Origin of the sequence: Natronospira proteinivora (genome assembly GCF_024170465.1) — a bacterium.
Classification (GTDB): Bacteria; Pseudomonadota; Gammaproteobacteria; order Natronospirales; family Natronospiraceae; genus Natronospira; species Natronospira proteinivora.
This window is the reverse complement of the sequence record NZ_JALJYF010000002.1, coordinates 802,641-917,983: the sequence shown is the minus strand read 5'-3', so window position 1 is coordinate 917,983 and position 115,343 is coordinate 802,641. Positions and strand designations below refer to the sequence as shown.

90 protein-coding genes (1 of these 90 only partly in view) are annotated in these 115,343 nt (G+C 59.9%); 41 read left to right on the top strand and 49 right to left on the bottom strand.

The features are described from left to right. The 6 genes in view from J2T60_RS11185 to J2T60_RS11160 are tightly spaced (at most 46 nt apart) and all read left to right on the top strand, a layout consistent with a single transcriptional unit that may run on beyond the window. A protein-coding gene (locus J2T60_RS11185; protein ID WP_253450044.1) for a 1-acyl-sn-glycerol-3-phosphate acyltransferase crosses the window boundary here: on the top strand, positions 1-277 show its end. The gene continues 1,193 nt to the left of window position 1, outside the view; only the last 277 of its 1,470 coding nucleotides appear in the window; the start codon falls outside the window, past its left edge; it ends in the stop codon at positions 275-277. A 46-nt stretch (positions 278-323) separates the two neighbouring features. Beyond that, on the top strand, positions 324-878 hold the full coding sequence (locus tag J2T60_RS11180) for an outer membrane beta-barrel protein (protein ID WP_253450041.1): 555 nt from the start codon (positions 324-326) through the stop codon (positions 876-878). Continuing rightward, entirely contained in the window at positions 878-1,663 is a 786-nt protein-coding gene (locus J2T60_RS11175) for an NRDE family protein (protein WP_253450038.1), read from the top strand. The genes J2T60_RS11180 and J2T60_RS11175 overlap by 1 nt, the downstream gene beginning before the upstream one ends. After that, complete coding sequence (locus J2T60_RS11170; protein ID WP_253450035.1) at positions 1,660-3,594, top strand: S9 family peptidase; 1,935 nt, start codon at positions 1,660-1,662, stop codon at positions 3,592-3,594. Before J2T60_RS11175 ends, J2T60_RS11170 begins: the two co-directional genes overlap by 4 nt. Further along, positions 3,591-5,351, top strand: coding sequence for an autotransporter assembly complex protein TamA (locus tag J2T60_RS11165; RefSeq protein WP_253450032.1), 1,761 nt, complete (start codon positions 3,591-3,593; stop codon positions 5,349-5,351). The genes J2T60_RS11170 and J2T60_RS11165 overlap by 4 nt, the downstream gene beginning before the upstream one ends. Beyond that, entirely contained in the window at positions 5,352-9,191 is a 3,840-nt protein-coding gene (locus J2T60_RS11160; RefSeq protein ID WP_253450029.1) for a translocation/assembly module TamB domain-containing protein, read from the top strand. A 324-nt stretch (positions 9,192-9,515) separates the two neighbouring features. Here the strand turns inward: J2T60_RS11160 and J2T60_RS11155 are convergent, their stop codons facing one another. Genes J2T60_RS11155 through J2T60_RS11145 form a run of 3 tightly spaced genes read right to left on the bottom strand, consistent with a single transcriptional unit; the run spans position 9,516 to position 11,517 of the window. Then, positions 9,516-9,947, bottom strand: a complete 432-nt coding sequence (locus tag J2T60_RS11155; RefSeq protein ID WP_253450026.1) for a VOC family protein — start codon at positions 9,945-9,947, stop codon at positions 9,516-9,518. Positions 9,948-9,958: 11 nt separating this feature from the next. Continuing rightward, positions 9,959-10,939 (bottom strand): hydrogen peroxide-inducible genes activator, encoded by a 981-nt coding sequence (locus J2T60_RS11150; protein ID WP_253450023.1) that lies wholly within the window; start codon positions 10,937-10,939, stop codon positions 9,959-9,961. Beyond that, positions 10,936-11,517 carry a peroxidase-related enzyme gene (locus tag J2T60_RS11145; protein ID WP_253450020.1) on the bottom strand — a complete coding sequence of 194 codons (582 nt, stop codon included), beginning with the start codon at positions 11,515-11,517 and terminating at the stop codon, positions 10,936-10,938. The genes J2T60_RS11150 and J2T60_RS11145 overlap by 4 nt, the downstream gene beginning before the upstream one ends. 200 nt (positions 11,518-11,717) lie before the next feature. Between J2T60_RS11145 and J2T60_RS11140 the strand changes: the two genes are divergently transcribed. The 3 genes from J2T60_RS11140 to aroE all read left to right on the top strand — a co-directional run bounded on the left by J2T60_RS11140 (position 11,718) and on the right by aroE (position 14,351). Then, entirely contained in the window at positions 11,718-12,452 is a 735-nt protein-coding gene (locus J2T60_RS11140; RefSeq protein WP_253450017.1) for a protein kinase domain-containing protein, read from the top strand. A gap of 72 nt (positions 12,453-12,524) precedes the next feature. Next, positions 12,525-13,544, top strand: a complete 1,020-nt coding sequence (hemB, locus tag J2T60_RS11135; protein WP_253450014.1) for a porphobilinogen synthase — start codon at positions 12,525-12,527, stop codon at positions 13,542-13,544. Between the two features lie 3 nt (positions 13,545-13,547). Next, positions 13,548-14,351 (top strand): shikimate dehydrogenase, encoded by an 804-nt coding sequence (aroE, locus tag J2T60_RS11130; RefSeq protein ID WP_253450011.1) that lies wholly within the window; start codon positions 13,548-13,550, stop codon positions 14,349-14,351. Between the two features lie 342 nt (positions 14,352-14,693). Here the strand turns inward: aroE and J2T60_RS11125 are convergent, their stop codons facing one another. Both J2T60_RS11125 and gorA read right to left on the bottom strand, forming a co-directional pair. Then, the gene (locus J2T60_RS11125) at positions 14,694-15,221 is read right to left on the bottom strand and encodes a gamma carbonic anhydrase family protein (protein WP_253450008.1); all 528 of its coding nucleotides are present in this window, start codon (positions 15,219-15,221) and stop codon (positions 14,694-14,696) included. A 237-nt stretch (positions 15,222-15,458) separates the two neighbouring features. Further along, entirely contained in the window at positions 15,459-16,838 is a 1,380-nt protein-coding gene (gorA, locus tag J2T60_RS11120) for a glutathione-disulfide reductase (RefSeq protein WP_301288414.1), read from the bottom strand. Between the two features lie 128 nt (positions 16,839-16,966). Between gorA and J2T60_RS11115 the strand changes: the two genes are divergently transcribed. Genes J2T60_RS11115 through xth form a run of 3 tightly spaced genes read left to right on the top strand, consistent with a single transcriptional unit; the run spans position 16,967 to position 20,564 of the window. Further along, positions 16,967-19,015, top strand: a complete 2,049-nt coding sequence (locus tag J2T60_RS11115) for a M3 family metallopeptidase (protein ID WP_253450005.1) — start codon at positions 16,967-16,969, stop codon at positions 19,013-19,015. Continuing rightward, positions 19,015-19,791 (top strand): TIGR04211 family SH3 domain-containing protein, encoded by a 777-nt coding sequence (locus tag J2T60_RS11110; RefSeq protein WP_253450002.1) that lies wholly within the window; start codon positions 19,015-19,017, stop codon positions 19,789-19,791. Before J2T60_RS11115 ends, J2T60_RS11110 begins: the two co-directional genes overlap by 1 nt. After that, positions 19,788-20,564 carry an exodeoxyribonuclease III gene (gene xth, locus J2T60_RS11105; protein ID WP_253449999.1) on the top strand — a complete coding sequence of 259 codons (777 nt, stop codon included), beginning with the start codon at positions 19,788-19,790 and terminating at the stop codon, positions 20,562-20,564. The genes J2T60_RS11110 and xth overlap by 4 nt, the downstream gene beginning before the upstream one ends. A gap of 25 nt (positions 20,565-20,589) precedes the next feature. Here xth and glmS read toward each other — a convergent pair whose 3' ends face one another. The 18 genes from glmS to prpB all read right to left on the bottom strand — a co-directional run bounded on the left by glmS (position 20,590) and on the right by prpB (position 38,918). Further along, positions 20,590-22,428 carry a glutamine--fructose-6-phosphate transaminase (isomerizing) gene (gene glmS / locus J2T60_RS11100; RefSeq protein ID WP_253449996.1) on the bottom strand — a complete coding sequence of 613 codons (1,839 nt, stop codon included), beginning with the start codon at positions 22,426-22,428 and terminating at the stop codon, positions 20,590-20,592. Between the two features lie 110 nt (positions 22,429-22,538). Then, positions 22,539-23,936 carry a bifunctional UDP-N-acetylglucosamine diphosphorylase/glucosamine-1-phosphate N-acetyltransferase GlmU gene (gene glmU / locus J2T60_RS11095; protein WP_445376061.1) on the bottom strand — a complete coding sequence of 466 codons (1,398 nt, stop codon included), beginning with the start codon at positions 23,934-23,936 and terminating at the stop codon, positions 22,539-22,541. Positions 23,937-24,103: 167 nt separating this feature from the next. Beyond that, positions 24,104-24,529, bottom strand: coding sequence for a F0F1 ATP synthase subunit epsilon (locus J2T60_RS11090; RefSeq protein WP_253449990.1), 426 nt, complete (start codon positions 24,527-24,529; stop codon positions 24,104-24,106). Between the two features lie 13 nt (positions 24,530-24,542). Next, positions 24,543-25,940: a F0F1 ATP synthase subunit beta gene (gene atpD, locus J2T60_RS11085; RefSeq protein ID WP_253449987.1), complete on the bottom strand. Its 1,398-nt coding sequence runs from the start codon at positions 25,938-25,940 to the stop codon at positions 24,543-24,545. Positions 25,941-26,010: 70 nt separating this feature from the next. Further along, the gene (gene atpG / locus J2T60_RS11080) at positions 26,011-26,874 is read right to left on the bottom strand and encodes a F0F1 ATP synthase subunit gamma (protein WP_253449984.1); all 864 of its coding nucleotides are present in this window, start codon (positions 26,872-26,874) and stop codon (positions 26,011-26,013) included. Positions 26,875-26,915: 41 nt separating this feature from the next. Beyond that, on the bottom strand, positions 26,916-28,451 hold the full coding sequence (atpA, locus tag J2T60_RS11075; protein WP_253449981.1) for a F0F1 ATP synthase subunit alpha: 1,536 nt from the start codon (positions 28,449-28,451) through the stop codon (positions 26,916-26,918). Between the two features lie 19 nt (positions 28,452-28,470). Next, positions 28,471-29,013: a F0F1 ATP synthase subunit delta gene (locus J2T60_RS11070; RefSeq protein ID WP_253449978.1), complete on the bottom strand. Its 543-nt coding sequence runs from the start codon at positions 29,011-29,013 to the stop codon at positions 28,471-28,473. A 13-nt stretch (positions 29,014-29,026) separates the two neighbouring features. Further along, the gene (locus J2T60_RS11065; RefSeq protein WP_253449975.1) at positions 29,027-29,485 is read right to left on the bottom strand and encodes a F0F1 ATP synthase subunit B; all 459 of its coding nucleotides are present in this window, start codon (positions 29,483-29,485) and stop codon (positions 29,027-29,029) included. 86 nt (positions 29,486-29,571) lie between these two features. Beyond that, the gene (gene atpE / locus J2T60_RS11060; protein WP_301288413.1) at positions 29,572-29,859 is read right to left on the bottom strand and encodes a F0F1 ATP synthase subunit C; all 288 of its coding nucleotides are present in this window, start codon (positions 29,857-29,859) and stop codon (positions 29,572-29,574) included. Positions 29,860-29,948: 89 nt separating this feature from the next. After that, on the bottom strand, positions 29,949-30,740 hold the full coding sequence (atpB, locus tag J2T60_RS11055) for a F0F1 ATP synthase subunit A (RefSeq protein ID WP_253449972.1): 792 nt from the start codon (positions 30,738-30,740) through the stop codon (positions 29,949-29,951). 16 nt (positions 30,741-30,756) lie between these two features. Beyond that, positions 30,757-31,158, bottom strand: a complete 402-nt coding sequence (locus tag J2T60_RS11050; RefSeq protein ID WP_253449969.1) for an ATP synthase subunit I — start codon at positions 31,156-31,158, stop codon at positions 30,757-30,759. Positions 31,159-31,535: 377 nt separating this feature from the next. Further along, the gene (locus J2T60_RS11045) at positions 31,536-31,754 is read right to left on the bottom strand and encodes a hypothetical protein (protein WP_253449966.1); all 219 of its coding nucleotides are present in this window, start codon (positions 31,752-31,754) and stop codon (positions 31,536-31,538) included. 185 nt (positions 31,755-31,939) lie between these two features. Beyond that, positions 31,940-32,818 carry a ParB/RepB/Spo0J family partition protein gene (locus tag J2T60_RS11040; RefSeq protein ID WP_253449963.1) on the bottom strand — a complete coding sequence of 293 codons (879 nt, stop codon included), beginning with the start codon at positions 32,816-32,818 and terminating at the stop codon, positions 31,940-31,942. A 613-nt stretch (positions 32,819-33,431) separates the two neighbouring features. Further along, on the bottom strand, positions 33,432-34,223 hold the full coding sequence (locus J2T60_RS11035; protein WP_253449960.1) for a ParA family protein: 792 nt from the start codon (positions 34,221-34,223) through the stop codon (positions 33,432-33,434). Between the two features lie 9 nt (positions 34,224-34,232). Next, the gene (rsmG, locus tag J2T60_RS11030; RefSeq protein ID WP_253449957.1) at positions 34,233-34,886 is read right to left on the bottom strand and encodes a 16S rRNA (guanine(527)-N(7))-methyltransferase RsmG; all 654 of its coding nucleotides are present in this window, start codon (positions 34,884-34,886) and stop codon (positions 34,233-34,235) included. A 218-nt stretch (positions 34,887-35,104) separates the two neighbouring features. Continuing rightward, entirely contained in the window at positions 35,105-36,547 is a 1,443-nt protein-coding gene (locus tag J2T60_RS11025; RefSeq protein ID WP_253449954.1) for a bifunctional 2-methylcitrate dehydratase/aconitate hydratase, read from the bottom strand. A gap of 264 nt (positions 36,548-36,811) precedes the next feature. Next, on the bottom strand, positions 36,812-37,939 hold the full coding sequence (gene prpC, locus J2T60_RS11020; RefSeq protein WP_253449951.1) for a bifunctional 2-methylcitrate synthase/citrate synthase: 1,128 nt from the start codon (positions 37,937-37,939) through the stop codon (positions 36,812-36,814). Between the two features lie 103 nt (positions 37,940-38,042). After that, complete coding sequence (prpB, locus tag J2T60_RS11015) at positions 38,043-38,918, bottom strand: methylisocitrate lyase (RefSeq protein ID WP_253449948.1); 876 nt, start codon at positions 38,916-38,918, stop codon at positions 38,043-38,045. 421 nt (positions 38,919-39,339) lie between these two features. On the opposite strand from prpB, the gene cspE (J2T60_RS11010) reads away from it, so the two are divergent. After that, positions 39,340-39,543, top strand: coding sequence for a transcription antiterminator/RNA stability regulator CspE (cspE, locus tag J2T60_RS11010; protein WP_253449945.1), 204 nt, complete (start codon positions 39,340-39,342; stop codon positions 39,541-39,543). A 298-nt stretch (positions 39,544-39,841) separates the two neighbouring features. Here cspE (J2T60_RS11010) and J2T60_RS11005 read toward each other — a convergent pair whose 3' ends face one another. After that, a complete protein-coding gene (locus J2T60_RS11005; RefSeq protein WP_253449942.1) occupies positions 39,842-40,834 on the bottom strand; it encodes an oxidoreductase in 993 nt (330 codons plus the stop codon). 108 nt (positions 40,835-40,942) lie between these two features. Between J2T60_RS11005 and J2T60_RS11000 the strand changes: the two genes are divergently transcribed. After that, a complete protein-coding gene (locus J2T60_RS11000) occupies positions 40,943-43,039 on the top strand; it encodes a S9 family peptidase (RefSeq protein ID WP_253449939.1) in 2,097 nt (698 codons plus the stop codon). Between the two features lie 213 nt (positions 43,040-43,252). On the opposite strand, the gene J2T60_RS10995 is transcribed toward J2T60_RS11000, so the two are convergent. From J2T60_RS10995 to cspE (J2T60_RS10970), 6 genes are all read right to left on the bottom strand, one after another. Then, a complete protein-coding gene (locus tag J2T60_RS10995; RefSeq protein ID WP_253449937.1) occupies positions 43,253-45,361 on the bottom strand; it encodes a peptidase domain-containing ABC transporter in 2,109 nt (702 codons plus the stop codon). Further along, positions 45,361-46,605 carry an HlyD family secretion protein gene (locus tag J2T60_RS10990; protein ID WP_253449935.1) on the bottom strand — a complete coding sequence of 415 codons (1,245 nt, stop codon included), beginning with the start codon at positions 46,603-46,605 and terminating at the stop codon, positions 45,361-45,363. Before J2T60_RS10990 ends, J2T60_RS10995 begins: the two co-directional genes overlap by 1 nt. A gap of 85 nt (positions 46,606-46,690) precedes the next feature. Then, positions 46,691-49,876, bottom strand: a complete 3,186-nt coding sequence (locus J2T60_RS10985) for a lantibiotic dehydratase (protein ID WP_253449932.1) — start codon at positions 49,874-49,876, stop codon at positions 46,691-46,693. Between the two features lie 188 nt (positions 49,877-50,064). Beyond that, positions 50,065-51,270: a lanthionine synthetase C family protein gene (locus J2T60_RS10980; RefSeq protein WP_253450836.1), complete on the bottom strand. Its 1,206-nt coding sequence runs from the start codon at positions 51,268-51,270 to the stop codon at positions 50,065-50,067. 130 nt (positions 51,271-51,400) lie between these two features. Continuing rightward, entirely contained in the window at positions 51,401-51,595 is a 195-nt protein-coding gene (locus J2T60_RS10975) for a hypothetical protein (RefSeq protein ID WP_253449929.1), read from the bottom strand. Between the two features lie 894 nt (positions 51,596-52,489). Further along, complete coding sequence (cspE, locus tag J2T60_RS10970) at positions 52,490-52,693, bottom strand: transcription antiterminator/RNA stability regulator CspE (protein WP_253449926.1); 204 nt, start codon at positions 52,691-52,693, stop codon at positions 52,490-52,492. Between the two features lie 379 nt (positions 52,694-53,072). Here cspE (J2T60_RS10970) and J2T60_RS10965 point away from each other — a divergent pair, with 379 nt between their 5' ends. Beyond that, positions 53,073-53,897, top strand: a complete 825-nt coding sequence (locus J2T60_RS10965) for an aldo/keto reductase (protein WP_253449923.1) — start codon at positions 53,073-53,075, stop codon at positions 53,895-53,897. 206 nt (positions 53,898-54,103) lie between these two features. Here J2T60_RS10965 and J2T60_RS10960 read toward each other — a convergent pair whose 3' ends face one another. Together J2T60_RS10960 and J2T60_RS10955 are read right to left on the bottom strand one after the other, a co-directional pair. Further along, positions 54,104-56,287 (bottom strand): prolyl oligopeptidase family serine peptidase, encoded by a 2,184-nt coding sequence (locus tag J2T60_RS10960; RefSeq protein WP_253449920.1) that lies wholly within the window; start codon positions 56,285-56,287, stop codon positions 54,104-54,106. Positions 56,288-56,363: 76 nt separating this feature from the next. Continuing rightward, complete coding sequence (locus J2T60_RS10955; protein ID WP_253449917.1) at positions 56,364-56,549, bottom strand: hypothetical protein; 186 nt, start codon at positions 56,547-56,549, stop codon at positions 56,364-56,366. Between the two features lie 64 nt (positions 56,550-56,613). On the opposite strand from J2T60_RS10955, the gene J2T60_RS10950 reads away from it, so the two are divergent. Together J2T60_RS10950 and J2T60_RS10945 are read left to right on the top strand one after the other, a co-directional pair. Continuing rightward, complete coding sequence (locus tag J2T60_RS10950) at positions 56,614-56,967, top strand: hypothetical protein (RefSeq protein WP_253449914.1); 354 nt, start codon at positions 56,614-56,616, stop codon at positions 56,965-56,967. Positions 56,968-56,971: 4 nt separating this feature from the next. Continuing rightward, positions 56,972-57,292, top strand: coding sequence for an MGMT family protein (locus J2T60_RS10945; protein WP_253449911.1), 321 nt, complete (start codon positions 56,972-56,974; stop codon positions 57,290-57,292). Between the two features lie 70 nt (positions 57,293-57,362). On the opposite strand, the gene J2T60_RS10940 is transcribed toward J2T60_RS10945, so the two are convergent. After that, positions 57,363-58,328, bottom strand: coding sequence for an MBL fold metallo-hydrolase (locus J2T60_RS10940; protein WP_253449908.1), 966 nt, complete (start codon positions 58,326-58,328; stop codon positions 57,363-57,365). Between the two features lie 127 nt (positions 58,329-58,455). On the opposite strand from J2T60_RS10940, the gene J2T60_RS10935 reads away from it, so the two are divergent. Then, the gene (locus J2T60_RS10935) at positions 58,456-59,556 is read left to right on the top strand and encodes a histone deacetylase family protein (protein WP_253449905.1); all 1,101 of its coding nucleotides are present in this window, start codon (positions 58,456-58,458) and stop codon (positions 59,554-59,556) included. 175 nt (positions 59,557-59,731) lie between these two features. On the opposite strand, the gene J2T60_RS10930 is transcribed toward J2T60_RS10935, so the two are convergent. From J2T60_RS10930 to J2T60_RS10920, 3 genes are all read right to left on the bottom strand, one after another. Beyond that, positions 59,732-60,241, bottom strand: a complete 510-nt coding sequence (locus J2T60_RS10930; RefSeq protein ID WP_253449902.1) for a hypothetical protein — start codon at positions 60,239-60,241, stop codon at positions 59,732-59,734. Between the two features lie 46 nt (positions 60,242-60,287). Beyond that, on the bottom strand, positions 60,288-60,767 hold the full coding sequence (locus tag J2T60_RS10925; protein ID WP_253449899.1) for a hypothetical protein: 480 nt from the start codon (positions 60,765-60,767) through the stop codon (positions 60,288-60,290). A gap of 74 nt (positions 60,768-60,841) precedes the next feature. Then, positions 60,842-62,617 (bottom strand): SLC13 family permease, encoded by a 1,776-nt coding sequence (locus J2T60_RS10920; protein ID WP_253449896.1) that lies wholly within the window; start codon positions 62,615-62,617, stop codon positions 60,842-60,844. Between the two features lie 189 nt (positions 62,618-62,806). On the opposite strand from J2T60_RS10920, the gene J2T60_RS10915 reads away from it, so the two are divergent. Then, entirely contained in the window at positions 62,807-64,237 is a 1,431-nt protein-coding gene (locus J2T60_RS10915; RefSeq protein ID WP_253449893.1) for a DUF945 family protein, read from the top strand. A 201-nt stretch (positions 64,238-64,438) separates the two neighbouring features. Here the strand turns inward: J2T60_RS10915 and mnmG are convergent, their stop codons facing one another. After that, complete coding sequence (gene mnmG / locus J2T60_RS10910; RefSeq protein WP_253449890.1) at positions 64,439-66,337, bottom strand: tRNA uridine-5-carboxymethylaminomethyl(34) synthesis enzyme MnmG; 1,899 nt, start codon at positions 66,335-66,337, stop codon at positions 64,439-64,441. Positions 66,338-66,479: 142 nt separating this feature from the next. Here mnmG and J2T60_RS10905 point away from each other — a divergent pair, with 142 nt between their 5' ends. The 4 genes from J2T60_RS10905 to J2T60_RS10890 all read left to right on the top strand — a co-directional run bounded on the left by J2T60_RS10905 (position 66,480) and on the right by J2T60_RS10890 (position 71,063). Continuing rightward, complete coding sequence (locus tag J2T60_RS10905) at positions 66,480-67,937, top strand: alpha/beta hydrolase (protein ID WP_253449887.1); 1,458 nt, start codon at positions 66,480-66,482, stop codon at positions 67,935-67,937. A 21-nt stretch (positions 67,938-67,958) separates the two neighbouring features. Then, the gene (locus J2T60_RS10900; RefSeq protein ID WP_253449883.1) at positions 67,959-68,702 is read left to right on the top strand and encodes an ABC transporter ATP-binding protein; all 744 of its coding nucleotides are present in this window, start codon (positions 67,959-67,961) and stop codon (positions 68,700-68,702) included. Further along, the gene (locus tag J2T60_RS10895; protein WP_253449881.1) at positions 68,699-69,868 is read left to right on the top strand and encodes an ABC transporter permease; all 1,170 of its coding nucleotides are present in this window, start codon (positions 68,699-68,701) and stop codon (positions 69,866-69,868) included. Before J2T60_RS10900 ends, J2T60_RS10895 begins: the two co-directional genes overlap by 4 nt. Before the next feature lie 97 nt (positions 69,869-69,965). Continuing rightward, entirely contained in the window at positions 69,966-71,063 is a 1,098-nt protein-coding gene (locus J2T60_RS10890) for a GGDEF domain-containing protein (RefSeq protein WP_253449878.1), read from the top strand. Positions 71,064-71,079: 16 nt separating this feature from the next. Here the strand turns inward: J2T60_RS10890 and mnmE are convergent, their stop codons facing one another. Continuing rightward, positions 71,080-72,423, bottom strand: a complete 1,344-nt coding sequence (mnmE, locus tag J2T60_RS10885) for a tRNA uridine-5-carboxymethylaminomethyl(34) synthesis GTPase MnmE (protein WP_253449875.1) — start codon at positions 72,421-72,423, stop codon at positions 71,080-71,082. Positions 72,424-72,525: 102 nt separating this feature from the next. Between mnmE and J2T60_RS10880 the strand changes: the two genes are divergently transcribed. Next, positions 72,526-73,287, top strand: a complete 762-nt coding sequence (locus J2T60_RS10880; protein ID WP_253449872.1) for an alpha/beta hydrolase family protein — start codon at positions 72,526-72,528, stop codon at positions 73,285-73,287. An 80-nt stretch (positions 73,288-73,367) separates the two neighbouring features. Here J2T60_RS10880 and yidC read toward each other — a convergent pair whose 3' ends face one another. The 4 genes from yidC to rpmH are packed head-to-tail and all read right to left on the bottom strand — an operon-like array spanning position 73,368 to position 75,796. Continuing rightward, positions 73,368-75,107, bottom strand: a complete 1,740-nt coding sequence (gene yidC, locus J2T60_RS10875) for a membrane protein insertase YidC (protein ID WP_253449869.1) — start codon at positions 75,105-75,107, stop codon at positions 73,368-73,370. Further along, positions 75,055-75,300, bottom strand: a complete 246-nt coding sequence (yidD, locus tag J2T60_RS10870; RefSeq protein ID WP_253449866.1) for a membrane protein insertion efficiency factor YidD — start codon at positions 75,298-75,300, stop codon at positions 75,055-75,057. The genes yidC and yidD overlap by 53 nt, the downstream gene beginning before the upstream one ends. Continuing rightward, positions 75,276-75,644 (bottom strand): ribonuclease P protein component, encoded by a 369-nt coding sequence (gene rnpA, locus J2T60_RS10865; RefSeq protein ID WP_253450834.1) that lies wholly within the window; start codon positions 75,642-75,644, stop codon positions 75,276-75,278. Before rnpA ends, yidD begins: the two co-directional genes overlap by 25 nt. Before the next feature lie 17 nt (positions 75,645-75,661). Next, complete coding sequence (rpmH, locus tag J2T60_RS10860) at positions 75,662-75,796, bottom strand: 50S ribosomal protein L34 (RefSeq protein WP_253449863.1); 135 nt, start codon at positions 75,794-75,796, stop codon at positions 75,662-75,664. 199 nt (positions 75,797-75,995) lie between these two features. Here rpmH and dnaA point away from each other — a divergent pair, with 199 nt between their 5' ends. From dnaA to gyrB, 4 genes are all read left to right on the top strand, one after another. Then, positions 75,996-77,330 (top strand): chromosomal replication initiator protein DnaA, encoded by a 1,335-nt coding sequence (gene dnaA, locus J2T60_RS10855; protein WP_253449860.1) that lies wholly within the window; start codon positions 75,996-75,998, stop codon positions 77,328-77,330. Between the two features lie 240 nt (positions 77,331-77,570). Further along, entirely contained in the window at positions 77,571-78,671 is a 1,101-nt protein-coding gene (dnaN, locus tag J2T60_RS10850) for a DNA polymerase III subunit beta (RefSeq protein ID WP_253449858.1), read from the top strand. A gap of 25 nt (positions 78,672-78,696) precedes the next feature. Further along, positions 78,697-79,770, top strand: coding sequence for a DNA replication/repair protein RecF (recF, locus tag J2T60_RS10845; protein ID WP_253449855.1), 1,074 nt, complete (start codon positions 78,697-78,699; stop codon positions 79,768-79,770). 387 nt (positions 79,771-80,157) lie between these two features. After that, positions 80,158-82,575, top strand: coding sequence for a DNA topoisomerase (ATP-hydrolyzing) subunit B (gene gyrB / locus J2T60_RS10840; RefSeq protein WP_253449852.1), 2,418 nt, complete (start codon positions 80,158-80,160; stop codon positions 82,573-82,575). A gap of 254 nt (positions 82,576-82,829) precedes the next feature. Here gyrB and J2T60_RS10835 read toward each other — a convergent pair whose 3' ends face one another. The 3 genes from J2T60_RS10835 to J2T60_RS10825 all read right to left on the bottom strand — a co-directional run bounded on the left by J2T60_RS10835 (position 82,830) and on the right by J2T60_RS10825 (position 87,346). Next, positions 82,830-84,578, bottom strand: a complete 1,749-nt coding sequence (locus J2T60_RS10835) for an alanine/glycine:cation symporter family protein (protein WP_253449850.1) — start codon at positions 84,576-84,578, stop codon at positions 82,830-82,832. Between the two features lie 343 nt (positions 84,579-84,921). Further along, positions 84,922-86,205: an acetyl-CoA C-acetyltransferase gene (locus J2T60_RS10830; protein WP_253449847.1), complete on the bottom strand. Its 1,284-nt coding sequence runs from the start codon at positions 86,203-86,205 to the stop codon at positions 84,922-84,924. Positions 86,206-86,305: 100 nt separating this feature from the next. Further along, positions 86,306-87,346 (bottom strand): YeiH family protein, encoded by a 1,041-nt coding sequence (locus J2T60_RS10825; protein WP_253449844.1) that lies wholly within the window; start codon positions 87,344-87,346, stop codon positions 86,306-86,308. A gap of 142 nt (positions 87,347-87,488) precedes the next feature. On the opposite strand from J2T60_RS10825, the gene J2T60_RS10820 reads away from it, so the two are divergent. Then, on the top strand, positions 87,489-89,321 hold the full coding sequence (locus J2T60_RS10820; protein ID WP_253449841.1) for a DUF885 domain-containing protein: 1,833 nt from the start codon (positions 87,489-87,491) through the stop codon (positions 89,319-89,321). A 57-nt stretch (positions 89,322-89,378) separates the two neighbouring features. On the opposite strand, the gene J2T60_RS10815 is transcribed toward J2T60_RS10820, so the two are convergent. Continuing rightward, on the bottom strand, positions 89,379-89,618 hold the full coding sequence (locus tag J2T60_RS10815) for a DUF4282 domain-containing protein (RefSeq protein ID WP_253449838.1): 240 nt from the start codon (positions 89,616-89,618) through the stop codon (positions 89,379-89,381). A 151-nt stretch (positions 89,619-89,769) separates the two neighbouring features. Between J2T60_RS10815 and putP the strand changes: the two genes are divergently transcribed. From putP to J2T60_RS10775, 8 genes are all read left to right on the top strand, one after another. Further along, the gene (gene putP, locus J2T60_RS10810; RefSeq protein ID WP_253449823.1) at positions 89,770-91,224 is read left to right on the top strand and encodes a sodium/proline symporter PutP; all 1,455 of its coding nucleotides are present in this window, start codon (positions 89,770-89,772) and stop codon (positions 91,222-91,224) included. Further along, positions 91,217-91,972, top strand: coding sequence for a hypothetical protein (locus J2T60_RS10805; RefSeq protein WP_253449820.1), 756 nt, complete (start codon positions 91,217-91,219; stop codon positions 91,970-91,972). Before putP ends, J2T60_RS10805 begins: the two co-directional genes overlap by 8 nt. A 5-nt stretch (positions 91,973-91,977) precedes the next feature. Beyond that, the gene (locus J2T60_RS10800) at positions 91,978-92,691 is read left to right on the top strand and encodes a DUF4919 domain-containing protein (protein ID WP_253449817.1); all 714 of its coding nucleotides are present in this window, start codon (positions 91,978-91,980) and stop codon (positions 92,689-92,691) included. A 150-nt stretch (positions 92,692-92,841) separates the two neighbouring features. Next, positions 92,842-95,940, top strand: coding sequence for a ligand-binding sensor domain-containing diguanylate cyclase (locus J2T60_RS10795; RefSeq protein WP_253449814.1), 3,099 nt, complete (start codon positions 92,842-92,844; stop codon positions 95,938-95,940). Positions 95,941-95,942: 2 nt separating this feature from the next. After that, positions 95,943-96,197, top strand: a complete 255-nt coding sequence (locus J2T60_RS10790; RefSeq protein WP_253449811.1) for a Smr/MutS family protein — start codon at positions 95,943-95,945, stop codon at positions 96,195-96,197. Positions 96,198-96,455: 258 nt separating this feature from the next. After that, positions 96,456-100,910, top strand: coding sequence for a glutamate synthase large subunit (gene gltB / locus J2T60_RS10785; protein ID WP_253450831.1), 4,455 nt, complete (start codon positions 96,456-96,458; stop codon positions 100,908-100,910). A gap of 159 nt (positions 100,911-101,069) precedes the next feature. Further along, positions 101,070-102,527, top strand: coding sequence for a glutamate synthase subunit beta (locus J2T60_RS10780; RefSeq protein ID WP_253449808.1), 1,458 nt, complete (start codon positions 101,070-101,072; stop codon positions 102,525-102,527). A gap of 141 nt (positions 102,528-102,668) precedes the next feature. Then, positions 102,669-103,769 (top strand): RNA ligase, encoded by a 1,101-nt coding sequence (locus J2T60_RS10775; protein ID WP_253450828.1) that lies wholly within the window; start codon positions 102,669-102,671, stop codon positions 103,767-103,769. 5 nt (positions 103,770-103,774) lie between these two features. On the opposite strand, the gene J2T60_RS10770 is transcribed toward J2T60_RS10775, so the two are convergent. Together J2T60_RS10770 and J2T60_RS10765 are read right to left on the bottom strand one after the other, a co-directional pair. Continuing rightward, entirely contained in the window at positions 103,775-104,353 is a 579-nt protein-coding gene (locus J2T60_RS10770) for an RNA ligase partner protein (RefSeq protein ID WP_253450825.1), read from the bottom strand. A gap of 113 nt (positions 104,354-104,466) precedes the next feature. Beyond that, on the bottom strand, positions 104,467-106,167 hold the full coding sequence (locus J2T60_RS10765; protein ID WP_253449805.1) for an amidohydrolase: 1,701 nt from the start codon (positions 106,165-106,167) through the stop codon (positions 104,467-104,469). A gap of 121 nt (positions 106,168-106,288) precedes the next feature. Here J2T60_RS10765 and J2T60_RS10760 point away from each other — a divergent pair, with 121 nt between their 5' ends. After that, positions 106,289-107,461 carry a threonine synthase gene (locus J2T60_RS10760; protein WP_253449802.1) on the top strand — a complete coding sequence of 391 codons (1,173 nt, stop codon included), beginning with the start codon at positions 106,289-106,291 and terminating at the stop codon, positions 107,459-107,461. A 761-nt stretch (positions 107,462-108,222) separates the two neighbouring features. Here J2T60_RS10760 and J2T60_RS10755 read toward each other — a convergent pair. Beyond that, positions 108,223-109,791 carry an AbgT family transporter gene (locus J2T60_RS10755; RefSeq protein ID WP_253449799.1) on the bottom strand — a complete coding sequence of 523 codons (1,569 nt, stop codon included), beginning with the start codon at positions 109,789-109,791 and terminating at the stop codon, positions 108,223-108,225. A gap of 198 nt (positions 109,792-109,989) precedes the next feature. On the opposite strand from J2T60_RS10755, the gene J2T60_RS10750 reads away from it, so the two are divergent. The 3 genes from J2T60_RS10750 (at position 109,990) to J2T60_RS10740 (ending at position 115,340) form a co-directional block, all read left to right on the top strand. Beyond that, positions 109,990-111,069 (top strand): efflux RND transporter periplasmic adaptor subunit, encoded by a 1,080-nt coding sequence (locus J2T60_RS10750; protein ID WP_253450822.1) that lies wholly within the window; start codon positions 109,990-109,992, stop codon positions 111,067-111,069. Positions 111,070-111,075: 6 nt separating this feature from the next. After that, positions 111,076-114,261 carry an efflux RND transporter permease subunit gene (locus J2T60_RS10745; protein WP_253449796.1) on the top strand — a complete coding sequence of 1,062 codons (3,186 nt, stop codon included), beginning with the start codon at positions 111,076-111,078 and terminating at the stop codon, positions 114,259-114,261. Between the two features lie 104 nt (positions 114,262-114,365). Then, on the top strand, positions 114,366-115,340 hold the full coding sequence (locus J2T60_RS10740; protein WP_253449793.1) for a hypothetical protein: 975 nt from the start codon (positions 114,366-114,368) through the stop codon (positions 115,338-115,340). The last annotated feature ends 3 nt before the right edge of the window (positions 115,341-115,343 follow it).

The following is a 115,343-nucleotide window of genomic DNA, read 5'->3' as shown; positions in this document are numbered from 1 at the left end:
GGAACACGGTTATCAGGCACTCATTCAGGCCCTGGACGACCATGGCGTAGACGCCTATGTACCACGACGGGATGCGGCCTATGCCGTGGAAGTGGGTCTGCGCATGCTCACTATCAGAAAACTGCTGGGCGCCGATGAGGATGGCTATCGCATTCAGGAAGGAGAGATTCCGGTACTGCGTTATTACGCCAATTCCATTCACCACCTGGTGGATCCCCTGGCCCAAGACACGGCCTTCGGCAATGCGGCTTCCAACAAGCGGCAATCAGAAAACTGAAACTTTGCTTTACAATGCAGACAGCCCCCTGACAAGAGAAACGATCATGCGTCGACTGAGTGCTTTTCTGTTGTTGTTTGCCCTGCCGGGACTGGCCGTAGGACAGGCCTGGGACCAGCCCCAATGGTATGCCGCTTTTGAGCTGGGGAACTCTGACTTGGACAGCGAGGAAAGCAGTTTCCAGATCGACGATAGCGATACCAGCTTTGGTTTGCGCTTCGGCTATCGGGTCAACTCGCATGTGAGCATCGTGGGGGGGTATATGGATCTGGGTCGCTTCGATACCGAACTGCTGGCTGATGTGGATGAAGAAATCACCGTGGTCGGGGAGCGAAGCAGCACGGCCACCGCCTGGACGGCACAGGCGGAGCTGGGCTGGGAGTTCGTCGGCTTTCTGCACGCCAATGTGGGCGTGGGGGTGGCACGCTGGCGTCTCGATCTGCCCGCCGCCGATGGTAATGATACCCAGGACACCGCACCCATGGTCCGCCTGGGCCTGGGAATGGATGTGGGCGGCAATACCCGCCTGGATCTGTTTGCCCAGCATATTGCTCGTCTGGAGGCGAACACCGCCGGCATCGGGCTGCGATTCGATTTCTGATGTGTCTGCTGGCGATTGCCTGGAAACAACATCCGCGATTACGCCTGATGGCCGCTGGCAACCGGGATGAATTCCATGCCCGGCCCACCGAGGCGGCGGCCTTCTGGCCCGATCGTCCCGATCTGCTGGCTGGCCGGGACCGGACGGCCGGCGGGACCTGGCTGGGCCTGTCACGGCAGGGCCGCTTCGCGGCGGTGACCAATGTTCGGGAAGCAGACGCTGCACCGGGTGAACGCTCGCGGGGGGAACTCACCGCCGATTTTCTCGACGGTGGAAGCAACCTGTCCAGCTACCTGGAGCAGGTCGCAGTTAAGGGCGATCAATACGCAGGCTTCAATCTGCTGCTCAGTGATGGCGAACGCCTGGGCTATGTGAGCAATCGCGATCCGGCCGGGCCCCGTATTCTGGAGGCAGGGATCTACGCAGTGAGCAATCATCTTCTGGATTCCCCCTGGCCCAAGCTGCTGCGCTTGCGGCATCGCTTTGAACGACAGCTGAACGCCGGCCGGGTCGGGGCCGAATCCCTGTACCGCCTGCTGGATGACAGGGAACCGGCCCGGCCCCAGGACCTGCCCGACACCGGTCTGCCGCCGGAACTGGAACGCCGCTTGTCCGCACCCTTCGTGCTCGGCACCGAGTACGGCACCCGTTGCGCCAGTCTTGCCTGGCTATGGGAAGATGGAATCGCACATTTTCGGGAACGACGCTTCGATGCCGGGGGCCATATACAAGGTGAAAGCCCGTTTCGATTCACCTGGGAAACCGGGGAGCACGCATCAAAATGAGTGAGTCAAGGGAACAAGATGTCCAGACAACCCCTTTCGGCAGCTGGCCTTCCGACTTCAGTGCCGAGCAGATCGCCCGGGGCGGCAAGCGCCTGGCCCAACCCCTGTGCCGCCCGGAAGGGATCTATTGGCTGGAAGGTCGGCCCGAGGAAGGCGGCCGAACCGCCCTTTGTCGCTGGCGCGCCGGTACGGTCGAGACCCTGACGCCGCGTGGCTACAGTGTGCGGACGCGGGCCCAGGAGTACGGGGGCGGCGCCTGGTGTGCGCTGGACGGGGATCGACGTATTTTCGTCGAGGACAGCGACCAGGGCCTTTACCTCCAGCAGGGCCGCGAGATCCAAAGCCTCTGCGTAATGCCCCAATGCCGCTTCGGCGACCTGCAGTGGGATGATCACCACCAGCGAGTTCTGGCGGTTCGCGAGGTGGTCGAGGAACAGGCCCCGGAGCCCCGGGCCGAGTTGGTGTCCATTGACCTTTCCGGCCGGATCCAGGTCCTGGCCCAGGGCGCCGACTTTTATACCGCACCGCGGCCCAGCCAGGACGGCCGGCAGCTGGCCTGGCTGGAATGGGATCATCCGGACATGCCCTGGGACCGGACCCGGCTGATGCTTGCCGGCATCGACGAAGCCGGCGCGGTCACGAAGCCAACTATGGTGGCAGGCCAGCACGCCGAGGCCATCTTTCAGCCGGAATGGCACGACGACGGCCGGCTTTACTTTGTCAGTGACCGGGCCGATGGCTGGTGGAACCTGCATGTCTGGGATGGGGAAGCCATTCAGGTGATCACCCGGGAAGCAGCCGAGTTCGGCCTGCCCTATTGGCAATTCAATATGCGCAGCTGGGGCTTTGTCGACGATGACACCATCCTGGCGGCCCGATCCTCGCAGGGCTTTTGGTCCCTGCAACGGATTCGCGCGGGTCAGGCAAAGACCCTGGATGAGGACTGGAACAGTATTCAGCACCTGCATTGTGATCACGGCCAGGCCGTGATGCTGGCGGGCCGGCCCGATCATCCCCTGGCGGTGGTGCGAATCGATCCCGAGCGGGGGCCGGTGGAGGTCATTGCCACCGCGTCTGCGACACCTGAACAGGGGGCCATGGTCAGCCAAGCCGAGGCCATCCACTTCCCAACCGGCGAGGATGAGACGGCCCATGCTCTCTTTTACCCTCCCACCCATCCCGACCATCAGGGCCCATCGAATGAGCGTCCACCGCTGCTGGTGAAATGCCACGGCGGGCCCACGGGGGCCACCGATGCAGCCTATGACCCCCGAATCCAGTACTGGACCAGCCGCGGCTTTGCGGTGGTGGATGTGAATTACCGGGGCAGTACCGGTTACGGGCGCCCTTACCGTCATCGGCTTTATGGCGGCTGGGGCAAACTGGACGTGGAAGACTGCCAGGCGGTAGTTCGCCATCTGGTGGCCCAAGACCGGGTGGACCCGGCCCGCTGTCTGATCAGCGGCTCCAGTGCCGGGGGCTATACCGTGCTGGCCGCCCTGACCTTCACCGATGTCTTTGCTGCCGGAGCCAGTCACTACGGCATCGGTGATCTGGCCGCACTGGATGCCGCCACCCACAAATTTGAATCGCGCTATACCCAGAAACTGGTGGGGCCCTGGCCGGAAACGCAAGCGGAATGGCGGGCCCGCTCCCCCATCCATCATGTATCCCGGCTCAAGGTACCGGTGATTTTTTTCCAGGGTGACGAGGACAAGGTGGTGCCACCGGAACAGGCCCAGGCCATGGCCGACGCCCTGCGTGCACAGGGATTACCGGTAGCCCATGTGGTCTTTGAGGGAGAAGGCCATGGTTTTCGCCGGGCCCAGAATATTCGTGCGTCCCTGGAGATGGAACTGGACTTTTACGGCAGGGTGCTCGGCTTTCAACCCCATGGCCCTGCCCCAAGCCTGAGGGTGGATAACCTTTGAAAGCGCTCGCCTTCTCTCCTCGGCTGCTGTTGCTGGGCTTGTTGCTACTGACCCTGAGCCTGCCCCTTCAAGCCCGGGAGGTATGGATTGAATTGCAGGGCCTGGACGATGCCGATGAACTCCGGGAGAACATCATCGCCACCCTCTCCCTGGCCCGCTACCGGGAAGAAGGCATGGGCGAGCCCCGCCTGCGGCGCCTGCACGCCCGGGCCCCCAATGAGATTCGCCAAGCCTTAAGACCTTTCGGCTACTACGATGTGCGAGTGGAATCGGAACTGACCTATCGGGAAGAAGAGGAAAACTGGCTGGCCACTTACCAGGTGGAACGAGGCCCGCAAATCCATGTGGTGGAAGTGAATGCCCGGGTGGAAGGCGAGGGGGCCGATGACCGGGCATTTCTACGTACCTTGGCCGAACTGCCGATTCGGGAGAATCAACCGCTGGACCATCGAAACTATGAACAGGCCAAGAATCGCCTCCTGCAGTTGGCCGATCGCCGGGGCTATCTGGACGCACGCTGGGTCAGCCGCGGACTGTTCGTTGATCCACCCACCCAGACGGCCCGGGTGCAACTGGTGCTGGACAGCGGCCCCCGCTACAACTTCGGTCCGGTGACCATTGAGCAAGACATCATGGATGATGCCTTTGTCCAGCGCTATGTTCCCTTTGACGTGGGAGAGCCCTTCGACGCAGATAAACTACTGCAGCTGCAATACGGGCTTTCCGACAGTGAGTATTATAATTATGTAGAAGTTCGTCCAGAGCGGGACCAGATAGAAGACGATCGTCAGATCCCCATCCACGTGGATGCCCATGCAAGCCCCAAGCACCGTTACCGGGCCAGCCTCGGTTACGGTACGGATACCGGCCCTCGCTACGGGGTTCGCTGGGAAAACCGCCGCGTCAACCGTCGTGGTCATCGAGGTGCCCTGGGCTACAACATTTCCGATGTCCGCCGGGCAGTGGAGATGCGTTATGTGGTGCCGCTGTCCGAACCGGTTAACGAGCGCCTCACCTGGGACGCCAATGCCATCCGTGAAGACCGGGGCGACTTCGAAAGTCGCCGCCTGGAGCTCGGGGTGGGCCGCAGTACCCTGCAGTGGGGCTGGCTACAAACCACCTTCCTGCGTTACGAGCAGGAACGCTCCATCTTCGGACCGGAGGATCAGTCCCGCTCGGAGGTAGTGGTTCCCGGTATCACCTGGTCTCGCACCCGGGCCAATGACCCCACACTGCCACGTCGCGGTCTGCGCCTGTCACTGGATGTGCGCGGCGCCCGGGAAGAGCTGCTCTCCGATCTCAACTTTTTTCAGACAACGCTGCGGGCCAAGCGGGTCCAGCCTCTCGGGGAGCGTCATCGTCTGTTGGCTCGCCTTGAATTGGGTGGAACGGGATCGGAACGGTTTGAGAACCTGCCACTGTCACAACGCTTCTTTACCGGCGGTGACCAGACGGTGCGGGGTTTCGGCTATGAGGAACTCAGCCCCCTGGACGAGGAAGGGCGACGGATTGGCGGCCGCTACCTGGCGGTGGCTAGCCTGGAGGTGGATCGTCAGATCAGCGGGCCCTGGTATGCCGCCGCCTTCGTGGACAGCGGCAACGCCATGATGTCCTTTTCCGACTCCCTGGAAACCTCCGCCGGCATCGGCATGCGCTACGCCTCGCCAATCGGCATGATCCGGGTGGATATTGCCCGCCCCATCAGTGACCCGGACCGGGGCTATCGTCTACATCTAAGTGTGGGACCGGACTTGTAAATGAGCGAGCCAACCCCAAAAAGCGGTCGTATTGGCTGGCGAGGCTGGCTGACCATCAGCGGCTCGGGTCTGCTGGTGATTCTGGCCCTGGGCCTGTTCTGGCTCTTTTACACCGAGAGTGGGCTGCGCTGGGCGGTGTCCCAGGCCCAAGGACAGGTGCCGGGGGAACTGAGCGTGGGGAATGTAAGCGGTCAGCTGGCCGGGCCGCTGGAACTGGAAGGGTTGCGGTTCCGTGACGGGGAAGGGCTGGATGTTCAGGCAGACACCCTGCAGCTTGAATGGCGGCTGGGCCTGCTGCTGATGGGCATCCTGCAATTGGATGACGTGGTCTTCGATGGGCTGGTGGTGGCATTGCCGCCCGGGGAAGCTGATACCGAAACCCTGCCGATAGAACTGCCCGAACGAATCAGCCTGCCCCTGCGGGTCAATGTCCGGGCACTGACAGTGAACCGCATCCAGCTCCAGCCGGATGGGGCAGAGCCCATTCAGCTGGCTGAGCTGTCCGCCTCGGGCCATCTGGCCCGTACGGAACTATCCCTGGAGCAAGTGACGGCTCGGGCCGACTGGTTGGACTTGGATGCCGCCTTGTCATTGGACATGCGCGATGACTGGCCACTGGAACTGCAGGCCGATTGGCAGCTTCGGTGGCCGGATCTACCCGAGATGCAGGGTCACACGGCCCTGTCCGGCACCCCGGACACGCTAGACATCGAGCAAAGCATCAGCGGCCCATTGACCCTCAATCTGGATGGCCGTGTTCGCCAGGCCCTGACGGATCCAAGCGTTCAGCTCAATCTCCAATTCCGGGACTTTGAACCGGCCCGCTGGTTCGATGAGGCCCCGGCGGGGGCGTTGGCCGGTCGTTATCGCCTGGACGGTAACCTGGCTCAGGCCCGCCTTCAAGGACGACTGGATGCCAGCGACACCCCCTGGGGAGACTGGATCATTGACAGCGATGTCAGCGGCGACAGTGAACTGACAGAACTGCGAATCCGGGAGCTGCTCCTCAACCACCAGCAACATGATCAATGGCTGGAGATGGAAGGCTGGGCGCGCGAGATATTGTCGGAAGACCCCCAAGTCCAGTTGGATCTGGCATGGGCGAATCTACGCTGGCCACTGGATGAGGCCGAATACGAATCGGAGGCCGGCCAGGCCCGGCTGGCGGGCCGGCAATCTGATTTCAGCCTGACCCTGGACAGTGCATTCCGCCTGAATCAGGCCGCTGAACCATTGACCCGGCCGGTGGAAGGGCAAATCGAGACCCGGCTGACAGGCCAGCAGGACGAGGCTGCCATTGAATCCCTTGCACTGACCCTGTCGGATGGCCAGTCCTTGAATTTCCAGGGTGATATCAACTGGTCGGAAAGCGACCCCTTCCTGGCCGGTGATTTCCAGTTCCAGGCCCTGGATCCCGCCCTGCTGGACGAAGATTGGCCCGGCCAACTGAGCGGGGCGGGGCACCTTCAGGCGCGCTGGCAAGATGCGGTGACCGGCAGCCTGGACCTGGAAAGTCTGGACGGCCAACTGGTGGGCCAGGCGGTATCCGCGCAAGGGGGCGTGGACTATCAATCGGAGACCATCACCCTGCGGGATGTTCGGGCCTCACTGGGTGACAATGAAGTCACCGCCAGTGGCCGCTTGGCGACGGACCTGCGCCAGGCAAGCAGCAATCTGGTCTTCAGTGTGGCGGTACCGGACGTCAGTCAATTGCCCCTGGAGGCCCAGGGCCGCCTGCAGGCCAGCGGTGAAGTGCGGGGCAGCCTGGAATCTTTGGATTTGCGGCTGGCGCTGGAGGCCAATGAGCTAGCCTATGAGGACTATCAACTGGGCTCGATGAAGCTTGATCTGAACCTGCAGGAAGGCTGGGAGGCCGACAGCGAGATTCGTCTGGAGCTGCAGGAGCTTTCCATCAACGAGGAAACCATTTCGCGCCTGCTGATCCGAGGCGACGGACAAAGAAGTGACCATCGTCTGAGCCTTCAGGCCGAACACCCCACTCTCAACCTCGGGGTGAGCTTTGCCGGCGGCCTCAATGCCGACTGGCTGGATGACTGGCAGTGGCAGGGAGAGTGGGTGGATACCCGTCTGCATAATCCGGTCGCCGGACGCTGGCAACAACGTTCACCCCGGCCGTTGAGCCTAAGTGCAGCCGGTGGTGAGCTGGACCGCCTCTGTCTGGACCCGGTGGATGGGGTGGGGGATCTCTGCCTTTCCGGACAGACGGATCAAGAAGGTCACTGGACCGCTGCTGTGCGGGGCGAAGGCTTCCCCCTGGCCATGTTGGTGGATCCGGAAGAAACGGGAATCAATGTTCAGGGCAGCATCAATCTTACCGCCGAAGCGGAAGACCGGGGAGAAGGCCTGCGTGCCCAGGGCCAGCTTGATTTCACCCCGGGCCTGATCAGCCAGCGGGTGGATGGTCAGGACATGACCTTGCTGGCCATTGACGGGGGACGAAGCGAATTTCACTGGACACCGGAATCGGCTCAGGCGGATATGGATCTGGCGCTCAGCGAAGGTGGCTTTCTGCGCGGCCGGGCACAACTCCCGCAAGGCCTGGATGGCCCCCTGGACGGCCGACTGGATGCCGAAATCCCGCAATTGGGGCTGCTCCCCCTGTTGCTGGCCGAGATTGGCCGGGCGGAGGGCCTGTTGGCGCTGGGCGTGGATATCGGCGGCACCCTGGCCGACCCGGACTTCAGTGGTGAAGTCCGGGTGGTGGATGCCGTGCTCAACTTCCCGGACCTGGGGATCACCGCCGAGGCCGTGGATGTCTTCCTGACCGGCAGCATGGAACAACTGCGCCTGGATGCCTCGGCCCAGTCCGGGGGTGGCGACCTGCAATTCAGGGCCGAGCTGGACCGGATCGAGGATGACTGGGTAGGCGAAGCCAGCCTGGAAGGGGAGCGTTTCCTGATTCTGAGCATTCCTGACGCCCGGGTCCGGATCAACCCGGCCTTGGAGATCACCGCCTCGGCAGGTCGCCGACTGGACGTGGGCGGTGAACTGCATGTGCCCTTCGCCCGGATCACGCCAGGAGAGTTCCAGGCCGCGGTTCAACCTTCCCAGGATGAGGTAATCATCAGCGAACTCCGCCCGATGGAAAGCGAGGATGAACTGGGGGGCTGGGCCATTCACAGCCGGGTTCGTGCCAGCCTGGGTGATGATGTGGAATTTGACGGCTTCGGACTGACCGGTCGAATTACCGGCGCACTCAATGTGCGAGACGAACCCAATGCCCTGACCCGGGCCACCGGTGAGTTGGAGGTCAGGGAGGGCCAGTACACGGCTTGGCGTCAACAACTGGAGATTGAACGGGGTCGGCTGTTTTTCAGCAACACCCCCATCAACGATCCGGCACTGGATATCCGGGCGGTGCGCCGTCCCCGAAATGTGGTAGTCGGGGTCAATATTCGCGGCACCCTGCGTGAGCCTCAGCTGGAGCTCTTCTCCGACCCGGCCATGCAACAATCGGAACAGCTCTCTTACCTGCTGACCGGCCGCTCGCTCACCGAAGGCGGTGAAGGCGATATGAATCTGGTTCGCGAGGCGGCGCTGGCCCTGCAGGTTGCCGGCGGGGGTTATGTAGGGCGCCAACTGGGTGATCGCCTGGGGGTGGATACGGTAACCATCGAGGCCGGTGACACGCCGGAAGAAACCAGTGTGGTCTTCGGCGAATACATTTCACCGCGCCTGTTCATCAGCTACGGCATCGGCCTGTTTGAAGGCACCAACGTCTTCCGCATGCGCTACGAAATCAGCAGCCGCTGGTTCCTGGAAGCCCAGACCGGCCCCCGCTCCGGCGCCGACTTCATCTACAACCTGGAACGCGGGTAACAGCTTCGGTCTATTTGGGTTTGGTTTTTAACACGGAGATCACGGAGGGACACGGAGAAGCACGGAGTAAATGAAAAGGGAGCGAGTGGTAGCGGCGTCCGCCGCGATTACCAGCGGCCTTGCGCATGATCGCGGCGGACGCCGCTACCACAATGATTTGCCCCCCCCTTTTTTATTCTCCGTGTCCCTCCGTGCTTCTCCGTTATCTCCGTGTAAAAACCAGATCCTCTATACACCCCGAGAGTCAATCGCGGATAAATCCGCTCCTACGGGGACGGAACCGCCAGCCATTGTTTCCTTCGTGTTCGACTTTAGACACGCCATCTACTGGGTACTGAACAGGCGCTCGGGGTGGCGGAAGGATTTGAATTCCAGGGCGTTGCCGGAGGGGTCCTTGATGAAGAAGGTTCCCTGTTCGCCGGGCTCGCCTTGAAAGCGGATGCGGGGGGCAATCAGGAAGGGCACATCATGCTGGCGGAGCTTGTCAGCCAAAGCTTCCCAGCGCGGCCAGGGTAGCACCGCGCCGAAATGACGCACCGGCACCGCATCACCGTCCACTTCATTGCGGGCGGTCTCGCCCCTTTCCTCGGCCACATGGGCACTCAACTGATGGCCGAAGAAATCGAAGTCAATCCAGCGTTCCGCTTCCCGGCCAATGGCGCAATCCAGTATCTCGCCATAGAAACGCCGAGTGCTTTCGATATCTCGCACCGGGAAGGCCAAATGGAAGGGAATGGTCCCGTTGGCATCAGACATGGCTGAATTCCTTAATCGAGGGTAACTTTCTTGCCGCTGTCGCTGGCGATGGGAGGAGAATCAGCCAATGGCCGCATCCCCTTCAGATCAGCATCGAGGATGGCCTGACGCACGGCCTCCACGGCCCGGGGCCGCGGGAAGGTCTCCCGCCAGGCCAAGGCGATCTGGCGTTTAGGGGCCCGGCCGGCAAAGGGTTTCTCCTGCAGCAAGCCACCATCCTCACCAAAACGCTGCCAGCGGCCCAGGGATGTCTGGGGCACCACCGTCACCCCCAGGCCACTGGCCACCATGTGGCGGATGGTTTCCAGGCTGGAGCCTTCGGTGGTGCGGGCTGGCCGCTGTCGGGCCTCACTGCCCAGGCACTCGGGACAGGCGGACAAGACCTGATCCCGGAAACAATGACCATCCCCCAACAACAACATGTTTTCCTCTGCCAACTCACGAGCAGGTATGCGCTGCTGTTGAGCCAGTCGATGTTCACTGGGGATCAGGATGCTGAAATCCTCTTCATACACCGGCCAGATATGGATGCCGTGTTCACTGAAAGGGGGGCTGACGAGAATCACATCCAGTTTTCCCTGACGGAGCTTGTCCGCCAGCACATGAGTATAGTTTTCCTCAATGACCAGAGGCATGTCCGGCGCCGAGGCATGCAGGCCCGGAATCACATGGGGCAGAACGTAAGGCCCCACCGTGAAGATGGCGCCAATCCGCAATTCCCCCACCAGCTGGTTTTGCCCGGCCCGGGCCAGTTCCGTGACCCGATTGGCCTCCGACAGAACCCGCTCGGCCTGGTCCACGATCCGCCGGCCCACATCGGTGGGGACCACGCGTGCGGACTGGCGCTCGAACAGAGACACGCCCAGCTCGTCCTCCAGCTTGCGCACCGACACACTCAGGGTAGGTTGGCTGACAAAGCAGGCCTCGGCCGCATGGCCGAAATGCCCCTCTCGTGCCAAAGCAGCAATGTAACGAAGTTGGGTGAGGGTCATGAGGTTTCGGGATCATCCTTGCCGCGGGCACTTTCACCGCCATCGGGCTCGCTGCAATCCACACCCAGACCGAGGGCCACGCGATTGACGAAGTTGAAATAGGCCGCAATGAGGTTCATGTCCAGGATATCCCGATCGCTATAGCCCACATCCTTAAGCTCCTGTATGTCCTCATCGGAGACCTGGCTGGGGGAGGTAGTGAGCTTCAAGGCATAACTGAGCATGCGGGCCTTTTTGTCCGGCATGTCCAGGAACTGGAAGTCGGAAACCATGCGGCGCAACAGGGAGTTGTCCTGCTCATAATGAGACAGAGCCTCCGCATGGTGGCTGACGCAATAGCCACAGTTATTGGCCGCGGAAACCACCACGGCAATACTTTCCCGGTCCGCCCGGGAAAGTCCGCTTCGGCCAAACATGAGATGGGTGTAGAGCGACATCTGTCGCTCCATGGCCCCGGCATTCAGACTGTGCACCTTGAGGATGTTGGCGATCTTTTTCTGCTGGGCATCCAGTGCCTCATAGGCGTCTTTGAGATCGCCACTGGCCTCGGTTTCATCAATGGTGTCTATCCAGGGCATGGGCTTTGTTCTCCCTCGGCAATCCTCACGATTGACCACCCCGTCGGCCTGCTGCATTCTTGCCCATTGGCTGGCAGCAAGCCGGCCTGTTCGGCCTCAATGGAGGCCCCGATGGACTTATTGTACGCCTGTTTTCCTCCTCCGCCATAGGGGGTGTGGCCTTGGCAGCCAGACAGGCGCACAGGCAAATGGGAGGGCCTATGGCACCGCAGCCTCGGAGCGTGCGCCGATTCGACTTCCGTCCCGGAGACCGGCTGGCCGGAAAGTATGAAGTGGTGGAGCGCCTGGGTCGGGGCTGGGAGGGCGAGGTCTACAAGGTGCGGGAGCGGGCAACCGGCATTGAGCGGGCCGCCAAATTCTTCTACCCCGAGCGCAACATGGGTAATCGGGCGGTGAGCTATCACGCTCGCAAGCTCAATCGCCTGCGCCATTGCCGAATATTGATCGCCTATCTCACCCACGATCACGTCAAGCACGATGGCCGCCAGGTGCCCTTCCTGGTCTCGGAGTTCGTGGAGGGGGAGGTGCTGGAGGAATTCATCCGCCGCCGGCCCGGCAAGCGCCTGCCCCTATTCGAGGCCCTCCACCTGCTGCATGCCCTGGCCGCCGGATTGGAGGAGGTGCACGCCCTGAAGGATTACCATGGGGATCTGCACTCGGAGAACATTATCGTGGCCCGGCGGGGCATTCACTTTGAAGTGAAGCTGATTGATTTCTATCGCTGGAAGGGCCCCACCGGCGAACATATCCGGGAGGATGTGCGCGATATCATTCGTATCTTCTACGATGCCCTGGGTGGGCAGAAGTACTACGCCAAACAGCCAAAAGTGGTGAAAGATATCTGCCTGGGTCTCAAGCGCGGCCTGATCCGTAAACGCTTTCGCACCGCCGGCGCCTTGCGCCAGCACCTGGAAACCATGAGCTGGGATGATTGAATCAGAATGGCCCCTTGTGGCCGAGGGCCTCGGGCTCTAAGCTTTCGGCGACCATGTTCTCAGGAGTCCGTCATGAGCAAGCAAAGCGGGGACAACATCGGCTTTCCCACCACTCGGATGCGGCGCATGCGCCGGGATGGCTTCAGCCGGCGGCTGATGCGAGAAACCACCCTGACCCCTGACGACCTGATCTACCCCATGTTCGTCCTGGAAGGGGAGGCCCAGCGCCAGCATGTACCCTCCATGCCCGGGATTGAGCGGTTGTCCATTGACGGCATCATGCGGGAAGCCGAGGCCATGCTGGAGTTGGGCATTCCCGCCATTGCCCTGTTTCCGGTGGTGCCGGCCGAGCGCAAGAGCCTGGATGCGGCCGAGGCCTGGCATCCTGAAGGACTGGTTCAGAATGCGGTGGCCGCCATCAAGTCCGAATATCCGGAGTTGGGGGTGATCACCGATGTGGCATTGGATCCCTACACCAGCCATGGCCAGGACGGGTTGATCGACAACGACGGCTATGTCCTCAATGACGAGACCAGCGAGGCTCTGGTCAAGCAGGCCCTGTCCCATGCCGAGGCTGGGGCCGACGTGGTGGCCCCCTCGGACATGATGGATGGCCGGGTGGGGGCCATTCGCCAGGCCCTGGAGACCGCTGGGCATCGCAACACCCGGATTCTGGCTTATTCGGCCAAGTATGCCTCCAGTTTCTACGGCCCCTTCCGGGATGCGGTGGGCTCAGGTCAGGCCCTCGCGGGTGCGGACAAAAAGACCTACCAGATGGACCCGGCCAACAGCGACGAGGCCCTGCGGGAAGTGGGCCTGGACCTGGACGAGGGCGCCGATATGGTGATGATCAAACCCGGCATGCCCTATCTGGATGTGGTCCGGCGGGTGAAGGACCGCTATGGGGCGCCCACCTACGTCTATCAGGTGAGCGGTGAATACGCCATGCTCATGGCGGCCGCCGAGAACGGCTGGCTGGAAGAGCGGGATGTGGTGCTGGAAGCCCTGACCAGCATCAAGCGGGCCGGTGCCGACGGCATCCTCACCTATTTCGCCCGACGGGCCGCCGAGTGGCTTCAGGAAGAAGGCTGAACCATGCCGGACCGCTACGCCGTCTTCGGTCATCCGGTGGCCCACAGCCGCTCCCCGGAAATCCATCAGCAGTTTGCCGAACAAACCGGTCAGGCTATTCAATATGAACGAATTGATCCGGGGGCGGATGGTTTTGAGGCTTCCGTTCGAGCTTTCTTCGAGAAGGACGGCAAGGGTGCCAATGTCACTGTCCCCTTCAAGGAAAGTGCCTTCAAACTGGCCGATAAACTGACCGCCAGAGCCGAGCGAGCGGCGGCGGTCAACACCCTCAAACGACTAGAGGATAGGCGACTGCTAGGTGACAATACCGACGGTGCCGGCCTCCTCCGGGACATTACCGGGAACCTGGCCGTCCGCCTGGAAAAGCGCCATGTCCTAGTCATTGGCGCCGGAGGTGCCGCCCGGGGCATCCTGGGCCCCTTGTTGGATGCCGGCATCAGCCGACTGCACATTGCTAATCGCACTCCGGCTCGCGCCAGAACTCTGGCCGAACACTTCCCCGGCCACCTCACCATCACCACGGGTGATCTAGGCGAATGGCCGACGGACAGCTTTGATCTGATCATCAACACCACCGCCGCGGGCCTGAGTGGCGACAGCCTTGAATTTCCCCGCCGCCTGCTGGCGCCCGACACCCTTTGCTACGACCTGGTCTACAGTCCCGCACTCACACCCTTTCTCCATCAGGGCTTGCGTTACGGCGCCCACATCGCCGATGGCTGGGGTATGTTGGTGGAACAAGCGGCGGAGTCCTACCAGTTATGGCGCAACACCCGCCCAGACACCACAGCCTTGTTGAGACGGTGATATTCACTTACCGGTCGCAGCCATCCGCTGTGGGAGCGGCTTTCCTGCCGCGACAAACTCCCATCGGGCCAGGACAAAAGCGTATGGACAAATGCGTAAGGAACGCATTTGAACTGGCACTTTGTGCCAGGCCCTGCATGTGAGTGCAGGGTGAGGCCCATGGACGGGCCGAATAACGTTTTTGAACTTCCGCAACGCGGAAGGCCCCGAAGGGGCGAGGCTCAGGGAAGAGCCGAGTAATGGCCCTCCCACAACGGATACGCTATGTTGGGTGCCGGCTGCTAGCAATATCGGCTGTGGGGGCCACATTACCAATCGTAAGCTGCCCTGGCTTGTCCAGGCTTATAGGTAGTGATCCTTGAGCCGGACATAGTGTTCGGCAGAATATTTGAGCTGTTCCAGCTCCTGCTCGCTGAGTTCGCGGGCCGGGCGGGCGGGGGAATCGCGATAGAGCCAGCCGGATTCCAGCTTCTTGCCGGGGGTAACCAGGGAACCGGCGCCGATGATCACGTCATCGCCTACCTCCACACCATCCATGACAATCGCCCCCATGCCGATCAGGCAACGGTCGCCGATGGTGCAGGCATGAAGCAGGCATTTATGGCCCACGGTGACGTCTTCACCGACGATGGTGGGAATGCCGCCATCGGGGGTATAGGGCCCGTCATGGGTCACGTGAATCACGGTGGCATCCTGAATATTGGAGCGGGCACCGATGCGGATGAAGTTCACATCGCCGCGCACCACACACATGGGCCAGATGGAGACATCATCGGCCAAGTCCACCTCGCCAATCACCAAAGCCATTTCATCCACGTAGACGCGATCACCCATCTTTGGCTGATAATCCTTGTAGTTACGAATGGGCATAGCATTTCCTGTATAGCTGATTGGGTGTGAGGTCTTGCTTTGGGAAAATCCTACACGAAGGGCACGAAGAAAGGCAGAAGGGACACGAAGTGTTTAAACGGTCCTTTTGTCGCCCAACGTTGACAACAACATCAAGCTTTCAGATAAACCGAAAAAACCCGAGAAAAACTGTTTATCCCTTCGTATCCTTCTGCTTTTCTTCGTGTCCTTCGTGTCCTCTTTTAAAAAATCGAAGATCTAGCGCAGCGTAACCAGCTCCTCGGCGGTGGTGGGATGGATGGCGACGGTGTCGTCGAAGTCGGCCTTGGTGGCGCCCATGCGCACGGCAACAGCAAAACCCTGCATCATTTCGTCTGCACCCATTCCAATTACATGGGCACCCACCACCCGTTCTTCGGGGCCCACACAGACCAGCTTGCAAAGGCCCTTGGGCTTGCGCTCACCCAGAGCGTAGTACATGGGCACAAAGCCACCCTCATACACGGTCACTGCCTCGGCGCCCTCGGCGGCCCGGGCTTCGGCCTCGGTCAAGCCCACGGTGCCGATGGGGGGATGGGAAAAGACCACAGTGGGGATGGTGTGGTAATCCAGACGGCGGTCGGCTTGGCCCCCGTAAAGACGATCGGCCAGGCGACGGCCCGCAGCGATGGCCACCGGGGTCAAAGGCCAGCGGCCAGTGACATCTCCCACTGCGAAGATATGGTCCTGCTCGGTGGCCTGCCAGTCATCCACCAGGATAAAGCCCTTTTCATCCCGTTTGACAGCGGTCGTGTCCAGGCCCAGCGCATCGGTAGCGGGATGACGGCCAATGGCCCACAGCAATTCATCAAATGGCCCCAAGGCCCGTCCATCCTCGGCTGACAAATGGAAGCCTTCATCATCCTGTTGTGCCTCACAGGGCACAAATTCAGTGACCAGTTTGATGCCGTCCTCCGCCATCTGATGCATCAATCGCTGGCGCAGGCTCTCATCGAAGCCCCGCAAGACGCCATCCCGACGCACTACCAGACTCACCTTCGCGCCCAGGGACTGGAGCATGCCGGCCAGTTCCACCGCGATGTAACCGCTGCCCACCACGGCAATCCGTTTGGGCAGGGCCTCCATTTCAAAAAAGCCATCCGAGGTAATACCAAGCTCGCCACCCGGTATGGAAGGCCGGGCAGGATAACCGCCCACGGCAATCAGGAAGCGCTTGGCGGAATAACGCTCACCGGCCACCTCTACGGTATGAGGATCGGTAAAGCGGGCATGGCCCTGGATCAACTGGACCTGGCTTTTATCCAGATTGCGCTGGTAAATCCCGTTCAGGCGCTTTACATAGGCATCGCGGCCGGCCTTCAGGCGAGCCCAATCGTGACCGTGGACGGTAAGATCAAAACCATAGTCGGCGGCCTCTTCCAGGCCATGGGCCAGACTGGCGGCATACCACATCACCTTCTTGGGCACGCAGCCCACATTGACACAAGTCCCCCCCAGCCGGGCTGATTCCACCACCGCCACGCGCTGGCCATATTCAGCCGCCCGCCGGGCGGTGGCCATGCCGCCGCTACCGGCGCCAATCACAATCAGGTCAAAGTCGGCCATAATCTCCTCGATGCCATGAAACGGCTTGCTCATTGGACGGTCTCACAATGTGGCTGTCAAGCCACCCGAACGGCAGCGCCAGGCTTGCCGGCAAGCTGAAAGACGTCGCCGCCCGTGATAAGTTACGCATTCTCTACGACCCGCCCGGGGGAGGGTTTTCCATGAGCAATCCATTATTGCAGGATTTTGATCTGCCACCCTTCGGGCAACTTGAGGCCAGCCATTTCGTGCCGGCCGTGGAGACGGTGCTGGCCGATAACCGTCAGGCGATTGAAGCACTCGCAAACCAGTCGGGGCCCTTCGACTGGGACAGTCTGGCCGAACCCCTGGCGGAGGTGGATGACCGTCTGGCCCGTGTATTCTCCCCCATCTCCCATCTCAACAATGTACGCAATGATGATGCCGTGCGCACGGCCTTCGAGCAGTGCCTGGCCCTGATCAGCCGCTATGAAGCCGAGATGGGTCAGCATCGCGGCCTGTATGAGGCTTGGTGTCAGCTGCGCGGAGGCCCAAACTGGGCGGGTCTGAATACCGCCCAACGCAAGACCGTCGAGGACAAGCTGCGCGATTTCAAACTGGCCGGGGTCGGCCTGGATGAACCAGCGCGCAGCCGCTTCAGGACGCTCCAGGAAAAGCTTTCCGAACACCAGAATCGTTTTGAGCAGAATGTTCTGGACGCCACCGAAGCCTGGCAGTGTCATGTGAGCGACCCGGCCCGAATCCAGGGCATCCCGGAACCGGATCTGGCCCGGGCCGCCGGGCGGGCCGAGACCGGAGGCCTGGACGGCTGGCTGTTCACCCTGGCCTTCCCCGATTATCTGGCCATCATGCAGCACGCCGATGATCGCAGCTTGCGGGAAGAAATACACCGGGCCCACGCCACCCGGGCCTCCGATCAGGGCCCCGATGCCGGTCGTTTCGACAATGGCCCGATCATGAATGAGATTCTGGCCATGCGCCAGGAGTCGGCGGATTTGCTGGGCTATCCGGATTTCGCCGAGCTGTCCCTCGCCACCAAGATGGCGGACAGTGGCGATGCGGTGGCGGCCTTCCTGGCCGATCTCCAGGCCCGCAGCTGCCCGGCGGCAGAAAAGGAGTTCGAAGCCCTTCAGGACTATGCCCGGGAATCGCTGGGCATCGCGTCACTGGCTCCCTGGGATATCACCTGGGCCAGTGAGAAGCGGCGCCTGGCCTGCCATGCCATTTCCGATGAACAGTTGCGCCCCTATTTCCCCTTGGAGCGGGTGCTATCGGGGATGTTCGACATTGCCGGTGAACTCTATGGCTTCTCCGTTCAAAGCCTCAGCGATTTCGACTCCTGGCATGAAGATGTCCGCCTGTATGAGCTCATAGACGATGATAGCGGTGAAGGGATTGGTCGCCTGTATCTGGATCTCCATGCCCGGGACGGCAAACGGGGCGGCGCCTGGATGGATGAGTGCATCAGTCGTCGGCGCCAGGGCAAGGACTTGCAAACGCCGGTGGCTTATCTCACCTGTAATTTCGGGGCTCCGGCGGCCGATCAGCCAAGCCTGCTTAACCATGACGATGTGATCACCCTGTTCCATGAGCTGGGTCACTGCCTTCAGCATCTGCTGACCCAGGTAGATGTGAGCAATGTGGCCGGCATACATGGGGTGGAGTGGGATGCGGTAGAGCTGCCGAGCCAGTTTCAGGAGCACTTCGCCTGGCCCCGGGCGGGTATGGATCGGATTGCGGCGCATTACGAGAGCGATGAGCCAATGCCGGAAGCGCTGCACCAGGCCATGCTCTCGGCGCGCAATTTTCAATCGGCCATGAAATTGCTCCGTCAGCTGGAGTTCGCCACCTTCGATCTGCGATTACATCGGGAATACGATGGTCAAGGCAGCGGCTTCATACAGGACCTGCTTGGCGAGGTCCGTCAGTCCATCTCGGTGGTGCCGGTGGCCGATTACGACCGTTTCGCCCACAGCTTTGCCCACATCTTCGGTGGCGGTTATGCGGCAGGATATTACAGCTATCTCTGGGCCGAGGTCTTGTCCTCAGATGCCTTCTCCGCCTTCGAAGAACAGGGCCTGTTTGATCGTGAAACGGGACGGCGCTTTCGTGACACTGTCCTGGGGCTCGGCGGCAGCCAACCGGCCGCGGTCGTTTTTCGACAATTCCGGGGCCGGGAACCGGAGCTGTCGGCTTTCCTTCGTCACCACGGCATTAGCGAGGCGGCCTGATGCGCACAGTCACTCATGTCTCTGCACTGCTTCTGAGTCTGATGCTGGCCTTGCCTCTGGGCGCCCAGGTGGCGGAAGAAGACACAGAAGCGGCCTGGGTCAATGATCAATTATTCCTGAGCCTGTATCCGGAGCCGGACAGTGACAGCGATAGACTGACCTTGCTAAACAGCGGTGATCGCCTGTTGCGACTCGGTCCAGTGGAAGACGGCTTTGCGGAGGTAGAAACCGAAGATGGCACCCGCGGCTGGGTTAATGAAGACTTTCTTGTGGAATCACCACCAGCCCGTGTGCGTATCAGCGAGGTGGAAAGCGAAAGGGATGAACTGGCCGACACGGTTAGCAATCAAGCCGAAGAACTGTCGAGCTTGCGGCAGACAAGGGATCAGCTCAGCGCGGAAAGAGATGAGCTTAGAGCGTCGCTGGATCAAGGCGAAGCCGAACAGGCCGTACTGCATCAACGCATCGATGAGCTCCAACAGGCCCTGGACGATAGTCAGGATTCGGACAGTCTAGTGATACTGGATACTCGCACCACTCTGGATCTGCCGGAGCATCTGGATACGACGGTGGCCGGCGTTGACGAAGCAGAGGCATCTCCGGCCAGTGAAACACATCGTCCGGAAGAGACTGGGCAGCTGGGAGATAGAATGGGCCCCGTTGAGCTGGGCATCACCGGCCTTGTCCTGTTGATGGTGGGCCTGCTGGGGGGGCTGGTGGGTTATCTCTGGCGTGAAAAGAAAATTCGACAACGTTTTGGAGGACTCAGCCTGTGACGGGATCGATCGTATCCTGGAATGTAAATTCCATCCGTGTTCGAGAACAGCAGGTCCATGACTGGATCAAGGAACACGAGCCTTCCGTGGTGGGGCTGCAGGAAACCAAGGTGCCGGATGATGTCTTCCCGGCGGCCACCTATGAGGCACTGGGTTATCACAGCATCATCAACGGCCAGCGGACCTATAACGGTGTAGCCCTGATCAGCCGGGAGCCGGGCCGGGATGTGGTGACCGATATTCCCGGTTTCGAGGATCCCCAGCGCCGGGTCCTGGCAGCCACCTATGGTGATCTGCGTGTGATCAATCTCTATGTCCCCAACGGCCAGGCCGTGGGCAGCGAAAAATTCGCCTACAAGCTGGACTGGCTGGCCCATCTGACGGAATGGCTCAAGGAAGAAACCGCCCGCCATGAAAAGCTGGTGGTGATGGGGGACTTCAACATCGCTCCGGCGGATGCCGATGTGCATGACCCCGAGGCCTGGCGCGGCAAGATCCTGTTCTCCGAGCAGGAGCATGCAGCCCTGGACCGGATTCTGGCCCTGGGGCTGGAAGACAGCTTCCGCCTCTTTGATCAGGAACCGGAGCAGTTCTCCTGGTGGGACTTCCGCACCCGCGCTTTTCGCCGCAACCGGGGCCTGCGGATCGATCTGGCCCTCACCAGCAAGGGACTCAGGGAGCAGGTGAAAGGCAGCTGGATCGACATTGAACCCCGCAAGGCCGAACGCCCCTCGGATCACGCTCCCGTGGGGATCAATCTAAGCAGCCCCTAAGCCAGTCTCCGGATCGGAGCCGTGCTTATTCCACGGTCACGGACTTGGCCAGGTTGCGAGGCTTGTCCACATCGGTGCCTTTATGGACGGCCACATGGTAGGCCAGTAGCTGAAGCGGGATGGTAAACAGGGCCGGGGCGGTTAGCTTGCCGCCGGCCTTGGGCAGGGTAATGACCTGGCTGTGCGCATCGGCTTCGAAACCGGTCTCCGGGTCCGTAAACACGATCAAGGAGCCACCCCGGGCACGGACCTCCTCCAGATTGGATCGAATCTTCTCCAGCAGGGCATCATTGGGGGCCACGGCGATAATCGGCATGTCCTCATCCACCAATGCCAAGGGACCATGCTTTAACTCGCCGGCAGCATAGGCCTCGGCATGAATGTAGGAGATTTCCTTGAGCTTCAAGGCCCCTTCCATGGCCACTGGATAATGGGCGCCGCGCCCCAGGAAAAGGGCGTGATGGCGGTGCACCAGCTGCTCGGCCAAATGCTCGATTTCATCATTGAGGCCCAGGGCGTCTTCAATGGCCGCCGGCAGGGCACGCAGTTCCTTCACCGCCGCCGCTTCCGCCGCCTGGTCCAGGCGCTTACCCGCCTTGCCCAAGGCCAGGGCCAGCAGGGCCAGGGCGCTTAACTGGGTGGTGAAAGCCTTGGTGGAGGCAACACCGATTTCCGGTCCAGCGCGGGTCATTAGCACCAGGTCGGATTCCCGCACCAGGGAACTCTCAGGCACATTGCAGATGGCCAGGCGTGCCAGGTAAGGCTTTTTTCCAGCCAGACGCAGGGCAGCCAGAGTATCCGCCGTTTCCCCGGATTGGGAAATGCTGACAAAGAGGTAATTCTTTGGAACCACCGGTTCCCGGTAGCGATACTCGCTGGCGATTTCCACATTGCAGGGAATGCCGGCCATCTGTTCAATCTGGTAACGAGCAATCAGACCGGCATGGTAGCTTGTGCCACAGGCAATGATATGCACCCCTTCCACCGCCGGCAGGAGTGTTTCCGCATCAGGGCCGAAGACCGCCGGCAGCAAACGGTCGCGAGTCAGGCGTTCTTCCAGGGTTTCGGCCACTGCATTGGGTTGCTCGTGGATTTCCTTGAGCATGTAATGCCGGTACTCACCCCGCTCCACGGCATCAGCGGACAACTGGCTTTCAATTTCCTTGCGCTGCACGGCATTGCCGTGCGCGTCAAAAACCCGGACTTGGTCCCGGCGAATCTCGGCCACATCCCCTTCTTCAAGAAAGATGAAACGGCGGGTGACCGGGAGTAGGGCGGCGATATCGGAGGCGACAAAGTGCTCGCCGATCCCGATACCGATCACCACCGGACAACCCTGGCGAGCGGTGACAATACAATCTGGGTCCCTGCGATCCATCACCGCCAGGGCATAGGCTCCATCCAGCTCGGCAACGGCGGTCTGAACTGCTGAGCAAAGGTCCTGGCTCTCCAGCCTATGCTGGTGGATACGGTGAGCCACCACCTCGGTATCGGTTTCGGAGAGGAAACGGTAGTCTTCTTCCTTCAAGGCCTTTCTCAGGGGCCCGTGATTCTCAATAATGCCGTTGTGTACCAGTGCCAGGTCCTGACCCGAAAACTGGGGATGAGCATTGCGCTCACTGGGTGCGCCATGGGTGGCCCAGCGGGTGTGGGCGATACCCAGACGACCGTGTATGGGCTGTTCCCCCAGGGCCTCTTCCAGTGATGCCACCTTGCCCACTTCCCGGGCACGATGGAGTTCGCCGTCATCGCCCAGGGTCACCAGGCCGGCCGAATCATAGCCCCGGTATTCCAGACGGCGCAGCCCCTCCATGAGAATGGGTACCACATCCCGTTCCGCAACCGCACCAACAATTCCACACATGATTAAGGGATCTCTCTCTTGAGGTTCTTTATCTAAGCATCAAGTCTGCCCAGACTACCAGGGCTATTTCGAATTCAGAGCTGCAAGCCGCAAGCGAAGTATTGGGCTGATTATGGTTTGGGCTTGGCGCTTGAGGCTTGAGGCTTGGAGCTGGCTTTTGTCGGCCGCTTCCAGCCAGCCAGGGTCTTCTGACGGGCCCGCGACAGGGTCAGCTCACCGGCCGGGGCATCCTTGCTGATGGTGGAGCCGGCCCCGATGGTGGCGTTTTCGCCGATGATGACCGGCGCCACCAATTGGCTATCGGAACCGATGAAAGCACCATCACCGATCACGGTCTGGTGCTTATTGGCACCATCGTAATTGCAGGTGATGGTCCCGGCACCGATATTCACGTTCCTGCCCACGTCCGCATCCCCGACATAGGCCAAATGATTGATCTTGGAGCCTTCCCCGAGCCGGACGTTTTTGATCTCGACAAAATTCCCGACCCGAGTACCTCCGGCCAGGCGGGAACCGGGCCGGAGCCGTGCGAAGGGACCAATCCGGGCTTGCGCCCCAATATTTGCCTCTTCGATGACGCTGTGGGCATCCACCCGCACACCGGGCCCAAGATGGCTGTTTCGGATGACACAGCCGGGCCCGATATAAACATCGTCTTCCAATGTGACTTGGCCTTCAAAAACGGTATTGGCATCGATGAACACATCCCGGCCGCAGTCCAGCGGGCCGCGGATGTCGATCCGGGCCGGGTCGGCCAGGGTCACGCCTTGTGCCATGATGGCCTGTGCCCGGCGGCGGCGCAGTATGGCTTCGGCCTGGGCCAGCTGGGCGCGGTTATTGACCCCCTGGATCTCTTCCGGGTCGCTGGCGACAATGCCGCGCACCGGATAATCGGCCTCGGCGGCCATGGCAATGATGTCGGTGAGGTAATACTCACCCTGGGCATTGTTGCAATCCACCTGGGAGAGCCACTCGCGCAGCTTGGCGGCAGGGGCCGCCAGCAAGCCGGTATTGATTTCCCGAATGGCTTTCTCTTCGCGGCTGGCGTCCTTGTCCTCGACGATACCGCGTACATTGTCCTGAGTATCGCGAAGGATTCGGCCATAACCGGTGGGATCCTGCATCTCGGCCGTCAACACCGCGACCGAGTCGCAGGCGGCCTCCACCAGGGCCTGCTGGGTTTGGGATGTGACCAGGGGCACATCGCCGTAGAGCACCAGCACCACGTGGTCATCGGGAATATGAGGCAAGGCCTGGACCACTGCGTGCCCAGTGCCCAGCTGCTCGCTCTGCTCAGCCCAGGCCAGATCCTGATCCGCAAAAGCCGAACGGACGGCATCGGCACCATGGCCGATGACCACCACGGTTTTTCCGGCCGCAAGCGGGGCAGCCCCTGCCAGCACATGGGCAAGCATGGCTTCCCCGCCCAGGGGTTGGAGGACCTTGGGCTGGCGGGAGTTCATCCGCTTGCCGCGGCCAGCGGCAAGGATCACGACGGCGCTTTTCATGCTCATCACTCTATCCCATTCTCCTTTCCCTGAACGGTCTCGGCCCGAGCCGGCAAGGGAATTCTGACACATCGGGGCCATGGAATCCGCCCCGGATACAAAAACGCAGACAGCTCCGGGGAACTGTCTGCGCTAAAACGATCAATCAGATAGGGATCGAGGTCGGCCTAGCCTGATTTCTGACGCTTGAGCTTTTGCAACAAACGCAGACGGGCAGCGGCTTCGGCCAACTCGGCCTGGGCCCGGCTGATATCCACATCACCCTTGCGATTGGCAATCGCCTCCTCGGCCTGTCGCTTGGCTTCAACGGCGGCGGCTTCATCAATGTCGGCGGCCCGTTCAGCCGTGTCGGCCAGGATGCTCACCAGATGGGGTTGAATCTCGAGAATGCCACCACTGACATAAAACTCGAGCTCTTCACCGTCAGGCTTGCGCACCCGAACTTCCCCCGGCTCCAGACGGGTGAGCAGGGGAGCGTGGCGGGGCGCAATGCCCATGGCCCCCTGTTCCGCCGACGCGAACACCATGCTGGCCTCGCCGGACCAGATCTCCGACTCGGCACTGACGATGTGGACGCGAATGGTCTTGGACATGTCTCAGGGCTCCTTAGAGCTTCTGTGCCTTTTCGCGGGCATCGTCGATGGTACCCACCATGTAGAAGGCCTGCTCCGGCAGGTCGTCGCATTCGCCTTCCACAATGGCCGTAAAGCCCTTGATGGTGTCCTTCAGGGACACATACTGGCCGGGCATGCCGGTAAAGACTTCGGCCACGAAGAAGGGCTGGGACAAGAAGCGCTGAATCTTACGGGCCCGGGACACCGCCAGCTTGTCGTCTTCGGACAGCTCATCCATGCCCAGGATGGCGATAATGTCCTTGAGTTCCTTGTAACGCTGCAGCACGTTCTGAACGGCGCGGGCGGTGTCGTAGTGCTCCTGGCCAATCACCTGCGGGTCCAGCTGACGGGAGGTGGAGTCCAGCGGGTCCACAGCCGGGTAGATGCCCAGGGACGCGATGTCACGGGACAGCACCACGGTGGCATCCAAGTGCGCAAAGGTGGTGGCCGGGGACGGATCGGTCAAGTCATCCGCCGGCACATAAACGGCCTGCACGGAGGTAATGGAACCGGTCTTGGTGGAGGTAATACGCTCCTGAAGCTGGCCCATTTCCTCGGCCAGGGTGGGCTGGTAACCCACGGCGGAGGGCATCCGGCCCAGCAGGGCGGAGACTTCGGTACCAGCCAGGGTATAGCGGTAGATGTTGTCCACGAAGAACAGCACATCGCGGCCTTCGTCCCGGAAATATTCCGCCATGGTCAGACCGGACAGGGCCACACGCAGGCGGTTACCCGGCGGCTCATTCATCTGGCCGTAAACCATCGCCACCTTGGAGTTCTCCAGGTTCTTCAGGTCGATCACGCCGGCATCGGACATCTCATGGTAGAAGTCGTTGCCTTCACGGGTCCGCTCACCCACGCCGGCGAACACGGACAGGCCCGAGTGCTCCTTGGCGATGTTGTTGATCAGCTCAAGCATGTTCACGGTCTTGCCCACACCGGCACCGCCGAACAGGCCCACCTTGCCGCCCTTGGCGAAGGGGCAGAGCAGGTCAATCACCTTGATGCCGGTTTCCAGCAACTCGGTGGACCCGGCCTGGTCCTCGTAGCTGGGAGCCTCCTGGTGAATGGAACGACGTTCCTCACTCTTGACCTCACCACCTTCATCCTCGGGCTCACCGAGCACGTTCATGATGCGGCCCAGGGTGGCATTACCCACCGGCACGGAGATGGGGGCTTCGGTGTTTTTCACCTTCAGGCCCCGCTTGAGGCCCTCACTGGAGCCCATGGCAATGGTACGGACGATGCCGTCACCCAGCTGCTGCTGGACCTCGAGGGTCAAACCACCGTCCTCCAGGACGAGGGCGTCATAGACCTTCGGGATGGCGTCGCGGGGGAATTCCACGTCCACCACAGCGCCGATAACCTGAACGATCTTTCCGGAGCTCATGAGCTAATCCTCTGAATTACGTTTCTGAAATCGATTCCTGTCGGGCCTCGAAAGAACTCGGACCCGAGGGTCAAACCGCGGCCGCGCCGCTGACGATCTCTGCCAGTTCCTGGGTAATCGCCGCCTGACGGGCCTTGTTGTATTCCAGCTGGAGACTTTCGATCATATCGCCAGCGTTATCCGTGGCCGCCTTCATGGCCACCATCCGGGCCGCCTGTTCGCAGGCCACATTCTCCACCACGCCCTGATAGACCTGGGACTCCACGTAGCGGGTCAAGACCTGCTCCAGGAGTGTCTCCGGGCTCTTCGGCTCGTAGATGTAATCCCAATGCGCCAACAGTTCATCGTCATCGGACGGTTCCACCGGCAACAGCTGCTGGACTTCCGGCTGCTGGGTCATGGTGTTGATGAACTCATTGTGGGCAATGCGGATTAAATCCACTTCCTTCTCATCAAAGCGATTCAGGGTGCTGCGCACCGTGCCGATCAGATCGGTGAGATGCGGGGTATCCCCCAAGTGACTGGTCTGGGCCACAATGTCCAAACCCAGGCGGCTGAAGAAGGCCGATGCCTTGGCACCGATCAAGGTGAGTTCCACCTCGACGCCCTTGTCACGCCATTCCCGGATTTCGCCCAGCACCGACTTGAACAAGTTGACGTTCAAGCCGCCGCAGAGACCCCGGTCGGTGGAGATCACCATAATATTGACCCGCTTGGGATCCCGGGGAATCAGATAGGGATGGCGATAATCGGGATTGGCATTGGCCAGATGGCCGATCACCCGCCGGATGCTTTTGGCATAGGGCCGGGAGGCCTCCATCCGATCCTGGGCGCGGCGCATCTTGCTGGCCGCGACCATTTCCATGGCCTTGGTGATCTTCTGCGTGTTCCCGATACTCTTAATCTGAGTCCGGATTTCCTTAGCGCCTGACATAAGCGTTGCCCGTTATCTGCGGTCTGTCCGGCAGACCCTGCTTAGAAGGACTGCTTGAACTCGGTGATGCATGTCTTCATGCCGTCAACGATCTCGTCGTTGTATGCACCGCTTTCATTGATCTTGTCGAACAGATCCTTGTGACTGGCCTTGAGATGGGAGCGCAGACCGGTTTCGAAGTCCACGACCTTTTCCACCTCCACGTCATCCAGATAGCCTTCATTGGCGGCATACAGGGACACGGCCATTTCCGCGATGGAAAGCGGCGTGTACTGCTGCTGCTTCATCAGCTCCATGACCCGCTTGCCCCGCTCCAGCTGCTTGCGGGTGGCTTCGTCCAGGTCGGAGGCAAACTGGGCGAAGGCCGCCAGCTCACGGTACTGGGCCAGGGCGATACGGATACCGCCGCCCAGCTTCTTAATGATCTTGGTCTGGGCCGAACCGCCCACACGGGAAACCGAGATGCCGGCGTTGATGGCCGGGCGGATACCCGCGTTGAACAGGTCGGTCTCCAAAAAGATCTGCCCGTCGGTGATGGAAATCACATTGGTGGGCACGAAGGCGGAGACGTCGCCGGCCTGGGTTTCAATGATGGGCAGAGCGGTCAGGGAACCGGTCTTGCCTTTCACCTTGCCGTCGGTGCGCCGTTCCACTTCGTCCTCGTTGATCCGGGCAGCCCGTTCCAGCAGCCGGGAATGGAGGTAGAAGATGTCACCGGGATAAGCTTCACGGCCCGGGGGACGACGCAGCAGCAGCGAGACCTGGCGATAGGCCCAGGCCTGCTTGGTGAGATCGTCATACACGATCAGCGCGTCCTCGCCCTTGTCCCGGAAGTACTCGCCCATGGAACAACCGGCATAGGGGGCAATGTACTGCAGGGCCGCGGTTTCCGACGCGGTGGCCGCCACCACAATGGTGTGCTCCAGGGCACCGTGCTCTTCCAGCTTGCGCACCACGGTGGCAATGGAAGAGGCCTTCTGACCGATGGCCACGTAGATGCACTTAACCCCGGTGCCCTTCTGGTTGATGATGGCATCCACCGCAACAGCCGTCTTACCGGTCTGGCGGTCACCAATGATCAGTTCACGCTGACCCCGGCCAATGGGCACCATGGAGTCGATGGACTTGAGACCGGTCTGCACCGGCTGGTCCACGGACTGACGGGTAATCACGCCCGGCGCCACTTTCTCAATGGCGGAAGTGCCTTCGGCCTTGATCTCGCCCTTGCCGTCAATGGGACGGCCCAGGGAATCCACCACGCGGCCCAACATGGCCTCGCCCACCGGCACTTCCAGAATGCGGCCGGTGCACTTGACGGTGTCACCCTCGGAGATGTGCTTGTATTCACCCAGAACCACGGCGCCCACCGAGTCACGCTCAAGGTTCAGGGCCATGCCGAAGGTTTCGTTGGGAAACTCCAGCATTTCGCCGTACTGGGCGTCACCCAGGCCGTGAATGGTGACGATGCCATCGGTCACCTTGACCACGGTGCCCACATTGCGGACTTCCGCGTCGGCATCGAAGTTCTTGATGCGCTTTTTGATCAGATCACTGATTTCGGTTGGGTTGACTTGCATGGTCCTGTCCTACAGTAAATTAGTGACTCATCGCCGCGGCGAGCCGATCCAGCTGGCCTTTCACGGAACCGTCGATAACCAGATCCCCTGCCCGCAGCACCACGCCGCCGAGCAATGTCTCGTCATCGATCACTTCAAGTTCAATCTTGCGGCCAAGCCGCTCGCCGAGGGCTTTGCGCAGCTTGTCAGCTGAGGGCTCATCCAGCTTGCGGGCCGTATACACTTCAACGGTCATGCGGCCTTCCGCTTCGGCCCTTAGCTCGGCAAACTGACTGGCAATGGCGCCGGCCACCATCAGACGCCGGCGCTCGGCCAGCAGACGGATGAAATTGGCACCGGCTTCGTCCACACCCGCCAGAGCGTCCACCAGCGCGTCGGCCAAATCGGCCGGCACGATGGCGGGGTGCTGAATCAAGGCCGCGGAGGCCGAATCCTGACTCAGGGCGGCCAGAGCGTCCAGCAGCTCACCCCATTCCGCCAGGCGATCGGCTTCTTGGGCCACTTCAAAGGCAGCCTGGGCATAGGGCCGGGCCACGGTGCTGTAATTGCTCGATTGGGCCATTGGCTATCGCTCCTTAGAGCTGATTGGCGAGTCGGTCCAGCATCTCGCCGTGGGCCTTGGCATCCACCTCGCGGCCGAGAATCTGGCTCGCCCCCAGGGCGGTCAGATCGGCCAACTCCTGGCGAAGCTCGGCTCGGGCCCGGGCCACATCCTGGTCGATCTGGCTGCGGGCGTTTTCCAGCAGACGCTCGCCTTCACGGCGGGCATCGGCCTTGGCTTCCTCGATCATTTCAGTGCTCCGGCGGTTGGCCTGAGCAATGATGTCGGAGGCCTGCTCACGAGCCTCGCGAATGACGCGGTCGGTCTCGGCGGAGGCTTCCTCCAGCTGCTGATTGCCTTTCTCGGCAGCGGCCAGGCCTTCGGCGATCTTCTCCCGACGCTCGCGCATGGCTTCGATCATCGGCGGCCAGACAAACTTGAGCGTGAGCCAGACCAGCAGACCGAAGCTGACCATCTGGATCAATATCGTCACATTTGGTTCCACGGCGCGAACCCTCGTTAACTACGGTTCCCAAAACGGCGATCTAAAGGATTGGGCGCCAGGCGCCCGACACCTCTTTAGAGCATGCCTTCCAAAGCACCCAGGAAGGGACTGGCGACCGCGAACCAAACACCGAGGCCCACACCAATCATGGCCACGGCATCCAGCAGACCGGCCAGGATGAACATGCGAACCTGCAGCATGCCGACCAGCTCCGGCTGACGGGCAGCGGATTCCAGAAAGCGGCCACCCAGCAGGCCGAAACCGATGGCGGTCCCAATGGCACCCAGGCCCACGATAATGCCCACGGCCAGAACGGTCATGCCCTGGAGCTGGGCGATTGCAGCAGCGATTTCAGTTTCCATATCTTCCTCCGACGTTGGATAGTGCAGCTAAGTTAAAAGCTTAAGTAGGCGACCCACCCGAATTGCGGCATGCCACCCCATGAATCAGATCAATGATCCTCTTCGGCCATACTCAAGTAGACGATAGTCAGGGCCATGAAGACAAAGGCCTGCAGGACGATGACCAGCAACTTGAACAGGGACCACCCGAAGCCCAGGGCCCACTGGAGATACCAGGGACTGATGGCGATCAGGGTAAAAATCAGACTCCCGGCATACATATTCCCGAACAGACGCATGGCCAGTGAGAAAGGCTTGACGATCTCTTCAACGGTTTTGAAGAAGAGATTGATCGGCGCCAGCAAGATCTTCAACCACAGTGCATTGGCTGCAAAGGGAGAAGTCAGAAATTCCTTGCCGACGCCACCCACGCCCTTGGCCCGGAAACCAAAGTAGAAAATCATCACGAACACGCCCAGCGCCAGGCCGGCAGTGGCATTGATATCCGAAGTGGGGTTAATGCGTAGGTATTCCACGCCCACGAAGCTCGCCAGGTAGGGGAAGAGATCGTAGGGAATCAACTTGACGATGTTCATCAACAGCACCCAGACGAAGATCGTCAGGGCGATGGGCCCGATCAGAGGGTTATTTCCGTGATAGGAGTCTTTAACCTGGCCATCCACGAAATCGATGACCGTCTCCAGAAAATTCTGCATCTTGCCCGGTACACCGCTGGTGACCTTACGGGCGGCCATGAAGAAAATGAGGAAAAAAATGGCACCCAACAGCGTGGAGAACAGCACCGTGTCCATATGGAAGGACCAGAAGCTTTCCGGATCACCAATGACCCAATGGCCCAGATGGTGGTCAATATAATCGCCGGGACTGTCGTAGGTCGCCATTGTCTATCAAACCCTTTTACTGGTTATTGATCCGGGCAGAGCCTGAAACCCTGCCGGAAGCCACGGGCCAAAGGCCCAGCCAGAACCCCGTCAGCGCAACGGCAAAGGCCGTCACGATCTCGGCCATGTGCTCGCTGGCGTAACGGGCCGCCAGCAGAAAGAACAGGACCGTCATGAGCAGCTTCATGAACTCCGCCCGGTAGAGCCGGCGCAAAAACCCTTCCGGGTCCGCCGCCGCATCCACACTGAAGGCGCGCACCGCACCGTACAGGCTCATCAAGGTAACCACGCCACCGCCGGCCAGGGCCGCCAGGGCACTTCCACCCCAGAACCACCACAGGGCAGCCACGGCTACAGTCAGGCCCGCTTGCACCACGACAACGCGGAAGGCCAAACGCCAGCGTGATTCAGCCGACATGAATACCTCCGCCAAACAGCGTGCAAGGATGCGGGAAACACGGAATTCATCCTGAGGCCGAAGTCCCCGGAAACCGCATTTTCGCGTCGATGAAACCAGACCCCTGGGTGGTTGCCGGATGCCGAGTCAGACGGAATCGGCATCCCCTCGGATTCGAGGCGCGCAATTCTACATCACCTACTCCCATGGGCTCAAGCCCATGCTCGAGGCAGGCATATTAGATATATCTAACATTTGCCCGGCAGTCAGTCCTGGGAGAAGGATCCAGCGAAGACTTCAAATCAATAGCCAAGATAACGCATCAACTTAAAAGGCCAGTTGACTATTCATATTGAATGCCGTGGAGCACATCCCATTGAGCCCCGCCGATCAATTGACTAAGCCGCTTCCTTATTCTGAGTACTAGAGCGTTTGCTCGACATGGCAAGCCAAAACAGAAGGATCAAACCAAGTGGAGGGAAAACAAATATTGCAAGACTTGAACACACACCAGCAGCTATCGGCGACGGCGCTTTTTTCCAAGAAAGATAAACGGCGAGCGGTATAGCCAGAGCTATCCAGCTTTGGTAGAGCGTCAGCGCGACTGAAAATTCCATAAACAAGCTCTCCATTGCGATAAAACCAACCCGCCAAGTTGATCCATGCAGGCCGTAGAAACAAGCGCTTTGCGTAAAACAAAACCCGGCCAGATATACGCACAACCTTAAAGGAATGTTCACAGCCTAGCTAGGCGTATCCGCGTGTCAAGAAAACTTTAGCTATGCGGTCATAGAATCCGGTCCTATTGAATCCTCTCCAGAATTCCGTCCAGCTCGTCCAGGCTGGTGTAGCGAATCACGAGCTTGCCTTTGCCACCCCGGCCCTGTTCCAGGGCCACCCGAGCGCCCAGACGATCGGTCAGGTCCTGCTCCAGGCGTTCAAGGTCCGGGTCCTTGCGGCGCCGATCCGGCTTGGCGGGTCCGTCCTTGGACTCGCTCAGGCGACGGCGGACCAGCTTCTCGGTTTCACGCACCGAGAGGCCTCGGGCGGCCACATGATTGGCCAGAGCCACTTGATCATGGCCCTTGATGGCCAGCAGGGCCCGGGCATGGCCCATCTCCAGCTTACGGCCCTCCACCAGATCCCGGACATCGGGCTCCAGGTCCAGTAGGCGCAGCAGGTTGGTGACCGAGGTGCGCGACCGTCCGACGGCTTCGGCGGCGGCTTGCTGTGAAAGCTCGAACTCTTCAATCAGGCGGGCCAGGGCCTTGGCCTCTTCCAGGGCGGAGAGATTCTCCCGCTGGATATTCTCGATCAGGGCCATGGCGATGGCGGCCTGATCCGGGACCTTGCGGATGACGGCCGGAATCTCGTGCAGGCCGGCCTTCTGGGCCGCCCGCCAGCGCCGTTCGCCGGCAATCAATTCATATCGGCCTTCACTGAGGGCCCGCACCACCACCGGCTGCACCACACCCTGGGAACGGATGGAATCGGCCAACTCGTTCAGCGCCTCGGGATCCATGCCGGTCCGCGGCTGATAGCGACCGGGCTCAATCAGATCCACCGGCAGATCCCGCAGGGAGGCCTCGCCTTTTTCGACGGCTTGCTCGGGACTGTCTTCGGTGGAGCCGGCCAGCAGGGCATCTAGCCCCCGGCCCAGACCGCGTTTCTTGGCTGCCATGGTTATCCTGAAATCACTGAGTCAACGGAATGGGGCGGATTATAGCGCAGGCCCGCCCCCAAATGTTCACCTCCCGCCAAGACGCGGAGCGTTGCTGGAATCGGCGGTTCATGACGCTGCGCCGTCTCGGAGCGTCTGTAGCGGGCCTGAGCTTTGGCTAATGGGACGCAGAGGGCACAGAGAATCCGCAGAGGCACACAGAGAAATGATTGAGCTTGGTGCTTGAGGCATCCAGACCGTTCCGGTCATTGATCTGGCATTGCTTTGGACACGGAGGCCACGGAGGGGCACGGAGATCACGGAGGGTGTTTTTGTGGGAGGGCCTTTCCAGGCCCGACTGGCATGACCCTTGGCTATTCACTGGAAAGTCGGGGCAGTAATGCCCCTCCCACAGCAATTTGTACCCATTTGTTTTTTCTCCGTGATCTCCGTGGCCCTCCGTAATCTCCGTGTTAAAAATCCAATCTCGCTAAATACCGGGCAGTCATCAACTGCTTTACAGGCCAACAATCTTAAAACCTCCGTGTTCCTCTGCGGATTCTCTGTGTTCTCTGCGTCACCTCATCCAGCGCGCTAAAGTGCCCCACGCAGCGCCTCTGCGGGACGCGGCTTGTCAGCCGGCGGCCTGGGCGGCGCGGGCCTTTTCCTCGCGGCGCAGCATCTCGCCGGCCAGGGCCAGGTAGGCCAGGGCACCCCGGGAGTTCTTGTCATGCAGCAAGGCCGGCACACCGTAGCTGGGCGCCTCGGCCAGGCGCACATTGCGCGGAATCATGGTGCGATAGACCTTGTCCTCGAAGTGCTGAATGAGCTGGGCGCTGACTTCATTGGCCAGATTGTTCCGGGGATCGAACATGGTCCGCAGCAGGCCGGCAATCTTGAGCTCGGGATTGACCGCTTCCCGGATCTGCTCGACGGTGTTGAGCAGGGCCGACAAACCCTCCAGGGCGTAGTACTCGCACTGCATGGGGATCAGCACCCCGTGGGCGGCCGCCAGGGCGTTGACGGTCAGCATATTGAGCGAGGGCGGGCAATCGATGAGGATGTAATCGTAGTCCACCATCACCGGTTCCAGGGCCTTGCGCAGCTTGGATTCCCGGCCGAAGGCCCGCATCAGCTTGACCTCGGCGGCGGTCAGATCGCCATTGGCGGGCAGCACATGCATGCCACTGTCCGTCAGGCTCTGGATGGCATCCCGGGCGCTGCATTCGCCGAGAATCACGTCATAGGCCGAGCGGCTTAACTGGTTCTTTTCCACCCCGGCACCCATGGTGGCGTTGCCCTGGGGATCCATATCCACCATCAGCACCCTGCGCCGGGTCGCGGCGAGCGACGCGGCCAGGTTGATGCAGGTGGTAGTCTTGCCCACCCCACCTTTCTGGTTGGCGACGGCGATGATATTGGCCATGAAAACCCCTCAATTCTGCCTTGTACGGCACATAATGATCTGGTGGCGTTCGGCATCCAGTCCCGGTATGGAGACCGGGCGGGCCGCCTTCAACTGCCAGCCGGGCGGACAACCCGCCAGTTCCTCGGCCGGATAGCGCCCCTTCATGGCCACCAGACGGCCTTCCGGCGCCACCCGCGCCCCGGCGGCGACGACAAACTCTCCAAGTGACGAGAAGGCCCGACAAGTCACGGTATCAAAGGCCCGTTCCGGACGGTAGTCCTCAATCCGGGACTGGACCACCGCCACATTCTGCAAACCCAGCTCCAGCGCGGCCTGGCGCACGAAGCGGACCCGCTTGAGGGCCGAATCCAGCAGAATGAATTCCATCTCCGGCCGCGCAATGGCCAGAGGCAGGCCCGGAAACCCCGCACCGGTACCCACATCCAGCACGGTCTTACCGCCTAGATCCGGCAGCAGGCTGAGCGAATCCAGCAAGTGCCGGGGCACCATTTCCATGGGATCGCGCACGGCGGTGAGGTTGTAGGCCCTGTTCCACTTTCCCAGCAGGCCCAGCAAAGCCACCAGCCGCTCCTTCGCCTCGGCATCCAGCCCTATATCCATCGCCTCCAAACCGTCGTCCAGACGCTGGGGCAGTTTTTTTGGCAATTTTTCAGTGGTCATGGTTTTCAAGGATTACACGAAGGACACGAAGAAAGGCGCAATATGTCACGCGAGATGGATGCTAGCGTCTACTATTCCATTGCGCTAGCTGCATTACCCCGAGGATGACCACGAGCTGCACATTATCATTCCCTTCGTGCCCTTCGTGTTCTTCGTGTAAAAAAACAGGCCCCCGAGCTCCCCGGGGGCCTGAATTCAACGCAAAACCCTGGGTCCGCTTATTTAGCGAAGAGTTTCATGAACTCGTGGACGGGGGTGTCGTCCAGGCTGCCGTGGTCTTCGCAGAGCTCGATGATCTCCCGGGACTTGCGGGGGGAGAGGATGCGGGTCAGGGCATCGTCGAACTTCTGCAGCAGCACCGGAATGCCTTCCTCGCGGCGGCGGCGATGACCGATGGGGTAATCCACCTGGACCCGCTCGGTCTCGGAACCGTCCTTGAACACCACCTTGATGGCATTGGGGATGGCCCGCTTGTCGGCATCGTAGTAGTCCTTGGTGAAGACCTCGTTTTCCTTGACGGTCATCTTGTCCCGCAGGGTGTCGATGCGATCGTCCAGAGCCACGCTGTCTTCATAGTCTTCGGCGGTGAGACGGCCGAACATCAGCGGGATGGCCACCATGTACTGGATGCAGTGATCCCGGTCGGCCGGGTTGTCCAGGGGGCCGGTCTTGTCGATGATGCGCACACCCGGCTCCTGGGTCTCAATCTCCACCCGCTCGATCTCGTCGAGACGGTCCTTGACCTGGTCATGCAGCTGCATGGCGCATTCCACCGCAGTCTGGGCGTGGAATTCGGCCGGGAAGGAGATCTTGAACAGCACGTTCTCCATCACGTAATGGCCGAAGGACTGGGGCAGCTTGATGTCCTCACCCTTGAACAGCACGTCCTGGAAACCCCACTTGGGGGCGGACAGGGCGGAGGGATAGCCCATCTCACCGGTCAGGGCGATCAGCGCCAGGCGCACGCCCCGGGCGGAGGCATCCCCGGCGGCCCAGCTCTTGCGGGAGCCGGTGTTGGGGGCATGGCGATAGGTGCGCAGGGCACCGCCGTCGATCCAGGCGTTGGAGACGGCGTTGAGCACGTCCTCGCGGCTACCACCGAACATGCGGGTGGCCACGGCGGTGGAGGCCAGACGAACCAGCAGCACATGGTCCAGACCCACCCGGTTAAAGCTGTTTTCCAGCGCCAGCACGCCCTGGATTTCATGGGCCTTGATCATGGCCTCCAGGACATCGCGGATCTTGAGCGCGTCCTTGCCATCGGCCAGGCGGCGGCGGGACTCGTAGTCGGCCACGGCCAGGATGGCGCCCAGGTTATCGGAGGGATGGCCCCACTCGGCGGCCAGCCAAGTGTCGTTGAAATCCAGCCAGCGGACCTGGGCGCCGATGTTGAAGGCGGCCATCACCGGGTCCAGCTCATAAGAAGTGCCGGGCACCCGCGCCCCGCCTTTCATGTCGGCGCCGGGAACCACCGGGCCCAACATCTTGGTGCAGGCCGGGTATTCCATAGCCAGCATGGAGCAGGCCAAGGAGTCCATCAGGCAATAACGGGCGGTGCTTAAGGATTCCTTGCTGAAATCCTCGTAATCACAGACGTAATCGGTAATCGCGACCAGAACGTCATCGGGATCGGGCCGCTTGGCGGAACGGATATCGGACATGGGGGTTCTCCTGGGTTTTCTCTGTTCTGAAGGTTGGGTTCTTTATTTGGTTTGGGCGGCTTCGAGCCGCCAGCTTCAAGCCACAAGCTGCAAGCTACAAGCTGTCTTTCCTAATGACAGGCAGTGGTGCCTATAGAGACTTCGGGCACTCTCTTGGTTGGCTAAAAGCGTATAGCCTTACGCTGGCACGATCTGCTTGTAGCTTGCAGCTTGTGGCTTGCAGCTGTCGGGCCAAGGGCCGACCAAGGCCCTTGGCCCGACCCTTTACGAACGCTCCTCGATGGGCACGTAGCTCTGAAGCTCGGGCCCGACGTATTCCGCATTCGGACGGATAATGCGGTTCTTGGCCCGCTGTTCCTTCACGTGAGCGGCCCAGCCGGTCAGACGCGACATCACGAAGATGGGCGTGAACAGCTTGGTGGGGATGCCCATGAAGTTGTAGGCCGAGGCATGGAAGAAGTCGGCATTGGCAAACAGCTTCTTCTCGTTCCACATCACGCTCTCAACCGCTTCGGAAATGGGATACAGGGCAGTATCGCCCACTTCCTCGGCCAGCTTCTTCGACCAGTTCTTGATAATGGCATTGCGCGGGTCACGCTCGGTGTAGACCGCGTGACCGAAGCCCATGATCTTTTCCTTGCGCTCCAGCATGCCGTGGATGCCCTTGGTGGCATCTTCCGCACTGGAGAACTGCTCGATCAAGGCCATGGCCTTTTCATTGGCACCGCCGTGGAGCGGGCCACGCAGGGAACCGATGGCACCGGTGATGCAGGAATGCATATCCGACAGGGTGGAGGCGCAGACCCGGGCGGTGAAGGTGGAGGCATTAAACTCATGCTCGGCATACAGGATCAGGGAGACATTCATCACCCGGGCATGCAGTTCATTGGGGGCCTTGCCATGCAGCAGATGCAGGAAATGCGCGCCGATGGACTCATCATCGGTTTCGGTCTCGATCCGCTTGCCGTGGTGGCTGAACTGATACCAGTAGCAGATGATGGAGGGGAAGGCCGCCAGCAGACGGTCCGCCGCATCATCCTGATCGGAGAAGTCCTCGGCCTCGGTTTCCAGGTTGCCCAGCATGGAAGCGCCGGTACGCATCACATCCATGGGATGGGCTTCGGCGGGAATCCGCTCCAGCGCGTCTTTCAGTGCCTGGGGCAGACCACGGCCTTTCTTGATCTTGGCAATATAGGCATCCAGCTCGGCCTTGGTGGGCAACTTGCCGTGGAGCAGCAGATAAGCCACTTCTTCGAAGCGGGCCTTTTCCGCCAACTCTTCAATATCGTAGCCACGATAGGTCAGGCCAGTGCCTTCCTTGCCCACGGTACAAAGCGCGGTTTCACCGGCGACCATGCCTCTAAGGCCGGCGCCCATCTTTTTCTCAGCCATCATCCTTCTCCTAGGTTTCTAAACCGTGGGAGCGGCTTTCCTGCCGCGACCGGCCTTGTTCAAGCCCATTCGGGACAGCAATGCCCCTCCCACATTCAGCGGTTTATTGCTTGAAAAGCTTGTCCAGGGTCTGTTCGTACTCGTGGTAGCCGAGCACCTCATACAGTTCTTCCCGGGTCTGCATGCGATCGATCACGTTTTTCTGCGTACCTTCCTTGCGCAGGGTCTGATAGACATCCAGCGCGGCCCGGCTCATGGCCCGGAAGGCAGACAGGGGATACAGGGCCATGCGGACCCCGGCATCACCCAGTTCCTCGGTGGTAAACAGCGGCGTTTTGCCGAATTCGGTGATGTTGGCCAACACCGGCACGCCCACCGCATCGATGAACTGGCGGTATTCGTCCAGCGTCTGCAGGGCCTCGGCGAAGATCATGTCCGCACCGGCCTCCACATAGGCACAGGCCCGGTCGATGGCGGCCTGCTGGCCCTCCACCGCATGTGCGTCGGTACGCGCCATGATCACGAACTGCTCATCCTGGCGACCGTCCACACCGGCGCGGATGCGATCCACCATCTCCTGCTTGGGGACCAGAGCCTTGCCAGGCCGGTGCCCGCAACGCTTGGCGGCCACCTGGTCTTCCAGATGCAGGCCGGCGGCGCCGGCGCGGGTCATTTCACGCACTGTGCGCTGGATATTGAAGGCCTGGCCGAAGCCGGTGTCGGCGTCCACCAGCAGCGGCAGCTCGGTGGCCGCGGTGATGCGGCGAATATCCTCGCAGACATCATTCAGGCTGGTCATGCCCAGATCGGGCAGGCCGTAGGAGGCGTTAGCCACCCCGGCACCAGATAGATAAATGGCACGGAAGCCGGCCTGCTCGGCCAGCAGGGCGGAATAGGCGTTGATGGTACCCGCCACCTGCAGTGGACGCTCGGCATCCAGGGCCTGCCAGAAGCGGGCGCCAGCGGAGACTTGGCTCATGCGGACCTCGTTCGAATTCAGTTCTGGGAGGGGTAAACACCCCTGTTGGGGCGGCAGATTCTACCTGATAGGCGACGGCGGCGCTATTTGCCCCACTGCTGGGGCCCTCAGCCGGCTAAGGGTGGGCCGCTGAGGGCCCGGACGTAAAAATAATTTGCGAAAAGGCTTGCCTTATCGAAAAAAAGTGCGTACAAACACTCTTGCTGTCGCAGTGAGTTGTTCGTAAGAGAAGAATCCCACCTTAGGTTTTCCCCTCTGATCGATTGCCCCCTGCAGGATTGTCCGACCGACGGGATCAAGTCGCCCCGAGGCCGAAACTGCCCCACAGGACCGGATTGTCAAGAACAGCATTAACTGAGTCATCAGGGTCTCAAAGAGACTCGGGCTCGCTCAAATCAAGTAGTTAAAGGTAGTAAGTAACATGCAAACCGGTACTGTTAAGTGGTTCAACGAATCCAAGGGTTTTGGCTTCATCGCTCCGGAAGACGGTGGTAAGGACGTTTTCGTCCATTTCTCCGGCATCTCCGGTGACGGCTTCAAGACCCTGGCCGAAGGCCAGCGCGTTCAGTTTGAGTCGAAAGAAGGCCCCAAGGGTCTCCAGGCCGTGGACGTGTCCGCGCTCTGAAGTATCGACTCAGTCGCCCGCGCGGCACTGAATTCGGTACGGAAAAGCCCCGCTTATGCGGGGCTTTTTCTTTTTTGGGGTCCAGAAAAACTCAAAATCGAACACGAAGGACACGAAGGAAATGTCCGGGTAAACCGTAGGAGCGGCTTTAGCCGCGATTGGGGTATCCGATGGTGGGATCGCGGCTAAAGCCGCTCCTACGGCGGGTCCCCCCGCAAACCACTCAGTTTTCCTTCGTGTCCTTCTGCCTTTCTTCGTGACCTTCGTGTCCGCTTCTAATATTTTGCCAAGCAAATCCTCAGGCGATACGCACAACGGTACGGCCGCGGATCTTGCCCTCGATCATTTGCTCGAAGACGGGCGGCAGCTCATCAAAGGCCACTTCCTGGCTGGTGATGAGATCCAGTTTTGAGGGTTTCAAATCGCTGCCGATACGGTCCCAGACCTGGTGGCGCAGGGGCATGGGGGTGGCCATGGAGTTGATCCCCAGCAGATTGATGCCGCGCAGGATGAAGGGAAAGACGGTGGTCTCCAGCTTGGGGCTGGCGGCATTGCCGATGCTGGCGATATTGCCCCACCAGCTCACGGTACGGGTCAACCAGGTCAGGGCCTCGCCCCCCACATTGTCCACCGCGCCGGCCCATTGGCTTTTTTCCATGGGCCGCTTGCCGAAATCGGTCTCATCCCGCAGCAGGACTTCGCTCGCCCCCAGTTCCTTCAGGTAATCCGCCTCGCTGGCCTTGCCGGTCAGTGCGCTCACCTCATAGCCCAAGCCTGCCAGCATATTGATGGCGAAGCTGCCGACGCCGCCGGTGGCGCCAGTCACCAGCACCTTGCCTTGATCCGGCGCCTGGCCGTTATGTTCCATGCGATGGATGGCCAGGGCGGCGGTGAATCCGGCGGTGCCGATGGCCATGGCCTGACGAGCATTCATGCCCTCGGGCACCGGCACGATCCAGTCGGCAGGGACCCGGACCTTCTCGGCATAGCCTCCGTCATGGGCCTCACCCAGACCGCATCCGGTCACCAGGACCTTCTGGCCCGGGGAGAAGCGGTCATCCTGGCTGGATTCCACCGTTCCGGCCACGTCGATCCCACCATTGCAGGGGGAGGTGCGCAAAATCTTGCCCTTACCGGTGGCCGCCAGGGCATCCTTGAAATTGACGCTGGAATATTCGGCGCCAATCACCACCTCCCCCTCGTGCAGGTCCGCCAGGGTCAGAGTTTCAAAACCGGCACTGATGTCTCCATCCCGGTCATGGATGCGATAAGCGCGAAATGAGTCGCTCATGCTGCGTTCTCCCTTTGCATTCCCAAGATTTCCGCCTATTCTGCCATGTTCGGGCCGGGCTTTGACGGCCCTGGATAAAACCACTGGAACAATTGTTGGGGGGCAACGATGGAAAGAACCATCAATAAGGCCAGCTTGCTGGCGGTGAGTTTTCTGTTCGGACTGGGGCTAATGGCTTGTTCACCCCAGGACGAAGACAGCACGGATCGGGAGACAGACGTGGAATCAGCCGATGAACAGGGTCTGCCGCCCATCATTGATCGGGCGGTTTTCTTTGATGATCCGGAAATCAGCGGCGGGCAACTGTCACCGGACGGGGAATGGGTGTCTTTCATCCAGCCCCTGGACGGGGTGATGAACGTCTGGGTCAAACGCCGGGGCGAGGACTTCGAGGATGCCCGGCCCTTGACCGACGACCGGGACCGCCCGGTGCGCTCCCACTGGTGGAGCCGGGATGCCCGCTATGTGGTGTTCATGCAGGACACCGGCGGGGATGAGAACTTCCGCCTCTATCGGGTGGCGCCGGACGACGACGTAGCCGAAGGGGAGCGGGTGCCGGCCCCGGTCAATCTCACCCCCTATGACGACATCCAGGCCCGGGTGGTCAGCCGGCCGCGCAATCAGCCGGAAAGCATCCTGGTTGCGATCAATGATCGCGACCCCCGCCTGCATGATGTCTATTGGGTGGACCTGGATACCGCCGAGCGTCAACTGGTGTTCGAGAATGACGACGGTGTGGCGAGTTTCACTGCCGATCTGGACGGTGAGCTGCGACTGGCCACCCGGCAGAAGCCGGAAGGGGGCTGGGAAATCCTGCGCATCGACGACGGTGAGCTGTCCGAAGAGCCGGTGTATACCTGCACCATCGACGAGGAATGCTCGCCCATTCGCTTCCATCCTGATGGCGAGCGGGTCTATATGATCAGCAATGCCGGTGATCGGGATCTCACCGAGCTTGTGCTGTTCAACCCGGAAACCGGCGAAGAGCAACAGGTAGACGGCGACCCGGAAGAAGAAGTGGACTTCGGCGGCGCGGAGTTCGACCCCCAAAGCCATGAACTGTTGGCCACCTATTATGTGGGCGATCGCCTGCGGGTTTATCCCCGCGACGAGGCCTTTGAGCGGGATTATGAACGGGTGCGCGAGGCCCTGGAAGGGGATGGCGATATCTACTTCGGTTCCACCACCGAGGACCGCCACCTGCAATTGGTGAGCCTCACCTCGGACACCGATCCCGGGGCCACCTATGTCTATGACCGGGAATCCGGCGAGGTGGAACTGCTTTACCGGCCGCGCCCCAATCTGCCGGTGGAGCACTTAGCGGAGATGAAGCCAATCCGCTACGAGGCCCGGGACGGGCTGGAGATCCCCGGCTATCTGACCCTGCCCAAGGGCGTGCCAGCGGAGAATCTGCCCCTGGTGGTCAATCCCCACGGCGGGCCCTGGGCCCGGGATAGTTGGGGCTATGATGCCAGCGCCCAGTTCCTGGCCAACCGGGGCTATGCGGTCTTTCAGCCCAACTTCCGGGGCTCCTCCGGCTTCGGCAAGGCCTTTCTCAACGCCGGCAACGAGGAATGGGGCACCGGTGCCATGCAGCATGACATCACCGACGGGGTGAATTATCTCATCGAGCAGGGCATTGCCGACCCCGATCGGATCGGCATCATGGGCGGCTCTTACGGCGGCTACGCCACCCTGGCCGGCCTGGCCTTCACCCCGGATCTATATGCCGCCGGGGTGTCCATTGTGGGGCCGTCCAACATCATCACTCTGCTGGAATCCATTCCGCCTTACTGGGGACCCATCCGCCAGATCTTTGAACAGCGGGTGGGGGATCCAGACGACGGGGCCGACCGGGAGCGTTTGAAGGCTCAATCGCCGCTGTTCTCCGCCGAGGAGATCCGGGCGCCGCTGATGGTGATCCAGGGGGCCAACGATCCCCGGGTGGTTCAGCATGAATCCGACCAGATCGTGGTGGCCATGCGGGAGCTGGATCGGCCGGTGGAGTATCTGGTCGCCGAGGACGAGGGCCACGGCTTTGCCCGACGGCTCAACCGCCTGGCCATGTACGCCGACGTGGAACGCTTCCTGGCCGAACACCTGGGCGGCCGTTACCAAGACGATATGCCCGAGGATGTGGCCGACACCCTGGAAACCCTCCAGGTGGATGTAGACACCGTCGAACTGGAATCCGAAGAAAACTAAGTCAGTCGGCCAAACACTAAAACGCTAAACGGCCCAGGAACAAAGCCTAGCGATTTCATGCGGCCCCACCATGGAGGACCCGGAGACGCATAGAGGAATAAATACTTCTCCGCGGTCCTCCTTTATATGGAGCATTCTACCCTAAGGTTGGATCAGGCAAAGATGAAGCGGACGATCCATCTACCCCACAGCAGATATTTCCGATCTTACAACTTAATCATCATTCGATTGCCGCTGGGCTTCCGCTAAATCGACCACCCTGTCTGCTGTTTGGATCGTTTCCGGTCGGTGGGCAATGATAACTCGCGTAATATCAAGGTTTCGGATATTAGCGCTAATCTTTTTTTCCATATCCGTATCCAGATGGCTGGTCGCTTCATCAAGAAACAATATGCGCGGTTGCTTGTAAAGCGCCCTGGCCAATAGCACGCGCTGCTTCTGTCCACCTGATAAGGAGGAGCCCATATCACCAATCAAGCTATTGTACCCCATGGGCATATTGCTGATGTCCTCATGGATCGCAGCCATTTCGGCGCATTCCTGCACTCTTTGTTGTTCAATATTGGGTTCGAAAAAAGCGATGTTTTCACTGATGGAGCCTGAGAGAAGCTGATCATCCTGCATAACCGCAGCAATCTGCCTTCTATAGGGCCCAAGGCCGATGCGTTCCAAGGGGATACCGTCTACCAATACCTCGCCTTTCTGGGGAACGAAAAGGCCAAGCATCACCTTCATGGCGGTGGTCTTGCCACAACCGGATGGTCCGACCAAAGCAAGTGATTCTCCCGCCCCGACCTCTAGACTAAGATTTTCGATCACCTTGGGACCACTATCACTGTATGAAAAAGACACATTATCCAGCTTCAAGTCACCGTTGATGTCGACAACACGCGCGTGGTCCGGTTGAGTCTCCTCCTTCTCGGTCAAGGTCACATCGCTGAGACGTTCGAAGTGGAGATTCAGCATCTTGAATTCAATTAGCTTCTCCACAAGCCGAGAGGCTTTATCCATGAACTGCCGTTTGTAGGCTACAAAGGCAAACAGCATGCCCACGCTGAAGTTGCCAGCTAGAACTAAATGGGCTGCTAGGTAAATAACAATAATATTTTCCAATCCGAACAAAAGGCGGTTAATGTTCTGGAATGAGATATCAAAGATACCTACCTTGATCTTTCGGTTGACCGATGTAACAAAGTAGTTCTGCCAAATGCCTTCTCGCTTTGCCTCAGCGCCAAACAACTTGATGGTCTGCATGCCGCGGACCGTTTCCATGAAGTTGCTGTTTTCCTCGGCCCGAGCAATGATCTCCTGCTTGGAAGCCTCCCTGAGAGAGCGGTACATCATCAGGCGAATCAGCGCATAGAGCATGCCGGTCGCGACAACCACCGTAGCCAATAGGGGGCTATACACATAGAGGAGGATCAGGACCCCCATAATCATAACCCCATCAAGCAGGGCCTCAATGATCCCCTCAGTGAGCATATCTTTGACATGCTGAAGAGATCCAAAGCGGGTGATGATGTCACCCATATGACGCTTTTCGAAATAGGTAACCGGCAGGCGGACCAGATGATGGAAGAGATTCGCCGTCATCTGAATACTCATAAGGCTACCAAAATGCAGCAAGACGATGCCACGCAAGGCATTCGTCGCGACCTCGAAAAGAAGCAGCATGGCAAAACCGATTGCCAATACCAGCAACATATTGAGGTCTGCGGACATCAGGACATCGTCGACCACCAGTTGCTGGTAGTAGGGCGCTGCCAAAACAAACACTTGAAGTAATAAAGAAAGAAGGAATAACAGACCAAGGGACCGCTTCAGACCAATAATTCTGGACCAGAAGTCGGATAAGCGGAGAGGCTGGCGCTCATCTTTCTGCTGGAATTCTTTTGTTGGTAAGAGCTCAAGAACCACCCCGGTAAAATGCGAAGAGACCTCGTCATGGCTGAGATAACGAATCCCTTGCGCCGGGTCGTGAATGATGTATTTCTTCCCTTTTATCCCTTTAAGAACCACAAAGTGATTCAAGTCCCAATGCAGAATGACCGGGACCTTGAATGCCTTCAGGTCGTCCAGTTCGACCCTTAGGGGCCGAGATGCGAGCGCCAGCTTCTCGGCAAAATTCATCAGGTCCAGGAGCGTGCACCCTTCCATGGAGATGGAGAACTTTTGGCGCAGATCTGAAAGCCCGACCCGATATCCGAAATAGCCTGCAATCATGCCGAGGCAGGCAATGCCACATTCAGCCGCTTCTGATTGCTGGATGAGCGGCAGTTCTCTTCGATCCCAGAGGCGAAGTCTGGCAGCCAAGTCGCTCATCACAATGTCCTTTGCACGCTGAAGATCGGATCAAAAAGCCAGCGGATCAGGGTACGGTTCTCGGTAACGATATCCGCTTCAAGGCGCATACCAGGCCGAAGTGGGAAGCTCTGGCCATAAGCCGGGATTTCCTGATGATCAAGCGCAACAACAACACGGTAGCTTGCGCCATCAGCGCTCTCGCTAGCCGGACCCTCCCCCTGGATATAGGCAGTGGTGCCGACCTCCGTGATGATCCCTTCGTAAACCCCAAAACGTTGGTAAGGAAATGCATCGTATCGCAATCGTACCGACTGACCAGCCTGGATCATTCCAATTGACCGGGAAGGCACATGAAGTACCGCCTGTAATCGGGAATCTTCCGGCAATATATGCAGAAGGGTTCCTCCAGGGTCTACCGGTTGCCCATCGACTGCAATCATGCCACTGACTCGACCGGCCTCGGGTGCGCGAACTTCTGCCTCACGTTCATGCCGCATCTGTAGGAGCTCTCGGCGGCTTTCTTCCTTTTGAAGGTTCAGATTATCCAACTCGGTCTGATGCTGAATCGGCGCCTGAGCCCTTTCGAAGCGCAATTGGCTTAGACTCTCCTCCAGGTTTATACGATTCAAAAGTGCATTTTGGTGCTCCTGAGACAAAGCCAGTACGGCATCACGCTGCTGGATGACCTCTACCTCTGATTCATGACCTTGAGCCTTCAGGCTTTCCATATGATCCAATAGGGACTGATTCATCTCCACTCGGCTGGAGAGCAGTGCGATTTGTTCTTCAGATCGCTCCAACTGTTGGCGGGTGCTTTCAATCTGATTTTTGAGAGCATCAAGATGTAGCTCATGGCGACGGTTTTCGTTCTTAATCCGATTCTCAATTCGATCAATCCGGTACTCAAGTGCAAGCGTCAACGCTTGGTTAATTGCCCCTTCCGCTGCCAAAAATCGCTCGCCACTAATCCGGAGCAATGCCTGACCCTTTTCCACACGTTCACCTTCTTCTACTAGAACTTCTTGAACATAACCCTGGACATCAGGTCTTATCTCGAGTACACCGGCATCAGGTTCAATAAGGCCTTGAACGCCTTCCTTCCGGGCGTAATCTCCCGTGAACAAAAAAATCGCAGACAAGAGCACAAAACCGGTAATCAACCATGTCAACCACACGAAACTGGGAGGACGTGCTACTCGGATTTCCCCTTGTAGCTTCTGGTCTCGCTGCTTATAGACTTCTTTCCGGAAAAGGGGCTTCATTATGTTGCCTCAACTATAAAGCAGGGAGAGGGTGAGCATCGTCATCCGACTTCGAAACGGTGAGCCCTGGAATGGACAATGGAGATTATGCGCGGCGCGTTTCAGCCGTGGCCTTCATTCGATCTTTTGCTTTCTCCGCCAAATAGTGGCGGCGGAGCAGGTCGTAACAAACAAGCTCCTGCGCTCGCCCGTCAGATTTAAACAAACGATTGAAAAGCATATGCAGTAGTGAGCTCAAAACAGCATCGATACTGCAGACAAGCTTTCTATCTACATCCAGTTTCTTGTATTCGCGTACAGCATCTTCCAGTTGGTGGGAAAATTGACGGCAAGCTTGATGCAATTCCGATTTGGCAAAGACTGCCCCCACGAGAGCGTTAAAATCGGAGTCGATTGTCTCGCGGAACTTGCGGTATCGATCTCCCAATTGTGTTCGCAAGGCTTTAGTTTCCTCGAATTCCTGGCCGAAGCTTGTCCTCAAGCGGTCAACCAGGGCGAACTTCCGATCGAGATCATAATGGAAGCAGCCCATCAATGTGTCGGCACCCATAAGCGCGAGGCGCCACCGAGCCTCTTCGCCATACTTGTGAACGATAGAAAGTGCATTTAAGACAAACTTACTATCGTGCATAAATAGGCTTTCAGCAACATTGATGGCATCGCTGCCACCATAACGCTCAGTTTCACGATCATAAGTAAACAGCTCAAGATGATGCACAAGACCAGCCTGAATATGGTCAGAAAGGCGGCGCTCAAGACTTGGCAGTAGCTTGCCGTAAAGTAAAGTCGGGTCGCCAAAGAATCTCAAGCGAATATGCCAATCTGGATCTCCATACCGAATGAAGAACCATTTTTCGAACCAGCCTTCGGCTTTTGCTTCGTTAAGAAACGGGCCTATCACGGAAACCAATGTATTCTCAATACTAGTTTTAGCACCATACAATTTTAAGCTCATCCAATGAGACCCGGGTGCGAATCGCCTCCGAGCGCTCTTCTGAAGTTCTTCTTCATTATAATTTGTGCGTGTTGTTTCAACCGGTCCAGCGGGATTGAAGACGGGCAAAATGATTTCATTACTATATTGGCGAGTGGACTGATTGCCCAGCTCTTCGACATGTGAGGCATAAACACCCGGAAGAAACTCCTGAAGCTGAACGTAGTCCAAGCCCTTGGTTTCAGAAAGCAGAATCTCAAGCAATTTTACATTATTCAGGTCGAGGACCAGAATGTTATCTGCACGGGCAAAGCTGACACGCAGATTAAGGCTATACTGAGCTTTAAGGCGGTCTAACTTCGACTGGTTCAAGTTTCCGCCATCCAACAATGCCTCGATCTCGTGCCTTGGGATGAGCCAACGCTTCTCGCTGACAATCACATCCCCGAGCAGTATCCGCGGCACGAAACTGCTCTGTCGCAGAGACTCGGGAAGTGTAAATCCCGGGACCTTCCCTGATTGATTTTGTAACATACAAAGAAACTTATAAATGCCCAGGCTTCTACTGCTGTAATTATGTGCCGATGAGAGCCGTGGCACGACCTGGCGGTGATGTCGCTTGGACCAGAGCTTGACGATTCCATCTTCCACGAAGACATAAAGGTCATCGATTCCGATCTGTTTCTCCTCGGGCACACCGGAATCCCCTAGAAAGGCGATTTCATATGGCCTTAATATGGGGCGGGCAATGACGTTGCCGGGACGCCCATCGGGCATATGGACGACCTCGGCAAATATTGCATCCGGCGAATGGGCTTCTTCCTTTTCCAGGTGTTCGCGGACGCGCTGTGTCAATCGCTCATCTAAATGGCAGAACCGCCCTAACAGATTCGCGGCCGACGGCCCATAGCCACCTTTAAGATGGGCAATGGCCTGTCCGCTTTGGCGTTTCCTGTACAAGCTGAGGGATGCAGCAAACGACACGGGTAGTCTAGCTGGTTCATTCCCTTTTCGCTTTTCGGCCATTTTTTTCAGTGCTTTAAGGGGAATATGGATTGCATCCATACCATGATTTTCCGGCAAGCTGAGGCGCCGCATGATTTCGGCCTGCAAAGGGGAGGTGGTGGCAGATGAAACGGTATTCCGTCCTTTCTTCGGCAATTGGACGCCCGCCAACAATTGGCTTTGATAGCCACCTTCGGTACTCACGGGTATCCCAACTTCCTCATTCAGTACCTGGGATAATGGAATCATCTGCCCTTCAAATCGGGCCTTGAAACGATTTACAAACTCCTCCAGTTCGTTTGTCGGCTCTTGGCCAAGCTGAGCAAGCAGAGTCATCACAGTTGCTACTTTCGATGCCAGGTCTCGATCCAGCTGGCAATCTTTAAGCTCGCGATAGAGATCGACCTGGAAGAGTTTATTTTCAGAAACCTCGTGGGGTAGTGCCTCGAGGGTCTCCTTGACGGCTTGATAACGAAGTGGTTCGACACCAAACTCCTGATCAATCTTATTTAACTGCTTAATCGCCTTTCGGATGGGACCAGCCGTGGCCTGCTCAGAGAGCCGATCCAGCGACTGGAGGAAAGCCTGGTCTGGAGAATTACCGGTCAAGGGCAAGGGAATATGGGGTAGAAGCAGAGATTCGTTGATCAATTCATTGATGAACTCGTCCACTTCATGCCGCTCGGCTTCCGGGTATTCAGCACGGAATGCATCAATCAAGTCTGATTGGCTAAGGCCGGCCCGGGCCTTGCCCAGCAGGGCAAGCAAATGGGGTTCGGCCGCAGCGGAACTCAGGCGGTACTGTCGTCCTCCATTTCCCCGGTAGGGTTCGATATAGTGTAATGCGTCGTGAACCTGATGCAATGTTGGGTTGGGCCTGTATGGGACGCTGTACTTGCTTTCCTCATCCTTGCTCAATCCATCCCGTACACCTGCGAGGTAGTACATGTCCAAGCGTGTATGACGACGACCGACACGACCAGGGTCTATGGTTAGGCGAGTCTGGTCACTGACATTCCCCAATTGAATTCCAGCAAACAATCCAAAAGGTGTAGACCTGGTTGTCATGCGAATGAAATACTTGACAAGGCTTTCCGTAATCTTTCGGCCTTGTTTCCCGGTCGGCTTGGCCCGCCACTGATCTAACCTAGCCATCAATGAAGGACTGGCAATGTAGATCGCTTCAGCCACCCCTGGCTCCTTCAGCCACTCTTCGATGAATATTTGTTGCTCGCGAGGATCCTTTGGGAGGCGCGACAGTTCGGATACAGGTAACCGGGGGGTACGAATAACAAAAAACTCTTCCGGCTGCAGGTTCTGATGGTGTGCCATTGAATTTCCTATGCCTTCTTCTAGTCATCCTTCAACGTGCCTCTCGCTCCCGCTGCGTCGCTTAAGTTTGATTTCTGGGATGGCATTACAAGCGAGGGTTTTCCACAGGAAAATTCGCTTGTTTCTACACAGCAACTGGGAATTCGGCGAGCGAAATGCCAGATAATGCGCGATTCATGAAGCTTTTTCTAGAGGAGCAGGAGACAATCGCCCCAATCCGGCGATTGTTCGGTTGCAGCCATCAATGCCAAGGCAACTCCGGCATAGCCCGCCAGGAACCCAGTGTCCGCGACAAAATAAGGCTTGCCATTTTCCGGTTCGTAACGATAGGCGTCGAAGCCGTTAAGGCCGTGGTTTTCATAGCGCTTAATGGTATCTTCCAACCAAAATTCGGCGGCGTTCTGGAGCTCGGGGTCACCGAGTAGAGTGTGCAGCAAGGAAAAGATAAGGGATAGGCCTGCGCTGCCATGGCAAAGTCCACCATCCCTTACCAGTCCGGCTTCGGGCGATCGGCTGGCGGCATGAAGGGCAACGGTTCTTGCTGCCTGGATCAAGGCTTTATCATTCAAAACTGCCCCGGCGCGAGCCAAGATTAGTGCGTTACTGGCATCGCCATAACACCAACCAAGCCTCGAGTGGCTGGGCTCTCCAGCCAGGTAACCATAGTGGCACTCAAGTTCATCACTGTCCTGGCGTTGAGCCGCTAGCCAGTTGGCGCCTCCCTGCAGGAGCGGTTTGGCCACCGAGCTCAAATCTTTATGCTGGGTAGGCGCGATCAATGCAGCAAGCACAGCGGGTACACCGTGAGCGAGCCCCAGGTTATGCTCCGGCTCCTCAGGTTGGGATTTCATGTTATACGGCGAATTGGGCGGATTCGGCCAAGTGCATTGATCGGGGAAAATCCAGACCGCGAGATCGGAAAAATGACGAATAATTTCCTTGTAAACGGCTGTTTGATTCGCCTGCTTAAGGCGACGGGCTGCATAAGGTGCGAGTCCACTCAAGCCTTCCATCAGCTCAATTTCCCCTTGCCACGACTCGACTTGGAGTAAGTTCAGCAGGATACGGTCAACATTCTGGTTGAACTCTGCAAGATAGGGGTCGTCCTGCTCCCAGAGAAGCAATTCAAATAACCAGGCGACACCGGGTAACCCCCTACTAAATCGGTGGTCTTTGCTTACGTAAGGCACAGCACCCTGAAGTTCGGAAAGCATTTCTGAAAACTGATTTTCATCGACCAAGTCCGAATTGAAATGCCGGGCATACCAAACGGCAAGGGCATGGCCAGCCCGACCGCTCATCAGGCCAATCGGTTCGTCAGTGGGTGCTTCCAGGAGGTTCGGGACAATCTCGGCAACAATCGCCTCAAGGCGATTGAATTGGCACTGGGTCATGATGTGCAAGGCTTTGGCCCTCGGGCGCTTAAAGGCACAGTTGAGAAATTAGAGCAAATGAAATACGTACGATATCGAATTAGAAAATGAGGGCAGCCCATGGTGGGCTGCCCTCATTCTCACCCCATTTTTATAGTACGGGTGGGCAGGTCCATACGCCGCAGGTCTCGCCGGGCGCCAAAGTCACGCGGCAAATGCGCTCGCTGTAGTCAACACAGACCTGGGTGTCCTGACCGCCACCAACTTGGGGGGTCATTTCCTTGCCCAGCACTTCGGCGTCGTCGGACAGGGTCACCAGCTCTTCTTTGTTCAGCTTCAGTTTCATTGTCTTACTCCCAATTTTAAATTTGGTTGTGCTTGGCCAAATCAATGACCAAACCTGAGCGTAGCAACGCAGCTTCCCGTGTCAAGATAAAACCTAAAAAAAAGGTAAAAAATTATCACAATGTAAGTGCTAATATGACTAATGTAGGACGAGTTTGGAATAATGATTTCTTTTGCATGCCCTGATGCTGGATCGTCCGGTTGCGAGGGACCCAGGGGACAATATGCTGTCGATCCGCGCTTGAAGATTGACAACGCAATGAACAGCCCATCCACCCTGAGAGCCGTGTCGAAGCGGGGATGGTCACAAGCAAGCAATGCGAGGAAATCAATCTGGATAAATGAAGGCAGCCCCGAGGGCGTCCTTCACCTTCATTTGTGGCCCATTTAGAAAACAGGCGGGCAGATCCAATAGCCACACGTTTCAGCGGCGACCAGTGTTGGGCGGCAATCATCGCCGTGTCCACAGTGATCCGTGAAGTTACCACCACCAACCTGGGGGATCATTTCCTTGCCTAGCACTTCGGCATCGTCGGACAGAATCACGAATTCTTATTTGTTCAACTTCAGTTTCAACGTCTTACTCCCACCTTTTAGTGATTAATATTATTGTGATTGGCCACAACGACTAACTCTAATTAAAGATAGCAATGCATCCTTCCTTGTCAAGGAAATATGGACGTGAAAACCTGGAAGAAATTTAAAAGGATAAGTGGGAAGCTCGGCCTATTAGACATGGCAAAATTGTTTCTAAGGGAACATGGGTCAAGAAAATCGTGCCTAGAGTTGGCACAATAATTGGAGAGTTGGGGAGGGATTGAAAGAGACAAGGCCCGCTCCAACTGGAGCGGGCCTGGTTCTAACCGCTGTCGATCACAGACCGACATCGGGCGGTTCAGAGTGCCTGGACATCCACGGCTTGAAGACCCTTGGGGCCTTCCTTGGTTTCGAACTGAACCTGTTGGCCTTCCTGCAGGGTCTTGAACCCGTCGCCGGAGATACCGGAGAAATGCACGAAGACATCCTTGCCACCATCTTCGGGGGCGATGAAACCGAAGCCCTTGGCCTCGTTGAACCACTTCACAGTACCGGTCTGCATACTTACCTTCCTTACGTTTTTTAGACGAAATGCTGGCGGGAACAATGGACCGGCGTGTTTCCTACCTTGCGGCTACCGCTTGAGGAAGGGAAATTTCACCGGGGCCCTTGGCCCCTGTTAGTCTGAATCGGCCGGCGGGTATTGGGCCTCGCCTTGCCGCTTCAAACGAGCCAGCAAGATTAATAATAGATGCCAATTTCAGGCCCTGACAAGGGCGGGAGGATGAATTTTTCGTGGCCATTGGCCACCGCCTCCCAGCGAAGCTGCAGTTCTCAGGTAAGTGACTGATTAACATGAACAATGGCGTCCAATACGACATCGGGAGCGGTGCGTTCTAAACCGTTCCATCACCATTATTGCGACCGCAAGGAGAATCACCATGTGGAATGTGAAATGCCAGGGGGCCTCCATCCCCGCACTGGGTTTTGGCACCTTCGAGCTGGCAGTGGAAGACGCGGCCCGCATGGTGGAACACGCCCTGCAGGCCGGATACCGCCATATCGATACCGCCCAGATTTACGGCAATGAACAGGGCGTGGGCGAGGCCCTGGCCCATGCCCCCTTTCGCCGGGAAGAGATCTTTCTCACTACCAAAGTCTGGATCGATGCCATGCGCTCGGGCAAGCTGGAAGCCTCGGTGGAAGCCAGCCTGGAAAAGCTGCAAACCGATTACGTGGATCTCTTGCTGCTGCACTGGCCCAACCCCAAGGTGGACTTCCAGGCCATGTTCGATGCCCTGAACACCGTGAAGGAACAGGGCCTGGCCCGCCACATCGGGGTCAGCAACTACCCCAGCGACTGGCTGGCCCGGGCCCAGGAAGCGAGCCGGGCGCCGCTGGTGACCAATCAGATCGAGTACCACCCCTTCCTGGCGCAGAACACCCTTTTTCCGGCGCTGCGGGAAGCCGACATGGTCCTCACCGCCTATTGCCCCCTGGCCCAGGGCCGGGTGTTCGAGAACGACACACTCAAAGCCATTGGCGAGAAGCACGGCAAGAATCCCGGGCAGATCGCCCTGCGCTGGCTGATCCAGCAGGACGGGGTGGTGGCCATTCCGCGCTCCAGCCGCGAGGCCAACGCCAGCGCCAATATCGAGATCTTCGATTTCGAACTGAGTGAGGGGGAAATGAAGCAGATCACGGCCCTGGCCGACCCCAACGGCCGCGTGATCAATCCCGAGGGCCTGGCGCCGGAGTGGGATTGAAGTCAGCTTCAAGCTGCAAGCTGCAAGCTGGCTGTGCAAGGGATAGGGCCGTGCTCGTAGCCGGTCCCCAGCCAGCGAAAAGCTTGCTATAGGCAACGGTCATGAAACCGGGAAAGCCAGCTTGAAGCTTGCGGCTTGTAGCTTGAAGCTCTCGCGGAATAAAAAACGGGCCCCTTTCGGGACCCGCTATCTTTCTTATTGCCGACTCAGTCTAATTCCAAGCCCAGATGCTCCGCGAGGAAGGCCCAGCGGTCGCGGGCTTCCTCGATACGCATGGTGGTGGACATGCCGGCACCATGGCCGGCCCGGTCCTCGATGCGAATCAGCATGGGGCTGCTGCTGTCGTCCGACTGCTTGTACTGCAGCATGGCCGCATATTTGAAGGAATGGCCCGGCACCACCCGGTCGTCATGATCGGCCGTGGTCACCAGCACCGGCGGATAGTCATGGCCCACCTGAATGTTGTGATAGGGCGAGTACTGGCGCAGAACCTCAAAATCATCGGCCTCTTCCGGATTACCATAGTCCGGTGTCCAGCCGGCACCCACGGTAAACTTGTGGAAACGCAGCATATCCATCACGCCCACTGCCGGCAGGGCCGCGCCGAAGAGATCCGGGCGTTGGTTGATCACCGCGCCGACCAGCAAGCCGCCGTTGGAACGGCCGTAAATACCCAGGTTATCGGATGAAGTATAGCCCTCGTCCACCAGGTATTCGGCCGCGGCGATGAAGTCATCAAAGACATTCTGCTTTTTCTCCTGCACACCGGCTTGGTGCCATTCCCGGCCAAACTCGCCACCACCGCGGATATTGGCCGAGGCATAGACACCTCCCTGTTCCATCCAGGCCAGGTTCTCCACCGAGAAGGAAGGCAGGATGGGGATATTAAAGCCGCCATAGCCATAAAGCAGGGTGGGGGTCTGGCCATCCACCTGGGTATCCCGGTGATGGGTGATGAACATGGGAATTTCGGTGCCGTCCTTGGACTCGTAGAAGACCTGCTCGGTGACATAGTCCTCGGGGTCGAATCCGCTCAGCTCCGGCTGACGGAAGATCTCCGCTTCAGCATCGGCTTCGGTGTCATAGCGAAAGATGGTGGTGGGATAGAGAAAGGAACTGAAACCAAAGAACATCTCACCGTCACGACCGCTTCGGACGCTGGAGACCGTGCCCAGGGTCGGCAGCTCCACATCACCCCGCAGCTCACCGTCACGACCAAACAGGGCCAGGCGGCTGCGGGCATCTTCCATATAGTTGACCACGAAGCGATCGTCCACGGCGGTAACACCGCGAATCACCCGATCGCCTTCTTCCACCAGGGTTTCCCAGTTATCCCGTTCAGGCGTCTCGGTGTCCACGGCGATGACCCGGCCCCGGGGGGCATCGGCGGTGGTGTAGAAGTAGAACACGGCGTCATCATTGTCGATGAAGTGATAGCCGCCGTCGAAATCATCCAGCAGTTCCACCACCTCGCCATCCAGACGGGGGTTTTCCTCGTCCTGCAGATCCATGTAATAAACCCGGTTGCGACGGTCGGTGCCTTCCCGAACGGTCAGGATCAGATAGCGGCCATCATCGCTGACCTCGGGGTTGAACCGCCAGTCCGGGCGATCCGGTCGCTCGTAGACCAGAACGTTATCGGCCTGGTCCTCGCCCATCCGATGGTAATAGACCTTGTGGTCCTCATTGGGCGCGGTGAGGGGATCCCCTTCGGGCTCAGGGTAACGGGCATAGAAAAAGCCCTCGTGATCATGGGTCCAGGCGGCCGGGGAATACTTGATCCATTCCAGAAAATCGCCGGTATCTTCGCCGGACTCGATATTGCGGATATGGAAGGTCTGCCAGTCGGAGCCGCCCTCGGCCTTGCCGTAAGCGATGTATTCGCCGTCTTCACGCACCGAGGTCATGGTCAGTGAGACGGTGCCGTCCTCGGAGAACTGATTGGGATCGATGAGCTCCACCGGCTCACCATCCAGCTCATCCAGCCAGTACAGCACGTCGTGATCCTGCAGCCCGTCATTGTGACGATAGAAATAGCGGCCGGATTCCTCGCCCGGCACCGAGTAGCGCTCGTAGTCCCACAACTCGGTCATGCGTTCCTTGAAGCGGGAACGCCCATCCAGGCTTTCCAGGTGTTCGAAGGTTAGGGCATTCTGGGCATTGATCCAGTCCCGAACCTCGTCGCTGCCCAGCTCTTCCAGCCAGCGATAAGGATCGGCGATTTCATGCCCGTGGATCTCTTCCACCAGGTCCTGGCGGCGGGTGTCGGGATAATCGTAACCCAGGCTAGCCTCGGGGCGGTCCTGTTCTTCCGGGGCCTCGCAAGCCACCAGGGCCAGGGCCACGGCCACGGCGGTGACCAGGGGAATCATCAGATGACGCTGTTTCATAGCGAACTCGGTCTCACTGAATGGTTAAAAAACAAAGCCTAAAGATTAGGCCAAGACGCTGCTCAGGCCAAGGGGCTCAATCTTCGCCGGGATGACGGTGAATCGGCCAATCGGTAAAGGCAAACCAGGCGAGAAAGCCCAGATTGACCACCGGCACCAGCATCAGCAGGCCCAGCCAGGGCTGAAATCCAGCCTTGCCCGCGATGCGATACCAGCAAAGGCCCAGAAAAAGCAATAACAGAAAACCCAATAGGGGGACCATGTTTCCTCCCGGATATGACACATTCAGCCTGATATCATACGGGCTTTCATTGCGGGGAAGGACCATGAATCAGGCCCTGGCCATTATCTTTGCCATCCTCATTCTGCTCACCGGTATCGGCTTGCTGGCCTGGCTGCTGGCCGCCGGGCTGTGGACACCGCTGGACCCGGTTCTGGCGGGGGGCTTTTCCCTGGTGGCCGGGCTGTTCTGGCTGGTGGCCGCTCGACGCCTGTTGGGCGCGCCAGCGGCCCGACGTCATTATCTGAGCGCGGCGGCATTGGTCTTGGTGGTTACGGTTGTAGAATTGGGGTTGATCCTGCTCACAGGAAGCTACACCGGCATCGGCATGACCCTGTTGGTGCTGGGCAGTAGCGGGGCCCTGGTCTTTACCGTGATCCGCGCCCTGCTCATGGAATAGCCCCATGGCCCGCTCCGAGAAGCATGAAGCCATCTATGCCACGGTAATGGCCATCCCGGCCGGCCATGTCTCCACCTACGGCCAGGTGGCCCGGGCAGCCGGCTTGCCGGGCCAGGCACGGCTGGTGGGCTATGCCCTGCATGCCCTTCCCTCGGGCAGCAGCATTCCCTGGCATCGTGTCATCAACGCCCGGGGTGAGATCAGTCTGCCGTTAGCGGGCGCGGGTGAGCGCCAGCGCGAGTGCCTGGAGGCGGAAGGGGTGGCCTTCGGCCTTCGGGGACGCATCGATCTGGCCCGCTTTGGCTGGTCCTTTGACGCCGACTGAGCGCTGACCAATCCATCACCCCAATTAAACCACGGCTGGCCCAGATAGTGCGGCAACGGCGGATCAGTCCTTAGGCCTGCTGTTTTTCCTGCTGGCTCAACCAGACGTCCAGACCCTGGGCATCCAGCTGCAGATCCATGTCCAGCACCCGCCGGGTGGTCTCCTCCGGCGACTTGATACCGTGGGCGGCCATGCGTTCAGCCTGATGGCGGATCAGGGCCTGCTCAATGGTGGACACCCGATCCTCGGCACCTTGATGGGCCCTGGCAATCGCCACGAAGGCATCGATCTCCCGATGGAGATCCTCGGCCAGACGGTCCAGGTCGGTGACCCGACTGTAATGGGTCAGGAAACAGGCATTGGGTTCAAAGCTCATGATCCGGTCCACCGACTGATGGTAGGCCTGGGGATCGAAATGAACCGGTGTGGTGGTAGGCAGGATGAACTCGCCCTGGTCGGTATCCAGCTCCCGATAGGAGACACCGAAGGTATCCCCCGTAAAGACCGCTTGGGGGCGATCATCGAAGATGCAGTAATGATGCTTCGCATGGCCCGGCGTATGAAACAGGGTCAAGCGGCGGTCCCCCAGTCTCAGCACCATGCCGTCCTTGGATTCCCGCACCCGCTCGGCTGGGATGAGGGGAATCTCCCCATACATCTCCTGAAAAGCGGCTTCTCCGTAGACGGCCTTGGTGCCGGCAATCAGCTTGGCCGGATCAACCATGTGACGGGCACCGCGAGGATGCACAATGCAGATGGCATTGGGGAGATACTTCATTAATTCCCCGGCACCACCGGCATGATCCAGGTGAACATGGGTCAGCAGAACATAATCCACAGATTTGCGGTCCAGCCCCATTTCCGCGAGGGCGGCCAGCAAGGCCGGGACCGAATGGGTGGTGCCGGTATCCACAAAAGCGGCCCGGCCCTCGTCCACAATCAGATGACTGGCGTCAAAACGGGGCCGATGATAGTCGGTATCGATGGCCGTGATGCCATGGGGAAATTGGGTCAGGCGCGGACGGACAGGGGACATGCAGCCTCCAGACTGGATTCGGATAAAGGCATATTGTACGCCTTGCCTGCCCGCATAGAGAAAATACGAGCATGGCCAAGTCAGTAGTCTATGATGCCAGGAGTGGCATGGAATAAGGAGACTGAAAGTGGGCGAAAAACGGGACGTCCTAGTCATACACGACCCACGCATGCTGGAACACCGCCCGGATGTGGAAGAGAAATTCCTGCCTGGGCGCTTGGACCGGCGGGTCCGGGGCATCCTTTCGGACCTGGTGGTGAAATGGAGTTACCCGGAGCATCCAGGCCGGATTCAAGCCATCCTGGATCTGCTGGCCGCCGAACCCATTGAAGGGATCCGATTGGAAGAGAGTCGGGCGGCGACACCGGAAGAACTGGGACTGGTTCATACCCGAGCCTACCTCAAGTCGATCTATAAGCTGCGCGGCAAACACGCCTGGCTGGATGTGGACACCACGGCGGTCTCGCCGGGCAGCGTCGAAGCGGCGGAAGTCGCCGCCGGCTCCGCCATCCGGGCCGTGGAAGCCGTGGTCCGGGGGGAATCACAAGGGTCCTTTGCCCTCTGTCGGCCACCGGGGCATCACGCCAATGCGGTCCGCGCCCGGGGCTTTTGCCTGTTCAACAATGTGGCGGTGGCCGCCGCCTATGCCCAGGTGGAGCTGGGTTGTGAACGGGTTCTGATCGTGGATTGGGACGCCCACCATGGCAACGGTACGCAGGACATCTTCTGGGCTGACCCGGATGTGATGTTGTTCGATACCCACCGCATGGCGCCCTTCTACCCTGGAACAGGTTATATGGAGGAAGTGGGTGGCGGCATCGGTGAAGGCACCACGGTCAACGTGCCAATGCCGGAAGGTTCCGGGGACCAAGCCATGATGCGGGCTTTTGAGGAGATTCTGGTGCCGGCCACCCAATGGTTCCAACCGGACCTGATCATCTGTTCCGCCGGTTTCGATGCCCATCGTCTGGATCTCTGCATGAACATGAGCTATTCAGGCTTTTCCCACCTCACCGGAATATTGCAGGCCTTGGCGGATCAGCACTGTAACGGTCGCCTGGCCATGGTTCTGGAGGGAGGCTACAACCTGGAGCCGCTGGCCCGGGGGGTCCATACGGTATTGAAAGTGATGAGCGGCCAGGTTCCCGAGCATCCCCGGGAACCTGGCCTGTCGGAAGTGGAGGCCATTCGCGACTTTCACCTTGATGCCTTTCAAGACGAGGACTGACCCTGGCCTGCTCCACAGGTGTGAATCCCGAATCTCAGCCCGATGAGCATATGGTGGCTATTCTGCGTCCATGTGAACCCGTTTCCTGGACACAGGCTGGCGGGCTCACCATTGAGGCTTCGACATGAGAACGGGCAGAATCCTTCAAACGTGATCGTCCCGGCTTTTCCATCCTTTAATGCTCGGATGCCTCAGTGTCGCAATGGTCCAGACCCTGGGAAAGTACTGAATGCATTGTCTCCAAGAGATAATCCGTCCACCTATAATAATGGACACTAATTACCTCTCCTTCATATTCGGTAAAGGTATCTCTTTGACGATCATAGAGAATCCGCTCATTCTCACTATGACGCAGGTTCGCGCTGTCCACATACGATAAGCGGTACTGGGTCGAATCATATTCAACCCTAACGTGTGCCATATGATGGCGCTCCAATCTCCGCAGATGAAGGTCGCCTTCATCGCTGGCAGGATGGCGGGCCCATCCCCGGTAGCTTCCTGCCAATACCAGGCAGCGCTCTATATCCGCAAGCGCCGCATCCTGTTCAATGTTACCTGGCATGCTTTGGGACTGGTCTTCCACCGGACGCATATTACGCGTACATGCTGCCAAGACGATCCCAAGCACAACCACCAAGGCAATAATAGCCTTTTTCCGAGTTCTATCAGAAACCGCGAACGACATAGTTTCCCCTTTTTGTTCAGACGCAATGCTTGTATTTCGAATCTGATTAGTTGCGTATACCCTGCATGCGCTCACAGAGAAAATCCGGCTGTCTAAGCCGGACTTCGAGATCGTTGCTCAGAGTTTCAACCCATTGATTGTAGATAGGATGGATCACTGGGCCCGTGTAGTTCATATCCTTGTAACGGCGAACGCTCCTCGGAGGCCGATCAACGTAGTTGAGGTTGATGCTATCCGCATATTGAACGTCAATCGATTCCTCGTCATAAAATATGTCAATGAAAGCGCGGTGGGAACGAACATGGCGCTGCGCTTTCAGTCTGCCCCGGTCTGATCCGCGTTCGGGCAACCATCCGTTCAATTCGGCCGTGACCATTATACAACGCTCGATATCATCCAGTGACGGCGCTTCACTACTGGTGTTTTCGGGAACGGCCAGGGAGGGTTCTTGAAGGGGGTCAGTTCTATTGGAACATCCAATAACAAATACGGCCAAAAAAAGGATAAAAGGCGTCCTTGCCATCATGAGCCATCTCCGATTCGCCTATGCCTGAATTAAGGAAAAAAATAGCAGTTCTCAGGCTACCGTGCAATTCGATTTCAGAAGGGCCAGATCAGCAGAATCATGGGCAGGCCCAGAGCAAAAACAAGCAGACTGAGTGGCAGACCCAGTCGGGCAAAGTCGGTAAAGCGATAACCGGCCGGACCCATGACCAGAGTGTTGGACTGGTGACCAATGGGGGTGAGAAAGGCACAGGAGGCCCCCACGGCGACGGCCATCAGAAAAGGATCCGGCGATACGCCCAGAGCGGTGGCAATCGCCAGGGCCACGGGTGCCAGCAACACCGCCGCGGCGGCATTGTTGATCACATCCGATAGCAACATGGCCGCCAACAGTAGCAAGCCCAAAGTCACCGCCGGTGGCCATTCCCCGGAAATCTGCAGCAAGCCACTGGCAAGCAGGCCAGCAGCGCCGGAGGTTTCAAAGGCCATCCCCACCGGCAGCATGGCCCCCAACAAGACAATCACCGGCCAATCGATGGCGCCATAGGCTTGGCGCAGACTGAGCACATTACTCAGCACCATGCCCAAGGCAGCCCCGGGCAGGGCGATCTGGACTGGCAGCAAGCCACTGACGATCAGGCCCAGGGCCAGGGCGAACAGACCCAGCCCGGTGATCAGCTTGCGCGGTGCCCCCACGCTGAGCTCCCGATCCGCCAGCGGCAGACACCCCAGGCGGCTGGTGGCCTCCTGCAAGGCCTCCCGCTCCCCTTGTAGCAGCAGGACATCGCCGCTCTGGAAGCGAATTTTTCCGAGGCGCTCGCGCAGCCGCTCACCTTGGCGGGCCACCGCCAGCAGGGTGATGCCGTAGCGAGCCGGAAGGTGCAGTGTCCTTAGAGTATGGCCCTCAATGAAGGCCTCGGGGAGAACAACGGCCTCCATGACGGTGAGCTCATCGTTCTTGAAATGCTCGGGGTCCAGCTCCCCGCTGCCACCCAGGCTCAGCCCGAGCTTTTCGGCCGGACCCTGCAGCTCTTCCGGATCGGCTTCCACCAGCAGGATATCGCCGGCCCGAATTCGCTCATGGGGCCGGACCGGACTGATGATCCTTTTGCCACGGGCAATGCCCACCACCGTGTAGTCCACCTTCTCCAGAGGCTCAGCCAGAGCTCGAATGGGGTCGTCAATGACCTTGGCGTCGTCCTCAACCGTGAGTTCCAGAAGATAGTTCTCGATCTCGAACAACTCATCGGGGGAAGACTCCCCTTTGCGATCAGGCAGGACCCAACGCGGCAGTATCGTGACCAGGACAATCCCGGCCGCCATGACCAGCAAACCCACCGAGGCGAAATCGAACATGGCAAAGGCCTCGCCCAGTTCCGTCTGGCGATAGGTGGCAATAATGATATTGGGCGGGGTACCGATCAGGGTCGTCAAGCCGCCCAGCAAAGAGCCGAAGGCCAGAGGCATAAGCAGACGGGAGACCGGGAAACCATGCTCCCGTGCCACCTGAATGGCCACCGGCAACATTAAAGCCAAGGCACCCACATTGTTCATGAAGGCCGAACAGACCGCCACCACCAGGGTCAGGGCGAAGGTCTGGATCAGGACACGGTCACCGATCCGGGTCACCTGTCCGGCAATCAAGTCCACCACCCCTGCAGAACCCAGGGCGCGGCTGATCACCAGAACCGCCGCCACGGTGATCACCGCCGGATGGGCGAAGCCATTGAAGGCCTCCTCGCTGGGGACCAGATCCAGCAACACGGCGGCCAGCAAGGCCATGCCCGCCACCAGGTCGTAGCGCCACCGGCCCCAGGCAAACAGCAGCAAGGTGGCCAGGAGTAGGAGGAGGATCTGCTGATGCGCGGGCATGGATATTCCCGTGAGACGGCAAGAATAGACTCAGCATAACAGGGCCTTCAGAAACAGGATATTGGGCCAAGGGTCCTCCCCCAAAACCGGGCAGAGGTGTAAACTGATGGTTTCGGGCTCGTCGCGACGGGTCCGTTTTCACGATCAAGGTGGCCGAATGCCACCGCTAAAAATCTGTTAGGGGGAAAGATGAAATCCAATATGAAGAAATGGCTGGGCGGACTGCTGGTGGTTCTGTTGTTGTTGGTGCTGGTAGCACCTGCTGGGGTCGGCATGATGGCCGAAGGGCGCTACAAGCAGATCTGGCAGGATGCCCTGGATCCGGAACCAGCCATGGATGCAGAGGTTGTAAGCTTCGATCGGGGTTGGTTCAGCTCGAATTCCGAGGTGGCACTGACCTTCTCCGATCCGATGCTGGTGGAGATGTTGACCGAGTTCGGTTGGGCTGAAGCCGACGAGGATGGCAGAGCCACCTTGCTGCTTCAGGAGCGTATTCACCATGGTCCCGTGCCCTTTACCGCGCCGGCACCATTCACCCAACGCTGGAAGCCCGGCTTTGCGACGGTAGACAGCCGTCCCGATGAGAACCTGCCCTTCATTGCCGAACACGGCATCGAGATCAGCAGTACTACCCATTTGGGTCTGATGGGCGGTCTCAGCACCCAGGTCAAGGTGCTGCCCTTTGACTTCCAGGTGGATCTGGACGGTGGTGATCACCTGCGCGTGGTGAGTGACGATGCCATTACCCTGGATGCCCGGGCCAACCGTCAATTGGATCGAGTTCAAGCCCGGCTGCGCGGCGGCGAGCTCAATATGAGCGACGAGGCGGGAGTCCACGTGAGTTTCTCCACCCCCTGGGTGGACGTGAACCAGCGCCGTGGACCGGCAGATCTTTGGCTGGGTGGGGTGGAACTGCGCCTGGCCTCCATGGAAATCCGCTCGCCTCAAGGCGAACCCGCCCGCATGGAAGGCCTGCTCTGGTCCAGCCTGACCGATGAGCGGGGTGATTTGGTGGGGCAGGAACACGAGATTTATCTGGAATCCCTGTCCGTGGAAGGCTTTGAAGCCGGACCGGCGGAAGTGACCTACGATATCTTCAACATCCATCCCCAATCAGCGGCGGATCTTCAGGAAGCCTTTGCCAATATGCCGCAATTCGATCCTGAGAATCCCCAGGCCATGGATGATATGGTCCTGGACCGGATTCGTGAGCCGGTATTGTCGCTGATGGAACATCAGCTTGGGTTGCGCATGGAGGGCCTGGATGTCCATCTACCCGGTGGCAGCATCAAGGGCGAGGGTGTGGTTCAGTTCCGTGACCTGAGCCGTTCCGAGCTCGGCGAGCTGTTCGATCAGGAGGCCTTCCCGCTGCTACTGAATGGCGAAGGCCAGCTCAGTGCCAGCCGCAATCTGGTACGACGCACCATTGCCATGAGCATGATGGGTGGCCTGCCGGATGGCGAGATGGAAGAGGACATGGCCGAGTTGATGGACATGCAGATCGATGCCGCCATCGATGAAGGCATGCTGAGCGAAACCGAGGACGGCGACCTGGAAATCCGGGTGCGGATGGAAGACGGTGTCTTCTCGGTCAATGACAACGAGATGTTCCGCTTCTGATCCCGACCGTCCCCAATTGCGGGACACCTTATATTCGCCTCAAGAAAAAGCCCCGATGCATGCGCATCGGGGCTTTTTTGTCCGTAAGGTGTAAGCTGGCCTCGACTTCGTTCGGGGTGCCTAGGTAGCCCGTTGAGGCAATCCTAAGGGGTATGTATATACCGAAGGCGCATTTTGTTAAGCAACTTTTCCCGAACCTGCTCAGGCCGTATTGCGTAGCTGGCGGCCGCTTTTTCGCTTTTTCAGATGCACCAGCAGGAGGGAAATGGCGGCGGGTGTGACACCCTGAAGCCGGCTGGCCTGACCCAATGTCTGGGGTTTGGCGTCTGTCAGCCGCTGGCACACTTCATTGGACAGGCCACGCACCGCACGGTAGTCCATGTCCTCGGGCAAGGGGGTATCCTCGTGCCGGCGGGCCTTTTCGATTTCAGCTTCCTGGCGCTCGATATAACCGGCGTATTTGAGCTGGGTCTCCACCTGCTCGGCGACCCGGGGGTCCGGAACCGGCGCACCCACCACCGACAGTCCGGTGAGCTTGTGGTAAGTGACCTCGGGACGGCGCAACAACTCGGTGGCATGCTGTTCTTTGGACAGGGCGCCGCCCAGCACATGCTCGGCTTCCTCGACGCTCAGGTCGCCGGGCCGAATCAGGATACCCGCGAGACGCTGCTTCTCGGTTTCCACCGCATCGCGCTTGGACTCGAATGCCGTCCAGCGGGCGTCGTCGATCAGGCCCATTTCCCGGGCGGCCGGTGTCAGGCGCAGATCCGCATTGTCTTCCCGCAGCAACAGGCGATGTTCAGCCCGGCTGGTGAACATGCGATACGGCTCGGAGGCACCCCGCGTGATCAGATCATCCACCAACACCCCGAGATAGGCCTCGTCCCGGCGGGGGCACCAGCTGTCCAGCGCCTGGGCCTGGCGGGCGGCATTCAGACCGGCCAGCAGGCCCTGGGCGCCGGCCTCTTCATAGCCGGTGGTGCCGTTGATCTGGCCGGCAAAATACAAGCCGCCCACGTGCTTGGTTTCCAGGCTGGGCTTGAGGTCGCGGGGGTCGAAGAAATCATATTCGATGGCATAGCCCGGGCGCGTAATATGCGCCTGCTCGAAACCCTTCACCGTGCGCAGAAACTCGATTTGGACTTCATAGGGCAGGCTGGTGGAGATGCCGTTGGGATAGACCTCGTGGGTTTGCAGGCCTTCCGGCTCCACAAAGATCTGGTGGGAATCCTTGTCGGCAAAGCGCTCCACCTTGTCTTCCACCGAGGGGCAATAACGCGGACCCACGCTATCGATGGCCCCGGTAAACATGGGGGACTCATCGAGATGGGCGCGAATGATCTCGTGGGTGCGCGGATTGGTGCGGGCGATCCAGCAGGAACGCTGCTCGGGGTGCTCATCGGCGGAGCCCATGTAGGAAAAGACGGGTGCGGGATCATCCCCCGGCTGTTCTTCCAACTGGCTGAAATCGATGCTGCGACCGTCGATCCGGGGCGGGGTGCCGGTCTTGAGGCGGCCGACCCGGAAGGGACGGGCGCGCAGCTTTTCGGCCAAGGCATTGGAGGGGGCGTCCCCAGCCCGGCCACCGGCACTCTGGGTGCCGCCCACATGGATACGTCCACCCAGGAAGGTGCCCACGGTTAAAACCACGCTGGGCGCCTCGAAGCGCAATCCCATGCTGGTGATCACGCCAGCAACCCGGTCATTCTCAATGATCAGATCATCGACACCCTGCTGGAACAGCGACAGCCCGGGCTGGTTCTCCACCATGGCGCGGATGGCCTGGCGATACAGATTGCGATCGGCCTGGGCGCGTGTGGCGCGGACCGCCGGGCCCTTGCTGGCATTGAGGGTACGAAACTGGATGCCGGCCCGGTCGGTGGCCCGGGCCATAGCCCCGCCCAGGGCATCGATTTCCCGGGTCAGATGGCCCTTGCCGATGCCACCGATGGCGGGATTGCAGGACATCTGGCCAATGGTGTCCAGATTCTGGGTCAGCAGCAGGGTACGCGCACCGGCCCGTGCCGAGGCCAGTGCGGCCTCGGTGCCGGCATGGCCACCACCCACGACGATCACGTCGAATCGATTCTGCTGGGACATTTTCCACCACCTCTTGGCGCCCCCACGCGGCGCGGGGGTCTGTCGACCGAGTTTAACCTTGTTATTATACGGCCCCGAAGGGCCTGCCGGCCAGAATCCATGGATATCATGAAACCATCACAAGCGCGAAGGAGAGGATCCCATGGGGGTCACAGGGATAGTATTGAGTGTGTTCGGCGCCGCCGCCAATGTGCCGGTGCGCCCGGAAGCTGAGCTTGATTTCGAGGAATGCCGTCTGAGCCTGCCCGAGCGGGGCCAGTCCGTCTCTGCCCGCTGCTTTGAGCTGGAGGTCCCGGAGGACTGGGGCAAGCCAGATGGGCGAAAGATCATGCTGAAAGGGGCCTGGGTCCCCGCCAGTAGCAGCGAAGCCAGCGGCGCGCCCCTGCTGATGCTGGCCGGCGGGCCGGGTCAGGCCGCCACCCAGGCCTTCATCCCCCATGTCCGGGCCCTGGGACCGGTGCGCCAAAATCATCCCATTATACTGCTGGACCAGCGGGGTACCGGCCAGTCGAATTCCCTGCAATGCCCCGAAGACGACATCGACCTGGAACCGGACGCGGATACCGCAGTGAACGCCGCAGCCCGCTGTCTGGACGATCTGGAAGCCGATACCCGGCAATACACCACCAGCAATACCGTGCGGGATCTTGAAGCGGTGCGTGAGGCCTTGGCCATGCCGGAATGGCATGTGTACGGCGTGTCTTACGGCAGTCGCCTGGGCCTGGATTACCTGCGGCGTTACCCGGAGGTCATCAAAACCCTGACCGTGGACGGGGTAGTCCCGGCGGATGAAATACTGGGGCCCATGATTGCCCCCTTCGCCCAGCAATCGGTGGACCGGATGATGGCCCGTTGCGAGAATGATTCAGCCTGCCGCGAGGCCTTTCCCGACTTGGCCGAGCACTTTGAGGCTCTGATGGCCGAACTGGCCGAATCGCCGGAAACCGTGGCGCTTCGCCACCCGCGCACCCATGAATCCACGGAAGTAACGCTCAGTCGCGCCAAGGTGGCGCAGGTGGTTCGATTCGCTGCCTATCAGCCGGAATGGTTGGCCCTGATGCCCTTGCTGCTGCATCAGGCGGCCGCCGAGGATGACTGGGGACCTCTGGCGGCTCAGTGGCTCTTGCTCTCGGATTCCATGCAAGACAGCCTGAGTCTCGGGCTGCATTATTCGGTGATCTGCAGCGAAGATGTGCCCTTTGTCGAGGAACGGGGCGATTTGGAACAGCTTGGCGAACCCGGCTTTCTGGGCCAGGATCCCATGCAGATGCTGGAGGGCATCTGCTCGGTCTGGCCACAGGGCGAGATCCCCGACGATTTTCATGAGCCGGTCAGTTCGGACAAGCCCGTATTGCTGCTGTCCGGAGAATTGGACCCGGTGACACCGCCAGCCTGGGGGGATCAAGCCGCCGCCAGCCTGTCCAATGCCCGCCATCTCACCCTCAAGGGCAAGGGGCATAATGTGGTCCACCTGGGCTGCCTGCCGTTCCTGCTCAGGGACTTTCTGGCCGGCACGGAGCCGGACGCACTCGATACCGACTGTCTGGAGAAGATGCGGCCCATGCCCTTCTTTCTGGATTTTTCCGGACCAGCGGCCTGAAGCGGCTAAAAGGGGTAGCACATGATCAAGGCAGAGGGTCTTCGCAAACGCTTCGGCAAGATTGAAGCGGTGCGCGGCGTCAGTCTGGAAGCAGCTGACGGCCAAATCACCGGTCTGCTGGGTCCCAATGGGGCAGGCAAATCCACCAGTCTGCGCATCATCTCCACGGCCATCGGGGCCGATAGCGGGCAAGTCCTGGTAGATGGCCTGGATGTTCGCCACGATCCCCAGCGGGCGCGTCTGGGCATGGGTGTTATGCCCCATGATGCCGGATTGTATCCCCGCCTGACCGGACGCGAGAACATCCGTTATTTTGCCCGTCTCAACGCAGTGCCCAAAGCAGAGATCGAGGCCCGAATCGATCAGCTGAGCGAGCGCCTGGAAATGGGCGAGTTTGTAGATCGACCGGCCAAGGGCTACAGCCAGGGTCAACGGCTCAAGACGGCACTGGCCCGGGCCATGGTGCACAACCCCCGAAACCTGATCCTGGATGAACCCACCAGTGGCCTGGACGTCATGGCCACCCGGGCCTTGCGGGAGCTGATCCGTGATCTGAAAAAGGATGGTTTCTGCATCCTCTTCTCCAGCCACGTGATGCAGGAGGTTGCCGCCCTGTGTGATCGAATCGTGATTATTGCCCACGGTCAGGTGGTGGCCCGGGGCCGACCGCAGGAGCTCAAGGAACAGCTGGGCACGGATGATCTGGAAGAGGCCTTCGTACGGGCCATTGGCCGGGCCGAAGCGGTCCAAGAGGAGGGCTCGTGATCAGAACCTGGATCGTCTATCTCAAGGAATGCCGTGACAACCTGCGTGATCGTCGCACCCTGATGTCGGTGTTGTTGTTCGGGCCGCTATTTGGGCCGGCCATCTTCGCGGTGATCATGAGCACGGCTATCACCATGGGTGCCGAGGAGGCAGAGAAGTCGCTCACCCTGCCGGTTCAGGGCCAGGAATATGCCCCTGAACTGATTGCCTATCTGGAAGAAAACCGACTTGAGGTTAAAGCGTTTGAAGGCGATGCGGAACAGGCGGTGCGGGACCGGGACGAGGACTTCGTGCTGGTGATTAGTGAAGACTATGAGAGGGCGCTGCGGGAAGGCCGCCCGGCGCCGCTGCATTTTTATGCCGACCGCTCCCGGCAACGGCTGAGCGGGCAATTCTCACGGGTACGCAGTGCCATCAATGGCTGGGACCGAACCCTGACCGAACTGCGCCTGATGGCACGCGGTATTGATAGCCGGGTGACTCGGCCGCTGCAACTGCAGGAGGTGGATGTCTCCACCCCCGAGACCCGGGGTCTGATGCTGGCTGCCATGTTGCCCTATTTCATTTTGCTCACGGTATTGATGGGCGGCTTCTATCTGGCCATTGATACCACCGCCGGCGAACGTGAGCGCGGCTCGCTGGAGCCCTTGCTGAGCACCGCGGCCCGCCGTGGCGAAATCCTGCTGGGCAAGTTGCTGGCCACGGCCACCTTCTCGCTGCTGGCTCTGGCTATTGTGATAGGAGCCTTTTCAGTAGCGCTTGGCTTTGTACCCATGGAGACAGTGGGCATGTCATTGTCGCTGAACTGGATGACGGCGGTTCAGATCTTTTTGGCGGTAGCCCCTTTCGCCCTGCTGGGGGCCGCGGTGATGTGCCTGGTTGCCTCATTCACCAAGAGCTACAAGGAGGCGCAGACTTGGCTGTCGGTGGTGATGGTGGTGCCACTAGCCCCCATGATCGTGCATTTTATCCGGCCTTTTGAAGCGACCACGCTGAATCTCGCCATTCCGGTGGTGGGTCAGCATGTGGCGATCCTCGAGCTGCTCGCGGCTGAATCCATTCCGCCCTTGGGAATGGCCATGAACACACTGTCCACCCTGCTCATCAGCGGGATTGTGGCCTGGGTGGCTTGGTTGTTCTATCGCCGGGAAAGCGTACTGGGGTGATTGCCCCAGGGAGGCCCCTTGGTACTCGGCAATGACCGTCGCTGTCACTTTCGACAGCTGACGGCTACACTCGAAGCTGGGGTCAGGGGGGTCGGATATGCTCGAGCTTCACAGGGACCATAAGCAGGCACTCCGTATCCGACGGGTCATGCTCGGCTTGGTGGCCTACCTGATGTGGATGCTGGTAAGCATCTACCTCTACCTCACCAATCTGGTGGATGCCGGGGTGACTTGGCTGGCGGGCTATTTCCTGCTCATGCTGCTGACCAACGCCGTCTTTATTCTCGCCATCCGGCGTGACTGGAATCTGCGCTTCAATGATCCGGGCATGACCCTGGGCCAGATTAGCTTCGGGATTTTCTGGGGCATGGTCCTGCTGGCCCAGACCCTACCTGAAGCCCGCGGCGGGGTATTGCTGGTTTTCGTGACCAGCTTTTTCTTCGGGGTCTTTCGGCTGACCACCCGGCAATTCCTGCTGCTGACTGCCTTTGCCTCGCTGGCCTATGCCGGACTGATTCGTCTGGACTGGTCGGGAATGGACCTGGCCACTCGTCGAACCGAACTCTCCCAGTGGCTGTTTCTCACCATTGTGCTCTTGTGGATGTCCTTCATGGGCGGCTACGTGGCGCGACTGCGGGCCAACCTGCGCGCCGCCATGGGAAGGATCGAGGAATTGGCCAACCGGGATCATCTCACCGGCGCCGGCAATCGGCGGGCCATCACCGGAAGCCTGGATACGGCGATTCAGGCCTGCCGGGATTCCGGGCAGACCCTGTCTGTTCTTTTGCTGGATCTGGATCGCTTTAAGCAGCTCAACGATCAGCATGGCCATCTGACCGGAGATGCCGTTTTGAAGGAGTTTGTTCAGCGAGTCGAATCCGCGCTGAGAGGGCATGATTTCATTGAGAGCGAGGGCGGGGAACGGCTTGGGCGATTTGGCGGCGAAGAATTTCTGGTGGTCTTGCCCAGCACGAATCTGGAGGGGGCCCGGCAGGCGGCTGAACGACTCCGGCAGATGGTGGAGCAGGCCCCCTTCGAAACCGAAGGCGGACCAGTGGAGGTGACCGTGTCCATTGGCTTGAGTGAGTATCGAGCGCACGATGAAGCCGAAACGCTGCTCAAAAGAGCCGACCAGGCCCTCTACCGTGCCAAGGACAAGGGACGCAATCGGGTGGAGATGGAAACTGGCGAATAAGGACCGTCGCTGGAAGCTATTTGCCAATGCAAAAGCTGGAGAAGATTCGACCCAGCAGATCATCGCTGGTGAATTCGCCGGTGATTTCATTCAGAGCTTGCTGGGCCAGGCGCAGCTCTTCGGCCAACAGCTCTCCGGCACGGGTCTCCTGGAGTTCGGCTTGGCCGGCATCCACATGGGCCCGGGCCCGATCAATGGCATCCAGGTGTCGGCGACGGGCCATGAAAAGATCCTCGCCTGAGGGCCGATAGCCCGCCTCCGCCTTGAGCTGCTCAATCAAGGCATCAACCCCCGCACCGGTTTTGGCGGAAATGGCAAAGCCACGACCGCTGGCGCCACGTGGGCCAGGACTTTTGCCGGACAGATCAATCTTGTTATGGACCTGGATCACCGGCAGTTGCGCCGGCAGACCCTGCAATAGCTCATCCACTGGTTCTGGGTCGGTCTCGTCAATCAACAGCAGGATGCAATCGGCCCCATCCATGGCAGCTCGGGCCCGCCTAACCCCTTCCTCTTCGACGGCATCGCCAGCCTGGCGAAGCCCGGCGGTATCGATCAGATGCAGGGGCAGACCATCCAGGTGAACGTATTCCCGCAGCACATCCCGCGTGGTCCCCGGGATATCGGTCACAATGGCGGCATCATGTCCGGCCAGGCGATTCATCAGGCTGGATTTGCCGGCATTGGGGCGGCCGGCCAGCACCAGGGTCAAACCCTCCCGCATCACGCGGCCCTGTTCCGCGCGTTGGCTCAGGGTATCGAAGGCCTCATTGATGGCAGCCAGCTGGCGTTCGATGCGTTCGTCGGAGAGGAAGTCGATTTCTTCCTCGGGAAAATCGATGGCGGCCTCGACGAAAAGGCGCAATTCGATCAGTTGCTCCACCAGGTCGTGCACGGCGGTGGAGAATGCCCCGCTAAGAGAGCGTCCCGCCGCCCGGGCCGCTTGGGCCGAACCGGCATCGATGAGATCGGCTACCGCTTCGGCCTGGGCCAGATCCAGTTTGTCATTGAGAAAAGCGCGTTCAGAGAACTCCCCGGGTCGAGCAGGCCGGGCCCCCAGGGCGATGGTGCGCTGTAGCAGCATATCCATGATCACCGGACCACCATGACCCTGGATTTCCAGTACATCCTCGCCGGTGTAGGAAGCCGGTGCCGGAAAATAGAGCAGCAAACCTTCATCGATGGCCTGGCCATCCGCATCCTGAAAACGAGCAAGCTGGGCGTAACGTGGACGCGGTGGCTTTCCGGTCAGGATTTGCGCCATGACGGTCAGATCCTGGCCTGAAACCCGCACAATCCCGACCCCACCCCGCCCGGGTGGGGTCGCTACGGCGGCAATAATGTCTTCGCTTGGATTCATAATGCTAGTGTAAACCATTCAGTATGGCGGCTTGTCGGGGATTACAACAAAGGCCGGGCCAGATCGTCAGCTCAATACGATTCATCTAAACGAGGCATTTTCATGGGATCCAAGGCGTTCCAATTCAAAGGCGGAGAAGGGCAACAGCTGTCTGGGGTTCTGGAAGAACCGGAAGGTTTGGCGCGGGGTTGGGCCATCTTTGCCCATTGCTTTACCTGCACCCGGGATTCCAAGGGGGCCGTGGCGGTCAGCCGTGCCCTGGCCAGCCGGGGCATCGGGGTGCTGCGCTTCGACTTTACCGGACTGGGTGAGAGTGAAGGGGACTTCGGGGCCGCCGGCATCGGTGGCGATATCCGGGACCTCAAGGCGGCCGCAGGCGCGCTGGAGGATGTGGATATTGCCGTGGACCTGATGGTGGGCCATTCCCTGGGCGGGGCGGCGGTACTGCACGCCGCGGGGGAGATTGACTCAGTCCGGGCGATTGCCACCATCGCCGCACCCGCAGATCCGGCTCATATTCTGCGGGTACTGGGTGAGCAGCGGGCCACCATTGAAAAAGACGGCAAGGCGGAGGTTCGGATCGCCGGGCGACGGTTCACCATCAGCCGGGGCTTTGTCGAGGACATGGAGTCCCGGGCCTGGGAAGACACCATCGCTGGGCTGCGACGGCCCTTGATGGTGATGCATGCGCCGGAAGACGAGGTGGTGGGAATCGAAAACGCGGGCCTGATCTTCCAGGCCGCCCTCCATCCCAAGAGCTTCCTGTCGTTGGATGCGGCTGACCATCTGCTCACCCGGCGCAAGGATGCAGAATGGGTCGCGGAGATCATCGCCGGCTGGGCGAGTCGCTATCTTCCAGACTGAATCAGAGCCGAATAATGAAACGAAAAAGCCCACAGGCGTCTTGCGCCTGTGGGCTTTTTCGTTCAGCTTTCCGGCCGGCGCTAGTTTTCCTCGCCCCGCTCAATCACCCGATTGATCTTCCACTGCTGGGCGGCGGTCAGCACGGTATTCACCACCCAGTAGAGCAGCAGACCCGCTGGCATGAAGATGCCGATGCCCACCAGCATAAGCGGCATGAACATGAACATCTTGCGCATCATTGGGTCGGGCGGCGGCGGCTGCATCTTGAATTGGCCGAACATGGCCAGCCCCATCAACACCGGCAGGATGTAGAAGGGATCCGGTGAAGACAGATCATGGATCCACAATGCCCAGGGGGCATGACGCAGCTCCGCAGATTCCAGCAGGACCCAGTACAAGGCGATGAACACCGGGATCTGAACCAGGATGGGGAGGCAGCCTGCCGCGGGGTTGATCTTCTCCCGCTTGTAGAGCTCCATCATGGCCTGGTTCATCTTCTGCTTGTCATCCTTGTAACGCTCACGGATGGTCTGCATGCGCGGTTGCAGCTTGCGCATCTTGGCCATGGAGCGACCGCTGGTCTCGGCCAGCTTGTAGAAGACCAGCTTGATGCCGATGGTGAGCAGAATGATGGCCCAACCCCAGTTGCCCACCACCATATGAATCCAGCTCAACACCACGAACAGGGGCTGGGCAATGATCCAGAGGATCCCATAGTCAACTACCCGTTCCAGATCAGGGGCGGCTTCACGCAATTCGCGCTGAATCTTTGGGCCCAGATAGAGTGATTGCTCAAAGGCCAGGCTCTCACCCGGCTCCACGGTCTGGCCACGCTGGTCGGCCATGCCGATTAGATAACGGTCAGCACCCCGGTGGCGGGTGTAATAGCGAAGCGCCCGTTCCTGGTCGGTGGGAATCAGGGCAGCAACAAAATAATGCTCCACCATGGCCGCCCAGCCACCGTCCACGTTTAGCTGCAGGTTCTGCTCGGCAAGATCGGAGAAGCTCAGGCGTTGGTAGCTTTCGGTGTCATGGTAGGCCGGCCCATTATGGGTAAAGGTAGCCGGATTGAACATGGAACGCGAAATCTGGGGATCGTTTCGTTCGATCTGGATATAACTACCGCCGCGCCAGGCCTGCTCACCATTGTTTTCCAGGCGTTGACTAACGATGACCTTGTAGCTGTCGGGCAGAAAATAGAAAGTTCGCGCCAGGGAGAGCCCATCCGGCCCGTCCCAGACCAGGCGCACGGCGCGACCAGCATCCTCGCTCTCGGCAACTTCTTCCCGCTCGGTATTAATCGACCAAGTGGCATCATGGCGAAAATCGATGGTGCGAGGAATCTCGGTAGCATCCTGTCCGGCAATTAGACCGGGCTGGATGACAAACAGTCGATCCGGCCGATCATCCAGCAGGCGAACCGGTTCGGGTTGCTCCAGTTCCTGCTTGTACTGGAGAAGGTCCAGACGCTTGAGTTCCCCCGCCGCCGTATTGATCTGGGCTTCAATACTGCCTGTGCGTACGGTTACGGTTTCTCCGCTGGGCCGGTCGGGCAGCGTATCCACGGCCGGCGCATCGGCCTCTTCGTCCAGTTCAGGACGGGGCGCATCGGGATCATCATCGGGCCGGGGTACATCATCATCCGCGATCTGCAGTTCCTCGCCGGCCGGGTCAACTGTCTCCGGCGTTTCATCGAAATGACGGTTCCATTCCATCCAGGTCCAAAAACCCAGAACGACGAGGGCGAGTAAAAGAAAGAAACGTTGATTATCCATGGCGATGATGTCGGCAACGGTGGTGGACGGGCGGAACAGGGTCATACCCGCCGTCGGAAAAAGGATGGCAACGGAGGACGCGGCGCAATGACAGCCAGACGCCTTTCAATGCGCCGTGGCTCTGGACCGCTTCCATGGCATATTCCGAACAACTGGGATGAAAACGGCAGCACTGCCCGAACAGGGGACTGATCAGGGCCCGGTAGCACCGAATTAGGAAGATGGCGAAGGCGCGCATTGCTTTCTCAGCCGCTGCCAGTGTCGACTCAGACTTGCCAGCAAGTCGGCGTTACTCGCCTGGCTTGCGGCAGGCCGGCTCATAACCACCAGATCCAGCCCTTCCAGCCGTTCCTGATGGTGGCGAAAACTTTCCCTTGCCAGCCGTTTCAGGCGATTGCGCTGAACGGCGTTTCCGGCGTGCTTGCGGGCAATGGCCATGCCCAGTCTCCCGCAGCACTGACCGTTTGGGCGAGCCAGTATCGTGAAAAAGCGGTCTTTCGACCGCTTTCCCCGGCGGAATACCCGCCTGTAATCCTCGGCCCGCGTCAGGCGCAGCTGGGGCGGGAAACCCCTGTCCCCCATGGCGCCCATCAGCGACCTCAGGGTGTCAGACGAGCGCGGCCCTTGGCGCGGCGAGCCTTGAGGACCTTACGTCCACCTTTGGTGGCCATGCGGGCACGGAAACCATGGGTGCGCTTGCGGCGCAGATTACTGGGCTGAAATGTTCTCTTCATGACGCTGGATCCTGAGTTTTCCGTGATCGCGCGTTGTTCGCGGCGCTTTGAGGAAGCCGCGAAGTGTACCTCGATGGCAAAGGCATGTCAAGGGCTCGAGCCTGTGGATAACTCGGCCCAAGGGGTATAGACTGCAGGCTTCGCTGGAAAAGCGACGGCCATTTTCCTATCCCGAATTCAACGTTTTTTGGAGTCATTGGTGAGCGACGCGCTGTGGCAACGCTGTCTTGACCGTCTTGGGCGAGATCTTACGGAACAGGAGTTGAATACCTGGATTCGACCGCTGCAGGTCAAAGCCGATGAACAGGCGCTGCGACTGATGGCCCCCAACCGCTTCGTGCGGGATTGGGTCCGGGATCAATTCCTGCGGCTTATCCAAGAGGTGGTGGAAGAGGTCTCCGCCGACCCCATTCCGGAGGTCCATCTTGAGATCGGCAGTGCCGGGCTCAAGCCACGTCGCAGCCCCAGCGCGGAACCCGCAGAACGGCGGCAACAAGCACCCGAAGCCCGACTGGGCAGCCGCCTGGTGCCGGACCACACCTTCGAGAACTTCATTGAGGGGAAATCCAATCAGTTGGCGCGTGCCGCCGCCCGCCAAGTAGCCGAGAATCCAGGGCAGGCCTACAACCCGCTGTTCATCTATGGGGGCGTTGGCCTGGGCAAGACCCACCTCATGCATGCGGTGGCCAACCGGATGCTGGAAAGCAACCCAAAGGCCCGAATTGCCTATGTGCATTCCGAGCGCTTTGTGGGCGATATGGTCAAAGCGCTGCAGCACAACACAATTAACGATTTCAAACGGCTTTATCGTGGCCTCAACGCCCTGATGATTGATGACATCCAGTTTTTTGCTGGCAAGGAACGGTCCCAGGAAGAGTTTTTCCACACCTTCAATGCCTTGCTGGAAGGTCAGCAGCAGGTCATTCTGACCTGTGATCGTTACCCGAAGGAGGTCAATGGCCTGGAAGAGCGGCTCAAGAGCCGTTTTGGCTGGGGCCTGACGGTGGCAATTGAACCTCCTGAGCTCGAGACCAGCGTGGCCATTCTGATTCGCAAGGCGGCTCAGGACGGCGTCCAGCTTCCCGATGAGGTAGCCTTTTTCATCGCCCAGCGGATCCGTTCCAATGTGCGGGAGCTTGAAGGCGCACTGCGGCGTGTAATCGCCAATAGCCGCTTCACCGGCCAGCCCATCACCATGGATTTCACCAAGGAAGCATTAAGAGACCTATTGGCACTGCACGAAAAACTCGTCACCATCGACAATATTCAGAAGACTGTGGCCAATTATTTCAAGATGGGAATCAAGGATCTGCTCGGCAAACGGCGCAGCCGCTCCATTACCCGACCACGACAGATTGCCATGGCTCTGGCCAAGGAGCTGACCAATCACAGCCTGCCCGAGATTGGTGAGGAATTTGGGGGTCGCGACCACACCACGGTGCTGCATGCTTGCCGCAAGGTGAAGGAACTTCGGGAGACCGATACACGGATCGATGATGATTATCAGAACCTGTTAAGAACCCTCACTACATGATGTGGGCAGGCTGTGGATAAAACGGTGGACGAAAATTCATCCCATTTTATCCACAGGACGTCCCAAGGACTTCAGCCAATGGTCCATAGGCAAAAGCAAACAAAAAACGATTATAAGGCTCTGAAAAATAAAGATCTTTTTTTTCGGTCCACAGACTTGTTCTTAGCTAGTAGTAATAACAGTATTTTAAATTCACTTAATTAATTAAATATTAATCCAGTGGACAACCAGGGTGGTGACATGAAATTCGAGCTTAATCGGGATCAGTTACTCAAGCCGGTTCAATCGGTCAGCGGGGTCGTAGAGAAACGCCAAACCATGCCGGTGTTGGCCAATATTCAGATTACGGCCGAGGACGGCCGGCTAACCTTCACGGGTACGGACCTGGAAGTGGAGCTGGTGGCGGAAGGGCTGGCGGAGGTGGCCAGTCCCGGCGAGGTGACCGTACCGGGCCGAAAATTGCTGGATATCTGCAAGGCCTTGCCGGAAGGTGCGGACATCGTGGTGGAGCTCAAGGGCGAACGGGTCGTGATTCGATCCGGCAAAAGCCGCTTTACCCTGTCCACCTTGCCGGCAGCGGAATTCCCAGTGGTCGAAGATATTCAGGTTCAACGTCGTTTCGAGATTCCCCAGGGCATGCTTCGTGACCTGGTGGAGAATACCCAGTTCTCCATGGCCCAGCAGGACGTTCGCTACTATCTCAATGGCCTGCTGCTGGAAGTGAGTGACAATCGCTTGCGGGCGGTAGCCACCGATGGTCACCGGCTGGCGCTGTGCGAACGAGAAGTCGAGCTCTCGGATGTGGGCACCCATCAGGTGATTCTGCCCCGAAAAGGGGTGCTGGAGTTGCAGAAGCTGTTGTCGGATGGGGATACACCCGTGGAAGTGGCCCTGGGGGCCAATCATCTCCAGGTCCGAGTGGAAGGTTTGCAGTTCACCTCCAAGCTGATCGACGGTCGCTTCCCCGATTACGAAAGGGTGATTCCCCGGACGGGCGAGAAGGTCGTCGAGGCGAACCGTCTGCGGCTGCGGGAATCGTTGCAGCGGGCATCGATTCTTTCCAATGAAAAGTACCGAGGGGTTCGCCTGGAGCTAATCCCCAACGGTTTCAAAATCCAGGCGCATAATCCGGAGCAAGAAGAGGCCGAGGAAGAACTGGATGTGGTGTTTGAAGGGGAAGGCATGGAGATTGGCTTCAATGTGAACTACCTGCTGGACGCCCTCGCCGCACTGGATTGCGAGACAGTCCGCATGGATCTGATTGATTCTAATAATAGCTGTCTAATTCGCGACCCGGGTCGGGAAGACTGTAAATACGTTGTAATGCCGATGCGCCTGTAAGCCGGGCCGATCAAATGGACACACCATGACATTGAGTCGTTTGCGGGTCCGGGACTTCCGTTGTTTCGAACAGCTGGATTGGGAACCCGGGCCGCGTTGGACACTGATCAGCGGGGAGAACGCCTCGGGCAAGACCAGCTTGCTCGAGGCGATTTTCTTTATGGGTCGCGGCCGTTCCTTTCGGACCGCGAGGGCGGAGCGGATCATCCGGATGGGGCAGACGGGGTTCGAGTTGGTGGGTGATATCCAGGCGGATCGGGCCCATCGTCTCGGTGTGCGCCGGGAGAAGCGCAAAGCCCGCTGGCGCCTGGACGGTGCGGATCTGAATCGGATGACCGAGATCGTCAGCCTGTTTCCCGTGCTGTCCATCGATACCAGCGCCCAGAGTATGGTGGAAGGCGGTCCGGAGTACCGACGCCGTTTCTTGGATTGGGGGCTGTTCCACGTGGAACCTTCTTTTCTGAGTGCCTGGCGGCGGTATCGCCAAGCGCTTTCCCAACGGAACGGGGCCCTTCGAACGGGTGCCAAGGAAGCGTTTCTAAAGACCTGGGATGAGGCGGTCGCCAGCCACGGTGAGGCCCTGGACCATTTTCGCCGGGCGCAGGTCCAGCGTCTCAACGGTTGTTTCTCCGAAATGGTGCAACTGGGGCTTGGGGTGGGGCAGGCCAGTCTCGAGTATCAAGCTGGTTGGCGCCAGGATGCTTCACTGTCGGATTTACTTAGTGAGAATCACGAGAACGAGCGAAAGATGGGCCATACCCTGTATGGCCCCCACCGAGCGGAGTTGGTCCTGCGGGTGGATGGCGTCCCAGCACGTGAGCGGGTGTCCCGTGGCCAGCAGAAGATGCTGGCGGCCTGTCTGTTGCTGGCGGGGGCGCAGGTGTTTGAATCCGAGCGGGGTCGGGGGGTCGTGGCGCTGGTGGATGATCTGCCCTCTGAGCTGGACAACTTTCACGCGGAGCGGCTAGCACGGCTGCTGGGGCGCTTGCGTGGCCAGTGCTTTATCACCGGCATCGAGCGTGGGCGGTTATCGGGCCTGGCTCCCAGCGATAGCCGCCTGTTCCACGTGGAACAAGGGCAGCTACATCCCGCCGACTAGTGAATTTACGTGATTGTCCCACCATCGCTCTTTGATTTCCCCATGTAGCGCCTGATCGCTAATTTTCCCGGAAGTAGACCCAGGCATTCCTAATCAGTCGGATCCATTCGGTCGAGATAACCCTGAATTACGCTACAGCTCTACCGACTGGGCGTTTTGCGGACGATACCGCTTTCCCCCCAGTCTGACCACTCACCTCGGCAACTCCAACGAAGCCTGCTCCCCCAACCACTGCTTTAATTCAGGAAGATCGAGTGCAGGATGTGGGAGTCGAATCGACGGCTTAGAAGAGGACGTTCCACGTGGAACGCTGCTAGCCATTAAAAACCTGCCGGGCCGGGCTCTAGACTGGTATACTGGCGCATTTAACCGGTAGTGGGCTGACCTATGGCGAACGCGCCGACTTACGACTCAAGCAACATCAAGGTCCTGAAGGGACTGGAAGCCGTCCGCAAGCGACCCGGCATGTACATCGGGGACACCGATGATGGCACCGGCCTGCATCACATGGTCTTCGAAGTGGTGGATAACTCCATCGACGAGGCCCTGGCCGGACACTGCAAAGAGATTACCGTCGAGATCCATGCCGATGAATCCATCACGGTCCGCGACGACGGACGGGGGATTCCGGTGGACTGGCATGAAACCGAAGGCCGACCAGCGGCTGAAGTGATCATGACCGTCCTGCATGCTGGCGGGAAATTCGACGATAACTCCTACAAGGTTTCCGGTGGCCTGCATGGGGTCGGGGTGTCGGTGGTCAATGCCCTGTCTGAATCCCTGCGCCTTCGGATTCAGAGGGAGGGCCGTCTCTGGGAGCAGACTTACCGCGAGGGTGAACCTCAGACCACGTTGGAGGACAAGGGACCGACCGAAAAAACCGGGACCGAGATCCGCTTCAAGCCCAGCGCCGAAGTCTTTACCGAGATCGAATTTCATTACGATCTCCTGGCCAAGCGCCTGCGCGAGCTCTCCTTCCTCAATAGTGGGGTCCGGATTGTGCTTCGGGACGAGCGCTCCGAAAAGGAGGACGTCTTCGAATACCAGGGTGGGATCCGCGCTTTTGTCGAACATCTCAACCGCAACAAGACACCGCTGCATGAACAGCCTTTCTATTTCGTTGCTGAGCGAGATGATGTCACTGTCGAGTTGGCCATGCAGTGGAATGATTCCTTCCAGGAGAACGTCTTTTGCTTTACCAACACCATCCCCCAGCGGGATGGCGGCACCCACCTGGCGGGTTTCCGCGGCTCTCTGACCCGTACCCTGAACAGCTATATCGAGTCCGAAGGGCTGGCCAAGCGGGAGAAGGTCTCCACCACAGGTGACGACGCCCGCGAGGGGCTGACCGCTGTGCTGTCGGTCAAGCTGCCAGACCCCAAGTTTTCGTCCCAGACCAAGGACAAGCTGGTCTCATCGGACGTGAAGGGCGTGGTAGAAAGCCTGATGTCCGAGCATCTCAATGATTTCCTGTTGGAATACCCCCAGGAAGCCAAGGCCATCTGCGGCAAGGTGATCGACGCGGCCCGCGCCCGGGAAGCGGCCAGAAAGGCGCGCGAAATGACCCGCCGCAAGGGGGCGCTGGATGTCGCCGGTTTACCCGGGAAGCTGGCGGATTGCCAGGAGCGGGATCCCACCAAATCCGAGATCTTTATTGTCGAGGGTGATTCCGCCGGCGGTTCTGCCAAGCAAGGGCGTGATCGAAAAAGCCAGGCCATTTTGCCGCTCAAGGGCAAGATCCTGAATGTCGAAAAGGCCCGTTTCGACAAGATGCTTTCCTCCGTGGAGGTGGGCACCCTGATCACCGCCCTGGGTTGCGGGATCGGGAAGGAGGAGTTTGATCCGGACAAGCTCCGTTATCATCGCATCATCATCATGACGGATGCCGATGTAGACGGCTCTCATATTCGAACCCTGCTGCTGACCTTCTTCTACCGTCAGATGCCGGAGTTGATTGAACGCGGCCATGTCTATATCGCGCAGCCGCCGCTGTACAAGATCAAGCGCGGCAAACAGGAAGTTTATTTGAAGGATGATGCAGAACTTGACGCCTATCTCCTTCGAACTGCCCTCGAAAAGGCGGAACTTCACGTGAGTGGTGAGAGTCCGGCCATCAGTCCGGCGGCCTTGGCGGAGTTGGCCGAAGCCTATATGGGGGTTCATGCCCTTATCCATCGCCGTGCCCGCCGCTACGATGAAAACGTCTTGCGCCGCATGGTCTATCTGCCTAGCGTCACCGCGGAACGGTTTCAGGATACGGCTTGGATGGAGGAATGGCGGACTCAACTGGAAACGGCGATCCAGGCCCGGGAGGAGGGCAGTCGCTATCGCATCGAGCTGGCCCATGACGCCGATACCGGCGCGGTGGATGCGATTCGTGTTCTGCGTACCCATCACGGCATCACTTCGGAAAAGACCATTCAGCGGGAATTCTTTGAGTCTGCCGATTACCAAGCCATTGCCGAGCTGGGTGAGCGGATGCAAGGATTGCTGGAGCCGGGGGCTTATGTGGCCCGTGGCGAACGTCGCCAGGAGATCCAGGATTTCTCGGAGGCCATTGAATGGCTGTTGGAAGAATCCAAGCGGGGTCAGCAGATTCAGCGCTACAAGGGGCTGGGTGAGATGAACCCGGATCAGCTCTGGGAGACGACAATGGACGAGCACAATCGGCGTATGCTCCAGGTTCGGATCGAGGATGCGGTGGCGGCGGACGAGATCTTTACCACCCTCATGGGCGACCATGTGGAGCCGCGACGGGATTTCATCGAGAAGCATGCCCTGGATGTGGCGAATCTCGATATCTGATGGCTTCACCCATGCAAGCGATTGAAGAAAGCCCGGCCATGGTCGGGCTTTTTTTATTTCCATCGAAGACTCGGATAAGAAAACATCGCCAGTTTCATACCAGTGAAAACCATCTACATTGTTATTATTTGTTTCATATTTTGAGCCATCCCGCGAATCCCATTTGCGATTGATGGTCCGGATATCCGGCATAAAAAAGGGGCCGTGACTACTGTCACGGCCCCTACTTAGGACGATAGGCGAGGGATCCGCTTTTAGCGGTCCACATCCTTGCCGGTGATAAAGACATCCTTGAAGGAGGGCGGATTATCGGAGGGCTTGATCTCCCCGCTCTTGAGACGGCGGACGTAGTCCTTGTAGGCTCGCATGGCCTTGTAGCCGAAGAAGAGCATGATGGGAATATTCGCCCACAGCATCACGCCGGTCCCGATGGTGGAGAAATTGTTGATCTCCTCATCAGTGGTGATCAGGCCCAGGGTCGCCACCAGGATCAGGAAGCAGAAGACGAACTTATACGGTAGCACCGCCTTCTTGCCAGCCAGGAAGATCACGCCCTGCTCGCCGTAATAACTCCAGGCGATCATGGTGGAAATGGCAAACAGCCAGACAGCGATGGTGACCATCCACATGCCCAAGCCGGGAATCACATCGTCAAAGGCCCGAGCAGTCAAAGTGGCCCCGGGATAGCTCACATAGACCCCGGCATCGCGATACTCTGGTCGGATATCAGAGGTGATGGTGCCCCAGTCCACATGCCATTGCTGGTTGTCCTGGAAGACGTCACCGTAAATGCGGTGATATTCATTCCCCGTGGCCGGGTTTTCACTGCCACGTACCACCATGAAGACGTTTTCGCTTCCATCCCACTCTTGGGTCCGAGTACTTTCCCGTTCCGGCAGTGGTGTGGTTCCCAGGGACCAGATGCGATCCCCGTCTTCCTCCGCCAGTTCCGTGATTTCAGGCGCGGCATCGTAATAGGCTTCCGCATCCCGGTTCCAGGTACCGGTGGTCAGGATCACCATGGCGGTCAGGGTGCAGACCACGATGGTGTCGATGAAAGGCCCTGTAGCCCCCACAATGCCCTCGCGGGCCGGTTCCCGGGTCTTGGCTGCGGCATAGGCAATCGGTGCCGAACCCTGGCCTGCTTCGGAGGAGAAGAGCGCACGCTGCATACCGATCAGCAACGCCATGCCCATGCCGCCGCCGATGAAGGCACCGGTGGCTTCCTGGGGATTAAAGGCCGAGGTCACGATCAGAACCAGTGTCTCGGGGACCACCTGCCAATTGGCCCCGATCACGATCACAGCGGAGATCAGATAGACCACCACCATGAAGGGCACCAGGGTGGCCGCTACGCGGCCAATTCGCTTCACGCCCCCGATGATGACCAAGCCAACCACGAAGGCGAGAATCAGCCCGCATACCCAGGTCGGAACGCCGAAGTAGCTGTTGGTGATCTCGCCCACGCTCCAGGCCTGGAACATGTTGCCGCCGGTAATAGTGGAGACCAGCAGGGTGACACAGAATATCGCGCCAATAGTCTTGCCGAGCCAGCCCAGCGACGGTTTGAGCTCCCGCAACCCACGGGAGACCACCCACATGGGACCACCATGGGGCTCTTCAGGGTTGTCCATATTCCGGTACAGCATGGAGAGGGTCACTTCGGTGAGCTTGATCGCCATGCCGACGATGCCGATCACCCACATCCAGAAGACCGCGCCGGGCCCACCCAAGGCAACCGCCAAGGCCACACCAGCAATATTCCCCAGCCCCACCGTTGCCGACAAGACTGTGGACAGCGCCTGGAAATGACTGATTGCGCCTTTGTCGTCCTTGTTGTCGTAACGCCCCGTCAGAATCGCGGGCCCGTGGGTCAGGGCGCGATACTGGCAGAAGCCACTCCAAATGGTGAATAGCACACCGGTGGCGAGCAGGACGAACAGCACATTCTGATGCCAGATAATATCACCAATATTGGCCATGATCTGGTTGAAAGTATCCATTGCGACCCCCAAAGGTCTGATCTCCCGACTACCATCGAGAGAGCGTTGTTGAGCCAGAAAACCGGTCTGACCGTGATGCCGACCGGAACACGACAGCGCAACATAATGGCGGCAAGTGCGGGCCCTAGCAAGTTGGGGGAATACAACAGCACCTAATTAGGTTCATCTGCCCGAACCCCATTGGCTGGTACGGTGAGTGTTTTTTTTTAGCCTGATCAGGATGTTGGGGGAACTAGACCGCCCTCGTGCGGGCCGCGAAAAAACGAGGCATAAAAAACCCCGGTTACCGCGGCCCAATCACCACCGATAACCGGGGTTGCTCGCCCGCAGGCGCAAGCGCGTTCTAGCGTTCCACGATGGCAGTCACGCCCATGCCGCCTGCCGTGCAGACAGAGATCAGTACCCGCCCGCTGCCTTTTTCTTCCAGCAGCTTGGCTGCGGAAGCCAGTACCCGGGCCCCGGTGGCCGCGAAGGGATGACCCAGGGCCACACTCCCGCCTTTCACATTCAGCTTGTCGCGGTCGATACTGCCCATTGCCTTGTCCAGACCCAGCTTGTTGCGGCAGAAATCCTCGGATTCCCAGGCCTTCAGGGTGCACAAGACCTGCGCGGCGAAGGCCTCGTGAATTTCGTAATAATCAAAATCCTGCAGACTCAGGCCATTGCGCTTGAGCAGGCGCGGCACCGCAAAGGCCGGGGCCATAAGCAAACCCTCGCCCTGAACGAAATCCACCGCCGCCGATTCCACATCCTTGAGGTAGGCCATGGGGGTCAGGCCCTTCTCCTTGGCCCATTCCTCGGAACCGAGCAGCACGGCCGCGGCCCCATCGGTCAGTGGCGTGGAGTTGGCTGCGGTCAGGGTGCCCTTGCCGGATTTCCGGTCAAAGGCCGGTTTCAGGGTCGCCATCTTCTCCAGGGAACTGTCGGGGCGGACATTGTTGTCCTTGTCGGCATTGCGGAAGGGCGTGACCAGACCATCAAAGAAGCCTTCCTCCCAGGCCTTGGCCGCCTTCTTGTGACTGGCCAGCGCCAGTTCATCCTGCTCGGACTGGGTCAGTTCCCACTCCTGGGCCATTAGTTCGCAGTGCTGGCCCATGCCCATGCCGGTACGTGGTTCACTGACGCCGGGAAAGCTGGGTTTGAGATGGCGAGGGCGAAGTTTCAACAGGGCCTTGAAGCGTTCCCCGCCGGAACGGGCGAAGCGTGCCTGCATCAGGACATCACGAAAGCCCTCATTCACCGTCACCGGGACATCACTGGCGGTGTCGGTACCCGCGGCAATGCCCGCTTCGATCTGGCCGGTCGCGATCTTGTTGCCGATCAGATTGGCCGCTTCCAGGCTGGTACCGCAGGCCCGGGTCAGGTCAAAGCCAGGGGTTTCCGGGTTCAAGTCCGTCCCCAGGACCGATTCGCGTGCCAGGTTCCAGTCTCGGGAATGCTTGGTCACCGCGCCCAGGCTCACATCACCCAGCCGCTCGCCCTTGATGTTGCAGCGTTCCACCAGACCTTGCAGGGCGGCGGTGGCCATGTCCTGGTTGCTGGCTTTCTTGTAATGGGTCCCAACACGACAAAAGGGGATGCGGTTACCCCCGAGAATCGCGACCCGACGCATGGCCTTCTCGCTCATGGCGAAACCTCCTGAATGATGGTGATCTGAAGTTGCCGCTGATGATGCCATAGCTGGGCGCCCCGGTCGAACAACCGTTTGAATTTAAGCGATGCGGCGGTCAAAGGCTCAGGGTGACCAGGGCCAGGGCACTGGCCCCCACCAGCAGGGCGGTGAGCAGGGCCAGAACGGCCGGGCGCCAGCCCAGTTGCCGGAGGATGCTGGGCCGCACACCCATGCCCAGGGCGGCCATGGCCATGGCAAAGAGGAACTGGCTCAATTGGGTACCCGCCTCAATCAGGGTCTCCCATCCGGGTTGCCAGGTCGCCGGCACGCTGGTGTCGCCCAGGCTTCGCAGCCCGGCCATGGCGAGAAAGCCGAGGATGAACAGAGGAAAGCGGGGAATCCTGCGAGCGCCACTGCCGCCGGCCCCGACCATCATCACCACCAGAGGGATCACCGCCAACATGGCGGCATTGCGCATCAGCTTGCTGACCGTGGCCGCCTCCAGCGCACCCCCACCGGGCCAGATCTGTTCATAAAGGGCGGCCGCGCCCATAACCTGGGCGGTGTCGTGGATGGCTCCGCCCAGTACCAGGCCCGCCGCATGACCATCCCCCAACAGCCAATGCAAAAGCGGCGGATAGAAAAGGGTTGCCGCCAGACCGAATACCGCCACACAGGCCACGGCGTAGGCGGTCTCTTCCCGGCGCGCGCCGATGGCGGGAGCCGTGGCGCCAATGGCCGAGGCCCCACAGATGGCGGTGCCCACCCCGAGCAAGGCCGTCAGCCGCGCCCCGATGCCTAGTGCCCGGCCGATCAGCAGCGCGGCCAGCAGACCGGTCACGATGACCCCGATCACCAGGGGCAAGGCCATCCAGCCGGTGCTCGCCAATTCCCCCAGGCTCAGGCGAAGCCCGATCAGGACCACGGCAAACTTCAGCCACGGCCCGGCCGCCAGGGTGATCCCGGGGCCCCAATCGGGTCGCCGCTGCGCCACCCCACCGAGGGCCATGCCCATGAGGATCCCCAGCAGAATGGGGCTGAGGGGAAGGCGTTGCAGGGCATCGGGCCCCAGGCCCTGGAGCCAGGGCAGCAAGAAGGCGACCAGGGCAATGAGCAACAGCGGAATCAATCCGGGCAGCAGCAGTCGTAGGCGCATGGCAGGAACATCGGTATGGTGAAAGGCATGGCCACTTTGGCAATGGCCGCGAAAGCGCACTATCTTATGGACTTTGCCCTCGTCTTGCATTCGCTGACGCTGCGGCTTATTTCCCTGATCTCAAGCCAAATAGGTGAGCATGATGAAAAAACGATCCCCTTTACTACTTGCCATCGCCCTGCTCGGCTTGTTGCTGGTGGCCTGTGAGCCGGCTGATGACCAAGCTGACGAGCAAACGCCCAACGGTGAGCCTCAGCCGCAAGCCGATCAAGCGGAGGCAGGCGACGCATTGCATGAAGCCTTTGAGGACTACTTCCAGACCCAGCTGGAGCGTAATCCACTGCGGGCCACTTTCCAGGGTGATCATCGTTTCAATGACCGTCTCGCGATTACCATTTCCCCGGAATTCCGGGAAGAAAGCCTGGCTCTGGAAGAACAGTTCCTGGAGCAAGTCAGGGCAATTGACCCGGATCGCCTGGACCACCAGGATCGCCTCAGCCGGGAGATTTTCCTTCGTGAACGGGAACAGGCCATAGAGGGCCACCGCTTCCCCAGTCATCTTTTGCCCCTCAACCAGTTCCGCAACTTCGGTAACACCCTGGCCCAGCTGGGTTCCGGTGAGGGGGCTCAGCCCTTTGAGGATGCCGAGGATTACCACAACTTCCTGGGTCGCATGGAGGACTTCTCCACTTGGGTGGACCAGGCCATCGACAACATGCGCGAAGGTATGGAGCGGGATGTGGTCCAGCCGTCCATTTTGATGGAGCGTACCCGGGATCAGCTGGATGCCCATGTGGTGGACGACCCCGAGGAGAGTCTGTTCTGGCGGCCGGTGAGTGAACTGCCGGACGATATGGACGAAGACGAGGCCGAAGGGATTCGCGACGCCTATCGGGAGACCATCCGCGAGGTGCTGGTGCCGGCCTATGCTCGGCTCCGGGATTTCGTGGACGAGGAATATCTACCCGAGACCCTGGAGGCCGACGGCATGCACGCCTTGCCTGAAGGGGACGACTGGTATGCCTATATGGTCGCCCAGACCACCACCACGGATCTGAGTCCGGCCGAAATCCATCAGATCGGTCTGGACGAGGTGGAGCGAATCCATGGCGAGATGCGCGATGTGATGGAGCAGGTGGGTTTTGAAGGCAGCCTGGATGAGTTTTTCGAGTTCACCGCCGAGGACGAGCAGTTTTATGTGGATGACCCGGAAGAACTGATTCAGGCCTATGAGGATCTGCGCGAACGGGTGGACGAAGCCGCCAAGGCCCTGTTCGATCTGACCCCGGAGGCGGAATACGAGATCCGGGCCGTGGAACCCTATCGGGAGCAGAGTGCCGCCGGGGCTTCCTATATGCGCCCGGCTCCGGATGGTTCCCGTCCGGGGGTCTTCTATGTGAACACCTATGATCTTTCCGCCCGGCCCCTTTGGGCGGTGGAGTCACTTTTCCTCCACGAAGCCGTACCGGGCCATCACTTCCAGATTGCCCTGCAGCAGGAACAGGAGCACCTGCCCCGTTTCCGCCAGTTTGGCGGCAACACCGCCTTCATCGAAGGCTGGGCCCTGTATGCCGAAGCCATCGGACCGGAAATGGGGATGTATGAAGACCCCTATCAGTACTTCGGCATGCTGAACGCCGAACTCTGGCGCGCCATTCGACTGGTGGTGGATACCGGCCTGCATTATCACGGCTGGTCCCGGGATGAGGTGCTGGATTACATGTACGAAAATTCCGCCGTGGGTGAAGCACGGGCCGTATCGGAGGCGGAACGCTATATGGCCATTCCCAGCCAGGCCCTGGCCTACAAGATTGGTCAGCTGGAGTTTCAGCGGCTACGGGAAGAAGCGGAAGAAGCGCTCGGAGAGGACTTTGATATCCAGTCCTTCCACAATATGATTCTTCGCAATGGTGCTGTGCCCCTGGATATCCTGGAGCAGGAAGTGCAGCGCTGGGTTGAGGAACAACAGGTGTAAGTCATGAATAAGGAAAGCGGGAGAGGCTGACCCTCTCCCGCTTTCTTGCCGATGATCTTATGCGGTGGTGTTATTGGAGATTTCGCCCAGCCGCTCGTAAATCTTAAACAGAATGAGCATCAGCTCACAGTAGATTCGCCAGACCAGCAAACCCACCACGATCCCCAGCAGGCCACCAAATACCGATTGGTCCATGGCCAGCAGGCCGGCAATCACAATACCGGCAACCCCAATCCAGAAGATGATTTGAATGAAGGCCGGCGTGATCATCTTCTTGAATGTCAGATATTCTTGCATCCCGTTCTCCCTTTGTGACTTGAATTGATACTGCAATGTCGAAGGCAATCGACCTCTTCTAGCGTAGTACAGTCGGGCCGCCTTGTCCGCCATAGGCAGACGCCCAGCTGTGAATTACACTTGTTGGCCTGAATTTCCCCGGGAGTGATGCATGAGCGAGACCAATGGCCTGATTGTTGCCGCCTTTGTCGTCTACTTGCTGGTGGTTTTCGCCATCGGTGCATTGGCTTTTCTGCGTACCACCAGTCTGGCCGACTACATTCTGGGGGGGCGGAAACTAGGCAAATGGACCACCGCCCTGTCCGCCCAGGCTTCCGACATGAGTGGCTGGTTGCTGCTGGGCTTGCCGGGGGCGGTGTATATCTCGGGCCTGGATCAAATATGGATGCCCATTGCCTTGGCGGTGGGCGCTTGGCTGAACTGGCGCTTGGTGGCCCGGCGCCTGCGCACGGAAACCGAACGCCTGGGCAACGCCCTGACCATTCCCGATTTCCTGGAAGCCCGCTTCGCGGATGGCAGTCGTATCCTGAGAGTGGTCGCCGCCCTGTTCATCCTGTTCTTCTTTACCTTCTATGTCAGCTCCCTGTTGGCCGCCGGTGGCACCCTGTTCGAGAGCGCCTTTGGCATGGATTATCGCTGGGCGGTGTTCACCGGCCTGGCGGCGATTCTCTTCTATACCCTGATCGGTGGCTTTCTGGCCGTGAGCTGGACCGATGCCTTCCAGGCCGCGCTCATGTTCCTGGCCCTGGTGGCGGTAGCCCTGCTGGGCCTGTTTACCCTTGGGGGCATCGGTGGCCTGGTCAGTGGCGTGAACGAGGTGAATCCCGCCTTGTGGAACCCGCTCACCGATACCGAAGGCCAGTTCATGGGGATTATCGCCATTCTTTCCCTGTTAGGCTGGGGGCTGGGCTATTTCGGCCAACCCCATATCCTGGCCCGCTTCATGGCCATTCGCGATCCCGAAGAGCTGGTCTTCTCCCGCCGGGTGGCCATCGGCTGGGTGAGCATTTGCCTGGTGGCGGCGGTGATGGTGGCCATGATCGGCATTGTCTCGCTGGAGCCGGCCCTGTCCGGGGATGATCGCGAGCAGGTCTTTATCCATCTCAGCCAAGCCCTGTTCCACCCGGTGATTGCCGGGGTCATCCTCGCCGCCATTCTGGCGGCGGTGATGAGCACCGCCGACTCCCAGTTGCTGGCCTCCTCCAGCGCGGTCTCCGAGGATTTTTACAAGGCCTTTTTGCGCCCCAATGCCGAGCAGTCGGAACTCCTCTGGGTGGGCCGCGGTGCCGTGGTCCTGGTGGCCCTGGCGGCGGTGGTGGTGGCCATGGACCCGGAGAGCCTGGTGCTGGATCTGGTGGGCTATGCCTGGGCCGGCTTTGGGGCGGTGTTTGGTCCGGTGATCCTGATCTCGCTGCTTTGGCCCGCCATGAACCGTCTTGCCGCAGGTGCCGGCATGCTGGTGGGTGGCGCCACAGTGATCATTTGGGACCGCCTGGAGGGTGGCCTGTTTGAGCTGTACGAACTGGTGCCAGGCTTTGCCTTGGCCGCCGTGGCCATTGTGCTCGTTACCCTGCTCACCCGGCCTCGAGGCACCCCCCATGCCTAGCCGCATTGTCACGCTTCCATCGTCCCATCAGCTGGCCGTGGGGCTCGCCGTATCGCTCATGGCGGCTTGTCCCATGGTGGCGGCGGAACTGCCTGCGGCTCGCTGGGTCCTGGAAGGCGGCGTGAGTGAGGCCCGTCCCGGAACCTTGAGTGATGTGGATTGTGATACCTCGGATGAGGCGAATGATTATTTCCTGGCTTGTGGCGACAGTGGCCCTTTGGCCAGCGGCTCGGGCAGCAGCTGGGCCCTGGGTTTTGACACCCGGATTATGGATACGGCAGGCAACGGCAGTGCCTGGTGGGCCGGCTTGCGCTTGGGCCGGAGCGGCCCGGTCATCCTTCGCGGCGAAGCAGTGGCGGTGGATCAAGCCACGGCGGGCTTCACCGCAGATTTTCGCAGCGATTACGCAATTCTGATCCTGCGTCACGAGTTCTCCGGCTGGGGCCCCCTCAAGCCCCATCTGGGTCTGGGGGCCGGTGTGGCTCGCAACAGCCTGCGCGATCCACGTCGACCCTCGGAGGAGGGCTGGCACCATGCCGATGATGGCGATGACAGTGGCTATATGCTGCGGGCCTCCATGGGCCTGAATTGGACCATTGGCGAGCAAATGGTCATGGGCCTGGAATTCCGGCACGATGTACTGGATGGCATGAGCACCGGCGAGTCCGGTGACTATTCGGCAGTACGCGGATCGGTGGACCTGCAGTCCGCCCATCTTGTGATTTCCATTCCTTTTGGTTCAAGTTAATGTCCATGACAATGCCGAACAGCCAGTCTGCCCAACCCGGACACCGGGGCCTGATCCCGTGGCTTTTGGCCGCCCTGCTTCTGACCGCCTGCGCGACACCGGGGCCCGAGGTGGAGGAGGCGGCCGTGGACAGGGAACAGGCGGCCTGGGTCCCGGATCCGGCTGCCGCCGAGGGCTATATTGAACGGGTCGAGCAGGCCCAGCAGGACCATGAGGCAGTGGACTATGCTGAGCTGCGGACCTTGTTTGTAAAGACGTCCTTTTACCAGCCCTATGCCGGGGCTGAACAGCAGTTCTCCGACACCATGTTTCAGGCGCTGGACGCCGGCCGTTATGGGGATGCCCTGCGTCTGGCAGGCCGTATTCTGGAAGAAAACTATGTGTCGCTGGACGCCCATTACGTGGCACGTGCCGTCTATGCTCAGCGCGGTGACCAGCGTCGTCGCGAGCGCCATGATCATGTCTTAAGGGCCTTGTTCTCCGCCATTCGGGAAAGCGGTGATGGGGAATCCCGGGCTTCGGCTTTCTCGGTTATTAGTACCAGAGAGCTGCAAAGCTTTGTCAGTCTGTTCGGTCTGGAATTGTTGGACAGCGACCTGGAGGCTGATGAACTGGGCACCCACGACCGCGTGGTAGTGCGGGACCCGGATAACGATCAGGAGTATGAACTCTGGTTTGATATTTCCAGCCAGTGGCAGCGTGGATTTGACGGATTCTGATCCCGAGGGCTAAACGGGCTATGCTGAGCTCGGGCACTGCCCCTGAACCTGCTTCGGGAACATTTCAGTGGCTTGCCCAAGCAGGAAATGCCGGCACGGAAGCCTGATGGCCATGATTTCGCCAACCGCTTCCGGGAGCCTCCACCGCCCATGATTCGTTTTCTGTTTATTATCATGCTCTTGTCACTGGTCTGTGCTCCCGCACAGGCAGAACGGGAGTGGGCGGGCAAGCGCTTCCAGGATTTTGTCCGTGATGTCTGGTCCCTGGAATCCGGCTTGCCGCAGATTACCGTGACCAGCATCGCTCAGGGTCCGGAGGGCTATATCTGGGTGGGGACCCAGCAAGGCCTGGCCCGTTTCGATGGCGTTCGCTTTACCACCTGGGTGGCGGAAGAAGTGGATGCCCTTCCCGGGAACTTCATTTACGATCTGCACTTGGACAGTCAGGGTCGCCTTTGGGTTGCCACCTACAAAGGCGTGGCGCTCTACCAGCAACGGGCATTCCATTCCATCGGTGGTCCGCCTGATGTGGACGGCCGCCCCCAGGAGATCACGGTCTGGGCCATCGACGAGACCCCCAATGGTCGAATCCTTGTGGCCGCCGAGGAAGGCTTATTCGAGGCCGACGGTCATCGACTCAAACCGCTGCCCTTTCCGGATATGGGACCGGTCTACAGCCTGTTCAGCGAAGCAGACGGGGTCTGGCTGGGTGGCCTGGGTCAATTCCGCTTCCTAGGACAGGATGGCCTTTCATCTCCCCATGCATTACCCAAAGGTCTGGAGGCTGTGCAGGTCAGTGGCTTTGCCCGTCACGACGGTGAGCTCTGGGTGGGCAGCAATGATGGTCTTTTCCGGTACAGCGACAATCGCTTGATCCCCTTTGTGCCGATGCCGGAAATGCAGGGTCAGCCCGTGGATGCCCTGTACTCCGATGACAGTGACACCCTATGGGTGGGCAGTAACCATGCCTTGCTGCGGATACACGGCGGGGTATTGAAGGAAGTGATTGATGCCGACCACCCCAATGCCCACCGTCAGATCCAAAGCATCCACCAGGACCATGAAGGCAATTTGTGGCTGGGCAGCTTCCGGGATGGCCTGGCCCGTTACTGGGCCGGATGGACTGAGCGTTTCAATGAACCCCAGGGTTTGCATGAGCCCCTGATCTGGAGCGTGGCTAATGCTGACGATGATGGGGTCTGGGTCGGCAGCAATGACGGCCTGAGCCATTTGTCCGACGAGCTATTTGAGCTTGTTATACCCGGTCATGCCTTGCCCCATCCCCACGCCTATACCCTGCATCAAGGGCCTGAGGGCTTGTGGATTGGGACCCGTCGTGGCCTGGTCTTGATGGATCCAGAAAGCGGTGAACTGAATACGCCGACAGTATTTGATCGGCTCAGTCCCTATCAGATCAACGGCATCGTTCCGGCGGGGCCCCATGGGCGATATTTCTTTGCCACCACGGCAGGACTTTTTCTGTGGCGTGGAGACGACGCATTGGAGCGAGTATCCGATCGTATTGGCAGTCGAATGGTTCGCCAGGTGCGCGTCGAGGCGGGTGGTTCTCTGCTGGTAGCCACCAACAGTGGCCTTTATCGTGGCCCACCAGACAAGCTGACCGCCTTGGGTGAAAGACACGGCTTGTTGCCCGGGGCCGATTACTCGGCCATTCACCGTGTGGATGAGGATTTAATAGTATTGACCTCCATTGATTCCGGTTTGTTTGCCAGGAGTAATGATCAATGGCAGCGCATCAGTGTTGAGGAAGGACTGCCGACCAACGCGGCCTACTTTGTTAGCGATGATGGAGACGGCCATATCTGGGTAGCCGGTTTTCACGGGCTCTATCGGGTTGCGGTGGAAGAGGTTCGTGCGGTGGCCAATGGCCGGGCCCAGGCAGTCAATGCAGAAATGATTCTCAGTGAAAGCGGGCGTCATATCGGCAGTCAACAGGCCTATTGCTGTAACGGGGCTGGACACGCCAAGGGGCTGATGCGGGATGATGGACTCTGGTTACCTACCCGGGGTGGTGTGGTACGCATTCGCCCGGATGCGATTTTTCGCAATACCGTCCCTCCGGGAATGCTGGTGGAACAAATTTATTATCAGGATCGCTGGCATGATCACCAGCCCGGCCAACGGCATGAATTGCCTGTGGGGGTTCGGGATGTGGCCTTTGCCTTTACGGCCTTGAGTTTTCAGGACCCCCGAAGCATCCGTCTGGAGTTTCGGGTTGATGGATACGATGAGCAATGGCGATCACTGGATAATGTATCCCAGCGTCGCGCCGACTATACCAATCTGCCCCCCGGTGACTACCGCTTTCAGGTCAGAGGGGCCAATAACGCCGGGGTCTGGGTTGATGAGCCGGCATCACTGGAATTCAGGATTCCACCCCGCTTTCATGAAACGCTGTGGTTTCCCTTAAGTGGCCTGGGTCTGCTTCTCTTGTTGTTCCTGCTTGGCTATCGCTGGCGGGTGCGCCAGCTCCGCCATCGGCAGGCTCAGTTGCAGGGGGAGGTTAATGAGCGGACCGAAGAATTGCGTATCGCCAATAATCGTCTGGTGGAAGCCAACAGGGCCCTGCGCGATGCCAGTCAGACTGATCCGCTGACAGGGCTGCGTAACCGCCGTTATCTTTATGGCCAGATGGCCCGTGATCTTGCTCACTTCGAGCGTCTCCGAGGTCGGCTACCGGGAGATGATTTAGTGATGGTTTTTGCGCTCATGGATGTGGATCACTTCAAGCAGGTCAATGACCAACAGGGGCATCGTGCCGGCGACCTGGTTCTCAAGCAATTGGGCAAACGACTGGAAGCGCTGGTTCGTAGCGGTGACTACGTGGTGCGGTGGGGTGGAGAGGAATTTCTAATAATCTTCCGTGAAATGGCACGGAGTAATACCCAAACGATCATTCACCGACTGCAGAAAAAAATGGGTGATGAAGCCTTTTTCATTGATGAAGATCATCAGGTCAATATTACCGTTTCCATCGGTTTTTCCGAATACCCCCTGATGCCGGAAACACAGGGGAGATCCTTGAGTTGGGAGGCTATTGTGGATCTGGCGGATCATGCCCTGTACCAGGTCAAGAACCATGGACGGAATGGATGGGCCGTAGTGCGCCCAGGCGATGAAACGGATCCCATTGAGTTCTTGCGCCGGGTTCGTAAGGACCTGGATACTGCACTGGCAGAGGGCCAAGCAATCCTGTCGGCCAGCTGGTTAAAGCAAGGAGGTCAGTGATCATGGCCAAGTTGAAACTGGACCTGCACGACATTTTCAACAAAGGTGAAAAAATCGACGAGGCCTTGAACCGTGTGATCGAGGAAGCCGAGCAGAAGAAAATCAAGGTGGTGGAGATCATCCCAGGCAAAGGCTCAGGGCAGCTCAAGAAGCGGGTCCTCAAGTTCCTGGAACGGCCTGATATCAAACAGCGTTATCATCGCATCGACAAGGACAGCAAGAATCACGGTCGCTTGTTCGTCTATTTCAAGTTTTGAAACAAATCCTGCTTGTTATCCCTTTATTGGAAAGCCACGTGCTTTGCGATACCCCATAGAACGTATGGTCACATGGCGGCGATCTTGTCCGGCATCATGCGACAATCAGCCAAGCCGATCCCTGATTGTGGGCTTGTTTCCATTCGGGATTGAACCGACACTAAGGTGCTGAATCAAACAGGCGTTTGGCTATTCGGCAGCCAGCCGATCGTCGTCACTTGCAAGGGGAGAATGGGTGTGACCCAACAGCCGGCGGATATGCGCAATACCCTCTACCGGGCCAAGTTCGAGCGCGACAGCTGTGGTTTCGGCCTGGTGGCCGATATGCAGGGGCGTGCCTCCGCGAACCTGGTTCGTACCGCCGTGCGCGCACTGGAACGGCTGACCCACCGGGGTGCGGTGGCGGCTGACCGCAAAACCGGTGACGGCTGCGGGCTGCTGCTGCGCCGTCCCGAGGCCTTTTTGTCTGTCGTTGCCCGGGAGGCCGGTTTGCAGCTGGCGGACGGTTTCGCCGTGGGCAGCGTCTTTCTCAATCCCCAGGCCCCTGGCAGCGGTCGTGCTGCCCTGGATCAGGCCTTGCAGGCCCATGGCCTGCATGTTGCGGGCTGGCGTGAAGTGCCCACCGACCCCGAGGCCCTGGGTCGTGAGGCGGCCAAGAGCCAGCCGCGCATCGAGCAGGTTTTTGTGGATCGTCCCGCCGGGATGAGCGATCGCCGCTATCGTCTCAGCCTGATCTTTGCCCGCCGCCGCGCCGAGCGGGCGATGGCAGAAGACGATTATTTCTACATCCCCAGCCTGTCCCCGGACACCCTGAGCTACAAGGGCCTGGTGATGCCCGAGTATCTGCCGGTGCTGTATCCGGATCTGGCCCATCCCGAGCTGGCCACCGCCTCGGTGGTCTTTCACCAGCGCTTCTCCACCAACACCCTGCCCCAGTGGCGCCTGGCCCAGCCCTTTCGTTATCTCGCCCACAATGGGGAGATCAACACCATTTCCGGCAACCGCGCCTGGGCCAAGGCCCGGGAAACAAGCTGGATCCCCCAGGGGGAGAATGGAGAGGCCATCGAAGGCTGGGCGGATATGGCCCCCTTCGTGAAAATGGATGGCTCGGATTCGGAGAGTTTGGATAATCTGTTGGAAGTGTTGATCGCCGGCGGCATGGACCTGCCCCTGGCCATGCGGATCCTGATTCCCCCGGCCTGGCAGAACGATGAGACCCGCTCCGCTGATGTGCGCGCCTTTTTCGAGATGGTGGGCATGCATCTGGAAGCCTGGGACGGTCCCGCGGGCGTGGTGCTCAGTGACGGCCGCTATGCCGCCTGCGCCCTGGATCGCAACGGCCTGCGTCCGGCCCGCTACTGCCGCACCGACAAGGACATCATCATGCTGGCCTCCGAGGCCGGTGTGCTGGATGCCGCCCCCGGTGAGATCGTGGAAAAGGGGCGCCTGGGCCCCGGCCAGATGATTGCCGTGGACACCCGGGAGGGGCGCTTGATCTACCCCCGGGAACTGGACGAGGAAATCGCCGCCCGCTATCCGGCCCGTCAATGGTTGCGGGACGGCACCACCTGGATCGGTTCGGTCCTGGTGGACGAAAAGCTCAGTGCCGAGCCCCTGGAAGGGGAGTCCCTGAACCGGGCCGAGAAGCTGTTTGGCCTGAGCTTTGAGGAGCGGGACCATATCCTGCGCCCATTGGCTTTGCACGAGGCCGAGGCGGTGGGCTCCATGGGGGATGATACCCCCCTGCCCATGCTCTCCCGGCGGACCCGGTCCCTGTATGACGGCTTCCGGCAACAGTTCGCCCAGGTGACCAATCCGCCCATCGATCCCCTGCGGGAACGCTTGGTGATGTCGTTGGAAACCCGCCTGGGCCCGGAGCTCAATCCCTTCGAGCCCGGCCCCAAGCTGGGCGAACGGGTGTTGATGGGCTCGCCTATTCTCTCCACCCGCAAGTTCGAACTGATCCAGAACCTGGATGCCGAGCGCTGGCCCCAGATAACCCTGTCCCTGAACCGGGAACCCGGCTTGGGCCAGAAAGCGGCCGTGGCGCAGCTGGCGGATGAAGCCGAAGCCGCCGCCCGGGAAGGGGTTCGGGTCATTACCCTCTCCGACCGGCAGTTCGGGCCCGAATCCCTGCCCGTTCATGCCCTGTTGGCCACCGGCGCGGTCAATCGTCGATTGGTGGAAACCGGTCTGCGGGCCTCGGTCAATCTGGTGGTGGAGACGGCCACCGCCCGAGACCCCCATCATTTCGCCTGCCTGATCGGCTACGGGGCCACCGCCATTCACCCCTGGCTGGCCTATGAAGTGATCGCCGATATGGTCCGCCAGGGAGAGATCGACCCCAGCCAACGGCGGGAGCCGGGTCGGGCCTTTCGCCGCGGCATCCGCAAGGGTCTGTTCAAGATCCTCTCCAAGATGGGGATTTCCACCATCGCCAGTTATCGCGGGGCGGCCCTGTTCGAGATCGTCGGCCTCGATGATGACGTGGTCGAGACCTGCTTTGCCGGCACCACCAGCCGCATCGGCGGGGCCGGTTTCAAGGACCTGGACGCGGATCAGCGCGCCCTGGCCAAACGGGCCTGGGACAGCCGGGCCCTGCGGGACCAGGGTGGGCTGCTCAAGTGGATCCACGACGGCGAATACCACGCCTGGAACCCCAATGTGGTCCATGCCCTGCAACGGGCCGTGATCAGCGGCCAATGGGAGGACTGGACGACCTTCCAGCAACTGGTCAACGAGCGCCCGGCCATGGTGTTGCGGGATCTCATGCGGCCCAAGACCGCGCCTGAGCCCATTCCCCTGTCGGAAGTCGAACCCATTGAGAACATCCTGCCGCGTTTCGATACCGCGGCCATGTCCCTGGGGGCCTTGTCCCCGGAGGCCCACGAGGCCCTGGCCATTGCCATGAACCGCATTGGCGCCCGCTCCAATTCCGGCGAGGGGGGCGAGGATGTGGCCCGCTTCAAGGATGAGCGCATCTCCAAGATCAAGCAGATCGCCTCCGGCCGCTTCGGGGTCACGGCGGAATACCTGGTCAATGCCGAGGTGCTCCAGATCAAGATGGCCCAGGGGGCCAAGCCCGGCGAAGGCGGCCAGCTGCCCGGCCACAAGGTGAACCAGCTGATTGCCCGGCTGCGCTACGCCCGGCCCGGGGTGGCTCTGATTTCACCGCCGCCTCACCACGATATTTACTCCATCGAGGATCTGGCCCAGCTGATCTTCGACCTCAAGCAGGTCAATCCCGAGGCCCAGGTCTCGGTGAAGCTGGTGGCCGCCCCCGGGGTGGGGACCATTGCCGCCGGTGTGGCCAAGGCCTATGCCGATTTCATCACCATTGCCGGCTATGACGGCGGCACCGGCGCCAGCCCCCTGACCTCGGTGAAGTACTGCGGCGGGCCCTGGGAAATGGGCATGGCCGAAGTCCAGCAGACCCTGCGCGGCAATGACCTGCGCGGCCGGGTCCGCTTGCAGGCTGATGGCGGCTTCAAGACCGGCCTGGACGTGATCAAGGCCGCCTGCCTGGGGGCCGAGAGCTATGGTTTCGGCACCGCGCCCATGGTCGCCATGGGCTGTACCTATCTGCGGGTCTGTCATCTGAATAATTGCACCACCGGGGTGGCCACCCAGGATGAACGCCTGCGGGATGCCTTCCGGGGCACCCCGGAGCGGGTGGTGAATTACTTCACCTTTATTGCCGAAGAGGTCCGCCACTGGATGGCGGCCATGGGCGTGCGCAGCCTGGACGAGCTGATCGGCCATCCGGAGTACCTGGAGGCGGTGGAAGCCCAGACCGAGCGTCAGCAGGGCCTGGATATCTCCGCCCTGCTGTCGGACGGCGGCTTGGCGACCACCCGGCCCCGGGCTGCCCAGCAGCCCCGCAACGAACCCTGGGACAAGGGCGAGTTGGCCGAACAGATGCTGGCCGAGACCCTGCCCTCCATCGATGCCAACGCCGGCGGTGAATTCCATTACCCCATCGAGAACTTCAACCGTTCCATCGGCGCCCGCCTGTCCGGCGAGATCGCCCGTCGCCATGGCAATCAGGGCATGGCCGATCACCCCCTCAACATCCGCCTGGAAGGCTCCGCTGGCCAGAGCTTCGGCGTCTGGAACGTGGGCGGCCTGCATATGGACCTGGTGGGCGAGGCCAATGATTACGTCGGCAAGGGCATGAACGGCGGCCGCCTGGTGGTTCGCCCGCCGGCCGAGAGTCGCTTCCGAGCCCGGGATTCGGCCATCATCGGCAATACCTGCCTGTACGGGGCCACCGGCGGTGAACTGTTCGCCGCCGGCCAGGCCGGTGAGCGCTTTGCGGTGCGCAACTCCGGGGCCACCGCTGTGATTGAAGGCTGTGGCGATCACGGTTGTGAATACATGACCGGTGGTGTGGTGGTGGTCCTGGGCGAGACCGGCCTGAACTTCGGGGCCGGGATGACCGGCGGCTTCGCTTATGTGTTGGATGAACACCGCTATTTCGTGGACCACTACAACCACGAACTCATCGACATCCACCGGATTTCACTGGAATACCTGGAACAGCATGTCCATTACCTGCGGGAATTGATCCAGCAGCATGTGGAACTGACCGGCAGTGAATGGGGCCAGGAAATCCTGGATGACTTCCGCGCCTGGATCGGCAAGTTCTGGCTGGTCAAACCGAAGGCCGAGGACATTGAATCGCTGATCGACACATTAAGCAGTGCTGCTTAATGCGAGCTACAAGCCTCAAGCTGCAAGCAACTCGTGCTTGCATCGGGGAATGTCTTTTTTCCGAAGCATCAGTTTTTCCTGCGCTTCGCTAAGGGCACAATGATGTTCATCCGGGAAAGACAGCTTGTAGCTTGTGGCTTGCAGCTTGGAGCTTAAAAAATGGCCAGAAAAGATCCGCTTCACTTTCTGAATGTGCCCCGTCGCATGCCGCGTATTACCCCGGCCGAGTTGCGCATTCAGGAATTCAAGGAAATCACCGGTCATTACGACAAGGACCAGGCCGGTGAACAGGCGGCCCGTTGCATCGATTGCGGCAATCCCTACTGCGAATGGGAATGCCCGGTGCATAACTATATTCCCCATTGGCTGCGCCTGATTGAAGACGGCCGTCTGTTCGAGGCCGCGGAGTTGTCCCACAAGACCAACTCCCTGCCCGAAATGTGCGGACGCATCTGCCCCCAGGACCGTCTCTGTGAAGGGGCCTGCACCCTCAATGACGGCTATGGGGCAGTGACCATCGGCTCGATCGAGAAATACATCACCGATGAGGCCTTCAAGCAGGGCTGGCGGCCCAGTGTGGAGGCCCAGCCCACCGGCAAGCGGGTGGCCATTATCGGGGCCGGGCCGGCGGGCCTGGCCTGTGCCGATGTATTGATTCGCCATGGTGTGCAGCCGGTGGTCTATGACCGCTATAGCGAGATCGGCGGCCTGCTGACCTTCGGCATTCCCCCCTTCAAGCTGGAAAAAGACGTGGTTCGCACCCGGCGTGAGGTAATGGAAGGCATGGGGGTGCAGTTCATCCTGGAAACCGAGATCGGCCGGGATGTGGCCCTGGAAAAACTCATCGAAGACCATGATGCGGTCTTCATGGGCATGGGCACCTATGACGCGGTCACCGGCGGTTTCCCCGGCGAGGCGTTGCCCAATGTGCATCCGGCCCTGGATTATCTGATCGGCAACGTCCGCAATGTGGAGGGCTGGGCCCAACAGGGCGACGGCTTTATCGACTTGAAGGGCAAGCGGGTGGTGGTCCTGGGGGCCGGCGATACCGCCATGGACTGCAACCGCACCGCCATCCGCCATGGCGCCGCCTCGGTGACCTGCGTCCACCGCCGGGGCGAAGGCCAGCTGCGCGGCTCACGCAAGGAATACAAAAACGCCCGGGAAGAAGGGGTTCAGTTCCTCTTCAATCGCCAGCCCGTGACCATCGAGGAAGCAGACGGTCAGGCCACCGGTGTACGTTTCATGCGCACACGACTCACCGCGGATGAACAAGGCCGTAACCGCATCGAGGCGGTGGAAGGCAGCGAAGAGGTAATCGAGGCCGATGCCGTGGTGGTGGCTTTCGGCTTCCGCCCGGACCCGGCTGACTGGTTCCGGGATCATCGCATCACCCTGCATGAAGACGGCCGGGTTCTGGCCGCCGAGCATGGGCCCTATCTGATGCAGACCTCCAACCCCAAGGTCTTCGCCGGCGGCGACATGGTGCGCGGTGCCGACTTGGTGGTCACCGCCGTCTACGAGGGCCGCCAGGCCGCCACCGGCATCATCGACTACCTGGGCCTGGGGGCCGTGGAACTGCCCGGTCAGCAGGTGCACTATCGCGCAGCGGGGTGAACCGTTATAGCGGTTCCCACGCCTATACCGACAGAAATTGAGCCGATGCGGTTCCGCCGCGGACATTAGCGCCAAGTTCGCGTCGAACCTTCCCGGTTCGATAGTAATTTGCCTTGCCTGAAGGAGTGCGGATTCATGAGCCTGTTGGAAGCCAAGAGCCTGGAAACCGCCCTGGAACGCGGCAAGGCGCAGAGACTGACTTTCGACCATCTAAGCTATACGCATCTGCGGGATGACGTGGGTCAGGTCCCCAAGGGCAGTGTGATCCTGGACGATGGCACGGTGATTCCCGGTTACCCCTCCATTGCCCGAATCCAGGCCCTGGACCCCGGCATCGGCAAACAGTTCGAAGGTCCCTTCTGGGCGGAAGAGAAGATGGATGGTTTCAATGTCCGCATCTTTCAGCATGAGGGCCAGTGCTATGCCTTGTCCCGGGGTGGCTTCATTTGCCCCTTTGCCACCGATCGACTGAATGATCTGCTCAAGCCGGCCATATTCGATGATTATCCCCATTTGATTCTCTGTGCCGAAATTGTCGGCCCCGGCAATCCCTATCTGGAAGGCCATTCGCCACAGGTCCAGGAAGACGTGGATTTGTTTGTCTTCGACATGATGGTCTGCAATGAAGAAGGCTTTCTGCCCCAGGCCGAGCGCATGGCCTTGGTCGAAGACTATGGCTTGCAGCCCGCCGAGATATTTGGCCGTTATCAACCGGAGGAGTTGAATGAACTGGCTGAGTTGATTCTTCAATTGGACGAGGAAGGCAAGGAAGGGCTGGTCTTAAAACCTGAGAACCAAAAGCAACGGGCCAAATACGTGACCGGGCGATCCAACATCTATGACATCAGTGTGACCGGCGAGGCCCTGCTGGATCTGCCACCGGAGTACTTCACCAACCGTTTTTTGCGCATGGGGCTATTCATGGCCGAGCACGGCCAGCAGCATGACCATGATCGTTTGAATGAGCTGGGTCATGCCATGATGCAGGGACTGTTCAGGGCGGTTCAGGAAAGCCAGAAGAATGGGCGGGTTAGCAACCATTACCGCTGCCGCTTCAATCACCGGGACAATGCCGATCGCTTCATGGAGCACATTGAATTAACCGGTGGCCAACGGGTCAAGGTTCACCGGGGCATGCCACGCCAGGAAGGCGATTACTGGGTTTTGGAATTCGAGCGCATCCACCAGCGCATGACCGGCAAGATCAACCAGGCCCTTCAGGGTGGCCGCCAGTTCGATTAACGGGGTCAGCCCTGGCCCAGGTTCTCCATGATCCGGCGCAGGTATTCGGGGGTGACCAGCTTTACCCCCACCCGGTTGGCGAACTTGCGCATGCCCTGATCGGCGGTGGCCAGTTCCGCATCCAGCTCCATGGCCAACAGCACCACATCCACGTCTTCACGGGAATCCAGCAGGCCCTTGCGCATGGCACTGCGAAAGCTCTCCCGCAGCTCGGTGATGATCTCCGGGCGCATCTTGGCTAGCTCACCGGCCCGCTTGGTGTGTTCCTCGGCAATCCGCAGGCCACGATCAATCCGTTCCCGCACCTCGTTGATGAACTCATAGAGCACATCGGCGGGAATGGTCAGTTGGAAGCGACGCGGTGAGCGGACCCAGACTTCGGTTTCGAAATCTGCGGCCAGGTCTTCGGGCAGCTCCCGCACCCGCATGAATTCCTCGTAGACCGACAAGGGCATGTAGAACTCGGTGGGGGTTCGCCGGGCCAAGGTGAGAAACACGCGAACACATTCCATGGGGTCTGCAGAGAACTGCTCCATGGTGTCCGGGTTGGTAAATAGACTGGTGTCCAGTACGAATCGCCGCATCATGAAAATCACACTCCTGAGCCTGAGGGAAATGCCTTGGTTTCCCTTATCTACTCAATGTAGCAGGCTTGGTTGCGGGACGGGGCTTTACATCGCCCCGTCCCTGTCAGTGATCAATCGCGGGCATCGAAGAGGATTTCGCCACCCACCATGGTCATCACCACCGGGGCATCCAGAATCGCTTGGGCTTCGACCTGCATAAGGTCTTTGCCGAAGATGCTGAAATCGGCGTACTTGCCGGGTTCAATGCTGCCGCGCACATCTTCTTCAAACACGGCCTTGGCCGGCCAGAGGGTGAACATCTTAAGGGCCTCTTCCCGGCTCACCGCCTCTTCCGGATACCAGTGTTCATCCTGAAAGCCGTCCAGATCCGAGCGGGTGACGGCGGCATAGAACTCAATACGGGGGTCACCCATCTCCACCGGCGCATCCGAGCCGCCGGCGATGGGGACACCGGTGTCAATCAGGCTCTGCCAGGCGTAGGCGGTGCGCAAGCGTTCCTTGCCCACCCGCCGATGGGCGTAATGCAGATCACCGATGGCATGGGAGGGCTGCATGGAGGGGATGACGTCCAGCTCGGCGAAGCGGGGCAGGTCATCCGGATGCAGCAGCTGGGCATGCTCGATACGCCAGCGGGGATCGGCCATGGCCCGTTCGCCGGCGGGTACCGCCTCGAAGGCGTCCTCATAAAGATCCAGGGCGAAGCGATTGCCCCGGTCGCCAATGGCGTGGGTCCAGACCTGTACCCCGTTACGCAGGGCCTGCTCCAGCAGATGCTCGACTTCCTCCCGCTCAAACTGGAGATAACCCCGGCCTTCCCGGTCTTCATAATCCTCCAGCAGGGCGGCACCACCGGAACCCAGGGCCCCGTCGGCGGCCAGCTTCAGGCCACGCATGGTGTAGCGGCCTTCATACAGGCCGCTGAAACCACCTTCGCTTACCAGTCGTTCCGCGTCTTCGCTGGGGCCCCGCAGGGCCTGGTGAACCCGCAGGCGAATCTCGCCATTGGCAAAGAGATCCCGCAGGGTTTCCACTTCTTCGTAATCGCCGCTGGCGATATGGACCTGGGTCCAGCCCATCTCCAGGCTGCGTTGTGCTCCCAGCACCAGGCGCTCGTCCAGGCCCGCGTCCGGCTCCGGCACATGCTGGCCCACCAGCCACTGGGCCCGGCCCAGCAGCATGCCTTCCGGCTCGCCGTCGTCGTCATGCAGGATTTCGCCGCCATCCGGGCTGGGCGTGTCCCCATCAATGCCGGCGATCTCCAGGGCTTTGGAATTGGCCACGCTGCCGTGGCCGTCAGCGCGGGTCAGCCAGACCGGGTTGTCCGGCGCGATGGCATCCAGGTCCTCGCGGGTGGGAAATACCGGCGGCTCCCAGTGGGTTTCCAGCCAGCCACGGCCCACGATCCAGTCCCCTCCTTCGGCCTGCTCCACCTCGGCCTCAACGGCTTCCAGGAAAGCTTCAAGGCTATCGATGCCGGCCAGATCCAGCCCCATTTCCCGCTCGCCGATACCGGCCAGATGGACATGGGAATCGGCCAGGCCGGGCAGCACCGTCGCGCCCCCAAGGTCAATCACCTCGGTGTCCTCGCCGACGTGGTCTGCCAGGCTGTCCTGGCTGCCCACGGCGAGGATGCGGTTGCCCCGTACCGCAACCGCCTCCGCCCGAGGTTGCTCGTTCCAGAGGGTGTAGACATTGCCGTTGATCAGTAGCTTGTCAGCCTGACTCGGCCCCGTCTCACAGGCGCCAAGCAGGCCCATCGCTGCCCCCAGCGCTATTGCCATCAAGCCACGCCGTGTGATGATTGAAAACATGGGAGAACCTTTTGATCTTTGAAATGATGCCGGTCAGTTTACACAAGGCGCCTGCGGACATGAATTCAGCTGGCAAAGCCGCCATAATGCCCAGCCTCGATTCACTGGCGACGGTTACCCCATGAGCGATTCCTTTCTCAAACAGCTGGAATGCGGCCACTGTGGCGCGACGGCCTCCATTGATCGGCTGATCGGGACTTGCCCCGAATGCGGGGGACCCTTGTTGGCCCGCTATGACCTGGACCAGGCTCGGGGCGACCGGATTCCCGAGCCCGGCCGGGGACTATGGCGTTGGGCCGGGCTTTTACCGGTGCTCCCGGAAGGGCGCTTCGAACTGGGCGCCGGCGGCACGCCGCTGCTGCCCAGTTCCATTGGTGAGTGGTTGGGCATCGGGCCCACCTGGATCAAGGATGAAGCGGCCAACCCCACCGCCAGCTTCAAGGCGCGGGGCATGGCGGTGGCCATCGGTCGCGCCAAGGCACTGGGCGCCACCTCCCTGGTCGCCCCCAGTGCCGGCAATGCCGCCTGTGCGGCCGCCGCCTATGCCGCAGCCAGCGGCTTGCCCCTGACCGTGTTCATGCCCAAGGACGTGCCCGAGTCCTTCCAGGTCGAGGCCCGGGCCTATGCCGCCCGGGTGGAGCTGGTGGATGGCCTGATTGATGAATGCGGCAAGCGGGCCCAGGCCATGGCCGAGCGGGATGGCAGTTTCAATCTGGCCACCTTCCGCGAACCCGGCCGGGTGGAAGGCAAGAAGACCATGGGCTTTGAGATTGCCGAGCAGATGGGCTGGCGCCTGCCGGAGGTGATTATCTATCCCACCGGGGGTGGCACGGGCATCGTCGCGCTCTGGAAAGCCTTTGATGAGCTGGAGGCCCTGGGGCTGATCGGTTCCGAGCGGCCACGCCTGGTCATGGTGCAGGCGGAGACTTGCGCACCCCTGGTTCGCGCCTTTGAGGCCGGCGAGGCCAAGGCCGAGCCCTGGCAGGATGGGTCCACGGTGGCCGACGGCATGCGTGTGCCCAAGAGCTTTGGTGATCGCTTGGTGCTGGATGCCCTGCGCAAGAGCCAGGGCCGGGCAGTCACGGTCTCGGATGCCCAGATGATCGAATATGCCCGCATCATGGCCGCCCGCAGCGGCCTCTTCCCCTGTCCGGAGGGGGCCGCCTGTCTGGCCGCCCAGGTTCAGCTGGCCGAGGAAGGCTGGATCGGGAGCGGCGAGAGAGTGGTGCTGTTCAACACCGGCACCGCCCTCAAATACCTCCACCTCTGGCCCAACGCTACCCATCCCGGCTAAGGCATGCATGCCTTGAACGAGAGTCGACACAGGAAAAGCTTATTCGTGGGATTCCGGGGAGCATGGTGAGGTACATCACGATCCGGAGCTGTCTATTTCAGTAATGCGAACGAAGCCCAAGCCAGCTCACCTCCTCCACTGCTTTAATTCAGGAGGATTGAGTGCAGGGTGGGGCTGGCCAGGGCTGTGCGCGACAGGGATGTCGCGCACAGAGCCCCAGGGATGGGTCCACGCGTCCCTGGACAGTTCCACCCTGTACTCGAGCCGTAAAGTTTAAACAGAAACCCACACTCTCAGCTGTCTGTAGCTTGAATGGACTCGGAAGGAGCTAATAGACATTAGCCTGAGCAAGCCCAGTTAGAACACGGCGCAGGGTCTCTATGGCTCAATGCCACAGCACGGTTCTGTAAAACCCCTACGAGAAGATTCAAGCTGGGTCAGCCGGAGAGAGTGGATCTCTTTCAGAGCTTCACGGCTCGATTACATGGGGGGATTTTCCGGGGACGCTGTGAATCCATCCCTGAGACGCTCTGGGCGCGACATCCGTGTCGCGCACAGCCCCGGAAAATCCCCCCATGCACTCGATCCTTCAGGCTGAAAGCAGTGGAGGAGGTGAGTTGGCTTGGGCTTCGATCGAATTGCTGATGTAGAGCTCAGGGTGGTGATGGGCATCACCATGCTTTCCGCTATTCCACGATGACTATAAAAAAACCGGCCACCATTAAGGTGGCCGGTTTTTCTTGCGCTTGCCCTAGGGCGTCTTAGGGCGCCGGGTAGATGTAGTTGGACTGGATGCCCAAGGGCAGACCCGTGGCCATGCCCACCAGCCAGTAGCCAATCAGGAAGGCCGTCCAGACCACCATGAAGACCACCGAGTAGGGCAGCATCAGCGACACCAGGGTGCCGATGCCGGTGCCCTTCACATAGCGCTGACAGTAGACCACCACCAGCGGGAAGTAGGGCAACAGCGGGGTGATGATGTTGGAGACCGAATCACCCACACGATAGGCGGCCTGGGTCAGATCCGGCGAGAAGCCGATCTGCATCAGCATGGGCACGAAGATGGGCGCCAGCAGGGCCCACTTGGCCGAGGCCGAACCCATGAAGATGTTGAGAAAGGCCACCAAGACCACAATCCCTGCCAGGGTGACGGGGCCGGGTAGCGACAGGCCCTGCAGGAAGTTGCCGCCTTCCACGGCCAGCAGCACACCCAGGCCGGAGCGACCGAACTCCTCAATGAACAGGGCGCAGAAGAAGGCCATGACCACATAGTAGGCCATGCCTTCCATGGTCTTGCTCATGGCCTGGATGACCTGGGCACTGTTCTTGAAGGTGCCGGCGATATAGCCGTAAACCACCCCGGGAATCAGGAAGAACAGAAAGATCAGGGGCACGATGGACTGCATCAGCGGCGCATCGAAGGCGGCGATGTCCCCGTCCGGGCTACGCATGGGTGAGTCGCCCGGAATCACCGACAGGGTCAGCAGCACGGCCCCCAGGCCCATGACACTGGTGGCGATCCAGAAAGCGACGCGATCGCGGCGGTTGATCTCCTCGATCACCGGCATCTCATCCGGATCCCCGTCGATCTCGGTGCCCTTCAGGCGGGGCTCGATGACCCGATCGGTGAGCCACCAGCCCACGGCCACGATCACCAGGCAGGAGGCCGAGGTGAAGGCCCAGTTATTGAGGGGGTTGAGCTGCAGTTCCGGATCGATGATCTGGGCCGCCGACTCGGTGAAGCCCATGAGCAGGGGATCGATGGCCGAAGGCACGAAGTTGGCCGAAAAGCCCCCGGAGACCCCGGCAAAGGCTGCGGCAATCCCGGCCAGGGGATGGCGCCCGGCGGCATAGAAGATCACGCCGCCCAGGGGAATCACCACCACATACCCGGCATCCACCGCGGTATGACTGACGATGGCCACCAGGATCAGCATGGGGGTCAGCAGCAGCTTGGGCGTGGTATTGAGCAGCAGCTTGATGGAGGTATTGATGTAGCCGCTTCGCTCCGCCACGCCCACGCCCAGCATGGCCACCAGCACCACGCCCAGGGGCGCGAAGCCGGTGAAGGTGGTGACCATATTGGCCAAAAAGTGGGCGAACTCCGAGCCCGACAGCAGATTGGTCACCTGCACGGCGTCTTCGGTGCCGGGGATGTGCGTGCGGAACTCGAACAAGGAAAAGACCCAGGACAGGATCCAGACAATAATCAGCAGTGAGGCGAAGAGCATGGCGGGATCGGGGAGCTTGTTGCCCACCCGCTCGACTTTGTCGAGAATACGGTTCATCAGCCCGCCATTATTCGTCCCCGTAACCTGTTCGTTGCTCATGGGACACCTTTTGATCGTAGGAATCGGGTTGCCAAAGCGGGCAAGCATAGCAGTCTGGGCCGCAATGGGAAATTTGCTTCGCCCGATGCGCCTGCCATACTGACGGCCCGATTTCCCCAATGCTGGCGCCGGGTTTGATCGGAACCCTGAGCGCGCGGTTGAGTCTCAGCAGCCATGTTTTCCATAAAAATGATCATTATGCCTTTCAGCCCACCGAGTATTCCCTTCCCGCAGCTGGCTATTCTCGCCCTGCTCCTGCTGAGCCTGTCGGCCTGTTCGGACAATGGAGATGCCGATGAGGGCAATGACAATGACTCGGCGGAACGCCAGACCCCCATTGCGGCCGTCGAGGTCACGCCCAGGGACCTCTCCCGCAACGTCTCTCTTTCCGCACGGGTTGAGCCACGTACCCGCATTCGTCTTGCCAGCCGAATCAGCGCCCGCGTTGAACAGGTTCTGGCCGAGGAGGGAGACCGGATCGAAGCCGGGCAGATTCTGGCTCAGCTGGATGTGGCCGAGGAAGAAGCGGAGCTGGAGCGAGCCAAGGCCGACCGCGACGAGGCGGATCTGGAATATGAGCGTACCGTCAGCCTGCTGGATCAGGGCAATGTTACCGAAGTGGAATATCAGCGCGCTCGGGCGGCTCGCCGGGCTGCCCGCAGCGAAGTGCTTTTATGGGAAACACGCCGTGACTTTGGCACTGTCATCACTCCCCGTGATGCGGTGGTGACCGATCGCCAGGTGGAAATCGGTGAGGCGGTGAGTGCCCAGGATGTGCTGTTCGAGTTGGTGGATATGTCCGATCTGGTGCTCCGCCTGGGGGTGTCGGAGCTGGATGTGGTGCATCTGGAGGTGGGCCAGACCGTGCCGGTGACCCTGGATGCCATGCCTGCTCTGCCCTTGGAGGGGGAGATTCGGCGCATTTTCCCGACCGCCGATGCCAGCAGCCGCCTGGTGACCGTCGAGGTGGCCCTGCCGGAAGACGCCGAAACCCAGGGCGTGCGTCCTGGGTTCCTGGGGCGGGTGCGCATGGCTGTGGATCATCGACCGGATGTGTTGGCCGTGCCGGCCTCCGCCGTGGGGGAGGAGGACGGCGAACGCTATGTCTATGTGGTCAATGAAGATCGTCTGCATCATCGCCCGGTCCAGACCGGCGTGACCCGGGGCAATTGGACAGAGATTGCCGAGGGACTGGATGAGGGCGATATCGTGTTGGCCACCAATCCCATCGACATGCAGGATGGCCAGGCCGTGAGAATCGTGGGATGGCGGGGATAATCGCGCATGAGCGGACCGAGTATTGAGCGAAAAAGCGGTGGGCGCCGAAGCCTGGCCAATACCGCCATTCGGCGGCCGGTGGGGACATTGGCTATTGCCTCGGTGGTCTTCGTGCTGGGCTCCTTCTTCCTGGATCGTCTGCCCATTGATCTGCTGCCCGAGATTGAAAACCCCCTGATCCGGGTCACGGTGAACTATCCCGGTGTGGCCCCGGAGGTCATGGAGCAGCAGGTCACACGGGTGGTGGAGCGAAATCTGGCCGCCACCGAGGGGGTCACCCGGATACACAGTCGGGCTTCGGAAGGACGGACCAACGTCAACCTGGAGTTCGAGCACGGCACCAACCTGGATTTGGCCCTGCAGGATGCCTCTCGCCTGCTGGAACTGGCACGCACACAGCTGCCGGAAGACATCGACCCGCCCCGGCTGTACCGATTTGATCCCGCCCAGGATGCCATCTGGGAGGCGGGTTTTAGTTCCACGGTTCGTTCCGAGACCGAAGTCCGCGACTGGGTGGAGAATCAGCTGGCACCCCAGCTCTTGTCCATTCATGGGGTCTCCGGTGTGGAGGCGGCCGGGGGGCAGGTCCGGGAAATGGAGGTCATTGTCGACCAGGAGCGGCTGCGCTCCTATGGTCTGACCATGGAGCACCTGGTGATGACCCTGGAAGGGGAGAATGTGGATATCGCCGCCGGCTGGGTGACCTCTGAGACCTTTGATGTCATGGCCAAGACCGACGGTCTTTTCCAGTCCGCCGATGACATCGCCAATGTCCTGATCCAGCTGCCGGACAATGATCAACGGATCCGTCTGTCCGAAGTGGCCGAGGTCCGGGACGGTTACGGCGATCAGCGTCTGTTTGTCCGCCTCAATGGGGTGGAAGCGGCCCAGATTTCGGTGTTCAAGATCCCCGAGGCCAATACCGTGGAAGTGGTGGACGAAATCACCGACACCATGGACCGCCTGGAACGAACCGGCTTTCTGCCCGAGGACATCCAGTACGAATCCACCCGGGACCCCACTTATTTCATCCGCGGGGCCATCAGCTCCGTGGGGACGGCGGCCATTCTGGGCGGGGTTCTGGCCATGACCATGGTCCTGCTTTTCCTGGGAAGCCTGCGCAAGAGCTTTGTCATCGGCCTGTCTATCCCCGTGGCCCTGATGGCCACCTTTGCCATGATGGGGGCCAGTGGCCTGACCCTGAACATCATGAGTCTCGGCGGCCTGGCCCTGGGCGTTGGCCTGCTGCTGGACAACGGCATCGTGATGCTGGAAAACATCTATCGTCACCGGGACGAACTGGGTAAGTCGCCGGATGATGCCGCCCACGACGGCTCCCGGGAAGTGGTCTCCGCCATTACCGCCGGGACCCTGACCAATCTGGCCGCGGTGGTGCCCTTCCTGCTGATTACCGGCATGGCCGCCATGGTCTTCCGGGAACTGATCCTGACCATTTCCTTTGCCATCCTGGCCACCCTGGCCGCCGCCCTGACCCTGATTCCCATGCTGGCGGCCCTGCTGGCCAAGGTGCGTTTCGAGTCCGGCCTGTCCCGGACCCGTCTGATCACCGGCTTCAATGCCGTGATCGATCGCCTGCGGGGCGGCTATCGCTGGCTGCTGCCCAAGGTGCTGACCTTCCGCTGGGGGGTGCTGACCCTGGCCGTGGCGGGTCTGGTGGGGGCCAGCTACCTCTCCGGCCAGCTGGGCAATACCTTCCTGCCCCAGGTGGATGACGGCAATGTGAGTGTCTCCATGAACCTGCCACCGGGGACGCCGCCCCATGAAAATGATGCCGCCACCCGCCAGATCGAGGAAGTCATCGACGGCATGCCCCATGTGGAATCGGTCTTCACCCGTGTGGGCGGCCATTTGAGCGGCGGGGTGATTTCCGAGCGGCCCGGCACCTCACGTTTGAGTATTCAGTTGGTGCCGGCCATTGAGCGGGACATGACCGCCGGTCAATGGGTGTCGGAGGCCCAGGATCGCCTGGATGCCCTGGATATTCCCGGCGCCCGGATTCATGCTCGCCCGCCCTCCATTCCCGGCTTGCGTTTCTCCGTGGCCGGCACGGATATGTCCATCGGCATCGTCGGTGAAGACCTGGACGAGCTCAACCGCCTGGCCCAGGAGCTGGTGGCCCGGCTGGATGGCATTGAAGGCCTGGAAGGGGTTGAGGTGGGCCGGGAAGACCAAAGCCCGCTGTTGCGGGTCCGGGTGGACCGGGAGCGGGCGGCCGACCTGGGCCTGAATGTCTCCGATGTGGGCAATGCCCTGCGCAATGCCATTGAAGGGGCTGTACCAACTCGATTTGTGACCGGGCAGACCGAATATGATGTGCGCGTGCGTCTGCCCCAATCCGACCGCACCGATCCCGAGGCCCTGGGTGGCATGATGCTTTACCGGCCCAACGGCGAACCGGTTCTGTTGCGGGATGTGGCCGACTTCGAGCTCACCGAGGGGCCGGCCCATATCGAACGGGAAAACCAGAACCGTCTCAAGCGGGTCAACGGGGATATCAATACCGAAATCCGGGATATCGGTAGCGTCATGGCCGATGTGGAAGCCCGCATGGCGGAGATGGATTTCCCGGACCACATCAGCCTGCTGGTGGGCGGGCAATGGGAAACCATTCAGGACACCAATCGGGAGCTGCTGACGGTCATCCTGCTGGCGGCCTTTTTGGTCTTCGTGGTCCTCACCGTGCAATACGAGCGCCTGGCCAATCCCCTGGTGATTCTCAGTGCCGCCCCGCTGGCCCTGATCGGGGTGGTGGGGATTCTCTGGCTGACGGACAATCCCCTGTCCGCCCCGGTCATGATCGGGGTGATTCTGCTGATCGGGGTGGTGGTGAATAATGCCATTCTGCTGGTGGAATACATCGAGCTGGGCCGACGGGAACAGGGCTTGTCCATCCGGGAGGCCATTGTCGAGGCCGGTGCCATCCGCCTGCGACCCATCCTGATGACCACCAGCACCACGGTGCTCGGCATGACACCCCTGGCCATCGGTCTGGGTGAAGGGGCCGAGATCATGCGGCCCCTGGCCCTGGCGGTGGTGGGGGGGCTGCTGATGGCCATGCTGCTGACCCTGTTCGTGGTGCCCTGCCTCTATTACATTGTCAGCGGCTTCTCCGAACGCCTCAAAGCCTGGCTGACAGGCCGTCCCCAGGCTTCTCCCGCCTCTGCTCCTTGAGGGGCGGGGATGGTTTCTGCCCTTGGGGCGCGGTATTCTGGCTAATCGTCTTCGGACCGGGGGTCCGGAGGCTTTGCCTGGATTTCCGGTAGAGGGGGATGACGATGCGTGTGAACTGGATCCTGTTGGCCCTGGCAGCGGCCACCCTGATTTTCCTGATGATTTTGCGTCCGGGCGGGACGCCCGATCAGCAAGCTACCGAATTTGCTGATGACAGCGCCGATTCGGAGCGCCAGGCGTCTTCTGTGCCGGCAGATTCGGGCGAAGTCCGCGAGCGTCGAGCCCCGGAGGCAACGGCTGACGCAGGCGAGGCGGTGGTTGATCCGCAGCCGGAAGCCGAGCGTCCCAGCGGTGGCTATGATTCCATTGGACGCTTGTTCCACGCCAGTGATGACTACCATGCCCTGACCGAGGACATGATCGACGCCGCACAGGAAGGGGACGCGGCGGCACAGTATTATCTGTCGCGGGTTCTCTCCCAGTGCCGCTTGGCTGTTTCCCAGTTTGATGGAGAGTTCCCGGATGAGCAGCAGATGGCCATGGCCACCCCCGGTGAGCTGAATCCGGAGATCAATGATCTGATGATGGAACAGGTGGGCCGTTGCCGAGGCTTTTTTGACGACGAGCCTGATCACTATGGTGATGCAGACGGCTGGCTTGAAGAAGCCGCCAAGCAGGGCTATGGTCCAGCCGTGATGCAACAAGGCATCCGCCAGTACCAGCACTGGCGCGTTGGGCGGGACAGTGATTTTGATCCGGCCCAGGTGGTGGATACCTTGCGGAAGCGAAATCCGGACACCCTGGCCAGCGCCAGCCAGTTGAGTGCTCTGGGAGGCTCACCCCAGGAAGATGAGATGGCTTGGCTGATGCTGGCCTGCGAGTATGGACAGGATTGTTCCGCGGATGCCGACTGGGTCAAGGCCCTCTGTTTGCAGGAAGGGTGTCCACCCGGTTTCCAGGGCGCCGAGGATGCCCTGTCACTCTTGATGACCCCCGGGGAGCTGGAACGGGCCCGGGATCGCATGGATGAACTGGAACAGGCATTGGATGCCGGTGATTTCGAATCCCTCTTTCCTTAAAGC

Excerpts from the sequence above, each read along its gene's own strand:
- J2T60_RS11180 (WP_253450041.1), top strand. The coding sequence starts at position 324 with ATGCGTCGACTGAGTGCTTTTCTGTTGTTGTTTGCCCTGCCGGGACTG.
- J2T60_RS11175 (WP_253450038.1), top strand. The coding sequence starts at position 878 with ATGTGTCTGCTGGCGATTGCCTGGAAACAACATCCGCGATTACGCCTG.
- J2T60_RS11170 (WP_253450035.1), top strand. The coding sequence starts at position 1,660 with ATGAGTGAGTCAAGGGAACAAGATGTCCAGACAACCCCTTTCGGCAGC.
- J2T60_RS11160 (WP_253450029.1), top strand. The coding sequence starts at position 5,352 with ATGAGCGAGCCAACCCCAAAAAGCGGTCGTATTGGCTGGCGAGGCTGG.
- J2T60_RS11155 (WP_253450026.1), bottom strand. The coding sequence starts at position 9,947 with ATGTCTGATGCCAACGGGACCATTCCCTTCCATTTGGCCTTCCCGGTG.
- J2T60_RS11150 (WP_253450023.1), bottom strand. The coding sequence starts at position 10,939 with ATGACCCTCACCCAACTTCGTTACATTGCTGCTTTGGCACGAGAGGGG.
- J2T60_RS11145 (WP_253450020.1), bottom strand. The coding sequence starts at position 11,517 with ATGCCCTGGATAGACACCATTGATGAAACCGAGGCCAGTGGCGATCTC.
- J2T60_RS11140 (WP_253450017.1), top strand. The coding sequence starts at position 11,718 with ATGGCACCGCAGCCTCGGAGCGTGCGCCGATTCGACTTCCGTCCCGGA.
- hemB (WP_253450014.1), top strand. The coding sequence starts at position 12,525 with ATGAGCAAGCAAAGCGGGGACAACATCGGCTTTCCCACCACTCGGATG.
- aroE (WP_253450011.1), top strand. The coding sequence starts at position 13,548 with ATGCCGGACCGCTACGCCGTCTTCGGTCATCCGGTGGCCCACAGCCGC.
- J2T60_RS11125 (WP_253450008.1), bottom strand. The coding sequence starts at position 15,221 with ATGCCCATTCGTAACTACAAGGATTATCAGCCAAAGATGGGTGATCGC.
- gorA (WP_301288414.1), bottom strand. The coding sequence starts at position 16,838 with ATGAGCAAGCCGTTTCATGGCATCGAGGAGATTATGGCCGACTTTGAC.
- J2T60_RS11115 (WP_253450005.1), top strand. The coding sequence starts at position 16,967 with ATGAGCAATCCATTATTGCAGGATTTTGATCTGCCACCCTTCGGGCAA.
- J2T60_RS11110 (WP_253450002.1), top strand. The coding sequence starts at position 19,015 with ATGCGCACAGTCACTCATGTCTCTGCACTGCTTCTGAGTCTGATGCTG.
- glmS (WP_253449996.1), bottom strand. The coding sequence starts at position 22,428 with ATGTGTGGAATTGTTGGTGCGGTTGCGGAACGGGATGTGGTACCCATT.
- glmU (WP_445376061.1), bottom strand. The coding sequence starts at position 23,936 with ATGAAAAGCGCCGTCGTGATCCTTGCCGCTGGCCGCGGCAAGCGGATG.
- J2T60_RS11090 (WP_253449990.1), bottom strand. The coding sequence starts at position 24,529 with ATGTCCAAGACCATTCGCGTCCACATCGTCAGTGCCGAGTCGGAGATC.
- atpD (WP_253449987.1), bottom strand. The coding sequence starts at position 25,940 with ATGAGCTCCGGAAAGATCGTTCAGGTTATCGGCGCTGTGGTGGACGTG.
- atpG (WP_253449984.1), bottom strand. The coding sequence starts at position 26,874 with ATGTCAGGCGCTAAGGAAATCCGGACTCAGATTAAGAGTATCGGGAAC.
- atpA (WP_253449981.1), bottom strand. The coding sequence starts at position 28,451 with ATGCAAGTCAACCCAACCGAAATCAGTGATCTGATCAAAAAGCGCATC.
- J2T60_RS11070 (WP_253449978.1), bottom strand. The coding sequence starts at position 29,013 with ATGGCCCAATCGAGCAATTACAGCACCGTGGCCCGGCCCTATGCCCAG.
- atpE (WP_301288413.1), bottom strand. The coding sequence starts at position 29,859 with ATGGAAACTGAAATCGCTGCTGCAATCGCCCAGCTCCAGGGCATGACC.
- atpB (WP_253449972.1), bottom strand. The coding sequence starts at position 30,740 with ATGGCGACCTACGACAGTCCCGGCGATTATATTGACCACCATCTGGGC.
- J2T60_RS11050 (WP_253449969.1), bottom strand. The coding sequence starts at position 31,158 with ATGTCGGCTGAATCACGCTGGCGTTTGGCCTTCCGCGTTGTCGTGGTG.
- J2T60_RS11045 (WP_253449966.1), bottom strand. The coding sequence starts at position 31,754 with ATGGAATTTTCAGTCGCGCTGACGCTCTACCAAAGCTGGATAGCTCTG.
- J2T60_RS11040 (WP_253449963.1), bottom strand. The coding sequence starts at position 32,818 with ATGGCAGCCAAGAAACGCGGTCTGGGCCGGGGGCTAGATGCCCTGCTG.
- J2T60_RS11035 (WP_253449960.1), bottom strand. The coding sequence starts at position 34,223 with ATGGCCAATATCATCGCCGTCGCCAACCAGAAAGGTGGGGTGGGCAAG.
- rsmG (WP_253449957.1), bottom strand. The coding sequence starts at position 34,886 with ATGACCACTGAAAAATTGCCAAAAAAACTGCCCCAGCGTCTGGACGAC.
- J2T60_RS11025 (WP_253449954.1), bottom strand. The coding sequence starts at position 36,547 with ATGTCCGATATCCGTTCCGCCAAGCGGCCCGATCCCGATGACGTTCTG.
- prpC (WP_253449951.1), bottom strand. The coding sequence starts at position 37,939 with ATGGCTGAGAAAAAGATGGGCGCCGGCCTTAGAGGCATGGTCGCCGGT.
- prpB (WP_253449948.1), bottom strand. The coding sequence starts at position 38,918 with ATGAGCCAAGTCTCCGCTGGCGCCCGCTTCTGGCAGGCCCTGGATGCC.
- cspE (WP_253449945.1), top strand. The coding sequence starts at position 39,340 with ATGCAAACCGGTACTGTTAAGTGGTTCAACGAATCCAAGGGTTTTGGC.
- J2T60_RS11005 (WP_253449942.1), bottom strand. The coding sequence starts at position 40,834 with ATGAGCGACTCATTTCGCGCTTATCGCATCCATGACCGGGATGGAGAC.
- J2T60_RS11000 (WP_253449939.1), top strand. The coding sequence starts at position 40,943 with ATGGAAAGAACCATCAATAAGGCCAGCTTGCTGGCGGTGAGTTTTCTG.
- J2T60_RS10995 (WP_253449937.1), bottom strand. The coding sequence starts at position 45,361 with ATGAGCGACTTGGCTGCCAGACTTCGCCTCTGGGATCGAAGAGAACTG.
- J2T60_RS10990 (WP_253449935.1), bottom strand. The coding sequence starts at position 46,605 with ATGAAGCCCCTTTTCCGGAAAGAAGTCTATAAGCAGCGAGACCAGAAG.
- J2T60_RS10985 (WP_253449932.1), bottom strand. The coding sequence starts at position 49,876 with ATGGCACACCATCAGAACCTGCAGCCGGAAGAGTTTTTTGTTATTCGT.
- J2T60_RS10980 (WP_253450836.1), bottom strand. The coding sequence starts at position 51,270 with ATGACCCAGTGCCAATTCAATCGCCTTGAGGCGATTGTTGCCGAGATT.
- J2T60_RS10975 (WP_253449929.1), bottom strand. The coding sequence starts at position 51,595 with ATGAAACTGAAGCTGAACAAAGAAGAGCTGGTGACCCTGTCCGACGAC.
- cspE (WP_253449926.1), bottom strand. The coding sequence starts at position 52,693 with ATGCAGACCGGTACTGTGAAGTGGTTCAACGAGGCCAAGGGCTTCGGT.
- J2T60_RS10965 (WP_253449923.1), top strand. The coding sequence starts at position 53,073 with ATGTGGAATGTGAAATGCCAGGGGGCCTCCATCCCCGCACTGGGTTTT.
- J2T60_RS10960 (WP_253449920.1), bottom strand. The coding sequence starts at position 56,287 with ATGAAACAGCGTCATCTGATGATTCCCCTGGTCACCGCCGTGGCCGTG.
- J2T60_RS10955 (WP_253449917.1), bottom strand. The coding sequence starts at position 56,549 with ATGGTCCCCCTATTGGGTTTTCTGTTATTGCTTTTTCTGGGCCTTTGC.
- J2T60_RS10950 (WP_253449914.1), top strand. The coding sequence starts at position 56,614 with ATGAATCAGGCCCTGGCCATTATCTTTGCCATCCTCATTCTGCTCACC.
- J2T60_RS10945 (WP_253449911.1), top strand. The coding sequence starts at position 56,972 with ATGGCCCGCTCCGAGAAGCATGAAGCCATCTATGCCACGGTAATGGCC.
- J2T60_RS10940 (WP_253449908.1), bottom strand. The coding sequence starts at position 58,328 with ATGTCCCCTGTCCGTCCGCGCCTGACCCAATTTCCCCATGGCATCACG.
- J2T60_RS10930 (WP_253449902.1), bottom strand. The coding sequence starts at position 60,241 with ATGTCGTTCGCGGTTTCTGATAGAACTCGGAAAAAGGCTATTATTGCC.
- J2T60_RS10925 (WP_253449899.1), bottom strand. The coding sequence starts at position 60,767 with ATGATGGCAAGGACGCCTTTTATCCTTTTTTTGGCCGTATTTGTTATT.
- J2T60_RS10920 (WP_253449896.1), bottom strand. The coding sequence starts at position 62,617 with ATGCCCGCGCATCAGCAGATCCTCCTCCTACTCCTGGCCACCTTGCTG.
- J2T60_RS10915 (WP_253449893.1), top strand. The coding sequence starts at position 62,807 with ATGAAATCCAATATGAAGAAATGGCTGGGCGGACTGCTGGTGGTTCTG.
- mnmG (WP_253449890.1), bottom strand. The coding sequence starts at position 66,337 with ATGTCCCAGCAGAATCGATTCGACGTGATCGTCGTGGGTGGTGGCCAT.
- J2T60_RS10905 (WP_253449887.1), top strand. The coding sequence starts at position 66,480 with ATGGGGGTCACAGGGATAGTATTGAGTGTGTTCGGCGCCGCCGCCAAT.
- J2T60_RS10900 (WP_253449883.1), top strand. The coding sequence starts at position 67,959 with ATGATCAAGGCAGAGGGTCTTCGCAAACGCTTCGGCAAGATTGAAGCG.
- J2T60_RS10890 (WP_253449878.1), top strand. The coding sequence starts at position 69,966 with ATGCTCGAGCTTCACAGGGACCATAAGCAGGCACTCCGTATCCGACGG.
- mnmE (WP_253449875.1), bottom strand. The coding sequence starts at position 72,423 with ATGAATCCAAGCGAAGACATTATTGCCGCCGTAGCGACCCCACCCGGG.
- J2T60_RS10880 (WP_253449872.1), top strand. The coding sequence starts at position 72,526 with ATGGGATCCAAGGCGTTCCAATTCAAAGGCGGAGAAGGGCAACAGCTG.
- yidC (WP_253449869.1), bottom strand. The coding sequence starts at position 75,107 with ATGACCCTGTTCCGCCCGTCCACCACCGTTGCCGACATCATCGCCATG.
- yidD (WP_253449866.1), bottom strand. The coding sequence starts at position 75,300 with ATGCGCGCCTTCGCCATCTTCCTAATTCGGTGCTACCGGGCCCTGATC.
- rnpA (WP_253450834.1), bottom strand. The coding sequence starts at position 75,644 with ATGGGGGACAGGGGTTTCCCGCCCCAGCTGCGCCTGACGCGGGCCGAG.
- rpmH (WP_253449863.1), bottom strand. The coding sequence starts at position 75,796 with ATGAAGAGAACATTTCAGCCCAGTAATCTGCGCCGCAAGCGCACCCAT.
- dnaN (WP_253449858.1), top strand. The coding sequence starts at position 77,571 with ATGAAATTCGAGCTTAATCGGGATCAGTTACTCAAGCCGGTTCAATCG.
- recF (WP_253449855.1), top strand. The coding sequence starts at position 78,697 with ATGACATTGAGTCGTTTGCGGGTCCGGGACTTCCGTTGTTTCGAACAG.
- gyrB (WP_253449852.1), top strand. The coding sequence starts at position 80,158 with ATGGCGAACGCGCCGACTTACGACTCAAGCAACATCAAGGTCCTGAAG.
- J2T60_RS10835 (WP_253449850.1), bottom strand. The coding sequence starts at position 84,578 with ATGGATACTTTCAACCAGATCATGGCCAATATTGGTGATATTATCTGG.
- J2T60_RS10830 (WP_253449847.1), bottom strand. The coding sequence starts at position 86,205 with ATGAGCGAGAAGGCCATGCGTCGGGTCGCGATTCTCGGGGGTAACCGC.
- J2T60_RS10825 (WP_253449844.1), bottom strand. The coding sequence starts at position 87,346 with ATGCGCCTACGACTGCTGCTGCCCGGATTGATTCCGCTGTTGCTCATT.
- J2T60_RS10820 (WP_253449841.1), top strand. The coding sequence starts at position 87,489 with ATGAAAAAACGATCCCCTTTACTACTTGCCATCGCCCTGCTCGGCTTG.
- J2T60_RS10815 (WP_253449838.1), bottom strand. The coding sequence starts at position 89,618 with ATGCAAGAATATCTGACATTCAAGAAGATGATCACGCCGGCCTTCATT.
- putP (WP_253449823.1), top strand. The coding sequence starts at position 89,770 with ATGAGCGAGACCAATGGCCTGATTGTTGCCGCCTTTGTCGTCTACTTG.
- J2T60_RS10805 (WP_253449820.1), top strand. The coding sequence starts at position 91,217 with ATGCCTAGCCGCATTGTCACGCTTCCATCGTCCCATCAGCTGGCCGTG.
- J2T60_RS10800 (WP_253449817.1), top strand. The coding sequence starts at position 91,978 with ATGACAATGCCGAACAGCCAGTCTGCCCAACCCGGACACCGGGGCCTG.
- J2T60_RS10795 (WP_253449814.1), top strand. The coding sequence starts at position 92,842 with ATGATTCGTTTTCTGTTTATTATCATGCTCTTGTCACTGGTCTGTGCT.
- J2T60_RS10790 (WP_253449811.1), top strand. The coding sequence starts at position 95,943 with ATGGCCAAGTTGAAACTGGACCTGCACGACATTTTCAACAAAGGTGAA.
- gltB (WP_253450831.1), top strand. The coding sequence starts at position 96,456 with ATGCGCAATACCCTCTACCGGGCCAAGTTCGAGCGCGACAGCTGTGGT.
- J2T60_RS10780 (WP_253449808.1), top strand. The coding sequence starts at position 101,070 with ATGGCCAGAAAAGATCCGCTTCACTTTCTGAATGTGCCCCGTCGCATG.
- J2T60_RS10770 (WP_253450825.1), bottom strand. The coding sequence starts at position 104,353 with ATGCGGCGATTCGTACTGGACACCAGTCTATTTACCAACCCGGACACC.
- J2T60_RS10765 (WP_253449805.1), bottom strand. The coding sequence starts at position 106,167 with ATGTTTTCAATCATCACACGGCGTGGCTTGATGGCAATAGCGCTGGGG.
- J2T60_RS10760 (WP_253449802.1), top strand. The coding sequence starts at position 106,289 with ATGAGCGATTCCTTTCTCAAACAGCTGGAATGCGGCCACTGTGGCGCG.
- J2T60_RS10755 (WP_253449799.1), bottom strand. The coding sequence starts at position 109,791 with ATGAGCAACGAACAGGTTACGGGGACGAATAATGGCGGGCTGATGAAC.
- J2T60_RS10750 (WP_253450822.1), top strand. The coding sequence starts at position 109,990 with ATGCCTTTCAGCCCACCGAGTATTCCCTTCCCGCAGCTGGCTATTCTC.
- J2T60_RS10745 (WP_253449796.1), top strand. The coding sequence starts at position 111,076 with ATGAGCGGACCGAGTATTGAGCGAAAAAGCGGTGGGCGCCGAAGCCTG.
- J2T60_RS10740 (WP_253449793.1), top strand. The coding sequence starts at position 114,366 with ATGCGTGTGAACTGGATCCTGTTGGCCCTGGCAGCGGCCACCCTGATT.